Source organism: Pseudomonas sp. B28(2017), assembly GCF_002113025.1.
Taxonomy (GTDB): Bacteria; Pseudomonadota; Gammaproteobacteria; order Pseudomonadales; family Pseudomonadaceae; genus Aquipseudomonas.
In genome coordinates, this window is record NZ_NEJH01000007.1 from 113613 (window position 1) to 228955 (window position 115343).

At 57.1% G+C, this 115343-nt stretch carries 105 protein-coding genes, 4 tRNA genes and 3 pseudogenes (2 of these 112 cut by a window edge); 45 read left to right on the plus strand and 67 right to left on the minus strand.

Annotated features, from left to right (window positions below; genetic code table 11):
• The 3 genes from ahpF to CAF65_RS18595 all read right to left on the minus strand — a co-directional run.
• Positions 1–1560 carry the 5' portion of an alkyl hydroperoxide reductase subunit F gene (gene ahpF / locus CAF65_RS18585; RefSeq protein WP_085717594.1) on the minus strand. Its footprint begins 3 nt before the window's first position, so the window shows 1560 of its 1563 coding nt (coding positions 1–1560); its start codon is at positions 1558–1560; the stop codon falls past the left edge of the window.
• 139 nt (positions 1561–1699) lie between these two features.
• The gene (ahpC, locus tag CAF65_RS18590; protein ID WP_007975937.1) at positions 1700–2263 is read right to left on the minus strand and encodes an alkyl hydroperoxide reductase subunit C; all 564 of its coding nucleotides are present in this window, start codon (positions 2261–2263) and stop codon (positions 1700–1702) included.
• 137 nt (positions 2264–2400) lie between these two features.
• Positions 2401–3339 carry a site-specific integrase gene (locus CAF65_RS18595; protein WP_085717595.1) on the minus strand — a complete coding sequence of 313 codons (939 nt, stop codon included), beginning with the start codon at positions 3337–3339 and terminating at the stop codon, positions 2401–2403.
• Between the two features lie 301 nt (positions 3340–3640).
• On the opposite strand from CAF65_RS18595, the gene CAF65_RS18600 reads away from it, so the two are divergent.
• Complete coding sequence (locus tag CAF65_RS18600) at positions 3641–4651, plus strand: DNA-binding protein (RefSeq protein WP_085717596.1); 1011 nt, start codon at positions 3641–3643, stop codon at positions 4649–4651.
• On the opposite strand, the gene gorA is transcribed toward CAF65_RS18600, so the two are convergent.
• From gorA to galU, 3 genes are all read right to left on the minus strand, one after another.
• The gene (gene gorA / locus CAF65_RS18605) at positions 4648–6006 is read right to left on the minus strand and encodes a glutathione-disulfide reductase (protein WP_085717597.1); all 1359 of its coding nucleotides are present in this window, start codon (positions 6004–6006) and stop codon (positions 4648–4650) included. The genes CAF65_RS18600 and gorA overlap by 4 nt on opposite strands.
• Positions 6007–6113: 107 nt before the next feature.
• Entirely contained in the window at positions 6114–7637 is a 1524-nt protein-coding gene (locus CAF65_RS18610; protein ID WP_085717598.1) for an MFS transporter, read from the minus strand.
• A 365-nt stretch (positions 7638–8002) separates the two neighbouring features.
• Entirely contained in the window at positions 8003–8842 is an 840-nt protein-coding gene (galU, locus tag CAF65_RS18615) for a UTP--glucose-1-phosphate uridylyltransferase GalU (RefSeq protein ID WP_007975949.1), read from the minus strand.
• Between the two features lie 280 nt (positions 8843–9122).
• On the opposite strand from galU, the gene CAF65_RS18620 reads away from it, so the two are divergent.
• Together CAF65_RS18620 and CAF65_RS18625 are read left to right on the plus strand one after the other, a co-directional pair.
• Positions 9123–9311: a hypothetical protein gene (locus CAF65_RS18620; RefSeq protein WP_057400160.1), complete on the plus strand. Its 189-nt coding sequence runs from the start codon at positions 9123–9125 to the stop codon at positions 9309–9311.
• A gap of 137 nt (positions 9312–9448) precedes the next feature.
• Complete coding sequence (locus tag CAF65_RS18625) at positions 9449–9730, plus strand: hypothetical protein (RefSeq protein WP_085717599.1); 282 nt, start codon at positions 9449–9451, stop codon at positions 9728–9730.
• 11 nt (positions 9731–9741) lie between these two features.
• Here the strand turns inward: CAF65_RS18625 and CAF65_RS18630 are convergent, their stop codons facing one another.
• Entirely contained in the window at positions 9742–9972 is a 231-nt protein-coding gene (locus CAF65_RS18630; protein WP_085717600.1) for a hypothetical protein, read from the minus strand.
• Between the two features lie 72 nt (positions 9973–10044).
• A complete protein-coding gene (locus CAF65_RS18635) occupies positions 10045–10401 on the minus strand; it encodes a hypothetical protein (protein ID WP_085717601.1) in 357 nt (118 codons plus the stop codon).
• A gap of 201 nt (positions 10402–10602) precedes the next feature.
• Here CAF65_RS18635 and CAF65_RS18640 point away from each other — a divergent pair, with 201 nt between their 5' ends.
• The 5 genes from CAF65_RS18640 to ada all read left to right on the plus strand — a co-directional run bounded on the left by CAF65_RS18640 (position 10603) and on the right by ada (position 13754).
• Positions 10603–10905: a DUF1883 domain-containing protein gene (locus CAF65_RS18640; protein ID WP_085717602.1), complete on the plus strand. Its 303-nt coding sequence runs from the start codon at positions 10603–10605 to the stop codon at positions 10903–10905.
• 37 nt (positions 10906–10942) lie between these two features.
• The gene (locus CAF65_RS28490; protein ID WP_178076716.1) at positions 10943–11110 is read left to right on the plus strand and encodes a hypothetical protein; all 168 of its coding nucleotides are present in this window, start codon (positions 10943–10945) and stop codon (positions 11108–11110) included.
• A 117-nt stretch (positions 11111–11227) separates the two neighbouring features.
• Positions 11228–11932 (plus strand): 2OG-Fe(II) oxygenase, encoded by a 705-nt coding sequence (locus CAF65_RS18645; RefSeq protein WP_085717603.1) that lies wholly within the window; start codon positions 11228–11230, stop codon positions 11930–11932.
• On the plus strand, positions 11922–12602 hold the full coding sequence (alkB, locus tag CAF65_RS18650) for a DNA oxidative demethylase AlkB (protein ID WP_085717604.1): 681 nt from the start codon (positions 11922–11924) through the stop codon (positions 12600–12602). The genes CAF65_RS18645 and alkB overlap by 11 nt, the downstream gene beginning before the upstream one ends.
• Before the next feature lie 87 nt (positions 12603–12689).
• Positions 12690–13754 carry a bifunctional DNA-binding transcriptional regulator/O6-methylguanine-DNA methyltransferase Ada gene (ada, locus tag CAF65_RS18655; RefSeq protein WP_085717605.1) on the plus strand — a complete coding sequence of 355 codons (1065 nt, stop codon included), beginning with the start codon at positions 12690–12692 and terminating at the stop codon, positions 13752–13754.
• Here ada and CAF65_RS18660 read toward each other — a convergent pair whose 3' ends face one another.
• Positions 13755–14738: an MDR family oxidoreductase gene (locus CAF65_RS18660; protein ID WP_085717606.1), complete on the minus strand. Its 984-nt coding sequence runs from the start codon at positions 14736–14738 to the stop codon at positions 13755–13757.
• Between the two features lie 259 nt (positions 14739–14997).
• Here CAF65_RS18660 and CAF65_RS18665 point away from each other — a divergent pair, with 259 nt between their 5' ends.
• The 6 genes from CAF65_RS18665 (at position 14998) to CAF65_RS18690 (ending at position 19427) form a co-directional block, all read left to right on the plus strand.
• Entirely contained in the window at positions 14998–16065 is a 1068-nt protein-coding gene (locus CAF65_RS18665; RefSeq protein WP_085717607.1) for a nitronate monooxygenase family protein, read from the plus strand.
• Between the two features lie 124 nt (positions 16066–16189).
• Positions 16190–16957 (plus strand): molybdate ABC transporter substrate-binding protein, encoded by a 768-nt coding sequence (gene modA / locus CAF65_RS18670; RefSeq protein ID WP_085717608.1) that lies wholly within the window; start codon positions 16190–16192, stop codon positions 16955–16957.
• Positions 16957–17637: a molybdate ABC transporter permease subunit gene (gene modB, locus CAF65_RS18675; protein WP_085717609.1), complete on the plus strand. Its 681-nt coding sequence runs from the start codon at positions 16957–16959 to the stop codon at positions 17635–17637. The genes modA and modB overlap by 1 nt, the downstream gene beginning before the upstream one ends.
• 3 nt (positions 17638–17640) lie before the next feature.
• Positions 17641–18720, plus strand: coding sequence for a molybdenum ABC transporter ATP-binding protein (gene modC / locus CAF65_RS18680; protein WP_085717610.1), 1080 nt, complete (start codon positions 17641–17643; stop codon positions 18718–18720).
• Between the two features lie 124 nt (positions 18721–18844).
• Positions 18845–19066 (plus strand): hypothetical protein, encoded by a 222-nt coding sequence (locus CAF65_RS18685; protein WP_085717611.1) that lies wholly within the window; start codon positions 18845–18847, stop codon positions 19064–19066.
• 130 nt (positions 19067–19196) lie between these two features.
• A complete protein-coding gene (locus tag CAF65_RS18690) occupies positions 19197–19427 on the plus strand; it encodes a hypothetical protein (protein WP_085717612.1) in 231 nt (76 codons plus the stop codon).
• 211 nt (positions 19428–19638) lie between these two features.
• Here CAF65_RS18690 and CAF65_RS18695 read toward each other — a convergent pair whose 3' ends face one another.
• Positions 19639–20304 carry a TetR/AcrR family transcriptional regulator gene (locus tag CAF65_RS18695; protein WP_085717613.1) on the minus strand — a complete coding sequence of 222 codons (666 nt, stop codon included), beginning with the start codon at positions 20302–20304 and terminating at the stop codon, positions 19639–19641.
• Positions 20305–20483: 179 nt separating this feature from the next.
• Between CAF65_RS18695 and CAF65_RS18700 the strand changes: the two genes are divergently transcribed.
• The 3 genes from CAF65_RS18700 (at position 20484) to CAF65_RS18710 (ending at position 22200) form a co-directional block, all read left to right on the plus strand.
• A complete protein-coding gene (locus CAF65_RS18700) occupies positions 20484–21326 on the plus strand; it encodes an NAD(P)H-binding protein (protein ID WP_085717614.1) in 843 nt (280 codons plus the stop codon).
• 92 nt (positions 21327–21418) lie between these two features.
• Complete coding sequence (locus tag CAF65_RS18705; RefSeq protein ID WP_085717615.1) at positions 21419–21613, plus strand: hypothetical protein; 195 nt, start codon at positions 21419–21421, stop codon at positions 21611–21613.
• Positions 21614–22017: 404 nt separating this feature from the next.
• Positions 22018–22200, plus strand: coding sequence for a hypothetical protein (locus tag CAF65_RS18710; protein ID WP_085717616.1), 183 nt, complete (start codon positions 22018–22020; stop codon positions 22198–22200).
• A gap of 61 nt (positions 22201–22261) precedes the next feature.
• On the opposite strand, the gene CAF65_RS18715 is transcribed toward CAF65_RS18710, so the two are convergent.
• Together CAF65_RS18715 and CAF65_RS28370 are read right to left on the minus strand one after the other, a co-directional pair.
• A complete protein-coding gene (locus CAF65_RS18715) occupies positions 22262–22867 on the minus strand; it encodes a hypothetical protein (RefSeq protein ID WP_085717617.1) in 606 nt (201 codons plus the stop codon).
• Between the two features lie 239 nt (positions 22868–23106).
• Positions 23107–23568, minus strand: coding sequence for a hypothetical protein (locus CAF65_RS28370; protein WP_158090070.1), 462 nt, complete (start codon positions 23566–23568; stop codon positions 23107–23109).
• A 181-nt stretch (positions 23569–23749) separates the two neighbouring features.
• Here CAF65_RS28370 and CAF65_RS18725 point away from each other — a divergent pair, with 181 nt between their 5' ends.
• The gene (locus CAF65_RS18725; RefSeq protein ID WP_063343457.1) at positions 23750–24325 is read left to right on the plus strand and encodes an NAD(P)H-dependent oxidoreductase; all 576 of its coding nucleotides are present in this window, start codon (positions 23750–23752) and stop codon (positions 24323–24325) included.
• 184 nt (positions 24326–24509) lie between these two features.
• Positions 24510–24893, plus strand: coding sequence for a MerR family transcriptional regulator (locus tag CAF65_RS18730; protein ID WP_085717619.1), 384 nt, complete (start codon positions 24510–24512; stop codon positions 24891–24893).
• A gap of 129 nt (positions 24894–25022) precedes the next feature.
• Here CAF65_RS18730 and CAF65_RS18735 read toward each other — a convergent pair whose 3' ends face one another.
• The 11 genes from CAF65_RS18735 to CAF65_RS18785 form a co-directional block, all read right to left on the minus strand.
• The gene (locus CAF65_RS18735) at positions 25023–27632 is read right to left on the minus strand and encodes an RND family transporter (RefSeq protein WP_085717620.1); all 2610 of its coding nucleotides are present in this window, start codon (positions 27630–27632) and stop codon (positions 25023–25025) included.
• A 32-nt stretch (positions 27633–27664) separates the two neighbouring features.
• Positions 27665–28501: an outer membrane lipoprotein-sorting protein gene (locus tag CAF65_RS18740; RefSeq protein ID WP_085717621.1), complete on the minus strand. Its 837-nt coding sequence runs from the start codon at positions 28499–28501 to the stop codon at positions 27665–27667.
• 82 nt (positions 28502–28583) lie between these two features.
• Complete coding sequence (locus CAF65_RS18745) at positions 28584–29867, minus strand: DUF1302 family protein (protein WP_085717622.1); 1284 nt, start codon at positions 29865–29867, stop codon at positions 28584–28586.
• A 2-nt stretch (positions 29868–29869) separates the two neighbouring features.
• Complete coding sequence (locus tag CAF65_RS18750) at positions 29870–30634, minus strand: SDR family NAD(P)-dependent oxidoreductase (protein WP_085717623.1); 765 nt, start codon at positions 30632–30634, stop codon at positions 29870–29872.
• Entirely contained in the window at positions 30631–31368 is a 738-nt protein-coding gene (locus tag CAF65_RS18755) for a 3-oxoacyl-ACP reductase family protein (protein ID WP_085717624.1), read from the minus strand. Before CAF65_RS18755 ends, CAF65_RS18750 begins: the two co-directional genes overlap by 4 nt.
• A gap of 9 nt (positions 31369–31377) precedes the next feature.
• Positions 31378–34248: an aminotransferase class III-fold pyridoxal phosphate-dependent enzyme gene (locus CAF65_RS18760; RefSeq protein WP_085717625.1), complete on the minus strand. Its 2871-nt coding sequence runs from the start codon at positions 34246–34248 to the stop codon at positions 31378–31380.
• A 45-nt stretch (positions 34249–34293) separates the two neighbouring features.
• Positions 34294–35511 (minus strand): beta-ketoacyl synthase N-terminal-like domain-containing protein, encoded by a 1218-nt coding sequence (locus CAF65_RS18765; protein ID WP_085717626.1) that lies wholly within the window; start codon positions 35509–35511, stop codon positions 34294–34296.
• Positions 35511–36806: a beta-ketoacyl synthase gene (locus tag CAF65_RS18770; RefSeq protein ID WP_085717627.1), complete on the minus strand. Its 1296-nt coding sequence runs from the start codon at positions 36804–36806 to the stop codon at positions 35511–35513. Before CAF65_RS18770 ends, CAF65_RS18765 begins: the two co-directional genes overlap by 1 nt.
• Positions 36803–37885 carry a beta-ketoacyl synthase gene (locus tag CAF65_RS18775; RefSeq protein WP_256578661.1) on the minus strand — a complete coding sequence of 361 codons (1083 nt, stop codon included), beginning with the start codon at positions 37883–37885 and terminating at the stop codon, positions 36803–36805. The genes CAF65_RS18770 and CAF65_RS18775 overlap by 4 nt, the downstream gene beginning before the upstream one ends.
• A gap of 1 nt (position 37886) precedes the next feature.
• The gene (locus CAF65_RS18780) at positions 37887–39161 is read right to left on the minus strand and encodes a beta-ketoacyl-[acyl-carrier-protein] synthase family protein (RefSeq protein ID WP_085717628.1); all 1275 of its coding nucleotides are present in this window, start codon (positions 39159–39161) and stop codon (positions 37887–37889) included.
• A gap of 22 nt (positions 39162–39183) precedes the next feature.
• Positions 39184–39741 (minus strand): acyl carrier protein, encoded by a 558-nt coding sequence (locus CAF65_RS18785; protein ID WP_085717629.1) that lies wholly within the window; start codon positions 39739–39741, stop codon positions 39184–39186.
• A gap of 309 nt (positions 39742–40050) precedes the next feature.
• Between CAF65_RS18785 and CAF65_RS18790 the strand changes: the two are divergent.
• Positions 40051–40525 (plus strand): annotated as a pseudogene (locus CAF65_RS18790) (integrase); the annotation flags it as partial.
• A 431-nt stretch (positions 40526–40956) separates the two neighbouring features.
• Here the strand turns inward: CAF65_RS18790 and merR are convergent.
• Positions 40957–41355, minus strand: coding sequence for an Hg(II)-responsive transcriptional regulator (merR, locus tag CAF65_RS18795; protein WP_085717630.1), 399 nt, complete (start codon positions 41353–41355; stop codon positions 40957–40959).
• Between the two features lie 165 nt (positions 41356–41520).
• Here merR and CAF65_RS28790 point away from each other — a divergent pair, with 165 nt between their 5' ends.
• From CAF65_RS28790 to CAF65_RS18830, 6 genes are all read left to right on the plus strand, one after another.
• Positions 41521–41739 carry a GDCCVxC domain-containing (seleno)protein gene (locus CAF65_RS28790; protein WP_085717631.1) on the plus strand — a complete coding sequence of 73 codons (219 nt, stop codon included), beginning with the start codon at positions 41521–41523 and terminating at the stop codon, positions 41737–41739.
• Positions 41740–43038: 1299 nt separating this feature from the next.
• A complete protein-coding gene (locus tag CAF65_RS18810; protein ID WP_085717633.1) occupies positions 43039–43248 on the plus strand; it encodes a hypothetical protein in 210 nt (69 codons plus the stop codon).
• A 149-nt stretch (positions 43249–43397) separates the two neighbouring features.
• The gene (locus CAF65_RS18815; RefSeq protein ID WP_085717634.1) at positions 43398–44333 is read left to right on the plus strand and encodes a LysR substrate-binding domain-containing protein; all 936 of its coding nucleotides are present in this window, start codon (positions 43398–43400) and stop codon (positions 44331–44333) included.
• A 168-nt stretch (positions 44334–44501) separates the two neighbouring features.
• On the plus strand, positions 44502–45956 hold the full coding sequence (gene tcuA / locus CAF65_RS18820; RefSeq protein ID WP_085717635.1) for an FAD-dependent tricarballylate dehydrogenase TcuA: 1455 nt from the start codon (positions 44502–44504) through the stop codon (positions 45954–45956).
• Positions 45943–47100: a tricarballylate utilization 4Fe-4S protein TcuB gene (tcuB, locus tag CAF65_RS18825; protein WP_085717636.1), complete on the plus strand. Its 1158-nt coding sequence runs from the start codon at positions 45943–45945 to the stop codon at positions 47098–47100. The genes tcuA and tcuB overlap by 14 nt, the downstream gene beginning before the upstream one ends.
• Before the next feature lie 47 nt (positions 47101–47147).
• Positions 47148–48449 carry an MFS transporter gene (locus CAF65_RS18830; RefSeq protein WP_085717741.1) on the plus strand — a complete coding sequence of 434 codons (1302 nt, stop codon included), beginning with the start codon at positions 47148–47150 and terminating at the stop codon, positions 48447–48449.
• A 475-nt stretch (positions 48450–48924) separates the two neighbouring features.
• On the opposite strand, the gene CAF65_RS18835 is transcribed toward CAF65_RS18830, so the two are convergent.
• The gene (locus CAF65_RS18835; RefSeq protein WP_256578662.1) at positions 48925–49446 is read right to left on the minus strand and encodes a hypothetical protein; all 522 of its coding nucleotides are present in this window, start codon (positions 49444–49446) and stop codon (positions 48925–48927) included.
• A gap of 835 nt (positions 49447–50281) precedes the next feature.
• Positions 50282–50634, minus strand: a pseudogene (locus tag CAF65_RS18840) (DNA adenine methylase); the annotation flags it as partial.
• Between CAF65_RS18840 and CAF65_RS28795 the strand changes: the two are divergent.
• A pseudogene (locus CAF65_RS28795) lies at positions 50627–50722 on the plus strand (integrase); the annotation flags it as partial. The pseudogenes CAF65_RS18840 and CAF65_RS28795 overlap by 8 nt on opposite strands.
• A 928-nt stretch (positions 50723–51650) precedes the next feature.
• Here CAF65_RS28795 and CAF65_RS18850 read toward each other — a convergent pair.
• The 4 genes from CAF65_RS18850 to speF form a co-directional block, all read right to left on the minus strand.
• A complete protein-coding gene (locus CAF65_RS18850) occupies positions 51651–52556 on the minus strand; it encodes an amino acid ABC transporter substrate-binding protein (protein ID WP_085717639.1) in 906 nt (301 codons plus the stop codon).
• 48 nt (positions 52557–52604) lie between these two features.
• Positions 52605–53945 (minus strand): putrescine-ornithine antiporter, encoded by a 1341-nt coding sequence (potE, locus tag CAF65_RS18855; RefSeq protein ID WP_085717640.1) that lies wholly within the window; start codon positions 53943–53945, stop codon positions 52605–52607.
• A 78-nt stretch (positions 53946–54023) separates the two neighbouring features.
• Complete coding sequence (locus CAF65_RS18860) at positions 54024–56324, minus strand: Orn/Lys/Arg decarboxylase N-terminal domain-containing protein (protein WP_085717641.1); 2301 nt, start codon at positions 56322–56324, stop codon at positions 54024–54026.
• 34 nt (positions 56325–56358) lie between these two features.
• On the minus strand, positions 56359–58542 hold the full coding sequence (speF, locus tag CAF65_RS18865) for an ornithine decarboxylase SpeF (RefSeq protein ID WP_085717642.1): 2184 nt from the start codon (positions 58540–58542) through the stop codon (positions 56359–56361).
• A gap of 594 nt (positions 58543–59136) precedes the next feature.
• Here speF and tnpB point away from each other — a divergent pair.
• From tnpB to CAF65_RS18890, 4 genes are all read left to right on the plus strand, one after another.
• On the plus strand, positions 59137–59496 hold the full coding sequence (gene tnpB, locus CAF65_RS18875) for an IS66 family insertion sequence element accessory protein TnpB (protein ID WP_256578663.1): 360 nt from the start codon (positions 59137–59139) through the stop codon (positions 59494–59496).
• Between the two features lie 18 nt (positions 59497–59514).
• The gene (locus tag CAF65_RS18880; RefSeq protein WP_085717643.1) at positions 59515–61059 is read left to right on the plus strand and encodes an IS66 family transposase; all 1545 of its coding nucleotides are present in this window, start codon (positions 59515–59517) and stop codon (positions 61057–61059) included.
• Positions 61060–61643: 584 nt separating this feature from the next.
• Complete coding sequence (locus CAF65_RS18885) at positions 61644–61826, plus strand: hypothetical protein (protein WP_085717644.1); 183 nt, start codon at positions 61644–61646, stop codon at positions 61824–61826.
• Positions 61827–62114: 288 nt separating this feature from the next.
• Positions 62115–62795 (plus strand): hypothetical protein, encoded by a 681-nt coding sequence (locus CAF65_RS18890; RefSeq protein WP_085717645.1) that lies wholly within the window; start codon positions 62115–62117, stop codon positions 62793–62795.
• A 178-nt stretch (positions 62796–62973) separates the two neighbouring features.
• Here the strand turns inward: CAF65_RS18890 and CAF65_RS18895 are convergent, their stop codons facing one another.
• From CAF65_RS18895 to CAF65_RS18970, 15 genes are all read right to left on the minus strand, one after another.
• Positions 62974–63456 carry a nucleoside 2-deoxyribosyltransferase gene (locus CAF65_RS18895; RefSeq protein WP_085717646.1) on the minus strand — a complete coding sequence of 161 codons (483 nt, stop codon included), beginning with the start codon at positions 63454–63456 and terminating at the stop codon, positions 62974–62976.
• Positions 63449–65086, minus strand: coding sequence for an SIR2 family protein (locus CAF65_RS18900; protein WP_085717647.1), 1638 nt, complete (start codon positions 65084–65086; stop codon positions 63449–63451). The genes CAF65_RS18895 and CAF65_RS18900 overlap by 8 nt, the downstream gene beginning before the upstream one ends.
• Before the next feature lie 629 nt (positions 65087–65715).
• Complete coding sequence (locus tag CAF65_RS18910; protein WP_085717649.1) at positions 65716–66069, minus strand: HNH endonuclease; 354 nt, start codon at positions 66067–66069, stop codon at positions 65716–65718.
• Between the two features lie 255 nt (positions 66070–66324).
• On the minus strand, positions 66325–66615 hold the full coding sequence (locus CAF65_RS18915; protein WP_085717650.1) for a hypothetical protein: 291 nt from the start codon (positions 66613–66615) through the stop codon (positions 66325–66327).
• Positions 66615–69089 carry a toprim domain-containing protein gene (locus tag CAF65_RS18920; protein WP_256578664.1) on the minus strand — a complete coding sequence of 825 codons (2475 nt, stop codon included), beginning with the start codon at positions 69087–69089 and terminating at the stop codon, positions 66615–66617. The genes CAF65_RS18915 and CAF65_RS18920 overlap by 1 nt, the downstream gene beginning before the upstream one ends.
• Before the next feature lie 122 nt (positions 69090–69211).
• Positions 69212–69433 (minus strand): AlpA family transcriptional regulator, encoded by a 222-nt coding sequence (locus CAF65_RS28800; RefSeq protein WP_007997909.1) that lies wholly within the window; start codon positions 69431–69433, stop codon positions 69212–69214.
• Between the two features lie 73 nt (positions 69434–69506).
• Entirely contained in the window at positions 69507–70172 is a 666-nt protein-coding gene (locus tag CAF65_RS18930) for a hypothetical protein (RefSeq protein WP_085717651.1), read from the minus strand.
• On the minus strand, positions 70163–71482 hold the full coding sequence (locus tag CAF65_RS18935; protein WP_085717652.1) for an integrase arm-type DNA-binding domain-containing protein: 1320 nt from the start codon (positions 71480–71482) through the stop codon (positions 70163–70165). The genes CAF65_RS18930 and CAF65_RS18935 overlap by 10 nt, the downstream gene beginning before the upstream one ends.
• 160 nt (positions 71483–71642) lie before the next feature.
• Positions 71643–71729: transfer RNA gene (locus CAF65_RS18940), tRNA-Leu, on the minus strand.
• A 195-nt stretch (positions 71730–71924) separates the two neighbouring features.
• Positions 71925–71998: transfer RNA gene (locus CAF65_RS18945), tRNA-Cys, on the minus strand.
• A 47-nt stretch (positions 71999–72045) separates the two neighbouring features.
• Positions 72046–72121: transfer RNA gene (locus CAF65_RS18950), tRNA-Gly, on the minus strand.
• Positions 72122–72184: 63 nt separating this feature from the next.
• Positions 72185–72745, minus strand: a complete 561-nt coding sequence (gene pgsA, locus CAF65_RS18955; RefSeq protein WP_085717653.1) for a CDP-diacylglycerol--glycerol-3-phosphate 3-phosphatidyltransferase — start codon at positions 72743–72745, stop codon at positions 72185–72187.
• A 32-nt stretch (positions 72746–72777) separates the two neighbouring features.
• Complete coding sequence (gene uvrC, locus CAF65_RS18960; protein WP_085717654.1) at positions 72778–74601, minus strand: excinuclease ABC subunit UvrC; 1824 nt, start codon at positions 74599–74601, stop codon at positions 72778–72780.
• Positions 74602–74603: 2 nt separating this feature from the next.
• A complete protein-coding gene (uvrY, locus tag CAF65_RS18965; RefSeq protein WP_008015884.1) occupies positions 74604–75245 on the minus strand; it encodes a UvrY/SirA/GacA family response regulator transcription factor in 642 nt (213 codons plus the stop codon).
• 127 nt (positions 75246–75372) lie between these two features.
• Positions 75373–75816: an N-acetyltransferase gene (locus CAF65_RS18970; protein WP_085717655.1), complete on the minus strand. Its 444-nt coding sequence runs from the start codon at positions 75814–75816 to the stop codon at positions 75373–75375.
• Positions 75817–76479: 663 nt separating this feature from the next.
• Here CAF65_RS18970 and CAF65_RS18975 point away from each other — a divergent pair.
• A complete protein-coding gene (locus CAF65_RS18975) occupies positions 76480–77544 on the plus strand; it encodes a 3-deoxy-7-phosphoheptulonate synthase (RefSeq protein WP_085717656.1) in 1065 nt (354 codons plus the stop codon).
• Between the two features lie 72 nt (positions 77545–77616).
• On the opposite strand, the gene CAF65_RS18980 is transcribed toward CAF65_RS18975, so the two are convergent.
• Positions 77617–78261, minus strand: a complete 645-nt coding sequence (locus CAF65_RS18980; RefSeq protein ID WP_256578665.1) for a hypothetical protein — start codon at positions 78259–78261, stop codon at positions 77617–77619.
• 328 nt (positions 78262–78589) lie between these two features.
• Here CAF65_RS18980 and CAF65_RS18985 point away from each other — a divergent pair, with 328 nt between their 5' ends.
• From CAF65_RS18985 to CAF65_RS19010, 6 genes are all read left to right on the plus strand, one after another.
• Positions 78590–79471: a triacylglycerol lipase gene (locus CAF65_RS18985; RefSeq protein ID WP_085717744.1), complete on the plus strand. Its 882-nt coding sequence runs from the start codon at positions 78590–78592 to the stop codon at positions 79469–79471.
• 107 nt (positions 79472–79578) lie between these two features.
• Positions 79579–79860, plus strand: coding sequence for a peptidylprolyl isomerase (locus CAF65_RS18990; RefSeq protein WP_007984657.1), 282 nt, complete (start codon positions 79579–79581; stop codon positions 79858–79860).
• A 135-nt stretch (positions 79861–79995) separates the two neighbouring features.
• Positions 79996–81864 carry an extracellular solute-binding protein gene (locus CAF65_RS18995; protein ID WP_085717657.1) on the plus strand — a complete coding sequence of 623 codons (1869 nt, stop codon included), beginning with the start codon at positions 79996–79998 and terminating at the stop codon, positions 81862–81864.
• A complete protein-coding gene (locus tag CAF65_RS19000; RefSeq protein WP_085717658.1) occupies positions 81864–82925 on the plus strand; it encodes a microcin C ABC transporter permease YejB in 1062 nt (353 codons plus the stop codon). The genes CAF65_RS18995 and CAF65_RS19000 overlap by 1 nt, the downstream gene beginning before the upstream one ends.
• Positions 82925–83947 carry an ABC transporter permease gene (locus CAF65_RS19005; protein WP_085717659.1) on the plus strand — a complete coding sequence of 341 codons (1023 nt, stop codon included), beginning with the start codon at positions 82925–82927 and terminating at the stop codon, positions 83945–83947. The genes CAF65_RS19000 and CAF65_RS19005 overlap by 1 nt, the downstream gene beginning before the upstream one ends.
• A 27-nt stretch (positions 83948–83974) precedes the next feature.
• Positions 83975–85552, plus strand: coding sequence for an ABC transporter ATP-binding protein (locus tag CAF65_RS19010; protein WP_085717660.1), 1578 nt, complete (start codon positions 83975–83977; stop codon positions 85550–85552).
• A gap of 71 nt (positions 85553–85623) precedes the next feature.
• On the opposite strand, the gene CAF65_RS19015 is transcribed toward CAF65_RS19010, so the two are convergent.
• The 3 genes from CAF65_RS19015 to CAF65_RS19025 form a co-directional block, all read right to left on the minus strand.
• Positions 85624–86592, minus strand: a complete 969-nt coding sequence (locus CAF65_RS19015; protein WP_085717661.1) for a Gfo/Idh/MocA family protein — start codon at positions 86590–86592, stop codon at positions 85624–85626.
• 16 nt (positions 86593–86608) lie between these two features.
• Positions 86609–87496, minus strand: a complete 888-nt coding sequence (locus CAF65_RS19020; RefSeq protein ID WP_085717662.1) for a Dyp-type peroxidase — start codon at positions 87494–87496, stop codon at positions 86609–86611.
• A 92-nt stretch (positions 87497–87588) separates the two neighbouring features.
• Positions 87589–88629, minus strand: coding sequence for an AraC family transcriptional regulator (locus CAF65_RS19025; RefSeq protein WP_085717663.1), 1041 nt, complete (start codon positions 88627–88629; stop codon positions 87589–87591).
• A gap of 208 nt (positions 88630–88837) precedes the next feature.
• On the opposite strand from CAF65_RS19025, the gene CAF65_RS19030 reads away from it, so the two are divergent.
• Entirely contained in the window at positions 88838–89782 is a 945-nt protein-coding gene (locus CAF65_RS19030; protein ID WP_085717664.1) for a transporter, read from the plus strand.
• A gap of 101 nt (positions 89783–89883) precedes the next feature.
• Here the strand turns inward: CAF65_RS19030 and CAF65_RS19035 are convergent, their stop codons facing one another.
• The 3 genes from CAF65_RS19035 to CAF65_RS19045 form a co-directional block, all read right to left on the minus strand.
• A complete protein-coding gene (locus CAF65_RS19035) occupies positions 89884–91092 on the minus strand; it encodes a DSD1 family PLP-dependent enzyme (protein ID WP_178076721.1) in 1209 nt (402 codons plus the stop codon).
• Between the two features lie 74 nt (positions 91093–91166).
• On the minus strand, positions 91167–92561 hold the full coding sequence (locus CAF65_RS19040) for a D-arabinono-1,4-lactone oxidase (RefSeq protein ID WP_085717666.1): 1395 nt from the start codon (positions 92559–92561) through the stop codon (positions 91167–91169).
• 21 nt (positions 92562–92582) lie between these two features.
• Positions 92583–92969 carry a cytochrome c5 family protein gene (locus CAF65_RS19045; protein ID WP_085717667.1) on the minus strand — a complete coding sequence of 129 codons (387 nt, stop codon included), beginning with the start codon at positions 92967–92969 and terminating at the stop codon, positions 92583–92585.
• A gap of 265 nt (positions 92970–93234) precedes the next feature.
• Here CAF65_RS19045 and CAF65_RS19050 point away from each other — a divergent pair, with 265 nt between their 5' ends.
• Both CAF65_RS19050 and CAF65_RS19055 read left to right on the plus strand, forming a co-directional pair.
• The gene (locus CAF65_RS19050) at positions 93235–94860 is read left to right on the plus strand and encodes an NADP-dependent glyceraldehyde-3-phosphate dehydrogenase (RefSeq protein ID WP_085717668.1); all 1626 of its coding nucleotides are present in this window, start codon (positions 93235–93237) and stop codon (positions 94858–94860) included.
• A 44-nt stretch (positions 94861–94904) separates the two neighbouring features.
• Positions 94905–95945, plus strand: coding sequence for an FUSC family protein (locus CAF65_RS19055; RefSeq protein WP_085717745.1), 1041 nt, complete (start codon positions 94905–94907; stop codon positions 95943–95945).
• Between the two features lie 15 nt (positions 95946–95960).
• Here CAF65_RS19055 and CAF65_RS19060 read toward each other — a convergent pair whose 3' ends face one another.
• Positions 95961–96854 carry a DMT family transporter gene (locus CAF65_RS19060; RefSeq protein ID WP_085717669.1) on the minus strand — a complete coding sequence of 298 codons (894 nt, stop codon included), beginning with the start codon at positions 96852–96854 and terminating at the stop codon, positions 95961–95963.
• 136 nt (positions 96855–96990) lie between these two features.
• On the opposite strand from CAF65_RS19060, the gene CAF65_RS19065 reads away from it, so the two are divergent.
• Both CAF65_RS19065 and CAF65_RS19070 read left to right on the plus strand, forming a co-directional pair.
• Positions 96991–97428, plus strand: a complete 438-nt coding sequence (locus tag CAF65_RS19065; protein ID WP_057396958.1) for an Lrp/AsnC family transcriptional regulator — start codon at positions 96991–96993, stop codon at positions 97426–97428.
• 56 nt (positions 97429–97484) lie between these two features.
• Positions 97485–97814, plus strand: a complete 330-nt coding sequence (locus tag CAF65_RS19070) for a YceK/YidQ family lipoprotein (RefSeq protein ID WP_085717670.1) — start codon at positions 97485–97487, stop codon at positions 97812–97814.
• 60 nt (positions 97815–97874) lie between these two features.
• Here the strand turns inward: CAF65_RS19070 and CAF65_RS19075 are convergent, their stop codons facing one another.
• The gene (locus CAF65_RS19075; protein WP_085717671.1) at positions 97875–98546 is read right to left on the minus strand and encodes a Bax inhibitor-1/YccA family protein; all 672 of its coding nucleotides are present in this window, start codon (positions 98544–98546) and stop codon (positions 97875–97877) included.
• A gap of 123 nt (positions 98547–98669) precedes the next feature.
• On the opposite strand from CAF65_RS19075, the gene CAF65_RS19080 reads away from it, so the two are divergent.
• Positions 98670–98757: transfer RNA gene (locus CAF65_RS19080), tRNA-Ser, on the plus strand.
• A gap of 204 nt (positions 98758–98961) precedes the next feature.
• Entirely contained in the window at positions 98962–99171 is a 210-nt protein-coding gene (locus CAF65_RS19085) for a hypothetical protein (protein WP_085717672.1), read from the plus strand.
• A gap of 224 nt (positions 99172–99395) precedes the next feature.
• Here CAF65_RS19085 and CAF65_RS28105 read toward each other — a convergent pair whose 3' ends face one another.
• The 13 genes from CAF65_RS28105 to CAF65_RS19145 all read right to left on the minus strand — a co-directional run.
• Positions 99396–100379: a hypothetical protein gene (locus tag CAF65_RS28105; RefSeq protein WP_143492128.1), complete on the minus strand. Its 984-nt coding sequence runs from the start codon at positions 100377–100379 to the stop codon at positions 99396–99398.
• A 100-nt stretch (positions 100380–100479) separates the two neighbouring features.
• Positions 100480–101178: a hypothetical protein gene (locus tag CAF65_RS28110; protein ID WP_143492129.1), complete on the minus strand. Its 699-nt coding sequence runs from the start codon at positions 101176–101178 to the stop codon at positions 100480–100482.
• Between the two features lie 492 nt (positions 101179–101670).
• Positions 101671–105462: an SIR2 family protein gene (locus CAF65_RS19095; RefSeq protein ID WP_085717674.1), complete on the minus strand. Its 3792-nt coding sequence runs from the start codon at positions 105460–105462 to the stop codon at positions 101671–101673.
• A 269-nt stretch (positions 105463–105731) separates the two neighbouring features.
• Positions 105732–106526, minus strand: coding sequence for a DNA adenine methylase (locus CAF65_RS19100; protein WP_085717675.1), 795 nt, complete (start codon positions 106524–106526; stop codon positions 105732–105734).
• 200 nt (positions 106527–106726) lie between these two features.
• Positions 106727–107761 carry a phage late control D family protein gene (locus tag CAF65_RS19105; RefSeq protein WP_085717676.1) on the minus strand — a complete coding sequence of 345 codons (1035 nt, stop codon included), beginning with the start codon at positions 107759–107761 and terminating at the stop codon, positions 106727–106729.
• A gap of 52 nt (positions 107762–107813) precedes the next feature.
• On the minus strand, positions 107814–108020 hold the full coding sequence (locus tag CAF65_RS19110; RefSeq protein WP_085717677.1) for a tail protein X: 207 nt from the start codon (positions 108018–108020) through the stop codon (positions 107814–107816).
• A complete protein-coding gene (locus CAF65_RS19115; RefSeq protein ID WP_085717678.1) occupies positions 107995–108852 on the minus strand; it encodes a phage tail protein in 858 nt (285 codons plus the stop codon). Before CAF65_RS19115 ends, CAF65_RS19110 begins: the two co-directional genes overlap by 26 nt.
• A gap of 9 nt (positions 108853–108861) precedes the next feature.
• On the minus strand, positions 108862–111210 hold the full coding sequence (locus CAF65_RS19120) for a phage tail tape measure protein (RefSeq protein WP_085717679.1): 2349 nt from the start codon (positions 111208–111210) through the stop codon (positions 108862–108864).
• Between the two features lie 136 nt (positions 111211–111346).
• Positions 111347–111655, minus strand: coding sequence for a phage tail assembly protein (locus CAF65_RS19125; RefSeq protein WP_085717680.1), 309 nt, complete (start codon positions 111653–111655; stop codon positions 111347–111349).
• An 11-nt stretch (positions 111656–111666) separates the two neighbouring features.
• Complete coding sequence (locus CAF65_RS19130) at positions 111667–112170, minus strand: phage major tail tube protein (RefSeq protein ID WP_085717681.1); 504 nt, start codon at positions 112168–112170, stop codon at positions 111667–111669.
• Between the two features lie 12 nt (positions 112171–112182).
• A complete protein-coding gene (locus CAF65_RS19135) occupies positions 112183–113349 on the minus strand; it encodes a phage tail sheath family protein (RefSeq protein ID WP_143492130.1) in 1167 nt (388 codons plus the stop codon).
• A gap of 41 nt (positions 113350–113390) precedes the next feature.
• Positions 113391–113978 carry a hypothetical protein gene (locus CAF65_RS19140; RefSeq protein ID WP_085717683.1) on the minus strand — a complete coding sequence of 196 codons (588 nt, stop codon included), beginning with the start codon at positions 113976–113978 and terminating at the stop codon, positions 113391–113393.
• Positions 113978–115343: the 3' portion of a phage tail protein gene (locus CAF65_RS19145; protein ID WP_085717684.1), read on the minus strand. 944 nt of this gene lie beyond the right edge of the window; only the last 1366 of its 2310 coding nucleotides appear in the window; its start codon lies off the right edge, out of view; it ends in the stop codon at positions 113978–113980. The genes CAF65_RS19140 and CAF65_RS19145 overlap by 1 nt, the downstream gene beginning before the upstream one ends.

Here is a 115343-nt window from a genome sequence, read left to right on the forward strand (position 1 = left end):
TGCCGGGGCGCAAGTGCGGATCAAGTGATCGAAGGCACTGAGAGAAGCTTTGGCGCCCTCGCCCACCGCGATCACGATCTGCTTGTACGGCACAGTGGTCACGTCGCCGGCGGCGAAAACACCCGGCACCGAGGTTTCACCGCGAGCGTCGACGATAATCTCGCCACGCGGTGATAACTCAACGGTGCCTTTGAGCCAATCGGTGTTCGGCAGCAGGCCGATCTGCACGAAGATCCCTTCCAGTTCCACACTGCGTAATTCATCGCTCTGACGATCCTTGTAGCGCAGGCCGTTGACCTTCTGACCGTCGCCGGCGACTTCAGTGGTTTGTGCACTGGTGATCACGGTGACGTTGGGCAGGCTGTGCAACTTGCGCTGCAATACCGCATCGGCACGCAACTGCACATCGAACTCCAGCAGCGTGACATGGGACACAATACCGGCCAGGTCGATGGCCGCTTCGACGCCGGAGTTGCCGCCACCAATCACTGCCACGCGCTTGCCCTTGAACAGAGGGCCGTCGCAGTGCGGGCAGTAGGCAACACCTTTGTTGCGGTATTGCTGCTCGCCCGGGACGTTCATTTCTCGCCACCGCGCACCGGTTGCCAGTATCACGGCCCTGGCCTGCAACGATGCACCGCTGGCGAAGTGAATCCGGTGCAGCTCGCCATTCTTGCCGGGCACCAATTTGTCGGCACGTTGCAGGTTCATGATGTCGACGTCGTACTGCTTGACGTGTTCTTCCAGAGCCACGGCCAGCTTCGGACCCTCGGTTTCCTGCACCGAGATAAAGTTCTCGATGGCCATGGTGTCCAACACCTGCCCACCAAAACGCTCGGCCGCGACACCAGTGCGGATGCCTTTGCGGGCCGCGTAGATTGCCGCCGAAGCGCCGGCCGGGCCACCGCCAACCACCAGCACATCAAAGGCTTCCTTGGCGCTGATTTTCTCGGCCTGGCGTTCGATGCCGCTGGTGTCGATCCTGGCAAGGATTTCTTCCAGCCCCATACGGCCCTGGCCGAAGTTCAAGCCATTGAGGTAAATGCTTGGCACGGCCATGATCTGGCGCTCATCGACTTCGGCCTGGAACAGCGCACCGTCAATGGCGACGTGGCGGATGTTCGGGTTGAGTACCGCCATCAGGTTCAGCGCCTGGACCACGTCCGGGCAGTTCTGGCACGACAGCGAGAAGTAAGTCTCGAAGTTGAACTCACCTTTGAGCGAGCGGATCTGTTCGATCACCTCGACACTGGCTTTGGACGGGTGACCGCCGACTTGCAGCAAGGCCAGCACCAAGGACGTGAATTCATGGCCCATCGGGATGCCGGCGAAACGCAGGCTGATATCCGCTCCCGGGCGGTTGATCGAGAACGACGGCTTGCGTGCATCATCGCCGTTGTCGAGCAAAGTAATCTGGGCGCAAAGACTGGCAACGTCTTTCAGCAGTTCGAGCATTTCCTGGGATTTCGCACCGTCGTCGAGGGATGCAACGATCTCGATCGGCTGAGTGACCCGTTCCAGGTACGATTTCAACTGGGCTTTAAGATTGGCGTCCAACATACGGGCGATTTCCTTTTTGCTGATTCATTTAGAGCAGACATAAAAAAACGCCCGAGCGAATCTCGCCCGGGCGTTTTTATTGGGCGGTGCAGCTTACTGAGTAGGCGCGGAGTTCCGCCCTGATGGTGCGATCACAGACTTAGATCTTGCCGACCAGGTCCAGGGACGGAGCCAGAGTGGCCTCGCCTTCTTTCCACTTGGCAGGGCAAACCTGGCCCGGGTGAGCAGCGACGTACTGGGCAGCCTTGATTTTGCGCAGCAGCTCGGAAGCGTCACGGCCTACGCCGCCATCGTTCAGCTCAACGATCTTGATCTGGCCTTCCGGGTTGATCACGAAGGTGCCACGGTCAGCCAGACCGGCTTCTTCGATCAGCACGTCGAAGTTGCGGGAGATGGCGTGGGTCGGGTCGCCGATCATGGTGTACTGGATTTTGCCGATGGCTGGCGAAGTGTTGTGCCAGGCCGCGTGGGCAAAGTGGGTATCGGTGGAAACACTGTAGATCTCGACGCCCAGTTTCTGGAATGCGTCGTAGTTGTCAGCCAGGTCTTCCAGCTCGGTCGGGCATACGAAGGTGAAATCTGCCGGGTAGAAGAAAACCACCGACCATTTGCCTTTCAGGTCAGCGTCCGAGACTTTTACGAAGTCGCCATTTTTGAATGCGTCAGCTTTGAACGGTTTAACTTGGCTGTTGATGATAGGCATCGTTGACTCTCCGTCAGGGGGTTAAGAAGTTGATGGAGAGAACTTTACCCACTCGTCGGACAGAAGGCTCATTGGCAAACCTCATGCTGCTGATTGGCTTTCGCTATTAGCCGACTGTATTAATAGAAGAAAACCATCTAGGGCCCAACCGGCCTTTCTGTAATGCGTGCCATCCCGAGGAAAGGACTGGCCTCGATGTAACGCATGGCCGACTTCATGTCCTTCCAGCCCACGTAACTCATGAGCGACTTCAGATCCCAGCCACTTTGATGCGCCCAGGTCGCAAAGCCGCGGCGCAAAGAGTGGCTGGTGTAGAGTTCGGCCGCAATGCCGGCGCGCTCCAGCGCCTGACGCAATAACGGAATCACGCTATTGGCGTGCAATCCCTCCTCGCCCAGATTCCCCCAGCGGTCGATGCCACGGAACACCGGCCCACGCACCAGTGCTGCCTCGCTAATCCAGTCGATATAAGCCTGCACCGGACACAAGCGCTGCAAGGCCGGCGTTTGATATGTCTTGCCGAGGTTGTCGCGATCACTCTTGCTGCGCGGCAGATAGAGACTGATGCCGGAACCGGCGCTGGCCTGCACGTGTTCAACCTGAAGCCGGCACAACTCATCGCTACGAAAGCCGCGCCAGAAGCCCAGCAGGATCAACGCCATGTCGCGCCTGGCCCGCAGTAAACCCGGTCGGTCGCCTTCGGCCCTCGCGACTTGCACTTCTTGCTCCAGACAACTGACCACCTGTTCCAGATGCTGAAGCTGCAACGGCTCGGCTTGTTTTTCCTGGGCTGGGTGCAGCGCGCGGATGCCCTTGAACACCTTGCGCACCACCGGCGCCTTGGTGGGATCGGCAAAACCCTGGCTGTTGTGCCACTGCGCCAATGCCGACAAACGCAGTTTCAGCGTATTGATCGATAACACGCCGGCATGGGCCACCAGGTAGCGCGCCACGCTGTCGCCGGTTGCCGGCAGTAAACCGCCCCACGCGACTTCGAAGTGTTCGATGGCTGCCCGATAGCTGCGACGGGTGTTGTCTCGAGTCGCCGCTTGCAGATAGCGATCCAGATCGCTCATAGAAAATGAACCTGTTTTGACCGACTTGTAGGAGCTCGCTCGCGATGGTTGTCAACGATAACGCTGGCTGGCAGGTGCCCCGCAGCGTTCTCGGTTTTTTCGTCGGAGCGCCGCCCGGAGCAAGCTCGCTCCTACAGGGTTTGTGTACGGAAACAGCGCGAGGAATACCTCGAAACTGCGCTCACACGGGGTAATACCAGTATATCCCGTGTCATAAAGATTAAGCATTTAACTTTCTGATTTGAATGGTACAATGTGTATTTACGTGGTACGTACCACATTATAAAAACCGGGAGAACTCATGGCACGCGGCGGTGTAAATAAAGCGGTGGTGCAAGCCGCTCGGTTGGCGATCCTCGCCCGTGGCGAAAACCCCAGCATCGACGCTGTACGCATCGAGATGGGCAATACCGGTTCGAAAACCACGATTCATCGCTACCTCAAAGAGCTCGATGACAGGAACGAACCGGTCGAAGCACCGGCGGAACCGATTGACGACGAACTGATGGCGCTGGTGGCGCGGCTCGCACAACGCCTGAAGGAGCAAGCACAGGAGCCCATCGACCAGGCGCGCGCGCAGTACGAGGAACAACGCAAGGCGCTGGAAAACCAGCTCGGCGAAGCGCAAGAGGCCAACAGCGAACTGCACCAGCAATACGAGTTTCAGAGCCTGGCGCTGACCCAGGAATCCGAGGCCCTGCAAGAAACCCGCGCCATGCTGCAAACGGAGCAAACCCGCAACGCCGGGCTGAACCAGGCGCTGGCCGACTTCGAATTGCGCTTGAAAGACAAGGACGAGCAGATTCGCTCCCTTGAAGAAAAACACCTGCACACTCGGGACGCACTGGAGCACTACCGCAACGCGGTCAAGGAACAGCGCGAACAGGAATTGAGTCGCCATGAAAGCCAGGTGCAACAACTGCAGATGGAACTGCGCCAGGCACAACAAAGCGCGCTGGTACGCCAGGACGAAATCACCCAATTGCACCGCGACAACGAACGCTTGCTGACTGAAAACCGCGGCACGCTGCGCGAGCTGAGCCTGTTGCAAGAACAGCTCAAGCAAAGCAACACCCGTCAGGATCAGTTGCTGGAACAGGCCACCCGCGTCGACAGCGAACGCACCCTACTCCAGGAACGCCTGCGCGTTGCCCTGCTGGAAAGCCAGGCACTCAAACAGAACGTCGACGAGCAGTCGCAGCTCAACAAGTCACTGGAAATCGAGCTGAGCAAAACCCGGACGGATCTGGAAGAACGCGTGCGTCTGGCCGCAACCATTGCGGCAGCGGCAGACGCAGCGAAGGACGATTAACCGGCGACCGGCGACCGCATGGTGACGAACTCTTCGGCGGCCGTCGGGTGCACACCGATGGTTTCGTCGAAGTGGCGCTTGGTGGCGCCAGCCTTCAAGGCAATCGCCAGACCCTGGACGATTTCACCGGCATCCGGACCGACCATGTGGCAACCCAGCACTTTGTCGGTCGCGGCGTCGACCACCAGCTTCATCAGCGTGCGCTCCTGGCATTCAGTCAGGGTCAGCTTCATCGGCCGGAAGCGGCTTTCGAAGATCTGCACGTCATGACCGGCTTCGCGGGCCTCCTCCTCGGTCAACCCGACGGTGCCGATGTTTGGCAGGCTGAACACCGCCGTCGGGATCATCTTGTAATCCACCGGACGATACTGCTCTGGCTTGAACAGGCGTCGCGCAACCGCCATGCCCTCTGCCAGGGCAACCGGTGTCAGCTGAACACGGCCGATCACATCGCCCAGCGCCAGGATCGACGGCTCGGCGGTCTGATACTGCTCATCGACCTCGACAAAACCTTTCCGGTCGAGTTTGACCCCGGTGTTTTCCAGCCCGAGATTGTCCAGCATCGGACGACGGCCCGTGGCGTAGAACACGCAATCGGCTTCCAGCTGGCGACCATCCTTGAGCGTGACCTTCAGGCTACCGTCGGCCTGCTTGTCGATGCGCTCGATGTCCGCGTTGAATTGCAGGTCCATGCCGCGCTTGGTCAGCTCTTCCTGCAAGTGCTTGCGCACGGAAGTGTCGAAGCCGCGCAGGAACAGTTCACCGCGATACAACAGCGTGGTCTCGGCACCCAGGCCGTGGAAGATCCCGGCGAACTCGACCGCAATGTAGCCACCGCCCACCACCAACACGCGCTTGGGCAGCGTTTTAAGGAAGAATGCCTGGTTGGAACTGATGGCATGCTCGTGCCCCGGGATTTCCGGAATCTGCGGCCAGCCGCCGGTAGCGATCAGGATATTTTTGGCGGTAAAACGCTCGCCATTGATCTCGACCTGATGCGGATCGACGATCTTCGCGTGGCCTTCATGCAAGGTCACGCCACTGTTGACCAGCAGGTTGCGATAAATGCCATTGAGGCGGTTGATCTCGCGGTCCTTGTTGGCGATCAGCGTCGCCCAATCGAACTGCGCCTCATCCAGGCTCCAGCCAAAACCGGAAGCCTGCTCGAAGTCTTCGGCGAAATGCGCACCGTAGACCAGCAACTTTTTCGGCACGCAGCCGACGTTCACACAGGTACCGCCCAGGTAGCGGCTCTCGGCCACGGCCACTTTCGCACCGAACCCGGCGGCAAACCGCGCAGCCCGCACACCGCCAGAACCGGCACCAATCACGTAAAGGTCAAAATCGTAGGCCATTTTCAATCTCCTCGGCAGGTGACCAGCATACCTGCGGACGGCCGCCGAGCAAGCATTGTGCTGAAATGCTCGGGCCGTGCAATGCGCGGCCCAATCTTCGTTTTCGATCAATGCCCCTTTGCAGATTGCGTTTTCGGTATCCGCAGGGTGCACCAAGCAATCAAAATTACCATCAGTGCCAAGCCGAACGTCACCCACGAAACCAAACCGATTCCACCTTCGAATGCCCTTCCCGCCTGCGCCATCAACTCCCTTGCTTGATCACCCGACAAGTCTGCCGCCACATGATAGGCGCCAGACAGCGTCTCACTCGCCAGCATCAACTGCACTTCGCTGAGGAACCCCGGAAGCTGCAATGCACCGCGATAGTAGGCAGTGACTACACCGCCGAGCACTGTTGTCCCCAAAACTACGCCCACTTCATAGGCCGTTTCGCTAATGGCCGACGCCGCGCCCGCCTTTGCCGGTGGTGCGGCTGACAAAATCACATCATTGGACACAGTCGCGATCGCGCCCACGCCAATGTTCAGCAAGGCAAAAGCCACCACTAGAACGGTCAGACTACTGCCCATGCTGGCGACCAGCAAAAACGCCGCTCCAGCAAACGCGATCAGAATCGGTATCAGCACATGCACCTGTAATCGCTGTGCGACAGGCACGACCGCCATCCCCACTACAACCGCCATGACCTGACCAGGAACCAATGCGAGGCTAGCACTCAAGGGCGACATCTGAAGAACGATCTGCAGAAACTGAGTGGTAAAGAATACGAAGCCGACGAGAAACGCGAGACTCATCAAATTGATCACCACAGAGCCGCTAAAGGTGCCACTGCGGAACAGACTCAGATCCATCAGCGGCACTGGCAGACGTAACTGTCGACGCACAAACATCCAGCCCGCAACTGCACCTGATGCAAATGCTGCCAGCGCCATCCAGTCGATAGCATTACTGGCGCTGTGTTTAATGCCGTAAACAATGGCACCAAGGGCTACCATTGATTGCAGGATGCTTATCGGATCCAACGACCCTGAAGCATCTCGCTCGGATTCAGGCAACAACAGTGGCCCCAACACCAGCAGTGGCACCAGCACGGGCACCGCCAACAGGAAAATCGCCCCCCAACTGAAGAACTCCAGCAACACCCCGCCCACCAAAGGTCCGAGTGCCGAGCCGACCGTCAACGTCGTTGCCCAGATCGCGACCGCCAGCCTGCGTTCTTCTCGGTCCTCGAACAGCGAACGTATCAGCGCCAACGTTGAGGGCATCAGCATTGCACCGAAAATGCCCATACAAGCCCGCCCGGCAATCAATTGCGTAGCGGTATCCGAATACGCGGTTAGCACCGACACAATCGCAAAACCCAAAGACCCGGCCAGCAACAACTTACGATGACCAACTCGATCTCCCAGACTCCCCATCGACACCAGCAATCCCGCCAATACCAGCGAGTAAGCGTCGATGATCCACAGCTGCTGGCCAGCACTCGGACGCAGGGCCTCGGCAATCTTTGGCAACGCGAACCCAAGCACCGTGTTGTCAACTGTCACCAGCAATACTGGCAGCATCAGCACGCTTAGGCCTAACCAACGCTTTGATCTGCGTTGTGCCTCCTCCCCTGTTAACGCCATCTACGAAATTCCTTTTACTCATAAAAAAACAAGGCAGCTTCCTTGCCCCAGAGAGTCGATCTCTATGCACATTCGGGGAGAAGATTTGGCCAGTAAAGCAACGCGTCAGCTGATATTCACATTTAATACAAACGTTACTAAGAAGCCGCAAACTCATTTTCCCACTGCGGCCAGATAATCAGAATTTTCTCTCGAAAAACCTGGCGATGGATGTCAGACAATACTTACATTTCGTTGGTTTGAATGGATTCAGCCCGCACAAAAGCAAACGCCCCGAACAAGTCGGGGCGTTTGCTTTGACCCTCATCAGCGTGTTTTCACACAGTCTGCGAAGGTGGCTTTTCGATACAACAGGTCGCCGGCTATCAGTAAGCCTTGCCCGTCTTGTAGAAGTTCTCGAAGCAGAAGTTGGTCGCGTCGATGTAGCCTTCGGCGCCACCGCAGTCGAAACGCTTGCCCTTGAACTTGTAGGCGATCACGCAACCATCCTGCGCCTGTTTCATCAGAGCGTCAGTGATCTGGATCTCGCCGCCTTTGCCTGGCTCGGTTTGTTCGATCAGGCTGAAGATGTCCGGCGTCATGATGTAACGACCGATGATCGCCAGGTTCGACGGGGCATCTTCCGGTTTTGGCTTCTCGACCATGTTGCGCACGCGGTACAGGTCGTCGCCGATCAGGTCGCCTGCAATCACGCCGTACTTGCTGGTTTCCTGCGGATCTACTTCCATGATCGCGACGATGGTGCAGCGGTACTGCTTGTACAGCTTGACCATCTGCTTCAGTACGCCGTCACCTTCCAGGTTGACGCACAGGTCATCCGCCAACACCACGGCGAACGGCTCGTCGCCGATGAGCGGGCGACCGGTCAGGATCGCGTGGCCCAGACCTTTCATTTCGGTCTGACGAGTGTAGGAGAACGAACACTCATCCAACAGGCGACGGATGCCGACCAGGTATTTCTCCTTGTCGGTGCCCTTGATCTGGTTTTCCAGCTCGTAGCTGATGTCGAAGTGGTCTTCCAGGGCGCGTTTGCCGCGACCGGTGACGATGGAGATTTCGTTCAAGCCGGCATCCAGTGCTTCTTCGACGCCGTACTGGATCAGTGGCTTGTTCACCACCGGCAGCATTTCTTTGGGCATGGCTTTAGTCGCTGGCAGGAAGCGAGTACCGTAACCGGCTGCTGGGAACAAGCATTTCTTGATCATATAAGTCCTTGAAAGGGCTGTGTGTACGAGTTTCGGCGCAGTCTAATCAGGCGGCGTGCACCTTACAATGCCCCGCGCTGGCTAACCGATGCCAACATAGAGAAATATTCTTGCCGATAGTTCCCTGCGCGGGTGTGCAGGTTACCGGGCAAACTCTTATGCATAGCAGAAATTCGCGCAATTGCACGCTTTCTACCGCAACTGACATCCCCCCAACGGCACCCGCTGCGCGCGTTTGGCGGTATCATGGCGCGATTGAACCAGAGAACGAGGTTAATAAATGTCGGCAGCAAAAAGCGTCAACGGATTCCTGATCAATCAGGTGAAAGACGGTCAATGGTGGGTGGCGAGTGTCGCCGGTGAAAATATCGCCGGGCCTTTCCCTTCCGAAGCCCTGGCAATCGAAGTGGCTTCGGTACTGGAGCTTGAGCACCCGGAACCCAAGCGACGCGGCAAGGACAAGAACTGACCGACGCCTCTTTCAAATAGCCCTGTCATTGCACAGGGCTTTTTTGTGAATGCAGAAAAAGAAGTGGCCTTTCGCTATAACCTTTTCATCCCGGCACTGTCTCAGCCTTGCCCCACCACCCTGACGATGATCAATCCATGAACAAGATTTTGCCTTTGCTAACGGTATTGGCCCTGAGCGGCTGCGCAACATCGGAAGAAACCTACCTGAACAACGGAGAGCAGGGCCTGACGATCGATTGCTCGGGAGAGGCCAATTCCTGGGCCGCCTGCTACGAAAAAGCCGATGCCTCCTGTGCCGGTACCGGCTACCGGATTGTCGGCACCGATGGCACGCCATCGCTCAAGGAAAATGAAAAGACCCTCGGGGCCGATATCGGCAATTTCAAGAACCGCAACGTTGTGGTGGTCTGCAAATAACGCGCTCAACCCTACAGATGAATTTCGGCGAACTTGATCCCGAGTCCGCGCAGCGTTTCGACCAAATCGTCGAGATTACCGAAGGACTCGACTTCATCATTGTCATCCACCAGGAAATAGCTGCGTCCGGCGCTTTTCTTGAAAAACACGATCCATTCTCCTAGATCCGCCGGATTCTGAATCACATGGGTGGCAGAGATAAGCCCCTCTGCATGGCGCGCCCGGACCTGCTCTCGCTTCATGGTCGACTCCAGAAATAACGATGCCGCCAAAGCCAGGCTTTGGCGGCATCGGTGCTGTTGGTCGATAGTCTATCAGCCGGAAATGCACTCGGTGGCGGCATTCTGTACGTCCTTTGGACGTATCGGGACATTGGACATGCTCTCGTGCAGCTTGATGCTGCTGCCGCCCGAACGCTCTTCAATGTCGAATACGGCAGACGGCCCCGAGGAAAACTTGAGCGGCACGATGACACGCAATCCATCCTTGTGCGGCTCGATTTGCAAGGCGCCACGGCTGTCGGCCAGTTTTTCGCTGAGGCATTGCGCATATTCATGGGGCTTCTTGCCAGAAATCACGTTCATGGTCGGCAGCGACTCGTTGATTTCAGAGACGTTCGCACAACCACTCACCAATGCCGCCAGCGAAAGAAACCAAAAACCCCATTTCATACAAAACCTCCTATAAAGACGCTCGGACAGCGCAGATGTGTTTTTTCTCCGAGGCAACCTGCTTTATCGCTCATCAAACGTGAAATTAGCGTTTTTAATTGTCAAAGTGGCCGGATAATAAGGCGGTCGGGCTGATAAACTGCGCCATTCGCCCATGCTATCGTTTTGATTTTGTAGAAAAAGCCCTTCTGGAGGCGCCTCATGAAATTTATCCATCAGCGCGAGCACCTCAATGAAGACGACATTGTCGTCATTCAATGCTCCCAAATGTGCAACATCCGTTTGATGAACGACGCCAACTTCCGCAGCTTCAAAAATGGCGGCCGTCACACCTATCACGGCGGTGCATTCGACACGTTTCCGGCGCGCATCACCGCCCCGAGCACCGGTTTCTGGAACATCACGATCGACACCGTCAACCGTCGCCCTATCAGCGTGACCCGCAAACCCAACCTGACGCACTCGATCAAAATCATTCGCCGCTCCAGCTCGAAACTGAGCTGAACAGCGAACCCGAAACCAAAGACAGGCAGATACAACCGTGGCCCAAACGACCAAGTACGTCATCAAATACAAACTCAACGGTGAGCGCCGCTTCGAGTTTGCCCAGCTTGAACACGGCACCGCAGAAGAAGCCAAAGCGGCGCTGGATGCCATTCATGGACCGGACGACGTCATCAGCGAAATCAGCGTCAGCAAAGCGCTGTAACGCGATCCGGAGCGACAATGGACGTCGGCTCCCGCTCGCAATTCGACCGCAAGCGCCGGAGTGCCAGCCTCACCCTTGCCCTCCAGACTGGCCACCTCAACAACAAGAGGCCCGGCAATGAGCGAGCAATATCTGGACAGCCTGGACTGGCCCCGGCTGGAACAGCAACTTGATCAGGACGGTTGCGCCGTTATCCCGTCACTGTTGAGCCACAAGGCCTGTGATCAGATCAGCGCCTGGTACCCGCGTGCCGAACCCTTTCGCTCGCACGTGGTGATGGCTCGCCACGGGTTCGGCCGCGGCGAGTACAAGTATTTCAGCTATCCATTGCCGGACCTCGTGGCCCGCTTGCGCAGCGCGCTCTACCCACGGCTGGTGCCCATTGCCAATCGCTGGCATGAACAGATGGATCTACCGACCCGCTTTCCAGACTCTCATCAAGCCTTTCTCGAGCGCTGTCATGCCGCTGGTCAGAAGCGTCCGACGCCGTTGTTGCTGCAATATGGTCCACAGGACTACAACTGCCTGCATCAGGACTTGTACGGTGAGCACGTTTTCCCGCTGCAAGTGGCGATTCTGCTGTCGGCCCCGGACGAAGACTTCACCGGTGGCGAATTTGTCATGACCGAGCAGCGCCCGCGAATGCAGTCACGCCCGATGGTCATCGGTCTGAAGAAAGGTGACGGGCTGATATTTGCCGTCAACCAGCGGCCGGTCAAAGGGGTTCGCGGTTATTACCGCGTGACCCTGCGTCACGGCGTGAGTCGCCTGCACAGCGGCAAACGATATACCCTTGGAATCATCTTTCACGATGCGTTGTGACCCCATGAACCCGCTGACCCATGACCTGTTTGCCGATGTCGAGCCAGAGCAACAGCCCAGGCGTGAGCAGATCGGCGAACAGTCCTATGTGCTCAGAGGCTTCGCCCTGCCCTGGCTTGAGCGTTTGATGCCCGCCCTGGAGGCGGTGCTGGCGGCCGCGCCGTTTCGGCAGATGATCACGCCCGGCGGTTTTACCATGTCGGTCGCCCTGAGCAGTTGTGGCACATTCGGCTGGACCACTGACCGCAGCGGGTATCGGTACACCCGCCACGATCCGCAGACCGGCCAGCCCTGGCCAAAGATGCCCGAGGTGTTTCTGCAATTGGCGCAAGCGGCGGCGCAGGCAGCAGGGTTCACCGGATTTGCGCCGGACTCCTGCCTGATCAACCGTTACATCCCCGGGGCAAAAATGTCATTGCATCAGGATAAGGACGAGCATTCCTACACAGCCCCTATCGTTTCGGTATCGCTGGGCTTGCCGGCGATGTTCCTGTTCGGCGGCTTTGCACGCAGCGACAAAAACCAGCGCATCCCCCTGCTGCATGGCGACATCGTGGTCTGGGGTGGTGTGGATCGCCTGCGCTATCACGGCGTGTTGCCGATCAAGGACGGCCATCACCCGAGACTCGGCGAGCAACGCATCAACTTCACCTTCCGTACCGCCGGATAAAGACTTCGAATTTGACCGCAAGCGCCGGAGTGTGGGGGAATTGCCCCATGGTTAATGTGCAGGCAACCCCTCAAAGGATGTGACGCCATGACTAGCCAATCGAGCAAGATCAGCACCGAAAACGATCCACGCTGGGCCGCCGTGGTCGCCCGTGATCCCAAGGCTGACGGGCAGTTTGTCTATGCCGTGAAAACCACAGGCATCTACTGCAACCCCAGCAGCCTCGCGCGCCTGCCCAAACCACACAATGTCGAATTCTTCGATAGCGCCGAACAGGCACGGGCCGCGGGTTATCGTCCGAGCAAACGCGCGACCAAAGATCAGAGCGAACTCGCCGCGCAACATGCCGCCACCGTGGCCGCCGCGTGCCGTCAGATCGAAAGCGCGGAAACGCTGCCTGCCCTGGGCGAATTGGCCGAGGCTGCGGGACTGAGCAGTTTCCACTTCCATCGCGTGTTCAAATCCGTCACCGGCCTGACGCCCAAGGGCTACGCCGACGCTCATCGTTCACGCAAGGTGCGCGAGCGCCTGGCGGATGGTGGCTCGGTGACCGATGCCCTGTACGACGCCGGCTTCAACTCCAACAGTCGATTTTATGAAGCGGCAGACCACTTGCTCGGAATGAAACCCGGGGACTACCGCGCGGCCGGTCAAAACAATGACATTCGCTTTGCCGTCGGCCAGTGCTCGCTGGGGGCGATACTGGTGGCGCAGAGTGAGCGCGGGGTCTGTGCGATCCTGCTGGGCGATGATCCGCACCAACTGGTCTGTGATCTGCAAGACAAATTCCGGCGTGCCAACCTGATCGGTGCCGATCATCAATTCGAGCAATTGATTGCCAGGGTCGTTGGCTTTATCGAGGCGCCGGCCATTGGCCTTGACTTGCCTCTGGACGTGCGCGGCACGGTGTTTCAGGAGCGTGTCTGGCAAGCGCTGCGGGAAATTCCCGTTGGTAGCACGGCCAGCTACGCCGACGTCGCCCAGCGCATCGGCTCGCCAAAAGCCGTTCGCGCCGTGGCTCAAGCCTGCGGCGCGAACAACCTGGCCGTGGCGATCCCGTGCCATCGCGTGGTGCGCAGCGATGGCCACCTGTCGGGCTATCGCTGGGGTGTCGAGCGCAAACGCCAGTTGCTGGAACGCGAGTCGCAGTAATCAGCGATTCACATCCACCACCACGCGCCCGCGCAACTGCCCGGCAAGCAAGCGCGGCGCGGCTTCGATGGCTTCGCTCAGACCGATTTCGTGACTGATCAACGGCAACAGGTTGAAGTCCAGATCCTTGGCCAGTCGAGCCCAGGCCTCCACGCGCCTGGCTTTGGGCTGGGTCACGCTGTTGATACCGGCCAGGGTCACACCGCGCAAAATGAACGGTGCAACGGATGCCGGAAAGTCCATGCCCTGGGCCAAACCGCATGCCGCGACGGTGCCATTGGCCTTGGTGCTGGCGCAAGCATTGGCCAGGGTGTGGCTACCGACCGAATCGATGACCGCCGCCCAACGCTCTTTGGCCAACGGCTTGCCTGGCTCGGACAACGTGGCACGGTCGATGATCTCACCAGCGCCCAGTTGCTTCAGGTAGTCATGCTCCGACGTACGTCCTGTGGATGCGACTACCCGATAGCCGAGCCTGTTCAACAACGCGATGGCGAAACTGCCGACGCCACCGTTGGCGCCGGTCACCAGTATTTCGCCTCGCTCAGGCGTCACCCCGTTGTGCTCCAGAGCCAGGATGCACAGCATGGCCGTGTAGCCCGCCGTACCGATGGCCATCGCCTGGGCAGCGGTAAACGCTGTCGGCAGCGGTATCAGCCAGTCACCGTTCAGGCGAGCCTTCTGCGCCAATCCGCCCCAATGTCCTTCACCCACACCCCAGCCATTGAGCAGCACCTGATCACCGACTTTATAGTCCGGGTGCCCGCTGACTTCGACGACACCAGCCAGGTCGATGCCCGGCACCATCGGGAATTTGCGCACCACCGGACTGCTGCCGGTGATCGCCAGGCCGTCCTTGAAATTCAGCGTGCTATAGGCAACACGCACCGTGACATCGCCCTCGGGTAACTGATCGTCCTGGATCTCTTGCAGTGTGGCCCGGTAACCGCTGTCGTCTTTGTCGATCAAAATGCCTTTGAACATGACGGCCTCTCAATGGAATCAGTCTGGTTGTGGTGCAATTGAAATAACACATGACAACAGATTGCCGTACCCGACTTTAAGCCAACCGGGCAAACCACCCAACCCCGGTATTCATGATCACAATGGCGACGGTGGAGGTTTCCATCGACGCTGAAGAAAACCGGACCCGCCGAAATGACGACTGGCCTTGCACCGGCCGTTGCGTTACAAATCCTGTTCTACCGTCCCAGCCCTGCTTCAACGTCGGAGAACACTGCACATGAACCAATGGCCAGATACCCGCATCCTTGACCTGCTCGGGATCGAACTGCCGATCATTCAGGGGCCGATGGCCGGTGCCACGAACTCGTCCATGGTGATTGCAGCCTGCAATGCCGGCGGGTTGGGCTCGATGCCAGCAGCGATGCTCAGCACCGATCAATTGCGCGAAGAACTGAAAACGATCCGCCAACACACCCAGCGCCCGATCAACGTCAACTTCTTCTGTCATCAGCCTCCAGCCCCTGATGAACAACGCGCGCAAGAGTGGAAAAACCTGCTGCAACCCTACTACCAGGAACTCGGTGTCGATTTCGATGCGCCAACGCCCGTGTCCAACCGGGCGCCGTTCGATCACGCAGCCTGCGAAGTGGTCGAAGCGTTTCGCCCTGAAGTGGTGAGCTTCCACTTTGGCCTGCCGGAAAAATCCCTGCTCGACCGGGTCAAGGCCACGGGTGCCAAAGTGCTGTCCTCGGCCACCACCGTCGCAGAAGCGGTGTGGCTCGAGCAGCATGGCTGCGATGCAATCATTGCCATGGGCTACGAAGCCGGGGGCCATCGCGGGATGTTTCTCAGCGATGACCTGAGCAGCCAGGTGGGGACGTTCGCCCTGGTGCCACAAGTGGTCGATGCGGTGAAAGTGCCGGTGATTGCCGCTGGTGGCATCGCTGACGCACGAGGTGTCGCCGCCGCCTTCATGCTGGGCGCTTCGGCGGTACAGGTGGGTACGGCCTACCTGTTCACGCCAGAGGCCAGGGTCAGCCCGTCCCATCACAAAGCGTTGCGCACCGCCAAAGAAAGCGAGACGGCGATTACCAACTTGTTCACCGGTCGCCCGGCCCGGGGCATCCTCAATCGGGTGATGCGTGAACTGGGGCCCATGAGCGCCAAGGCACCGGCGTTCCCCCTGGCCGGTGGCGCGCTGATGCCGCTGCGGGCCAAAGGCGAGGCAGACTTCAGCAACCTCTGGGCCGGCCAGGCATTTACCCTTGGGGTCGAATTGTCCACCGCGGCACTGACTCGACAACTGGCGGAAGAAGGATTAGCGAGACTGCTACGGCGGCCCTGAGCCTCACTTGCGTTAGAACTGTATACAATTTTATGACAGCACATTCCGTTTAAAGGCAATCCGCTATATATTTCCGTACATAACGATTCACCTCTGCTGCAATTGCCTTTAACGGAGCCGTTTCATGACCATTCGTGCCTCACGTTTTGCCCCCGCCTGCCTGGCGAGCCTTGTCGCTGTATTTGCCTTCGGCTCAGCCCAGGCGGACGAAGTCCAGGTGGCTGTCGCTGCCAACTTCACCGCCCCCATCCAGGCCATCGCTGCTGATTTTGAAAAAGACACCGGGCATAAACTGGTCACCTCCTCTGGTGCTACCGGTCAGTTCTACACCCAGATCAAAAACGGCGCGCCGTTCGAAGTGTTCCTCTCGGCGGATGACAGCACCCCGCAAAAACTTGAAGCCGAAGGCGAAACCGTCAAGGGTTCGCGCTTCACCTATGCGGTCGGTACCCTGGCGCTGTGGTCGGCCAAAGAAGGCTACGTCGATGCCAAGGGCGATGTGCTGAAAAAGAACGAATACCAGCACCTGTCCATCGCCAACCCGAAGGCCGCGCCTTATGGCCTGGCGGCTACCCAGGTGCTGGCTAAAGAAGGGCTGAGCGACAAGGTCAAGGACAAGATCGTTGAAGGCCAGAACATCACCCAGGCCTACCAATTCGTCTCCACCGGCAACGCCGAGCTGGGTTTTGTCGCCCTGTCGCAGATCTACAAGGACGGCAAGATCACCAGCGGTTCGGCCTGGATCGTTCCGGCCAGCCTGCACGACCCGATCAAACAGGACGCCGTGATTCTCAACAAGGGCAAGGACAACCCGGCCGCCAAGGCATTGGTTGACTACCTCAAGGGACCGAAAGCGGCAGCTGTCATCAAATCCTATGGCTACGAAATCTGATGTCGCTATCGAGTGCCGATGTTTCCGCCATTTGGCTGACGCTGAAACTGGCGTCCCTGACGACCGTCATCCTGCTGATTGTCGGCACTCCGATTGCGTTATGGCTTGCGCGCACCCGCTCCTGGTTGCGCGGCCCGGTCGGGGCGATGGTCGCCCTGCCCCTGGTGCTGCCGCCGACGGTGATTGGCTTTTATCTGTTGCTGGCGCTCGGCCCTCACGGGTACATCGGGCAACTCACCCGATCACTCGGCCTTGGCACCCTCACTTTCAGTTTTGCAGGGCTGGTCATCGGTTCGGTGTTGTATTCGATGCCGTTCGTGGTCCAGCCGCTGCAAAACGCTTTTTCCGCAATCGGCACGCGCCCGCTCGAAGTGGCCGCGACGTTGCGGGCCAATCCCTGGGACACCTTTTTCAACGTGACACTGCCCCTGGCCCGGCCCGGTGTCATTACTGCCGCCATTCTCGGCTTCGCCCACACCGTCGGCGAGTTCGGCGTGGTGCTGATGATCGGCGGCAATATTCCCGAAAAGACCCGCGTGGTCTCGGTGCAGATCTACGATCACGTCGAAGCCATGGAATACGCCCAGGCCCATTGGTTGGCCGGGGCGATGCTGGTGTTCTCGTTTGCCGTCTTGCTGGCGCTGTACTCCAGCCGTAAAACCAAAACGGGCTGGAGCTGACCGATGATTCAAATGCGTCTGACACTACGTTACCCGGGCTTCACCCTGGACGTCGACCTGCAACTGCCGGGCCGTGGTGTCACGGCACTCTACGGTCATTCCGGTTCGGGCAAGACCACGTGCCTGCGCTGCATCGCCGGTCTGGAACGGGCCGACCACGCTTTTATCCAGGTCAACGATGACGTCTGGCAAGACAGCGAAAACAAGGTTTTCGTCGCGCCACACAAGCGCGCGCTGGGCTACGTGTTTCAGGAAGCCAGCCTGTTTCCTCATCTGTCGGTGCTGGCCAACCTGGAGTTCGGTCTCAAGCGCATCCCGAAGCCGCAGCGCCAGGTCGACATGGCTCACGCCACTGAGTTGCTGGGCATCAGCCATTTGCTGGACCGGCACCCACAACACCTTTCGGGCGGTGAACGGCAGCGCGTCGGCATCGCCCGCGCCTTGCTCACCAGCCCGAAACTGTTGTTGATGGACGAACCGCTGGCCGCGCTGGATGCCCAACGCAAAAGTGAAATCCTGCCCTACCTGCAACGCCTGCACGATGAGCTCGATATCCCGGTGCTGTACGTCAGCCACTCCCAGGATGAAGTCGCGCGGCTGGCTGACCATATCGTGTTGCTCAGCAACGGCAAGGCACTGGCCAGCGGCCCGATCGGCCAGACCCTGGCGCGCCTCGACTTGCCGCTGGCGATGGGGGATGACGCCGGCGTGGTGATCGAAGGTCGCGTCAGCGCCTATGACGCCGACTATCAATTGCTGAGCCTGCAACTGCCCGACACCACCCTCATCATTCGTGTGCCTCATACACCGCTGGATGTGGGCCAGGCACTGCGCTGCAAGGTCCAGGCGCGAGATGTGAGCCTGAGCCTGCACGGCGCCGGGCAAAGCAGCATCCTCAATCGCCTGCCGGTTACCGTGGTCAGTGAAATGAACGCCGACAACGCCGCCCATGTGCTGATTCGCCTGGACGCCGCCGGCACGCCACTGCTCGCACGCATCACACGTTATTCCCGCGATCAACTCAACGTCCACCCTGGCCAGCAACTCTGGGCGCAAATCAAAGCGGTTGCGGTGCTGGCGTAAATCCGGCGACATGCCTGCACCGGGGCCGGCAGCGCCTGAACCGACGAACTGACCTGCCTGTTTTTTGCACGATCACCAATGGCTTCTATAGTTGTTGTGAACAGGAATCCGCTGCGCAGACGCCATGGAAGACTTTTTCGTCGTGAAGCGTTGCAACAAGATCATCATCCACGGTCGCCGTGCGGGTGAAAATGACCACCCGCCACCGGATGCCGCGGCCTGGTATCGCATCGCCGATACCCGCACCCAAGGCTTCATCGGGGATGGCTACGATGTTGAAGAGGACGCTCTGCGTGTTTGCCGGCAGTTGAATGCCAAATCGCAAGTGACAGCCCGACAAGGCTGACGGCCTGTCACCACTTTTTAACGGGGCTATACTGAAATGGCTGAAGGATCAGCGACCCCATCGGCAGAAAGCTCGCTCCAGGCGGGCTTTTTGCTGCCACACCCAGGTTTCTTGAACGGAGGTGTCTCCCATGTCCGAAAAAGAGTCCATCACCACCCTGCTCACCTTGCTGGACGCCCGTCAGGTCCGCCTGGCTGCGGCTTGCAAGGAAATCGCCGACTGGGTCGACCATCAAGGCGGGCACCCAACCGCCCTCAGAATTCGTGATCGCCTGAACGACATCGAGAAGGACACGCCGCTGATCCGGAACACGCTGTCGTCTCTTAAACCTGTCGACCGGCCTCTGCCTCGGTTCAGATGACCCGTCACGGATTTGCGGTGCGAGGACAGGCCCGATTCGGGCAGCATGATTGGTGACGGTGACGTCTCCGGACCTTTGGCTGCCTGCCAGTTTTTCACCCTCTCCCACAACCCGGCCTGGCGCCGGGATTTTTTGTTGCGCAAAACCAATCGAACGTCACAGCTCGCGTGAGGGCTCAATCGGAGGGGAAATCCCTGAACAGAAGCGTCATTTATTGCCTGTCGATGTCCTTGCGCGCCGGCTCCATGATTTCGCGCAGGGACATGCGCTTGAACGCCTCGACCAGTGCTCGCCCTTCCTCCGGTGCACAAGCGACCGCCAGGCGCATGGTCGCCTCGCCCAGGTGCCAGATCAAAAACGCCGACTCCTGAACCTGTTGCTCATCGATGTCGGGATATACGCGAAGCATCGCCTGGGCCAGTAGTGCGCCAGCCACCCGGCTCTCCACCAGTTCCAGTTGCAACAAGTGCTTGTCGGCCTGCATGCCGGACCAGATGTCACGCATCACCGGTGTCGCCATCACGATCTCGTAATACAGATCGAGCAACTGCGAATAGGCGGCTTGCAAGCCTCGGGCATCCTCGACGGCCTCCATTGCCTCTGTAATGCAGCGACGACTCTCGGCGTTGTAGCGTTCGGCCAGCGTGCGGATGACGGAACTCTTGTCGGGAAAATACTGATAAAGAGAACCGATCGAGATCCCGGAACACTCGGCGATTTCACTCATCTTGAGTTGATCGCTACCCTTGTCCGCGATCAATTGAGTCGCCGTCGCCAAAATCCGCTCCTGACGTTCGCGGCTGCGCTGTTGCGTTGGATTGCGTCGAACAGCTTGTGCAGCAGGCTGTTCGAGGACTTCAGGAGTCTTTTTGCGCACGAGTGAATTTCCCGATCAATAACGTGACATGTACTCACCTTAGCATCGCCACTCCCAACGCCCAATAACGGATGCCCGCACGTCGGGGAATTCGATCTGACGGGTTGACGGACAAACATGAGGATCTATCATCTTTTAAACATGAGCATCACTCACATTAACCGATGGAGATGAACGCGATGAAAACCGATCAGCCAATCACACTGGTCCTTGGCGCCACGGGCAAAACCGGGCGGCGAATCACACAACAACTCGAAGCTGCCGGCCTGGCCGTTCGCCGAGGCTCCCGCGAGGCGAATCCTCCTTTCGACTGGGAAGATCGATCAAGCTGGGACGCGGTGATAGATGGTGTTGATGCGGTCTACATTTGCTTTCAACCTGATCTCGCCGTCCCTGGCGCCCTGGAATCCATCCAGGCGTTCACCGACCTGGCGGTCAAAAGCGGAGTCCGCAAGCTGGTCCTGTTATCCGGTCGCGGCGAAATCGAAGCGGAACAGGCCGAACATGTTGTACAGAACAGCGGGATTGACTGGACGATTCTGCGGGCCAGTTGGTTCTGCCAGAATTTCAGCGAGGCGCACTTTCTTGAACCCATCCTGCAAGGTGAACTTGCACTCCCCGTTGGCCAGGTCGCTGAACCCTTTGTTGATGTGCAAGACATCGCCGAGTGTGCCGTCGCCGCACTGACCCAACCCGGACACACAAACCAGCTCTATGAGTTGACCGGCCCTCGGGCGCTGACCTTTGCCGAAGCGGTGACCGAGATTGCCCGTTCCACCCGTCGCGACATCGAATTCGTTGCCGTACCAGCGGACGCCTATCGACAGGCAATGGAACAGCAACAACTTCCCCAAGAGTTGATCGACCTGGTGATGTATCTCTTCACGACTGTGCTCGATGGCCGCAACACGCCAATAGCCGATGGCGTACAGCGGGCACTGGGACGGCCGGCGCGCGACTTCAGCGACTACGTGCAGCGCACTGCCGCTACGGGCATCTGGGGAGAGGTACGCCCGACGTAACGCATTGGCGAGAACAAGGTTCCTCGGCTAGGGTCTCTTGCGTATCGAACTGCGGCGCCTTAATTGGCAGGAGCCTGATCAAGGAGGAACCCATGTCACTCAATCGTAGTGCCGAACAAACCTACCGCCAGTGGTCCACCCCGATCCTGCTGGAGCTCAAGGAGCGAGAGCATCAAATGAGCCCGTCAGACCGCCAGGCACTGGAAAACGTACTGCTGGAAAGAAGGCTGATCAATACCGGCAACCCAGCCGGCAGCGATCGTCGCAAGACAGACCCGGTGTCCTGAAAAGCACCAGGTAACCACGTTCAAGACAAAAGCAATGAAGCAGATACAAACAAGGGCTTGCATGGCTTTCGCTGGCAAGCCCTTGCTTCTATGGAGTGCCTGACACCGGAGCCGAACCGTCACGCCCTCAAGAGCGGAGGTCTTCGGTTCCCGATGGAAACTCAATCAGAGTGCGCTCTTTGTCCGACGCTGTTTCGGCTTTCATAAATCCATTTTTGATAATTATTGATTTCCCAACTCCCGCCCCATCGACTTTAAATGCGCCTCGAGGAGGGTCAGCCAGAGTAGAGCCTACAGGTGAAGCTTTTGACGGACGCTTGGAATGCACTCGAATCTGCATTCGGAGCGGCTGCCCCTCCTCACCCTGATTACCATGCAAAACCACCGCACGGAGGGATTCGAGGATGCTGATAAAAATCGAGAAGGCGAGCACGCCGGAAGGCTGGAATGTCTGGATGAACGCGTGGTGCGTAAAGTTTCGCAGCTATGCACAAGCCGTAGCGTTCGTGAACAGATTGGAAGACCGGATAAATGCACCACATCCCTTGCCTGTCAGCAAAGACAGCCTTGCATTGGAACTGACCTGACCTCGCGACTTCAGTACCGACAACGGCCCTCGGCCGTTTGCGCTCTGCCAGCCCTTACTCGCTAAAACCACCCACCACGATCATCTTCCAGCTCCTGGCGACACTGCTTGAGCTGGGCGTTGTAAATCTCTGACTGCTTTTGCACTTTCTGGGCAACCTTCATCAGCCAGGGTTTACTGCGATAGGAATTGCGGCTGAAGCCCCCACGCCCCTCGTGATAAGCCAGGTACTGATTGTAGGTGTCCCATTTGGAGATTCCGAGCTGACGCTGGGTGCCAGTGGTGTACCAACCGATAAACATGATCGCGTCGTCGAAGCTGTCACGCGAACCGCCGTTGGCAGTATCGTTCTTGTACTCGCCCCACACCGGGTCTTGAGCCTGCGCATAACCGTAAGCCGAACTGACTCGTCCCCAGGGGATCACCCAGAGCAGATAGTCACGAGGCGGCAATGCGTCAGCCACGAAGCTGCTTTCCTGCTTCATGATCGCCATGGCCACATGCAGAGGCGTCCCATATTCACTCTGCATCTCCAGCGAGTCCTCGTACCAGTCGGGATACTCACGGTAAATACTGCAGAGATTGCTCTGATCTTTTGGTGGTGTAGTCGTGCAACCGGTCAAAAATATAAACAACAAAGCCAACAGTAAAACTTGTCCTTGTTTCATTGATCACCCTCAAAAACAAGGGCGCAAGGTGCCCTCCGTTTACTGCAAGGAGCCTGAGTCAGGCAGATGCAGGCAAAAACCTCAGAAGACATCTTTCCTGGCCGCGTCACCCTCATTGAGGGACTGCTTTGTAAGTGCCTGTTGCAGAAATCCGGGTGCAGGACGGGATGAATTGCGGAGCAGACTTTTGATTTTGCGATGCAAGGAAATAAGGGCCGCCGGCTGGCTAGCTGTCTACTTCAGCGCCAGGCCGGGGTCCATGACGCACTATAATTTAATCCAGGGGGACCGTCGGAGGTGGCGCTATGCGTATCTTCAAACAGCTCCTGCTCTTGGTCGCGGGGCTTCTGGCAAGCAGCCTCTCTCTGGAGGCAATCAGCGGTGGCGGCCTCGGAGAAAATCCTCACCCGGCCGTTCTGGTCAGTGGGCAGCCACAGCAATGCGGGCAATTCCACCATTTTCACACGGGCCCGTTTCATATGGGAAACCGGCATTTCGTACCAATGGGAAGTCGGCATTTCGTACCAATGGGCAACCGGCATTTCGTGCCAATGAACAACCGGAATTTCGTACCAATAGGCAACCGACAATTCGTACCAATGGATAACCGGCACGTCATACTGATCCACCGAACGAACAGCTTCGAGGTGATCAGAGGGCACGGGGTCAGCAACCAGCCCTTCGATTCCAGGCAGGTTCACTTTGTGCGCCGCTTCGATCCGCAAACAGGGCTATTTTTGATTCAACCGGTAACATTCGGGAGGTAATGGACCAGCTTGGCCAGAGCCTTGCTTGAGGTGCTTTCTGTTGAATCAGCCCCCATTGACTCTCCCGTTAAGGGCAGACTCTACCCTGAAGGTTCCATTTTCAGGAGCAAGTCTGATGAGCAAACGCGTACTGGTGATTCTGGGTCACCCCTCAACCGATAGTTTCTGTGGAGCGCTGACCGATACATATGTCGAGGCTGCAAAAAGTGCCGGACACGACGTGCGCCTGCTACGACTCGATGCTCTGAGCTTCGACCCGGTGCTACACGATGGTTACAACCTGATCCAGATGCTGGAGCCCGATCTGCTCAAAGCCCAGGCCGATATCACCTGGGCTGAACATCTGACGTTTGTCTATCCGATCTGGTGGGGCGGTATTCCGGCCTTGATGAAAGGCTTTTTCGACCGGGTTTTCCTGCCCGGTTTTGCCTTCAAATACCGCAAAGGCAAAGCCTTTCCAGACAAACTCCTGAAAGGACGAACCGCTCACCTGCTGGTGACCATGGATACTCCTCCGTGGTACTACAAGTGGGTCTACCGCATGCCCGGACTGCACCAGATGCGCAAGACCACGCTGGAGTTCTGTGGCATCAAGCCATTGAAGACCCTGACGTTTGGCCCGATCCTCGGCTCGAAGCCGACACAAAGGGACGCCTGGCTCAGGCAAGCCCAGGCAATCGCCAGCAACTGAATCTCTCGCACTGTGCAGCATCGCCTTGCAGCGGGCGATGCCGGCTTCGACCCTTCCAGCACCCTACACACCCGGCCATTTTACCCGTCCGGGTTCCAGTCTCGGCATGCTTGTGTAAAGATGCCGCGCCCGCGCCAGGCGTGTGAACGCTCGGGCTCTTTCTGCACATAAAAAAGGACTTTTCATGTACATCGGCAAAGCCGCCCAGCTGTCGGGCACGACGGTCAAGTGTATCCGGCACTATGAAGAAATCGGCTTGTTACCGCCGCCACAGCGCGAAGGCAAATATCGAATCTATAGCCAGCAGAGCGTTGAGTTGCTGACGTTCATCAAGTGCGCCCAGCAACTGGGTTTCAAGCTCAAGGAAATGCAAGCGATCCTGCAGGGCCACAGGGGCCAGGAGCTGCCATGGGACCTGGCGAACAAGGCTATAGCGAACAAAAAACAGGAGTTGATGACCCAGATTGAAGCGTTGCAGCAGGTGCATGCGGGATTGGTCGAATTCGAAGCCAGCCTCAAGGACGCTCAGAATCAATGCCAGTTCGAACACATCACTAAAATCGCCTGAACGCCATCAACCCACTGCACAGAACCGAGGCGGCTATTAACCCGCTTTGCGCTGCCAGGGCACGCCGGCAATGAGTGGTTCCTGAAAACCCAATGCCGGCGTAACCCATTGCAACAGCAGCCCTTGCGCTTAACTCAAAGCGCCGTCGCGCAATGGGTACTCGCGCTCACTCTCCGGCGGCTCGGGAACGATTGCCGCAAAGAACCACGGCGATATCAATGTCACCAGCAAGATGGTCATCACCCCACTGGAGAAGAGCGCCAGCGCCACCAGCGTTCCCAGATCAATGACCGGCTTGTAGGCGGAAAACAGTAACGCGAGGAACCCCACCGAAAAAATCACCACATTGACCACGGTCGACCGCCCGACGCTGTGCATGGCCGAGAGAATCGCCTCATCGACATGCACGCCTTGCTGAACCAGCAACTTGATCCGCGACAGCAGGTGTACGGCGTAATCGACCACCCCCACCACCAGGAACGTCACCAGCGTCGTACCGATATTCAGCTCGATGTCCAGCAGATACATACAACCATAGACCGTCACCGAGGTGGTCAGCAGCGTGAGCATGCCAAGAATGCCCAGGCGTACCGACTTCAACCAGTACATCATCATCAGCGTGACCACCAACAGCGCCAGAGAGAAGCTCAGCACCTGGCCCTGGGTGATTTCCTGCAACACTCCGGTCCAGATATAGGGCGTCCCGGCATGAGTCACCTGCAGGTTGGCCGGCTTGTTCACCAGCAACCAGGCATCCAGGCGATCGAGCATGTCCTGGTAATCGCTGGCGACCGAAGAGGTCATGGTGTAAAGCGTCAGCGCCTTGGAATAGTCGGCATTGAGCACGTTCTGCAAGTCAGAGCCGCCGCCGTTCTCGAACATCATGATGTGTTGCTCGATCAGCGAGTTGCCGTCCACCTCAAACGTTTCTGTCTGCCCCTCATCGTTGACCGACTTCACATGCTCCAGCGCTTGCGGCACGCGCAGATAGTCAGGATTCATGTCATTGAGCACCAGGTTCATACGCTTGACGTAAGTCGCCACCGAATAGGTGTAACTGACGTTCGGCTGGGACTTGATGAACTGGTCGAGCCGGTCGAGGAACTGCACCACCTCGGTGGTCAGGACACCTCGCGGGGTCTTGCTGTCGAAGGCGATCCAGCCGGGAGACGTGCCGGCGACATGAGCCCGGTTGATGAACTCATCCGAGACCCGGACCGGGCTGTCCTTCTTGAAGTAGGCAATCCCTGAGTCCTCGATATTGACCAGGAAGGTGAAAACCGTCATCAGCGCCAACAACGGCAAGGTGACAATCAGGACTGGCTTGCGCCAGCGGATCAAGCGCGCACAGAACGCTACCAGGTATCGCGAAATGATCGACTCTTTGTGGACGGTTTTGCGCTGCGGCTGATCCTTGCCCCAGATGGAAATCCACGCCGGGATCAACAACAGGGAAATGATCAAGGCCGCCGTCAGCCCGATGGACATGAAGAGGCCGAAATTGCGAATGCTGACGATATTGTTGGTGGTGGAAATCATGAACGTAGCGATGGTGGTCACTGTGGTCAGCACCACCGGAGTAACCATCATCCGCATGGTCTCGCGGTTGGCCTCGCGATAAGACTTGCCGGCGTTGAGCTGCTCGTAATACTCAGCCATCACATGGATCGCATCGGCGCAGCAAATGGTGAACAAAAAGACCGGCAACACGCTGGTCAGCAGGTCCATCGGTACCCGAAACAGCGCCATCAGGCCCAAGGTCCAAATGGTGCAGAAGAGGATATTGAACAGCGGCAGGAACACACCCAAAGGCTTGCGGAAAAAGAACACCAGCAGCGAAGTCACCAGCAGGAACACGATCGGGAACAACAGCGCCAGGTCATGATCGATGATCTCCTGCTGTGCCGCGATAAAGATCGGCATCCCGGCGATGAACACCTCATCGGTGAATTGCGGATGTTTGGCCTGGTAGTCCGCGACGATCTGACGAACCTGGTGATAGGCGCGTAGTTGAGCCTGGGCGTCGTCCTGTTTGGTCCCGAGTTCGGCGACCACCATGGCGACTTTCTTGTCGGCAGAGACGACCCCACCGACCATCTGCTCGTTGCCCATGATCTGCGCTTCGACGACCTTGGGGTCCATGTCCAGGCCATGCAGGGTCTTGTGAATCCACAGTTCGCCATCGGGGCTCAGGCTGATGTTTTCCAGGTCGGCCATGGAGGCCATTTCCTTGATCGGGTTGATCCGCTCGACGAGAAAATCGAGGAACTGCTGGTCACGCGGATCCCAGCCCTGGCTGCGGGCGTGATCGCGCAAAACCTGGGCCTGGGCGTAATCGTTCTGGGAAAAACCTTCGCTGAGGATATCCGCGGCCAACAGCTGGGCGCGACTGTCCGCCCCATGCTTGCCGACAATGCGCTGCAGTTCGACTTCATCCTCAGCGTTGGCCAGCATCAGCCGTCGCAGGGCTTGCGAGAGTTCGAACTGGGCATTGAGCGAGTCGCTGTTGAAGACACTCTGCCGATTGTTCAGCGCCACCATGACCGAGTCGTAGGTACCGGTGAATTCGTGCTGAAGGTCGAGAATGGTTTTGCGCGCCGGATGGGATTCCTTGAGTAAATAAGGATTGGTGTCCGACATCAGCGAGCCGAGTGTGTAGGTGAAGTATGCGGTGATCGCCACTAGCACAAACACAATCGCCCGCGCATAGCGCTCAACGAAGTTCAGGTATCGTTCCATGATCATGCGTTCCAGAAAGGTCGGGGCAGCGCTTAGCGAGCGGACACGGCAAACTCAGGCAGGTCGCCGGGTTTCAGGCCGCGCTTGATGGCGGTCTGGGTAAACAGCCGGTCGTCCAGCTCGACGTTGTACTGCAACTGGTTGAAACGCAGCTGGGAGCGAGTGCCCGCGATGAAGTCTTCGGTTTCGCTCAGGGTGATGCTGTCGATCTGATCGACAGTCTCGACTTTCAGTGTGCGCATCTGTTTGAACATCACGCCTTTGACATCGAAGAAATCCTGACGCATGACCAGCAGATTCTTTTTGTCGATCCAGACCTTGAGCATGTTGTAGCCAGTCTTGGCCAGGACTTGCGCAGACGCAGGCGCGCGCTCGATGACATAACAGTCACGGCCGGCAATGTTCTCCTCCGCGACCAGGGTCTGGCGGTAATCGTTGGCCCGGATCTTGTCCAGGTCGGCATAGGAGTAATCACTGCCCATGAAGGCACCGCGCTTGTCGGTGGTGGAAATGCGCCGAGTCTGCCGGCTGACCGGCAAGTACATCCACTGGCTGTCTTCGCTGCTCAGTGCTTCATGGGGGTTTTCAATGTGGAAGGCGACATCGCGCACGTCGTTGGGCGCCGAGAAATACATGGTGAACTTGTCGCTGTCCGGATAATCCTTCTGCAGGTAGCTGAACTCGCGCACCCGGCTATTGCCCTGCTTGTCGAGCAGGATCAACGACACCTGCGACATGAAGCTCTTGCCGTCGTTGCGATCTCTGGCCTGGCGGATGATTTCATCAGCGCTCTGGCCCTGGGCGGCAAACACCGAAGCACTCGTCAGCATCAACACACCAGCCGTCAGGCTCTTGAATAGCGGCAACATAGAAATTTCCTTTTCATCTTGTGAGTGAGTGGCTCGCCGGCGCACTGTGCACGCAGGCGCTGTAGGTTCAGAACCTGTATGTTTAAAACAAATAACCCGCCGAGAGCCGAACCTGATCGCGCTGGTCGTATTCGCCAAAGGGTTGGTCCTCCTTGCCAAAAAACACATCCACCTCCAGCCCAAGCTTGAGCCAGTCGACCGGTTTGTAGGTGAAGATGCCCTGCAGCAACGCGTCGTCTTTGGCCGGCGGCGACATGGCCAGCACCAGCCGGCTCTTGAGCCGGTCCCGCAGATGAGTGCCTTCGGCGGACAGGGTGAAGAGATCGTCACGTTTGTCCTGCAACATCCCGACTTGCCAGTCGAGCAGTTGCTGTTCCTGCCATTGCACGGAGATCAGCCAGTTGCGCAGCAGATAGTCGACGCCAAGCAGTGACTTGATCATCGGACTCTCATCACTGCCGTACTGGCGGTTGGGGTTGGTCACTCGCCAGTCGTCGAAATAGGCCACCTCGCTACGCACGACAATACTGTACCCGGCATCGATCGCCAGGCCGGCACCGGCCATGCTGTAACGCGGGAACTGCCGTTCCAGGCGAATTCGCTGATCGTCGGCCACACCCTCGACCGCATACACCGGATCTTGCTGGCGAGCATTGAGTGCAACGAAGCTGGCGTCCACCGCGCCGATCCGGCCGTTGGCGCTCGCGCCATAGGAGAAACCATGTTGAGCGTTGTAGTCGGGCGTGGAGTCGACGATGAACGTTGCCGGGTCCGGCCGGGCGAACAGCGGAGCGTCGAACTCACTGCCTTGGGCCGGTGCCTGGTTCTTCACAAAGTCGGTAATCCACAAGGCTTCCAGCTCCCACTCGCCCACCGGCTGGGTCAGACGCACCATAGGCACCGCAATGCGGCTGTCTTCGAGCAAGGCAGTCAGGCCCTCGCGGAAGTCGAGCGGGTTGATCTGATCGAGCACTCGCAGTTCATCCGCGCGGCCCCAGACCACCTGCTGCCAACCCACTGTCAGCTCACCGTCACCGACGTATTGTCCCCAGTACAAATGCCGCCAGTCGGCGCTGAAGCGGTAGTCTTCCCGGGCTTCCTGGCTGTAGGGGTTATTGCCGTCATAGCGGGCGTCATAACGTACCCGACCCTTGGCCTTGTAATAGCCACTGTCCCAGTTGTCCTCCAGGTTGGCCTTGAAGTAGACGGCCTTCTGCGTGACCTGATTGTCACCGTGCAAGCGCAGCGCGGTGGCCACACCGACTTCAGCATCGGCATGGGCCGGCACGATGTCGGCGCAGGCCAGCTCCGTGCCGAGACAGGCCAGCACGGCAACCAGCCCTTGCCTGAATCGCTCTCTGGCCATGACTACATTCCCAACCCGACGCCGCCATCGATCATCAGGCTCTGCGCCGTGACGCCCGCAGCCTCCGGACTCGCCAGGTAACGCACCATCGCCGCCACTTCATCGCCCTGAATGAATCGCCGCAGCGGCAATTTCTTCTTCGCGTTGCGCAGGATCTGCTCCTGGCTGATCCCCGCAATACGGGCTTGTGCCGCAAGCTCGCCCTGCAACATCGGCGTATCGATCCAGGCCGGCAGGATCGCGTTGACAGTGATCTGGCGGGGCGCCAGATCCATCGCCAACGCCTTGGTCAGGCCAATGATGCCGTGCTTGGAAGCGCAGTAAGCGGTGTTACGCACCTTGCCGGCGCGCCCCAGAATCGACGACATGTTGATGATCCGCCCGCGGTCCGCCATCAGCGGCAGGCACAGCGAAGTGACGTAGAACGTGCCGTTCAGGTTTACCGAAATCACCTTGTGCCAGTTGTCCAGGTCTTCAGGCTCGTTCTCATCGCAGACACCGGCACTGTTCACCAGTACATCGACATAACCGAGACGCGTGGCCAGCGTCTTGAACAGCACTTGCAAACTGGCAAGGTCGGCAATGTCGGCCCTATAGGTTTCGATGCTCGCGGCAAACACCTGCCCCGCCACCCAGTCCTGTAACTGCGGCAGATCCAGATCGAGCAGAATCAGACGGTTTCCAGCATCGGTGGCAAAGTTTTCCGCCACCGCCCTACCGATACCTTTAGCCGCCCCCGTGATCAAAAGCGTTCGTGGCGAGCTCATGGCATTTTCAACCCGCCGTTGACGGACAACACTTCGCCCGTCAAGTAATGCCCGCGCTCGGCGATGTACAGCACCGCCTCGGCAATTTCCTGTGGCTCGGCGAGGCGTTTGATCAACAGTCGCGACTGGACTTCCTGCTCGTGAGCCCCCAGCAACGCCGCCGTCATGTCGGTATTGACGATGCCTGGGGCAACTGCGTTGACGCGGATGTTGCGCGGCGCCAGCTCAACGGCCAGGGCGCGGGTCAGCGCCTCGACCCCGCCCTTGGCGGCGGCATAGTTGCTTTGGCCCTTGCCGGGCTTTTGCGCGGCCACAGAGCTCAGGTTAATGATGCAGCCGCTACGTTGGCGCATCATGCCGGGCACGACCTGCTGACAGCAGAGCAAGGTGCCGATCAGGTTGGTCTGGATCACTTCGGCGATGTCATTGATCGACAGCGTTGCCAGCAAACCATCGCGCGTTATCCCGGCGTTATTGACCAGCAGATCAATGCGCTCGAACTGCTGTTCGACGCGCTCGAAAAAGCCCTTGATGCTGTTGCCGTCCTTGACGTCGCATTGCGACGCCAGGCACTCGCGCCCCATGGCCTCGACCTCGGCACGCAGCGCCATCGCAGCCTCTTCGTCACGCACATAACTGAAAGCAATCTGATAACCGGCGCCGGCCAGTGCCAGGACAATGGCTTTGCCGATGCCGCGACTGCCCCCGGTCACTACCGCTATTTTGTGGTTCATGGCCGTTCCTTAGAGTGAGTTGTTGGTCTTGAACTGAGCGAGGCCGAAGCCATGGATCGCCGCCAATGCGCGGATCTGCTGCACTTGCTCACGGCTGATATCGCCGTAGGAGTAATGTTGCTTCATCCCCGACAACCCCATCAGAACCGACTCGGCCATGCAGGCATACAACTGCCCCTGTTTCAGATACGCCCGGACATTCGGCGCGAGCCCATCGCCGAGCGGTGTCTGGACAATGCCGCCATGCATGTAAAGAACATCCGCACGCTGACTGCAAAGCGCCTGATCAACGTTCAACGGCACCGCGATATCGCAGATCACACTGTTCTCGGCAAAATGCCCGGCATCCAGGAACGGCTGCGCAGCGTTTGCCGCACACAGCACGATGCGGGCTCGCTTGAGTGCTTCCAGATCATTGGTGACGGTGATGAACGCATTCACTCCGACACGCTCCTGCACCAGCCGCGAGACACGTAGACCCAGGTCCGGGCTGCTGCCATGGTCCTTGAGCAATGTCTCGATGCCGTCGAGCTTGAGCAGACGCATCGCCAGTCGGTCCTGTTCGGCGTTGCCCTCGAGGATCGACCGGGCGGCGTCGGCATAGATCAACTGTGCGGTTCTCTCCAGACGACGCACCGAGCCGTCGCGACCGCTGCCGATCAGGATCAGGTGATCGACCGTGGCCGACAGCATGGACGCGTAGGTTGAAGCCACGTTGCCGGATGCTCCGACCACGGCCGCGGTTTGCTCATGCAGCTCAAGTCGTTGTTGCTTGCAGCCTTGCTCGATGGCCTCCAGCCCCATGCCGATGGTCAAGGCGTTGCCGGATGTCAGGGCCATATCCGGGATCTTCAGCGCCTGACAGTTGTTGGTCACGATGGAGGTGTACATCCCCAGTCCGGCGACGCTGTAACCATCGGCGCGCGCATCGAGAATGCGGTTGCCGACCTCTTCGCGAATGACCTCCAGATCACCGCTGACGATGTAGTCCGCCATGGCGTTGGAGTCCATGCACAATGGATACAGGGTGAACTCCACCGCAGTACCGAGCCGCGAACGAATGAGCACCGGCCCGATCGGCGCAGCCCGTCGTTCTGGTGCAGTGCGCTTCATGAAAGCGCTTTTCTGTTCGGTGCTCAGCTGTCCTAACGACGGGTCGACATCGCCGAGAATGTCGGCATCGATCAGGTGGTTGATGAAAGCGACACGAGCGACGACCCGTGAGCCTTGGTCGGCTTTGATTTCGTCGGCGCACACCTGGAAACTGTCGTCACGCACCGGCACAACCGGGATCGAATCGGCACAGATAGTCGCCGCCAGCGGGAAGGCGTCGCCCCGGCGAAGCAGGTCGCAGACTTTTTGCAGCGCGCCGATCAGCCCGTCGATTTCAGCGAAGGTGATGCAGGCCGGCGGCTCCAGGCGGATCACATTGGAGTTGCTGCCCGATGGCGCCACACGCAAGCGTTCGAACTGCAACAGGTAGCCGGCGATGAGATAACCCAGTGCATCGTTGTACTGGGCCGAGGCCTGCACCAGCGAACTGTTGCCGCTCTGGTCGTGCAGTTCGAAGCCGAGCAACAGCCCACGGCCACGGACATCGGCGATCACATCGGGATAGGCAGCCTTCAGTTCGAGCAGCGACGTCTTGAGGTAATCGCCCTTGTTGTGCACGTCCTTGAGCATGGCATTGTCGTTGGCGAACAGCCGATTCAGCGCCGACAGCGCGATATGACAAGACGCATCGTCTTCGGCGAAGGTCGAGCTGTGGATATAGCTGAAGTCGTTTTCATAGTGACTGCTGCGGATCACGGTCGCTGCAATCTTCATTAAGCCACCGCCCAGTGCCTTGGACAGGCAATAGTAATCGCCTTGCAGATTGAAATGGCTGCTGGCCAGGAAGGTGCCGGTACGTCCGAAACCCGACTGCACTTCGTCGACGATCAACGGACATTGCTGTTCGTTACACAGACGCCGCAACGCGAGGTAGAAATCCGCGGCGTACTCGATGATTCCGCCTTCCCCCTGAATAGGCTCAAGCAACACCGCGGTCATTGCACTGAACGCCTGCCGACCGACCAGTAACTGCTCACCGCTCCACTGCAGGGTCAGCCAGTGACGGGTATGGCGAGCCGGTAGTTCCTGAAGTTGATGCGGCTGTTGCGGATCGATGAACTCGACATTCAGACCGAAACGGGCGAACGGTTGGCGATATTGCTTGCCGTAAGTCAGCTGCACGGTATTGACCAGCTTGCCATGGAAGCTGCCACGCAGTGCGACGAACACAGGCTCCACATGCAGCTGCGCCAGGTTGTACTGACGCACCGCCTCGACCACCTGACGTACCGTTACGCTGGTCAGGTGAGCCGGTAGCAGGCCAGCCGGCAGGTCGAGGTCATCGACGTCCAGTTCACGATAAGCCCGGTCGCTGGCCGTCAGATTGGCCAGGGCAAAATCCAGATCGTCGAACTGCTTTTGCAGGGTTTTCTGACGACGAAACTCGGCGTGCTTGACGGCGATTTCCACCGCTTCGGCACCGCTGTTGGAGAAGGTCGAAATGTACCGTTCGGTGTTCTTCAACTCGCGATTGAAGGCTTCGCTGAGCGCACGACCCAACTCTCCCGCCGTACCGCGTATCGACATCTGCGCATTGAAAGGCACGTCGTCGCGCAGCAGGGTGCAGAGCTGGTCGACGAACTGCGGATCGTTGTGCCCGAACAAGGCTGCGCCGTAGCCACCGAGAAAGTCGGTAACGGTGACTTGTGCACCGTGGCGGTCGCGATAGAACAATTTACTGCCCAGCGCCCGCTGGAACTCGCACTCCAGGCCCAGCGCCTGCAGCAGGTCAACGAATTTGGGGCGAACGAAATTACGGTAATCCATGACAGTCATATCCTTTGAAAGAAGAAAGCGGTTCACAAAAAAGCGTCAGGCGCTGGCTGCCTGGGCGCTGTACTGGAGTTGGTAACAAGCACTGAAACCGTTGTCGTCGCGGTTGATGACCAGACAGTCGCGCAGGTTCGCCGAGCGACTGGCGCCCATCACAAAGGGCAAATGCGCAACGACTGGCTGTTGCAAGCCGAGAATCGGCGGCACGCTCTGGGCCTGCAGGGCACCTCTGGCCAGAATCAGATCGACCAGGCTGGGGGCCGCGCTGAGAATGCCAGTCACCGGCACCCCACTGGTGATATGTGCAGCGCCCGTACGGGCCAGGGTCTGGCTCAGTTGACGATCCTTCTGTGGATCGCCGCTGCCCGCGCACACCAGTAGATCGACTTGTTTGTCAGGCAGGTTCAGTGCGTCAAGATCGGCATGGGCGGTCATGCCCACCAGGCAGACCTGCGGGGCATCGCACAGGTCCTCGCGTCGGCGCAGGATCAAGGCCGCCGCGCCCTCTCCGGCAATACCGCCTGTGCCTTGCACATCGAAAGGTCGCAGCGTTTGTGAGCCGTCGGCGCTGATGATGCCCGCCTGCACCAGCGCGCACAGCGCCAGTGCGTCGAGTTCACTCCCGGAGCCGACGATGATAGCCGCGTCGATACGCCGGCTCTGCAGCGCCGCGCTGGCCTCGCGCAACGCTGCCAGATTGCCGGAGACGCCCTGCATATAGGCATTGCATTCGCACTCCAGCTTGAGGGCCAGACTGACCACACCCAGCAAGATGTTACTCAGGCCTTTGAGCACCAGAAAAGGATCCTGCACCCGCTCCTGCAAAATCCGTCGAGCCAACAGACGCATATCGGCGCCCTCGTCCCCGCGGCACTCGTGCAGCAATTGACCATAGGAGGCCAGCGATGGATGGGTGAATCCGCCCTGACAGCAGTAGAGGCCATAGCGCAAACCGTCCTGGCCCGGCGCAAGATTTGCTTCGGCCAAGGCCTGGCGTACCGCACTGACACCCCAGATCACGGCCGGCGAGCAGTAGCGCTGCAGATTCTGTGCAAGGTCCTGACGGCTGCGCTGGTGATCTTCATCCAGAATTTTTCCAAAGGCCGTCACCCGCTCGCTGTGAAACTGCCTGGAGTGCAACGGCGCAATTCCACTGCGCGACTCACAGACCGCCGACCAGAAACTCTCAACGCCCCAGCCGCTGGGCAATACGCAGCCAGCACCGGCAATCTCGACCTGGGTGTGGGCAGCCCCCATCATGCGTGCTCCCTATATTTGCCAAGCACCAGCGAGGTGTTGAGCCCACCGAAACCGAATGAGTTACTCAGCGCCACATCGACCCGGCGATTGACCGCCTGATGGGCACAGTAGTCCAGGTCGCACAGTTCATCGGCGTCGTGCAGGTTGATCGTTGGCGTAATACGGTCGTGCCGACAGGCCAGTGCCGTGACGATGAATTCCGGTGCGCCGGCGGCAGCGATCAGATGCCCGAATTGCGACTTGTTGGCGCTGATCGCCAACCGTCGATAGTGCTCGCGTTCAGCGAACACAGCCTTGATCGCCAGGGTTTCGGCAGCATCGTTGAGCGGCGTCGAAGTCCCGTGAGCGTTGATCAGATCCACCTGTTGCGGCGCGATCCCGGCGTCGTGCAACGCAGTCTGCATCGCCAGGGCCGCGCCACGTCCTTGCGGGTCGGGCGCGGTCACCTTGTAACCGTCCAGACTGCTGCCAAAACCAAGCACTTCGGCGTAGGGGATGGCACCACGCGCCAGCGCCCGTTCCAAAGTTTCGAGTACGACAAAGGCACCACCCTCGCCCGCAATCAAACCACTGCGATGGCGATCGAAAGGCCTGCAAAGCTCGGTTCCCCAGCGCTGCTCACCGCTCGCCGCGCCCAACAGATAAAGCGCGGTCATGGTGTCCAGGCTCAACACAGAGTCAGCCCCACCTGCGATCGCCACCTCGACTTCGCCACGTCGAATCATCTGAAAAGCATTTCCGATGGCCTGGGATGCGCCGGCACAGGCACTGCTGATGTTGATCACCGGGCCTTCGCAACCGACTCCGTCGGCTATGAGCCGCGCCAGTCGGTCGTTGCTCTGGCACAACGAACCGGCAGGATTGACTTGCTCAACCCGGCCCATCAAGTGGCGCCAGGCCGGGGTCTCATGAGGTTCGTCGGAGAATGTGAGCAGCATGTCCTGGAGCATGTGCGCAGGCGCGCCGGAGGCACACAAGACGGCAGCTTCACGCAGCTGAGCGAGATCCAGACCACTGTCAGTGACTGCCTGGCTGGCGGCAACCCAGCCAAACCGACTGCGTTTTTCCAGGGGCATCTGCCAGGCTGGATGGCCCTGCAAATAATCAGGCAACAGGCCTGAGTCCACTGGAGCGGCATAGTGCACCGGGAATGCTCCGTCCTTCACGCCTTCGGGCTGCCACGGGCGTATGCAGTGCTCACCGCGTAACATCTTTTTCCACATGGACTGCCATTCGAAACCGAATCCGGTCACTGCGCCCATACCGGTTATCACGATCCTTGTCGCGCTCATGCGTGCTTCTCCATGACTTCATTGGCCAGCAATAGCGCCCCCCAATGCCCTGCACGACTGTGATTGAGCAGCAGTGTGTAATGCGCTTGCGCCCCTTCACTACGATCGTCGTGAAACGTCAGGGCAACCTCCGTCAGCAAGGCACTCGCCCCCAGATCGCCCGTCATTTGACGGGAACTGTGAATAACCCGTCCTGTCTCTGCGAACAGGCTCATGAGCCGCGAATCCTGGGTATCCGCCACGATGCGTTCGACGTCGCTCAGGCAGAGTTTTTCCTGACTCAATGCCTGTTTGATGACACTGTTCGCCACCGCATTCGAGCGCTCGGGCGACGCGCTATAACCACGGCCGAACCCAGCGACACGCAACGCCATCGGGCCGGATGTCGGCGCAGAGGACGTCAACAGCACCGCGGCCGCGCCTTCCCCGTAAAGCTGCGGACCGGCGTTGACCGGGCACTCGGCATTTTCTCGCAGGTATAACGCCGGAGAGATGTTAGGACTGCTGCTGACCACAACAGCCGCTTCAGCGCGACCGTCGGCAATGTGATGAAAGGCTTCGATCAAGGCGTCGACACCGGCATTGCCCTGCGAACAGAAGCCACCCATGGGACCATTGCAGTGCAGCGCTTGCGCGACGTGAGCCATGACGCTGCTATTGAGCATCATCAATGCATGCAGGGGTGGTGTATGGGCAAAGAGCTGCGTGAGTAGTGCGTCGGGTTGCTCGCCGATGGCCTGCACCGCCTCCCAACAAGAGCTGGGGCCATCTACTTCAGGGATGGCAGCCATGAGCGCGATCCGCTGCGAAGGCAGATTCAAGGCACTCAACGCCGGGGCGATACGCCCTGCACAGTACAACAAGCGTGCGCCTTGAGGCTCGACACCGCGCTGAATCTTGCGATCGAAAACGTCGGCGGGCAATTGCGGCGTTGTCACGCGATAGGCCAATCGAGCAGGGTCGAAATCCAGGGGTTGCGCGATCGTCAGCGGGCCGTGCAAGTCGGCGCACTCGCTGCCGGCAGCGTTGAACACCGAGGCGGCCGTGAGGTAAACGGGTCTTTTATCAAGTGTATTCATCTCATGCCCTCCCCAGAATCAGTGAACTGTTGACGCCACCGAAGCCGAACGAGTTGGAAAGCACGACATTGATCGGCTGATGCAACGGCTCGCTCAGAAAGTTCAACTCGGGAAACTCAGCCTTGGCCGGGTCATAGTTGAGCGTTGGCAATAACACGCCATTGTGCAGACTGATCAGCGACAGGACCGCCTCAATGGCGCCACTGCCCGCCAGGGAATGACCAATGGCCGATTTGTTGGCGGTGAACGTCACGTTGCTCACCGCGTCGCCAAATACCTGCTTGAGTGCCAACGCTTCGCTGCGGTCGTTGGCCTGTGTCGAGGTTCCATGGGTATTGACGTGCTCGACTGCGCGGCTCGTCAGGCCGGCATTTTCAATAGCGGCTGCCATGCATTCGGCGTACTTGCTGCCATCCCGGCTGCTGGAGGTGATCTTTTGCGCCTCGCAATAATTGGCGTAACCCAAAATGCGGCCGATCGGGGTGGCCTTGCGACGCTCGGCATGCGGCCTGGATTCGAGAACGATCAGCGCCGAACCTTCGCTGAGCACAAAGCCACAACGATCCGGCATGAACGGGCGGCTCTGTTGATCCGCAGCAAAATCGGAGCGTTGGCACACGGCGCCAAGGCCGTCAAAGCTGTAGTACGACAGTTCGTGGGCCATCAACTCCACGGCGCCACAAATGGCCAGGTCGATTTCACCGCGCTCAATGGCGCGATACGCACTGCCTATCGCCATGGTCCCGGCAGCACAGGCATCGGAGTGAGTAGAAATGTGATCGCGAATGCCGAGAAATCGGGCAAGGTGCAGGGTCTGCTGGTCGACCCGACGAAAAAACGCTCCGCCCACTGGTTCGTGGTTTTGCAGATACAGATCAAGATCCACACTGCCTGCTTCGTCCATGTATCGACTGGCCTGCTGCAGATCCTGGCTCACACAGTATTTATTTGAGCCGAGAAACAACCCACTGGCCACTCGAGCAAAGGCCGAAGGGGTCAGACCTGCATGCTGCAAAGCCTGCCTTGCGACGTACTCGGCCAGCACACTCTGTCGCGGTAACGTCAATGCATCGCTCTGAACCTCAGCGGTCATTTCCTGCCACTGATGCTGATCGATATAACCGGCTGCGGTATTTGCAAATCCAAGCTCGGCAAACACCGGATGTTCACGAATACACGAACGCTTCTGGCTGATCCGCGAAAACAGCGTGGCAGCGTCCAGCGCCATGGGCGCCACCAGTCCGTATCCCGTGACATAAACTTCTCGCAGCCGCATGAAGAAACTCCTGGGCCGTTTCTTACAAGCGGGACGCGGCATATTTTTCCACCAGTTGGCGAGAGATTTCGTCCCCTTCCATCGGGACCAATCGGGCGCTGCAACCGGAACAGACCACCTGCCGACGGTCATTGAGACGTGCTTCGACGGCGCCACACTCGGGGCACGTCTGGGGCAAGTAGTTGAAGACGCTGTGGCACTGTTGCGCCCAGTTGCGCACCGTGGTGGCAGCGAACACATCCGCTGGCTGCATGCCGACCCGCAGTTGACCCGGGGCATAGGCGCTCAGGCTCTGTTCGAGAAGCACCACACCGGCTTCGGTGATACGGCCCCTGTCGACGAACAGGGTGACATCGCCAAAAACCGCTACCGCGTGATCCAGCACGCTGGTTTTCGGCAAGGTGCAGCCATAGGTGCGGCCCAACTGAAAACTCAGGTCGACGATATCCAGAGAGTCGGCGCCGAGGTCTTCCACGATACTGCTATGCTCGTCGATAGCATCGACCTCCATCACCAGCAACTGCGCAAGCATTTCGCGAGTACTGGTAATAACGCTCTCCAATTCCAATGGATTGTTCATCATCTATCTCCTTTTAAAGTGTGCGCTTGGGTATTAAGCAGTACCGCAAGAGGCTTGATTTCCTACAGCCTTCCCCTGCGGCGCGGGAGTCTAAACTCTCCCCTATAGGGGAGAGTCAACGCGCTATCACGGTTTTTTGGACGAACTTTTTTCCGCTCGGGACCGGTACTTTGAGTACCTGTTTGATGCACAGAGAAAGTTGGCGGCTGAAAGAATCTAGTTGGAACGGAAGTTCCATCTTTTCGCACTTTTTAAAGAGAGTGGGTTAACTGATGGAGGGCAGGTTATGGCCATTCGCCAATCTTCAAAGTGCTCAGCAACAATGCCGGCTCGGCAGTCCCCCGCTTGCGTGAGAGAAAGCGCGGCAAAACAACCTACTACCTGTACGACACTGGTGGAAAACCTCGCAAGGAAATCCCCTTGGGCACTGACTATGGCCTTGCCATCTTAGAGTACGCAAAACTGGAGAAAAGCCGTGTATCTCAGGCTTTAACGCAAGAAGTATTAACCTTTGCGTACGTTGCCGAGCTCTATATGAAGGAGGTAGTCCCAACCAAAGCCCATGCCACCCAAAAGGACAAGGATCGAGATTATTGGAGAGCTCAAAATCGTAATAGACCGAATCATGGCTCGAAAGGCTGGCCACAAAATCAGATCAACACACCTGGTGGTAATCGATTCTGGACAGCCAATGAAGACGAGCATGCTCAAAAAAAGGTTTGATGACGCCAGGGAGGCAGCCGGGATTCCGAAAGCAGAATTTCAGATGCGGGACTTACGAGCGGGGGATTTTAAGTTCTGAGGGAAAATCAATCAAACCGCGCCTTCTAATAGATTTCCCTGACCGCAATCATCTCCTCAACGGTGCCATGCATGCCAATGTTTTCAGACACACCTAGAAGATTGCGGCCCGGAAAAGCCACGTCCATAAAGCTTGAAAATACGCACTCTGCGCAACGTAAACCATCGACGGTATGCCGATCATGCATACTTAACCGACGCCACATTCAATGAATGTGGCAAGGCTACTAAATAGCCGTCCTATGAAAACACTGAACTACGAAACGCCCGCTGAACGATTTAGCCAATCTGTTGCATCGGCTGGTTGAATCCACAGCCAGAAGCAGTCATTCCTGACCGCTAGCAAGCAGCCTTATGTCTACACGGTACGCGGTGCTGGCTTGACGCCTGTGCAGGATGCCCTGCAACCAGGCATCACTCCTCGTTCAGCGCATCGATGATCGGGCAAGCGGCCCCACCGTCGCCTGCATCGCATTTGTGCACCAGTCCGCCCAGCACCTGCCGCATGGCGGCAAGGTCGGTCATCTTTTGCTCGATCATGGCCAGTTTGCGCATGGCCAGCGCCCGAGTCTCGCTGCAGGTGCAGGCCGCATCCAGTGTCAGCAGCATGCCCACCTCATCCAGCGTGAATCCCAGCGCCTGCGCCCTCTTGATGAAGCGCAGCCGTTTGACCTGCTCCGGTAGATAGTGCCGATAACCACTGAGCGGCTTTGGTGGTTCATCCAGCAAGCCGCGTCGCTGGTAATAACGAATGGTCTCGATGTTCACCCCGGCAGCTTCCGCCAGCTTGCCGATACTCAGCCCTGTCGCCATCACGCGCCCCTTGATTCTGTACCCGGGTACGGAGTGTAGAGTGACTCTAGGTTAGATCGATTCAATGGAGAAAACGATGGCCCAACAGATCGGCGGATCCTGAGGCGTTAACCAAGGCGACGACGAAGGCGAGTTATCCCTCCATCGTGCACAAACGAGGCAACTATGAGCACCGTCATCTTCGAATCCGTGTTGACCTGCCCACATTGCGGTTTCGCCAAGCAGGAAGCCATGCCCACGGACGCCTGCCAGTTCTTCTACGAGTGTGGCAATTGCAAAACCCTGCTACGCCCGAACCCCGGGGACTGCTGTGTGTTCTGTTCGTTTGGCACGGTGAAGTGTCCGCCGATTCAGGAGCAGCACGGATGCTGTGGTACAGGATAGATCCAGGTTTATTCGGTTTATCAGACGCCCCTGACGCGCCTCAAGCCGTGGTTATGGGAGGTCAGAATGATGTGGAATCATGCTCTGATGCTCGTGGTGGTCTACCTGATTATCACCCTCAGCATCGGCTGGTTGTATACCATTGCGCTCCTGCATTGGGTTTGATCCGATTGGAGCCGTACGGTAAGTCCGCATTTGGTACCGTTTTCGGCAGGTAGCTTTGTCCCGATCACAGTCGTTGGGGGAGTAGCTGCAATGGGTCGTTTTCTACCCTCGCAACAGACAGAAGTCGGCCAAAAAGTATCATTTAACATTGTCCGTCTGCTAAGTCGTCTCCAGTTTCCTATCTGCCTTGTTCTGCCGTGTGCCCCCCTTTGGCAAAGCGTTAGCTTAGTACTTCAATCCCGCTGGTTGGCATCCGGACGAATGTTCCCCCCCCACATGTGGGGAATCTCATCTTTTTCGGGGGTAGATTCAGGGATAGTTTCCGTCTGAAAGACTTAGCCTAGAACGCAGCGTTAAAGGCCAAAGGCGCATCCAAATGCCCTACACTCAAATGGCTTAATTATTGCCTTACAGCTCATACGAGCTCATGACTTTCGCAGCTCCCAATTTACCAAGCACCAATATAAAAACAACGGTTATGGGAGGTTAGTGTCATGTGGAATCACCCTCTAATGCTCGCGGTTATCTACCTGACTATCACCCTCAGCATCGGCTGGTTGTTTACCATTGCAATCCTGGAGTTGCTTTGATCCAATTTATACGACAAAGCCCTGATTATTCAGGGCCACGATGGTGGGCCTACTCTTTGGAATGATGGCAGTAGGCGCGGTTTTGGGCGGGGTTAAGCTAATTGCTGAGACTACGCAGAGGGTGAATGAGGTTGGCATACCGCCCTGGCCTGTTTTACTCATCTTCGCCATAGGATTGCCTTCCTGGGCAATCGTCACCGGCGGACTAGGGCTAATGAGTCATGACTTACTACAGGATAAGACTGTGTAATACGGCCCACAACGCGGACGATTACTTACCCGCCACGCTCTTCACGTTTGGCTAAGTCCCTAGTACCCCATATTGGGGACAGTAATCACCTAAGGGACTGTTTTAAAAGGAATACAAGCGCAATTTAGGGCAGCAAAGAATCCGCTTTTTTGTGGTTTCGCAAACGGTAATCCGCGGCTTCCAGCGGAGGTTTTGCGCACAACCAGCCTCTCACCATGGCAACTTTTTGCCCCTTCCCCTACCCACCCCGATCAGCACCAGCTGCTACGCTGAAATCTCCACGGAGGTTTCGTGATGCCAAACTCACATCTACTCCCTGCCCTGCTGTCCAAGCTCAACGAAAATCAACTCGCCTTGGAAGCCGCCATCATGGAGCTCACGAATTGGGTCGAGCAGCAGGGAGCCACAGTTGTCGCCGATAACCTACGCGGCGCCTTGAATACGATCGATAACAATGAAGAATTCATCAAGATGACACTCGCGGTGATGATGACGCCGGAGTGACGGCTATAGCCAACTGCTTCCAGTCCTCGACAAAGCGCACGCGCTCAACGGTCAACCCAAACCTGCGACAATGCTGCCTCTTCGGGCTTCGTAACTTGCGTGGCAAACGTTCAGGTATTTGAATAACAAATTCGCGGGGAGCAGCCACATTGGAATTGAGACAACTGCGCTATTTCGTAAAAATCATCGAGCTTGGCAGCCTGGGACGTGCGGCACTTGAACTGGACGTTGGTGTGTCAGCCCTCAGTCAGCAAATCTCCAAATTGGAAAGCGAACTGTGCACCCGCCTCCTGAATAGAACCTCCACCGGCGTGACGCCCACTAGCGCCGGATTTGCGTTTTTACACCATGCCCAATTGACGCTACGTCAGGCGGAAAACGCAATCATGGCCGCCCATCGCGGGCGAATGAGCGGTTATGTCAGCGTCGGCTTACCACCGACTACCGCGACGGTGCTCGCGTTGCCGTTGATCAACGCAATGCGTGCGCGTTATCCGGACATACAACTGCATTTGGTGGAAATGCTTTCCGGCCATTTGGCGGCGCAGCTCAACGCACGGCAAATTGACCTGGCCATCCTGTTCCAGCTCGAAGGGGGTAAACGCTGGAGCGTGACTCCGCTGCTGGATGAAAAGCTGTTTGTCATTGCCTCGCCCAGCCTGCCTCAAGCGCCTTCTGGTGACAGCGTGCAGCTAGCCGACCTCGGCGGCCTGCCGCTGGTGATGCCCAGTGCGCAACATGGACTGCGCTCGGCATTGATGAGCGCGTTCGAGCGGGTCGGGCTAACACCCAATGTCATTATGGAAGTCGACGGTCTCGCTGTTTTGATGAACGCCGTTCGGGCCGGTCATGCGGCAACGATACAACCGGGGGCGGCCGCTGCATTGAAAGACGGGTCCGGACTTTCACTGATCAGGATTGCCGATCCCCATGTGGGCCGGCGTAATCTTCTGGCGACGTTGGCTGACGACGAACTCTCTCCGGCGGCTCTGGCAACTCGGTTGGTCATCATCGATGTGGCGCGACAGTTGGTCGTCGACAAACAGTGGCCTGGAGCTACGTGGATAGAAGGGGCAGACGCGTAATTCTCTTTCAAACCCGGACACATAAGTCTGTCCTGCCGACAAAGCCTTTAGAAAAACTAAACACCCCGCGTCAAAAGCAGCCTTTCGGCCACTCCTTCCCCACCCTATCGTTCTCCCCACTCGCAAGGAGCACTTCGTTCCCGCTTCCTTGCAAATCGAGGAGCGATAATGATCGATGTCTTAATCATAGGGGGTGGCAACGCTGCCTTGTGCGCCGCTCTGATGGCGCGAGAAGCAGGCGCCAGCGTGATGCTGCTGGAAGCCTCTCCGAAAATCTGGCGCGGTGGCAACTCCCAACACACCCGTAACCTACGGTGCATGCACGACGAACCGCAGGACGTGCTGATCGATGCCTATCCGGAAGAAGAATACTGGCAAGACCTGTTGAAGGTTACCGGTGGCCTCACGGATGAAAAGCTTGCACGCATTGCAATTCGGGCATCGTCTTCTTGCCGCGATTGGATGCGTTCACACGGCGTGCACTTTCAGCCACCGCTGTCCGGCGCGCTGCACGTGGCGCGGACCAATGCATTTTTTATGGGTGGCGGCAAAGCGCTGGTCAATGCGTATTTCCGCAGTGCCGAGCGCCTGGGTGTAAAAGTTCGCTACAACGCGCAAGTGACCGACATCGAGTTGGATGAGGGGAAATTCGTCGCCGCCCATGTGGGCGAACATGAGGTCGATGGTCAGCGTTTCGCCGCAGAACGCATTGAAGCCCGGGCCTGTGTGTTGGCGGCCGGTGGTTTCGAATCCAACCGTGAATGGCTGCGCGAAGCCTGGGGTCAGAACGAACGCGGTGAATGGCCATCTGACAATTTTCTGATCCGGGGCACCCGATTCAACACCGGCATTTTGCTACGGCGCATGCTCGACCTTGGCGCAGATGTGATCGGCGATCCGACGCAAGCACACATGGTCGCGATTGATGCCCGCGCGCCACTCTACGACGGCGGCATCTGCACCCGAATCGACTGCGTGTCGCTGGGTGTCGTGGTCAATCGTGATGGCGAACGCTTCTACGACGAAGGTGAGGATTTCTGGCCAAAACGTTATGCGATCTGGGGGCGTCTGGTGGCCGGACAACCCGGTCAGCAGGCGTATTCGATCATCGATCAACAAGCCATCGGCCGCTTCATGCCACCGGTCTTTCCCGGAACCACCGCCAATACTCTGCAAGACCTTGCCCGCCAGTTGAAGCTGCCTCAAGAAAAATTCGTCAAGACTGTCGAGGACTACAACAGCGCCTGCCGCGTCGGCACGTTCGATCACACGGCGTTGGACGACTGCCACACCCAAGGACTGATGCCCGCCAAAACCCATTGGGCACGGCCATTGGTGAAACCACCTTTCTACGCCTACCCGCTTAAACCGGGAGTCACGTTCACCTACCTCGGCCTCGCCACCGACGAAACCGCTGCCGTGCATTTCAACGGCAAAGCGAGCCCCAACCTGTTCGTCGCGGGAGAAATGATGGCGGGCAATGTTCTGGGCAAGGGCTACACCGCCGGCATCGGCATGGCCATCGGTACCGCGTTTGGCCGCATCGCCGGTGTGCAGGCGGCCGCTTCGGTGGGTTTTGGCGTTTCATCTGCAAACACGGAGTCTCGACATGCAACTGTTTGACCCCCAAGCATCGGGCGGGTTAATCCCGGTGATGAATCTTGACGAAAGTGAAGTCCAGCGGCAGATGACCATCTGCAATGCCTGCCGTTATTGCGAAGGCTTTTGCGCGGTATTTCCGGCGATGACCCGGCGCTTGGAATTCACTCAGGCCGACATCCATTACCTGGCGAACTTGTGCCATAACTGCGGCGCGTGCCTGCACGCCTGTCAGTACGCCGCCCCACACGAATTCGACGTCAACATACCCAAAGCCATGGCCAAAGTGCGCCTGGATACTTACGCCGAATACGCCTGGCCGCAAGTGATGGGCAGGTTGTATCAGCGCAACGGCCTGACCCTGGCGCTGGCTTCCGGTGGGGGACTGGCTTTGTTTTTATGCCTGACCCTGATGCTCATGGGCAACCTGTTCACGTCCATTCCCGAGGGCAACTTCTACAATATTTTCCCGCATAACACCCTGGCGCTGATGTTCGGCTCAGTGTTCGGCTTTGCAGTACTTGCCCTGACCATGGGTGTACGGCGCTTCTGGCGCAACGTTTCACCGGCCGCAGCGCCACTGCCGTTGAAAACGTCCGCTGCATTGGAGGCTACGGCCAACGTCGCGCAGCTCAAATACCTGGACGGCGGCCATGGCGAAGGCTGCAACAACGCCGACGATAAATTCACCTTGTGGCGACGCCGATTCCACCACCTCACCTTCTACGGCTTCATGCTGTGCTTCGCCGCCACCGGTGTCGCCACGCTCTTTCACTATCTGCTGAAGTGGTCGGCGCCTTATCCGATGTTCAGCTTGCCGGTGATGTTAGGTATTGCCGGTGGCATTGGCCTGCTAATCGGCCCGGCGGGTCTTCTTTGGCTGAACCTGCGTCGCGACCCTGCGCACGGCGATGAGTACCAAAAACCCATGGATCGCGGTTTCATCGCGTTGCTGTTTCTGATCAGCGCAAGCGGCCTGGCGCTAGTGGCTTTCCGTGAAACCAGCGCCTTGGGCTTGATGTTGGCTATCCATCTCGGCCTGGTCATGGCGTTTTTCTTGACCATGCCCTACAGCAAATTCGCCCATGGAATATTCCGCAGCGCAGCGCTGCTCAAACACGCCATCGAGAAGCGTCAACCCAACCCGATCAACGCTGGCAGCGACTGACGGTTAAAGCACTCATTCCAAAAACAATAGTGAGCATAATGGTAGCCATGATGAAAACGACAACGGCAACAACCCGAGCCAAGGGGTCCAAATTGGACGCCATTTTGCGGGTCACCAGCGGTAACTTTCTCGAGCAGTTCGACTTCTTTCTGTTTGGGTTCTACGCGACCTACATCTCCCAAACTTTCTTTCCAGCCACCAGCGAGTTTGCCTCGCTGATGATGACCTTCGCGGTATTCGGCTCCGGATTCCTGATGCGTCCGTTAGGTGCCATTGTGCTGGGGGCGTACATCGACAAGGTGGGTCGTCGCAAGGGACTGATCGTGACACTGTCGATCATGGCCACCGGTACCGTATTGATCGCCCTGGTTCCGGGCTATGCCGCCATCGGCGTGGCGGCACCGATTCTGGTGTTGTTGGGCAGGCTGCTACAGGGCTTCTCAGCCGGCGCGGAAATGGGCGGTGTTTCCGTGTATCTGGCGGAAATTTCCACCCCCGGTCACACCGGTTTCTACACCAGTTGGCAATCCGCTAGCCAACAGGTGGCGATCGTCGTCGCGGCCGCGTTGGGCTACACGATCAATGCCTCGATGCAGGCTGCTGAAGTCGCCGATTGGGGATGGCGTATTCCGTTCTTCATTGGCTGTGTAATCATCCCGTTCATTTTCATTATTCGTCGCTCACTAGAAGAAACCGCTGCCTTCACTGCTCGCAGCCATCGTCCAACAACTCGCGAAGTTTTTCGCTCGATGCGCGACAACTGGCGCACCGTACTGGCGGGCGGCTTGCTGGCGTCCATGACCACTACCACGTTCTACCTTATTACGGTCTACACACCGACGTTTGGCAGGACAGTACTGAATCTGAGCACCACCGACAGCCTGGTGGTCACACTGCTGGTCGGCCTCAGCAACTTTATCTGGCTGCCTATTGGCGGTGCCCTCTCCGACCGCATTGGCCGTCGGCCACTTTTACTGGCGATATCGTTGCTGTGCATCTTCACTGCCTATCCCGCCATGCACTGGCTGGCAGAGGCGGCGAGTTTCGAACGACTGCTCGCTGTTCTGCTGTACTTCTCATTCTTCTTTGGCATTTACAACGGCGCCATGGTCGCGGCACTGACCGAAGTCATGCCACAGAACGTGCGGGTAGTCGGGTTTTCACTGGCCTTCAGTTTGGCCACCGCGGTGTTTGGCGGTTTTACCCCGGCAATCTCGACGCTGCTTGTTCAGGTCACGGGCGACAAGGCATCACCTGCCTACTGGCTGATGTTCGCGGCGGTGTGCGGGTTCACGGCGACGACGATTCTGTATCGTCGGCAAAAAACTTTGGCAGCCAGAACCGTTTAGTTCCTCGATCGCCGACGCTTACCACGCGTCGATCCACGGAGGGAACCGGTTTAGAGTGGCATGATGTCGATTACAGTCTTTCGTCAGGGCAGTAATCGGCCTAAAACCTCCTTCAATGGGCATAGACAGATTTTTCGAACAATTTCTCAATATGTGGCCCTTGATTCCACTCGATCAAGGGCCCGAAGCAGGGATGCGGTTTTTCCACAAGCGCAAGAGACAGTCGATTTAACATCATCGTTGTACGAGATCTAACTTGCGCTTATTCGTATGGCCCACGACCGGCTGCTGGGTCGTTTTCAGCCCGTCGTCACAGGCAGAAAACGGCCATAAGGAGTCACTCCCAAATTCATGCAAGAATCAGAAGACTTGCCGCTGCAACATTTGCCGAGGATTTACTCGAAGAAGACGCCAAAGATCTGCTGCTCCAGAGTTTGGCAGTAGCATTTTCAACAAACCTACTTTAGCGATGAGCTCAACACTGGTGGTTCGCGAAAGCCCCGAAGACTATTTGTTTAATCGCCCGATAAACTTCCAAAACTTCTTTGTTAGAAAGTACTTTCTCACCAGGATTAAAATCCACTCGCAATCCAATTTCCCCTTCATAAGTCCCATTAATAGAGCAGGTAAGCTGAAATATACAGTCATAGTAAAAATATTCATCATCACGCAAGTCTTTAAAAATCCATTCTTTCTTGCGGGCAACCTCATCAGAGCGATAGACCACGAAATCATTCGTCGCTTCTACCACCTCCAAGGTCCCATCCCAACTTTTGATGAATTCGAAAGCAGACCTACCTGGGTCATTCTTGCCAATATCATTGCGATCAACAAACACCTTAACCTTCCCAATATTACTACCAACGACATTTACACCGTTGATAAAAACCGTCTGATCCCCATCTTTAGAACTAACTCCTTTCGACATCAAATCTGAATTTAAACAATACTTCACACCGTCTACCAAAAAATAATTCACTTGCTGGCTTTCAGTCACAATCCTACCCCATACCGACAAAGTAGTTAACACTAACGCAATCAGAAAATAAAACCTCATGGCTATCGATCCCTCGCACTTCCAGAAATATGGCGACCAAGAGGAATTAGCACGCAATCAATCACCCTCCGCTATCAGATTTTACTTCAGCTGTAACTGACACCAAAAGTGACAGCTGAATATCCGACCCCATCACCCTAACTTTATTTATCAAAATCCTGATTTTATATAAAAGACCAAGCCTTTAATCTTCGATCGCATCATTGGACACGCTGACAGCGTCGGCGACTATACCTCCGTCCTTATCTACAATCGCGCCAAAATGAACACCACTCGACTCTGCCCCTGACGAAGGAACACTAATGCGAGCGTAGACTAGGCGCGTCGGGTGAATTAAAAACTCTTAGATCAAAATGCTATCACTGCATCTTTTGTTTAGAAGCCGAAGAGGACTACTCACCCGATTGCATTCCTGAGTCCTGGCGATTTAATCCTTGCTAGTCCCTGCTTGATATAGCCCGTACTTCCATCGATTGTGTGTAGCTCCAAAAACGCTGTCACAGACATCCTAAGATTCTTTCAACTGACACACATTGAACATCGCAGCCTCCGTGACTACGGCGACTAGATCGCCGCTGACGTCATACAGGCCGATCTCAAGAATCCAATCACCCCGACCTCGGGCAGGATGAGTGACTCGGTGATCACGGGGTTGGGGTTGGGGTTATGCGGCCAGGGCCGTCATCTCTTGCGTGATGCTTCCAGGTAGCGTGACGAATGAAGTCTTTCGATTGCTGCCTGTCGCCACCGGCAGCAATGGGTGAAAGCAGTCATTTCAAAACAGGCCTCCCAACGCAGCGGGCTCCCAATTCATTATCACCAATTCACCACTGACCTCGGCCTTGCCGTGCCGCTGGTTGGTCGTGGTGTAGCGGATGTCCAGCGTCTCAAAGTGAAAACCCTCGAACACCCGACGGATGTCCGGGTGGTCGTTGATGCTAACCATCACCTTGCCTTTACAGCGGCGCATAAAGTTCGCCATGCGCTCGTAGTTCTCGAACGGAAAATCCACGCCATATCCCGCGGTGGATCCATGTAGTGGAAGGTATGGGCACGGTCATAGCGTTCGGCGCAGTCAAGCCAGGGCAGATTTTCCACGTAGGTGCCTGACAGACGCTGCCTGCAGGCCAGGGATCAACTTGGGCATACGACCGTCGTAATGACTGAGCAGTACATCCGAAACCGTAAGGGGAAGAAAGTCTCACCAACCAAGTGAATTGCGGACCAATTCAATAATTGCGGACCAGAAACGAACAAGGGCTTGCCTAGCTTTCGCTCGCAAACCCTTGATTTATATGGTGCCGAAGCCGGGGTCGAACATACCACCTAAAGACCGCTAAATTACACGACTCATCCTTTATTAAGATCGCCTTGTATACCTAAACGTATACCTAAAACGGGAAGTACCTTTATCTTCTTCACCTCCAACCGGTCGCCTATCGTGCCGACGCCCTCCCCCCGTTTTGCCGTCGCCGGGTGACGCTTGTGATCATCACTACTCTCTCCGTTTAGGGATGGTGGTTAGGAATGCAAGTTATGAAGAGATGGAAAGATAGTTTGGGCGCGGGGCCGATACTGCGAACGCTAATACTTTTGATGCAGCACCTCCCAGCATTCCCCAAATTCGCCCAAGTCGGCGACTTCCTAAATAACTACGAATTAATGATTGAAGCAGGCAGGGATCGGTCCTTCGGGCGAAGACTCCAGACTTTTGACCTCCCCCTACCCAATGGCTTTATCGAGCAGCACTAACTGCCCTAGTTGCATTGCCCGATGGCGAGTTACGGATAAACAACCAATCAGGCACACCCTGCCGTATGCGACCCTGCGCCGAGTCACGAATTACCCGCAAGGGGTAGGGTCGATTACGGTCCGTGGCCGGAGTCCGCTTTGATTATTGTCCGAGAACGGCCAAAAGCAGTCACACAGAGCTTTCCACGTAAACGTGTGTGGGTAACTCATTCCTTTGCATTCAAGGCGCCCCTGCCATGAATACCGGTGCATAGATTGATGCCATTGATCGTTTCGCTGCGCATACAAAGTACTCGGCGAGTGACCGTGCCCAACCAAGGTCAGCGGTTGGAGGTTTGCTTAGCTCCATGGGAATAAGGCCACCCGCAGGCGGCCTTTGATTCACGATGGCATCAGGGCAACGCATAGACCCTGAACAGCCTCTTCACGGTCAGGTTGCTCCCGCCCAGATACTGGTCGTAGGCTTTTTCCACGAAGCCCGAGTAATAGGCTTCACTCAGGGCCGTATCGACCAGCAAGCGGAAGTCTTCGTCGTTGCGATCCACGATCATCGCCACCGGCGAATACTCGAAGATACGGTCGAGGATCATCAGGTTGCTGGCCGCGCCTTCCTTGGCGATTTCGTTGCGCAGCAGCATGCGTTCGGAGAAGAAGGCATCGGCCTTGCCCTCGGCAACCAGCTTGAAGCCCTCGTCGATGTTGGCCACGGTCACCAGCGAGGCGATCACGTTGAGCAGGCGCATCTGCTCGCGAATCCAGTCCTCGGTCACCCCACCCTCGAGCGTCGCGTAGGTATGATTGGCCAGACCATTGTTGATGCTAGCACGCCAGGTCGGGCCGGTATTGGCGACCTTGCCATTGAGCACGTTGAGCAACGGTTCGGCGGCATCGTTGCGCACCACCACCGAGAGGCCGGCGGTGTAGATCGGTATGGAGTAGCTGATCATCTTGCGCCGTTCCAGGGTGGGGGGCGTCGGCGTGCAGAGGATATCAACCTTGCCCTGGCTCACAGCACTGACCTCATCCGAAATCTTTACAGGTTGGTAGTGCACTTGCAGGTCGGGCAGGCCCAGTTCGCTCTTGAGTTTATCCGCAACTTTCAGGCACAGGTCGATGGCATAACCGCTGGCTTTGTCACCTTCCTGCTTGCTGAAGGGAGCAAGGTCAGGCAAGTAACCCAGGTTCAAAGTATGGCTGCTGCGCACGCGTTCAAGGGTGTTGGCGCCGGCCACCAATGGCAGCGTCGAGAGGGCGAAGGCCAGCAGCAGTCTGGTGGTTGTGGCAAATGGTACGTTCATGTCCGGTTTCCCCGTATGCAGATGTCTGTGCAGTCCTGATGGCCACGGCTAAGGGTTGCCGGCCCTGGCCGGATTGGCCGGTGACGCTTCGGTGAAGCGCTTGGCGAGGAATCCATAGAGCAGGTAGCCGACAGCGAGCACCAGGGTGCCGCCCATCACTGCGTCCTTGCCGCAGGCATACAGGGCGTACAAGGAGTACGTTATCGCGATGATCAGTACCACCACGTTGCGCGAGTAGATAGCTTGCGAGACCCCGGCCTTGTGCATGATCACCAGCAGGCCCGTCAGTGCAGTGATATAGGGAATCAGGTTGGTCACCGCTGCCAGGCTGACCAGCTTGCTGAACTGGGCGGCGGCGTCGGGCGAGATGGTCGACAGGGCCATGAGGGTCTGCAGCACGCCGCAGACGATCATGCCGACCACAGGCGCATTCATCGAGTTGACCTTGCTGAACAGCTTGAGGAACAGGTTCTGGTCAGCCGTCATCTTGGCCGTTTGCGCCAGGGTGAATTGCCAGCCCAGCAGCGAACCGACACAGGCCATGACCGCCAGGGCCATGACGATATTGCCCACCATCGGACTGAATATCGTGGCGTAGACCAGCGCGAAAGGCGCCGAGGACTTGGCCAGCTCGGCGTTAGGAATGATGCCCTGGATGACGGTGGTCGACAGCACATAGACCACGGCAGCCCCTAAAGTACCGAACAGGCAGGCCAGCGGTACATTGCGCTTGGGGTTTTCCACGGCATCGGTGGCCTGGGCCGCCGACTCCATACCCAGGAAAGCCCACAGGGTCAGAGGTATCGCCTTGGAGATTGCTTCGGAGATGGGCAGGCTGTTCGGGTTCCAGGCGGCGGCCAGCACATCGGGCTTGAACCAGAACCAGCCGATGATGCTCAGGCCCGCTACCGGGATGATCACGCCCCACACCGTGAACGCGCCAATTCTGCCGGTGATGCTGGGGCCGCCGAAGTTGGCGAAGGTGGTCAGCCAGATCAGTGAGATCGTGCCGACGCACAAGGGGATGGCACCACTGCTCAGCCAAGGCACGAAGGCACTCAAATAGCCCACTGCCGAAATGGCCACGGCCACGTTGGCGATGGCCAGGGACAGAAAGTACAGGTACGAGCAGAGGAAAAACCCCGACTTCGCATGGGCTTCTTCGGTGTAAGCGGACAAGCCGCCAGAACGCGAGCAGAAGACCCCGCACTGGGCAAAGCAGTAGGCGATGGCCATCGAGCCGATCGCGGTGAAAATCCACGACAACAGCGAGACGGCACCCAGCTGCGCCATATTGGTAGGCAACATGATGATGCCCGAACCCATCATGTTGACCGTGACCAGTGTCGTGAGCCCCACTAGGCCCATTTTTTTGCTTGAATCAGCCATCGCAAACTCCTTGCCTTGTTCAGAGTTTTGAACCTTGGCCTGGCGACGTGCAGCACGCAGCCGGACAGGGGCTAACGCTCACTGCTTGACTACGTAAACCTTGTAGGTCGGTTGTCCCTGACTGTCACGCTCGATCTCAACGCCATGGTTGTCATGTTCGAAACCGGGGAAGCGGCCATCGAACGCTTCCATTGCCAGCAGGTAGTCGACAATGGCTTTCTTGTCGGCGCCGGCCTTTTCGCCAGGCATCATCAGCGGAATGCCCGGTGGATAGGGGACGATCTGCACGGCAACGGTGCGACCCACCATATCGCGCACGGCGATCTGTTCGATTTCGCCTTTGACCAACTTGGCGAAGGTGTCCCGTGGCGAGCTCACCGGATCAGGCAATAGGGTGTAGGCCTCATCCATGTTGTGCAGCATTTTCGTGGCAAGCATGTCCTGGTGCATCTCTTCGGCCAGGTCCTTGAGGCCCATGCCGCTGTAGCGGTCGCCATGGCTGTCGACGAGGTCAGGCATTACCTGTTCGAGTGGCGAGTTGCCGTCGTAATGTTTCTTGAACTCCATCAGACCGGCCACTAGCGAGCCCCATTTGCCCTTGGTCACGCCCAGACTGAACAGCAGCAGGATCGAATAGGGTTCGGTCTTCTCCACCACGATGCCGCGACTGGAGAGGAAGGACGACACCAGCGGCGCCGGGACGCCGCTGTTCTCCATCTGGCCTTCGAGGGTTTGCCCCGGAGTCAGTACCGTGACCTTGATCGGGTCGAGCATGCAGTAGTCGCTGCCCAGGTCGCCGAAACCGTGCCAAGTGGCCGTGGGCTTGAGCACCCAGGCGTCGCCGTGGCGCAGCACATGCGGGGCGACGTCGGCAAAAGGCACCCCGTCAACCTGGTCCGGTTGCCACACACCGAACCACCAGTCCTTGGCGTTGCGCTGCTGTATTTCATTGTTCAGCCGCACCATGGCTTGGCGAAAGGCAATGGCTTCGCCGATGGACTCATCAGTGAGGTAGCCACCGGCATCGTTCATCATTTTTGCCGAGACATCGGTCGAAGCGATGATGCTGTATTGCGGTGAGGTCGAGGTGTGCATCATGAAGGCTTCGTTGAACAGGGCCGGTTTGACCGGCACCTTGCCCGAGCGAATATGGATCATCGAGGCCTGGGACAGCGCCGCCAACAGCTTGTGGGTGGAGTGAGTGACCGTCACTGTGGCGTCGTCGGCATGCCGCTCGCCGCGGTGCATGCCGTAGCGGCCCTCGTACAACGGGTTGAAGCGGGCATAGGCGTACCAGGCTTCGTCGTAGTGGATACGGTCGACGCTCTGGCTCAGCTCACGGGTGGTAGTCTGCACGTTGTAACACAGGCCATCGTAGGTCGAGTTGGTCAGTACCGCCAGCACCGGTTTGGCGGTCTTATTGGTCGCTAGCGGGCTCTCGGCAAGTTTCTGCGCGACGGCGCCGGGGGTCAGTTCGGTGCGTGGCACCGGGCCGATCAGGCCACGTGCGTTGCGCCTCGGACGCAGGTACAGCGGCACCGCGCCAGACATGTTCAAGGCATAGTTCAACGACTTGTGGCAGTTGCGGTCCACCAGCACGGCATCGCCATCGGTCACCGCCGAGTGCAGAACGATCTCGTTGCTCGCGGAGCTTCCGCCAACGGAAAAGAAGGTGAAGTCCGCGCCAAACACCCGCGCGGCATATTTTTCCGCTTCATCAATCGGACCGGAATGGTCGTTGAGCGAGCCCAGCTCACCAACCGAAACACTCAGGTCCGAGCGCAGCATCTGCTCGCCGTAGAAGTCGAGAAAGGCGCGCCCCACCGCAGTCTTCATGAAGGCGGTACCACCGGTATGGCCCGGGGTGTGCCAGGAGTACTCATGGGTGCCGGCGAAGTTCACCAGCGCGCCGAAAAACGGCGGCAGGATGCTGTCGAGGTAGCGGCGAGCGGCGGCTTCGATGCGCCCGGCGATGAACTCGGGGCTGTCTTCGGGCTGCCAGATAAAACCGTCAATGTTCTCCACAAACGCCAGTGGCACCCGGCTCTGATGCGCCCGGCTCATGCCAAGCATGATCGGCAATTGCGCGGTGCGCTGGCGAATCTGCTGGATCAACTGCAGCGCCTGGTCCTGTTTGTTTTCGCACAGGCCCCAGCCGATGATCGCGCAGCAGTAGGCCGAGTTTGCGCTGACGGCGATCTCGGCCTCTTCCAGCGACCCGACCAGTTCTACCTCTAGCTCATGTTCATGCAGGGCGACAGCAATCGCCTGGGCACTGCGCAGAATGATGCTGTCGTGATGTTCCTGGGTATTGGCCACGATCAGCACTGGGAAGCGCTGCGCCAAATCAACAGGCAAGCGGGTTTGCGAGTGACTCATGCGTATCTCCTTGAGCAATGATTTGGGCGCAGCATCAGGCCTTTAGCACGTAACCGTAGGCGCGGGTTCGACCACCTTCGTGTTTCAGGTAGACACCCTGAAGCTCCGGTGTGAAGCCGGGCAAGCGGTTGATGCCCTCCTCCAGTGCCAGGAAGTACTTGAGCACGGCGCCACCCCAAATTTCCCCAGGCACAACGCACAAGACGCCCGGCGGGTAAGGCAGTGCACCTTCGGCGGCAATACGCCCGTCCGCATCCGCCAACGGCACCAATTCGACGTTGCCGCGGATGTACTCGATTTGCGCTTGTTGCGGGTTCATGGCCTTTTTCGGGAAGTGTTCCTTGCGGAACATGTCCTTCTGCAACTGCTGCACATTGTGGCTGCGATACAGGTCGTGCATCTCCTGGCAGAGCCTGCGGATGGTGTAGTCGCGGTAGCGCTCCTCGTACTGGTTGTAGATAGCAGGCAGCACCCGACTCATCGGCGCGTCGTCCTGAACGAAGCGTTCGAAACGGGCGATCTGCGCCGCCAGATGGCTCATCTTTGCCCAGTCTTCGGCCGGTGTGAGCAGGAACAGGATGGAGTTGAGGTCACACTTTTCCGGGACGATGCCGTTCTGGCGCAGGAAGTTGGCGAGGATGCCGGCGTGAATACCGAAGTCGGTGTAGCTGCCGTCCACCGGATCGATGCCCGGGGTGGTGAACAGCAGTTTGCATGGATCGATGAAGTACTGCTTCTCGGCGTAACCACCAAAGGCGTGCCAGCGGTCCTTCGGATGAAATTCGAAGAAGCGGATGTCGCTGGCGATCTCGTCCGTTGGGTAGTCTTCCCACGCGCGCCCTTCGATGGTGGACGGCACGAACGGCCGGACCATGGTGCAGGCTTCGAGGATCAGCTTGCGTGCATTGATGCCGAACTTCACGCAGTCGTCCCACAGGCGCAGGCCGCTGCGGCCCGAGTGGATGCGCGCGTTAACATCCAGCGAGGCGAACAACGGGTAGTACGGGCTGGTGGACGCCTGGGCCATGAAGGCATTGTTCAGCCTTGCGTGATTGCAGTAGCGGGCCTGGCCCTTGATGTGACGGTCCTTCTTGTGGATTTGCGAGGCCTGGGAAAAACCGGCCTGTTGTTTGTGTACCGATTGCGTGACGAAGATACCGGGGTCGCTCTCGTCCAGGTCGAGCAACATGGGCGAGCAGTCCTTCATCATCGGGATGAACTGTTCGTAGCCGACCCAGGCCGAGTCGAACAGGATGTAGTCGCAGAGTTTGCCGATGCGGTCGACCACTTGCCGGGCGTTATAGACGGTGCCGTCGTAGGTGCCCAGTTGAATGATTGCCAGGCGAAACGGCCGTGACAGTTGGGCCTTGTCCGGGGCGACTTCGGCAATCAGTTCACGCAGGTAGTCTTCTTCGAAACAGTGGGCGTCGATCCCGCCGATGAAGCCATAGGGATTGCGCGCGGTTTCCAGATAAACCGGCGTGGCACCGGCCTGCAACAGCGCGCCCTGGTGGTTCGATTTGTGGTTGTTGCGGTCGAACAACACCAAGTCGCCGGGGGTCAACAGGGCGTTGGTCACCACCTTGTTCGACGCCGAGGTACCGTTGAGCACGAAATAGGTCTTGTCGGCATTGAACACCTTGGCCGCATGCTTTTGCGCATGCAGTGCCGGTCCCTCATGAATCAGCAGGTCGCCGAGTTTGACATCGGCGTTGCACATGTCGGCGCGAAACAGCGTCTCGCCGAAGAAGTCGAAAAACTGCCGGCCCGCCGGGTGCTTGCGAAAGAACTGACCACCCTGGTGACCGGGGCAGGCAAAGGTCGCGTTGGCCGCCTCGGTGTAGTGTTTGAGCGCATCGAAGAACGGTGGCAGCAGGCTTTCTTCATAGGCATTGGCCGCTGTCTCCAGTTGGTTGCCGTAGTACTCGGTATTATTGCTGGATGAGTCGAAGACACCATTGACCTGCAAAATGACATCCTGCAGTTGCTTGTAGACCTCAAGGGAGCGATTGCTGCGACCCTGAGAGGCCACCAGGAAGATCGGAATGTCGAAGCCGGTACGCTTGATGGCATCCAGCGACCCAGCTGCCAAATCCTCTACCGAAAGCACAGCGACGGCGACATCGGTAAAGTCAGTCTCGTCGAGCCGGACGATTTCACGGTTAGTACGAAAACAACTTCGAACCGCATCGCTGGCCGCGATTTTCAACATGTTCATTGACAGGGTCTCCTGATAGGTAATTTAACCAGCAGATATGAGAGGGAAAATAACTAACACTGCCCAACTCTGAACCTTGACCTAGAACTTTGCTAAATGGGTATAGACCATTAAAAAAGTGGCCGCACCGGAGTTACATATGCACTTTCGGCATAAACTATATGAAGTAAAAGCACATTAATTTTTCTTCGCCGATGCTCACGATGATGGAGCGCGCAATCTCGCACAGAACGGGGAATGGGATTTTAGCTGGCTGCCGATTGAGAGAAAGCAACGTCCTCCCCTCTCAGCTCATTACACTGACGGGCAGCAATGGGTCGATTCTGTTGAAAAAGTCGGTCTGCCCAAACTGCCTGATGATTGACTGGTTAAAACGCCATTTTTGCACGCTGCTACGTGAAACCCGAGTCCGGAAGCCTTTGCCAAAAATAAAGATTTCTATCTAGGACGCGTACTTTTCTGATGCGCAAACGATGGCCGACTTTTTCAACAGAACCGGCCAAAAGCTGTGTAAGCGCTCCATGAACCCCACATTCGAAGTGCTTAGCTAATGCCGGATGCTGTGCTCCCGATTCCCTCAGGAGCCAGCTCGCCATGATGCGACCCGACGCCAAAGTCGAAAAAGTCTATCTCTACCCCAAGCCCGTGGACTTCCGAAAGTCCATTGATGGCCTCGCTGCGCTGGTCGAGCTGGACATAAAAGTGGCGGTGTTCGATCCCGTGCTCTTCGTCTTTCTCAACAAACCTCGCAACCGCGTGAAGATTTTGTACTGGGAGCGTAACGGCTTCTGCCTTTGGCTTAAGCGCTTGGAGTCCGAGCGATTTAAAACCTCGCCTGAACTCAGCGATGAAGTGATCGTTCTGACCGTCCAGGAGCTGAACTGGCTGCTCGACGGTTTTGACCTGTGGCGCAACCGTCCTCACCAGGTTTTGACTCCACGCTACGTAGCCTGACCCGGTATAATCCGGGTCATGATTTCTCTGCCTGACGATCTTCCTGATGACCCTATTTTGCTCAAGCAGATGCTGCTTGAGGCACTCCATCGTCAGGAAGAAGTTGCCCAGGCTTATCAGGCGCACATCGTCGACCTGAAAGGACAGATCAAGCTGTTGCGCGACCGTCTGTTCGGACGTAATTCCGAACAGACGGCGGAGCCCAATATGCCGCAACTTGCCCTGTTCAATGAGCCTGAAAGCGAGCCGATGCCATTGATCGGCGACGCTGAAGAAGAAGTCGTTTCCCCGGCGCCGCGCCGAGGCAAACGTAAGGCATTGTCGGCTGAGCTACCGCGTGTCGAAGTGATCCACGAACTACCCGAGCACGAACTGGCCTGTGTCTGCGGTTGCCGCAAGCATGTGATCAGCGAAGAAATCAGCGAACAGCTGGATATTGTGCCGATGCAGATCCGTGTCATCAAACATATCCGCAAGGTTTACGGTTGCCGTGGCTGCGAAACGGCACCGGTTACCGCCGACAAACCGGCTCAACTGATCGAAAAGAGCATGGCCAGCCCAAGCGTTCTAGCCATGTTGCTGACCACCAAGTATGTCGATGGTTTGCCGCTGCATCGTTTCGAGACGGTGTTAAGTCGACACGGCATCGATATACCAAGGCAAACACTGGCGCGCTGGGTGATGCAGTGCGATGAATACTTTCAGCCATTGCTCAACCTAATGCGCGACCGATTACTGGAAAGCCCGGTGATCCACTGCGATGAAACCCGTGTTCAAGTATTGAAAGAGCCAGGTCGAGACCCGACCAACCAATCCTGGATGTGGGTACAAGCCAGCGGCCCGCCAGATCGCAAAGTCGTGTTGTTCGACTACACGTCCAGCCGTGCGCAGGAGGTCCCGTTGCGTCTGCTGGAAAGTTATCGCGGCTATGTGATGACCGATGATTACGCGGGCTATAACGCCTTGGCGTTGCAACCGGGGGTTGAACGGCTGGCCTGCATGGCTCATGCGCGCCGTAAGTTTGTCGAGGCTCAGAAAGTGCAGCCGAAGGGCAAGACGGGACGTGCGGATATCGCCCTAACAATGATCAACAAGCTGTATGGCATCGAGCGCGAGCTCAAGGACGGCGATGATGAACAGCGTTTAATCGGCCGCCAGCAAAAGAGCGTACCGATTCTGGCTCAGTTGAAAAGCTGGTTGGAGAAAACGCAGCCCCAAGTCACGCCACAAAGTGTGCTGGGTAAGGCCATTAATTATCTGGCCAGCAACTGGAGCCGGCTGGAGCGTTATGTAGAAGCCGGTTTTTTACCTATCGACAACAATGCGGCCGAAAGGGCAATAAAACCGTTCGTTATCGGTCGCAAGGCGTGGCTGTTCAGCGACACGCCCAAAGGCGCTACCGCCAGTGCTCAGATCTACAGTTTGGTGGAGACCGCCAAGGTCAACGGTCAAGAGCCTTATACGTGGCTACGCCACGTACTGGAGCAGTTACCACAGGCGCAATCGGTGGCGGACTATGAAGCGCTGCTGCCGTGGAACTGTTCGCCAGAGATACGACGTTAAGACTGAACCTATCGTGGGAGTTGGATCGCACGCTATCGAGACCTTTCGATGTCCTTTGCTGTACCGCCAAATCCACCCAACACGTAATAGACTCGGTACGTTTTTTGGGTCTCCAAGCCCTGTAAAAACGGAAAATCCTACCCTCGGTACAAAAATAGTCCTACCCCCGGTACAGGTCCAAAATGGCTCACATGAGCACAGATAGGGTGTACTTCTCCATTTTCATGGCATTTATATGGAATTTGAATGGCATTTAAATGCCACAGAAATAGGGCCCATCTTTTGTTCGACCTGAAATAACTGGCCTTGGCATTTTTGTGCCACTGAAACAACCAAACTTTGGCATTTTTGTGCCACTAAAATAGCCAAGTATTGGCATTCTTATGCCAGCAAAATGGTAGGTGAGCTATTTATGTGCCACAGGTAGAGAAATATGGGGCACCGCGTCTGGGATCAGGTGGTAACTTTGAATGTGGGGTTCATGGAGCGCTTACAAAGCTGTCGCTCGATAACTCCAATCAATCCCGAGAAGGTCAACAATCCACGGCTAGACTCCATCACCTACTAGACGCGTCGGAGGAATCATGAACTTCATTCTCTGGGTCATTCTTGGTACCAACGGCCCACAGCCTGCTCCAGCGGTCGACCATGCTGAGTACAAGAATTTGGAGGTATGTCAGCACGCAGCCGATCAGATCAAGGCATCACTCGAAGGGGTTCAGTTCCAGATTCACACCATTTGCACCCCCAAAGAAGAGACAAAATAAAGCGCGATCATCAGGTGCTCTTGTCATTTGTGCTCCATGACATGGTCATCTGTTTACAACCTTCGGTCGCGGTGCTGACTTTTGGCCGATTTCTTCCTATCGCCACCGTCAGCTTTGGGTCGGTTTCTGCCCGTCACGGTAGGCAGAAACCGGCCAGAAGCAGGCGGTGGACATGTTGGTGACAATTGGGTAGCGTCGACTGAGTGTGCTCGTTCACGAGGAGCGTTCGCTAACGCTGAATTAGCTCCTTTAGGAAAATAAACAAACGCAACATCGAATGAGAGACATATGTACAGCGAACCAAACCATCACTCGCGAAATTTGAAACTAATTTCCTTAATGTTTGTTTTGTATTGGGTGCTGGCCTTAAATCCGGCAGACGACTCAATACGACTGTCAATAATAAACTACAAAATACAAAACCCCTCAGCACTATTCTGGGTGGCTCATGCAGTTTTGATTTATTTTGCCTGGCGATTTTATTTGAGCTCAAAAAATAAAATTCGACATGGCTTTAGAAACTCAGTAGCCATAGGTCTACACTCAAACCAAGATTCTTCAATTTATAAGTCTCTGAAAAAGAAGGCCAAAGATGATTACATAGCAAAGCACATGGAGGAATTTCAAAAAGAACGTGAAAAAAACGCACTAAAATACAAAATAGAATCTTACAACAAAGAATGTCTTTCAGTTAGCCCGATCAACTTTATGTATGAGGGCGAAAAACTAACTCTCGAATATCAAGCTCAATATGAAAGAGGGTTTGGTGAAGACGTATATTTCAAGAACTACAAGGTTTCTTACGAACGGCGTCAATGGTTGTGGTTTAAACTCGTGAGATTGGTCAGGTTTATATTGGGGAAGGAGGATAGTCCTGATTATGTAATTCCTTGGGTTTTGTTCCTACTTGCAGTCACAACAAGTGTCTTTAGTTATTTTGGTGTCACGATTCTTAACATACTATCGTAGCGTTTGGTAGTCTAAGAGGGTAGGTTAATTAAATCTCTCAAAGTTTCCTAGACACAGTGACTGAGTCCTGGTGGCCGATTTCTGCCTGTCACCAAGGGCTGCAGCCGACCCATAGCTGCCAGTGGCGACAGGCATAAATCGGCCAAGAGCAGCCGGTGGCGGCAGGAAGAAGCGATCCTCAACTTCTGAATTCACTGAACCTGCGCGGCTTTTCCGGCAGGCTCACTGGAAAATTACTTTCAAGCCATTCTAGAAGTGCTCGTCTATCCCTGAATACTCTTTCGCTACTCTGACTGATCATGGGGTTAATCCCAGTTGGCAAAGCTTGCCGAACATCCTCTTGTAATGAAATACACCGTTTCCCATGGGCAAAGCAGTAACCCAATTCGAAAGCTACACCTTCGTCTATATGAGCACCATGAAGCACAGCCAAAATGATATCTGCTTCGGCCATTGCTTGTACATCCGCATCAAAAACCATTCTTGCAGCTACATCTTGAGGAATGCCACCACTTATGAGGTCTCTCATCAGCAGGCCGTCTTCCTGAGGTAAAAAAACATTAAAAATTGGCGACAAGTCATTTTTTAGTGACTCGTTGTAAGCTAGCTCCATTTTATTGAAAAGTGGAGCTGCGAGATAAAGGCTCATTTTTCTAGACATTGGCGATACTCCTCATTTCAGTATCTAGATCGGCTGGGGAATATACAGGCGAAAAAATAATCCGCGCCACATCTCGGATTACATCCACTTCCCTTCTACTGGTTGAGTGAATTATTTTTGGCATCAAGGGCTTATAGAGTTCTAAGCTCTTACTTTGGAGCTTCTCAATCTTTTCCGGAGGCCAACTAGTTTCTTTTCTCTTGGTAATCAACCTCGACCAGATTTCGACTGGCTCGCCCACCATATGAATGATTTCTCCACTTTCAATAAGTTTTGATGATTTTCCAGGTCTGATGCCCTGATTAAGCATCGAGCGAGCCCGTTCTTCTTCAGTTACGTCAACGACAAATGTGAGCGGATCTATTGGGGATCTGTCGACGAGAAAGAGGCCAATTTTTTTGTCTACCAAATAGTCGTTCTTTTTTCCAAACTGTTGGTTTGTCCAAGAGTCGATGGTCATCGTTTTGTGAGTCGATAAATCTTCAGGAGAATTCGCCATCTCGGAAGGACGCTCGTCAAACCACTCATCGAGTGTTGTCAAATTCCCAAATTGACTCAAAACAGTAGACTTTCCAATCCCTATGGAACCTACCATATAGTAACAATATTTGGTCGGAAGTCCGAGGATATCAGACTCACGTAAAAACTCATCATCGGGGATAGTTATTGCCAACAGAAACTCTCTAATGTCAGAGCTTTTAAAAAATAACGTTATCAAATTATAATTATTAAAATTGGCCTCAAAAACAGCCGCCCTTGACTGAGCGTCTAGAATTTCATCATTGCCCATGAACCTGATAAAATAATTATAATTACCAGGGCTTATATTGGCTGCTTTGCGCAGCAAATGCAATAAAGTGGAATCGGTAAGCGAGTGCCCTAGTAAAATACTGGTTTTTTTTGTTAATACATGAAGAAGTGTTGATAGTCCGCCACCTATTCCGTCCAGCAATTGATCTGCGAACGCACCATCTGAAAAAATAAGATTTTCACTTTGAAATTTTTTCTTATCAAAAGGCAAAAAACCGTTCGGATGATAAATGACACATTTATCTTTAGTAAACTGAGCATGATGAGACCACACGGTCTGATAAGGACGCTCATGCTTTGTCGGATTTAAATCAGCACGTGACAATCCGAACTCTATATAGTCATCGAAGTTGTAATTAACGGTCAGCTCTGACTGCTTGATAAAATTTATCATCTCTTCAAAATACGGATGATTATCTATCGTAGTGCGGCGGTCTTCCTCCTTCGTTTCACTATATAGAGCCTCATGAATCAACTCACGCCAATCTGATAAAATTTTTCTTTCAACAAGGTTGGCATTCGCGTACAGACCACCCTCTAATATTTCGGATTTTTTATACGAGTGAAATATTTCGAAAAGAACTAAAGCAGCTTTGCCTGGCGCACCTGAGACCAACAAAGACTCGGGCGCTTTTAACTGCATAGCTTGCTTAATTTTTTCAATTAAGCGCTCCCATAACGGGAGCTTTAGATCCCAACTTATTCCAGCACCCAATACCAGACTTGCTTTGTTTTTAAGCAGCTGCACTCGAAGTTGACAGATATACTTCCAAGCTGATATGACTTCGCCAGACTGAAATTTTGATTCCGCAGAGGCCATTGGTCTTATCCCTAGTTGGTGAATAATGCGTAACTTAATCTTAATGGTGCTGTATTTGACATAGTCAGTTCTTTACAAGTGGCCTTGCCATCCTAAATATCGATGCCGCAAGTATATTCGATACTTCAAACATTACGACAGCTCATCTGATGTTTCTCGTCCTTGCGGCCATCGCCTGCCAGAAGATGAAGCGTATCTCAAGGTTGCGGTGAGTGCGGTAGATCTACGTAGTACCGTCAAGCATTATGGTTGCTGAATCGTTTGCAGAGGCTCCGTAAGGTATGCCTCCTACCGGCATGACAAACCAACTGTGAATGAGTCGCCCCTGATTTCGTACACGCGGAATGACCGCTTTTGGCCGATTCTGTTGAAAAAGTCGGTTCTTCCAGACTGCCCGCATACTGACCGCTGAAAACGCCTTTTTTGCGCGCCGCTACGCGAAATCTGCCCCCGGAATCCTCTGCTCAAAGTAAAGATTTCAATCTCAAGCGCGTACTTTTCTGTCGTGGAAACCATGGCCGACTTTTTCAACAGAATCGGCCGATTTCTGTCTGTCACCACCATCAGCTTTGGTTCGTGTGATCGGCTCCCGATAGACGCGCTCCAGAGCGCCAAGGCCAACTTGGTGATCAGAACAAATAGGTACCTGCTGGGAGCGGGTGCCAGCCACCTTTGCTCAGCCGCTTCTCCACTAGAGCCTTGTACTCCTGCGGCTCAGGCGCGTCCTTGCGCTTATGACGGCGCTGATTGCACCGCTGGCAGGCGGCAGCAATATTGGACTGGGTATCTCTTCCGCCATCCTGCCTGGCGACTAGATGCTCGGCTGTGCACTGGAAGTGCCTAGCCTGCCGAAGGGAAAGGCCATGGCGGCGGGCGAAGGCCTCAGGAGTATCGCGCCACATCTGGAAGCCGCAGTAATAGCAGCGGCCACGTTGGCGATCGAACGCAGCGAAACGATATTTGATAACAGATTTATGGGCCATGGCGGCCTCCTGTATGAAAATGGAGGTCCGCTGCACCTAATAAGGCAAAAAACGGTACCAGTCGAGTCACTCGAACCGGCCCAACATCGCCCCTTAAGGGAACGACAAGAGCAAATCTATGCCAAAACAAAAGCAGTGATCAAGTAGTCTGGAGGCAACCTGAACTGGTCAAGCATTCCCGGACACCCATGCAGGCGAAATCATCACCAATCAACTGCGTAAAGAATAAAGCCCGGTAGTTATCCGGGCTCCGCGTTACTCGACCTTCGCGTCAGGCCATCGGCTTCGGGCTTCAACCAAAGCTTCGGTATGAGTCATCGGCTCGCCGATCATTGTGTAGGGATTGTACCCTGCCACGAACACTGCCCAGTGACTACGACGGGCCTCACCATCGTTGGCCGCAACTTCGGCCATCAGCTCCAAACGGTGCAATTTGATGTAGCGGCGCAGCTCCTGTGTCAGCCTGCTAGATGGTGAGACGCTTAAGCGGTTGCCCACCACCTTGGCACTGAACCCGCGATCAAGGAGATAGTCGATAACTTTCATCAGAAGGCCTCCGCGTCGGATTCATCGAAGGCCATGTCCGGCGAAGTACTGGTGGTGTCGGGGGATAGTTGCCGACTCGAAGTCCTGCAAGTCCCAATGTCCTGCTCGGGGTGATCGTCTGGCAGGACATCAGGACTTGCAGGACATTGTTTCGATAACTTTCTCCCGATGCCCCACTTCACCGTCCCCCCTGATTTACCCAAGGGCTTGCACTCGATGCCTATCTGCCGAAGAGCGGGAGCGGCACGTCGCAGGGCGTCCCCTAGCCCCTTCGCGGAACGCGGCCACGAATCGCAGCCGGTTGGACGGTACTGCTCCAGGATAAGCAGAATCTCTTTTACTGATGCGGTCACTCCTTGCGGACGCGCCTCGACCAGTTCCACTACGGCGGCAGCTACCGGGCTAGCGTCAATGGTGCGAGCCAGACTTTCCTGCCGACTGACGTTGAACTCGCACAGGAAATCCTCAGGCGCATGTCCTGCTGCGGCGGCGACAGCCATACCCAGGCGAGCGAATTCAACCAGTCGCGGACGCTCGTCGGCGGGGATGTGCATCTGCGGCATTAACTCCAACGCCTTGGCGAAAATATTCAGCAGCGCCCCCAGCACACACGGACGCTCGGCTTCGTACTCGCGCCAAAGGTCTGTCACTTCCAGCCGCTCGCTGATAACCGGCGTCTCGATAGTGATCGTTCTGTCCACTAGATCTTGCGCCGTGACTGCCGCAGATATGCCATTCAGCACGACGGGGCGCTTCACGCTGATAACACTTTCGTCGGCATCCGAGTACAGCTTGCGCTTGGCAAAGCCGCCTCCGGTTGCCAATACGCACATGGCATCCTGAGTTGCTGCGGGCAAGTGCGAGACGTTCTCCAGGCTCACTACCGCACACACCCCAGCAGAAACGAATAGGTCCTCCGACGACTTCGGTGCACTGCGCAATGGGCAGGAATTCGGATCAATGAGCTGGCGCAGTGCTGATTGTGTCGTGCTCTTCGCACTGCCCTGCTCGCCCAGCAGCTCCAGCACTGGATAAGGCGTATCAGGACGCAGGCATTCGATCAGCCAAGCCAGGGCCAGCAGACGAGAGCCGCGCGGGATGTTCGCCACGTGCCAAAGTTGCTCGATCGATCCACCTGGAACGGGAGCCGAAATCGGCTGCATGGATTCAGGTCGCACGAACATGGCCTCGGGTGACTCGACGATCTCCCAGTTACCCGGCCGGATGCGAACCGCTCGACTACTGCCTGGTCCAGCCAGGTCGAGAAAGTAATCACCAGCGGCACCGGCAGTGCGCAGGTGTACCTCCTGACAGTCTCCATGGAATCGGCCGAGGCCGGCCAAGGTGCCCAGCGCCTCGCGGACCGATTGATCTCGGGGTGCCTTGCCGCTGTCGGAGTAAAAGCCGGCGACCAGTGCATCTCGGAACTGGCGCGCGGCCAGATTACGCACTTCGCCCGTCGTGCGATCCCGGGCGAAGACGTCCTTGTTTTGATCGTGGAACAGCTCGAAGCGTTGCTCCACGAACTTGACCAATTGAGACGCCTGGCTCTGTTTTTCCTCAGCATCATCACCAGGCTCGAAGTGTTCCTCGACTGGCTGCTGATCGTCGCCTTCGAACTGGTGATTGTCGGGAGCGTCCACCATTTGCAAGAGTTGCTCGACCGTGCCGCCCGCGTCCAGCCAGTCGGATACGTCGCCCTTCGGCAGCAGCCCTGAAAGGCGGAGCACGCGAACTTCGGCCTCTACCTGACTCAGCGCCCGACAAACCATGTCGGCGTGCTGATGTCCCGGCTCGTCGTTGTCCGCAAGAATCACGACCCGACGGCGTGCGAAGGATTCATTGAGCGCATCAGGCCACTTGCCAGCGCCACCGGCATTGCAGGTTGCGACCAGTCCCAGCGACTCCAAGCGCAACACGTCTTTCTCGCCCTCCACGACAAACACTGGCGTATCCCAGGGTGCGTCCAGCAACTGCGGCAGACGGTACGGAACCTGACGCACGCCCTTCACCGACCACACCCAGCCGCCTTTTCCGTCCGAGCGGCGCTGGCGAAAGTCCTTTGGTTCGTAGCGGACAACTTGAAACAGAACCTTGCCGTCCTCGTCGGTGTAGTCATAACAAGCCGACATGTGACGGCCGGTCGGTAGGACATCAGGACTTTCAGGACATGGCGCCGGCTGCTTTTCTTTTAAGCCGTTCTGCTCAACCCAACCCATTTGCTCGGCCCGACTTGTGATACCGGTTTTCCAGGCAATCAAATCCAATACGCCGCCACCGCTTCCGTCTTCGTGCGAGTGCCATACCCCCTTTTCCAGATCGACGGATAAAGAGCCATGCGCTCCAAACCGAAGCTCGCTCGGCTTGCTCATTGCGGCATTTGGTTCGCCAAGAAGGTACCGGGCTACTGGCCCAATCATGGATTTCAGCCAAGCCGATCCCGCCGGCGCATGGGCGCCGTTTTGACTTTTCATGGGTTACACCCCGCGCTGCTTGGCTTTGCGCCAGGACCAATTAGAAGGAGACGGGAAGGAATCAACGTGCAGGGCGGCCATTACGCGAAGCTTCCAGGAAGCTGGAAGCGATGATGAATGGCTCATACTGCGTCTCTCGCTTCAATCTTGGTCCGTAACCAAGCCTCCACCTCAGCCAAGACGTAATACGCAGCAGCCTGGCGGGTGTCGCCGTCTTTGATCGGCTTCGGGAAGGTCGGGTCTTTCTTGCGGAGCTTGTCCAAGCCCGAGCGGGATAGGTCCAACCAGCGACACAGCGCTGGCTGGCGGATTAGAGCTTTTGCGGGAGTCGTTGCAGGGTGCATTTGAGTGCCTCCGTATCGGGTACAGAGCCATTTTTGTTGAACCCCCGATTGCTGTCGCAGTGCTCAAAAGAGATTAGTTAGAGGCTTTTTTCCCCCTGTTTTTTGCACGTCGGATCAATTTTTCATATTCGACAACGTCCTCGGGCACCTCGACTCCTGCGGCAACGAGAAGCTCTCGGGCAAGTTCTGCAGCTCTGCGTTTGGTCATCTTCGTTAAGGAAGACTGCCGTAGCTTGTCTGCGGTATCAGCCAGCAAGGCATCTCGCGGAAACTTCGGCTTCACGCCCCGAATAGTTGGTGCGGCCTCCAACTTCTGCTGGGCAATATCCAACACATCGGACACCACGGTGGCCTTCTCCTCAAGGTCAGAAAGCAAGCCACCGCTGAAAAAGCACCCATAGCTACGCCAACTGGCCTCGTTGATGAGACCCTCGACGAAAGGAGAGAAATTGCTTAGCCGCTGTTGCACTTCACGAAGAATCAGGTGCGCCTGCTGTATTTCGCGAATTTCTTCGTGGCGCGCGGGTCCTTTTTCCGTTTCGCGGGTGACCGCGCTGTAGGACCCAAACCTTTCCTTGAACCATTCCTGAAAATCGCCGTCGTGATGTTCGGCCAAGTCAGCGATAATTGCCTGCGCAGCATCAGACAGGCTTTCATCGACCAACTCACCGGTACCCCACTCGAGTTGATTGTCGAATACTGGAAGTGCCCTTGATCGCTTGCCCCTTTTTATTGCCATGCTTGTAGCCCCCTCTCCACGCTCACCACATCAGTGTTCCGGTGTGCAAAATCATAGGGCGTGATGTGCTTTTCCCGGTTGGCGTCCAGGTAGTCAGCCCACCACGTCATCATCAGCCGACGCTCTTCCAGGTGCTCAGCCTTGTGGATATAGGCCGCGCGCACGCCGTTGCGCTCTTGGTGGCTCATTTGCCGTTCAACCGCGTCACGCGACCATAGGCCGGACTCGACCAACGCGGAACAGGCCATAGTGCGGAAACCGTGCCCGCAAACCTCTATCTTGGTGTCGTACCCCATACGGCGCAGTGACTTGTTTACGGTGTTCTCCGACATTGGCCGCCAGTGGTAGTGATCGCCCGGCAACACCAGCTCAAAACGCCCGCTAAGCCGGCGTATCTGCTCTAGTACTTCAAGCGTCTGGCGTGACAACGGGACAAGGTGCGGCGTCCCCATCTTTGCGCCTCGGTGCGACCTCTTGACGCCCTCGATTGGTGCCCGTTCGCCGGGAATCGTCCACATGCTCCGGGTAAAATCGAACTCAGACCAGCGAGCAAAGCGCAGTTCACTAGAACGAATGAACACCAGTAAAGCGAGGCTTACAGCAAGACAGGTAAGCGGTCGTCCGGTGTCAGCCTCACAGCGTTGCAACAACTCCGGCAACCGCTCAAGGGGCAAAGCCGGACGGTGTTTGGTCTTGCGGGTTGCAGTCGCCCCCACCAGATCAAGCGCGGGGTTGTATTCGATCCGATTGTGCTGAACGGCGATCCGCATGATTCCAGCGATGCGCTGGCGCAGTCGCCCAACCAAATCAAGCGCGCCGCGCTTCTCTACCTCCTTCAGACAGGCCAGGAGGTCGCGGGTTTTCAGGTCGGATACGGGGCGTTTGCCCAGCATGGGGAAAAGATCGACCTCAATCTCTTTCAGCACCCTGACCGCGTGATCCTTCGACCATTTGCCGGCCATGCTGGCGTGCCATTCCCGAGCCACCGCTTCAAAGGTGTGCCCCGCCTCACTGGCCGCCTCGATCTTTGCTTGCTTAGCGCTCTCGATGGGGTCTTGGTCATGCGCCAGCAATTCGAGTGCATCGGCTCGACGTGCGCGGGCGGCTTTCAGAGTGAGAGCCGGGTAGTTGCCGAACGTAGCCAGACCAGGCTTACCGCTTGGCTTTTTATACTTGAAGCGCCAGACCTTGGTGCCGGTAGCCTTTACAAGCAAAAAAAGCCCATGCCCGTCGAACAGGGTGTAGTCCTTTGCGCGGGGTTTGGCGGCCTCGCATTTGGGGTCTGTAAGGGGGGTTACGGTGCGCGCCATAGGTATACGCCTCGATATCGAACCGATATATACCTAAACGTATACCTAAATCGTGGGGCTGTACAGGAACATACGGGGATATTCAGACACAAAAAAACCGGCTATAAGGCCGGTTTCTCTAGACTTCAGGTGTTTACAGGAACATCTGAAATCATACTATTGGTGCCCGAAGCCGGAATCGAACCGGCACGCCCTTACGAGCGGGGGATTTTAAGTCCCATGCGTCTACCAGTTTCGCCATTCGGGCGGTAGCGCGGTGAAGCGTCCAGGTTCTGCCAAATAACGATCTGGCAGTTCAGACGCCTGTGCAGCAGAGGTGGAAATATATACATCCCGCCCCGGTGAAGCAAGTTCGCAAATACCCTTTTCAAGACTAAATCTTGCAGGCTACTGCAAATAAAAAAGCTCCGTAAATCAAGGATCTACGGAGCTTGTTTATTAGTGGAGGCCGAGGTCGGAATCGAACCGGCGTAGGCGGATTTGCAATCCGCTGCATAACCATTTTGCTACTCGGCCTCAAAACATTTGGTATCTAGTAGCGCGACATCAAATGCGTACAAACTTGGAGCGGGAAACGAGACTCGAACTCGCGACCCCGACCTTGGCAAGGTCGTGCTCTACCAACTGAGCTATTCCCGCGTCTTGGTGTGGCGCATTCTATAGAATCCAGAAGCCCCGTCAACCCTTTGATTCAAAAAAGTTTTATTTCTTTTCAACGTCGGTCTTCAGATGTGGCCAGGCAGCCCGCAGGTACTGGACCATCGACCACAAAGTCAGGCCAGCCGACACCATCAACAAGGTGTAGCCCAGCAAGACCCAGAAACTGAAATCCTTGGTATTGGCCAGCAGGATCACCAGCGCCAGCATTTGCGCGGCGGTTTTCCATTTACCCAGGTTCGACACGGCAACGTGGGCACGAGCGCCCAGTTCAGCCATCCATTCGCGCAGAGCCGAGACGACAATCTCGCGACCGATGATCACCGCAGCAGGCAGTGTGAGCCACAGGTTTCCGTGTTCCTGTACCAACAGTACCAGTGCAACCGCCACCATCAGCTTGTCGGCAACCGGGTCGAGAAAAGCCCCGAACGGTGTGCTTTGTTCCAGGCGGCGGGCCAGATACCCGTCCAGCCAGTCGGTGGCGGCAGCGAATGCGAAGACCGAGGCGGATGCCAGGTAGCTCCACTGGTAAGGCAGGTAGAACAGCAAAATGAAGATCGGTATGAGCAGAACGCGTAGAACGGTAATCAGATTAGGGATATTCATCGGCACAACTGGCTACGAGGTGAGGGGGCATTCTACTCGCTGTGCAGATTTGCATAAATCAACTCTGCGAGCTTTTTACTGATCCCGGGGGCTTTGGCAATTTCTTCGATGCTTGCACGAGACAGCTCCTGCAATCCACCAAAATGTTTCAACAAATCCCGCCGACGTGTGGGTCCGACGCCGGCGACGCCTTCCAGTGTAGACGTCCGACGGGTTTTTCCACGTCGGGCGCGGTGCCCGGTAATGGCAAATCGGTGGGCTTCGTCACGAATCTGCTGGATCAGGTGCAACGCGGGAGAATCGCCGCGCAACGTGAACTCATGTGCAGCGTCGTTCAGGTACAAAGTTTCGAAACCGGCCTTGCGCGTCGCGCCTTTTGCCACGCCCAGCAGAATCAGATCAGGTACGGCCAATTCATCGAGCACGTCGCGGGCCATGGACAACTGGCCTTTACCGCCATCCACCAGCAGGATATCCGGCAACTTGCCCTCCCCGTCCTTCAGTTTGCCGAAGCGTCGGGTCAACGCCTGATGCATCGCCGCGTAATCATCGCCGGCCGTGACGCCCTCGATGTTGTACCGACGGTAATCGGCCTTGATCGGGCCTTCGGGGCCAAAGACCACGCAGGACGCCACCGTCGCTTCGCCACTGGAATGACTGATGTCGTAGCACTCAAGCCGTTGCGGCGGCTCATCAAGCTTCAGCACCTCTGCCAGTGCATCGAAGCGTGCCGTAATGTGCTGACGATTCGCCAGGCGCGCACTCAGTGCCTGCTCGGCATTGGTCACCGCCAATTGCTGCCAGCGCGCTCGCGTACCACGCACGCGATGGCTGATGGTCAGTTCACGACCGCGCAGCTCGTCGATGGCGGCGATCAGTGCTGGAAAGTCATCGTGAACCACATTGACGATCAATTCGCTCGGCAAGTCGCGCTCAGGGCTGCTGATGAAGTACTGGCCGAGAAACGCGGCCATGACTTCGGAAACGTCTTCCTCAATACCAACCTGAGGGAAGAAGTTCTTGCTTCCCAGTACCCGCCCGCCTCGCACGCTGATCAAGTGAACACAGGCACCGCCCGGGTTGACGAAGGCGGCAATCACATCGACGTCTCCGGTCCCGCCTTCCATGCTTTGTTGATCCTGGACCCGGCGCAGCAATGCAATCTGGTCCCGCAACTCGGCCGCTCGCTCGAACTCGAGATTGATCGCCGCCTCTTCCATCCCGGCGGACAACTCGTCAGTCAGGGCATTGCTGCGCCCCTCAAGAAACATCACCGAGTGGCGCACATCTTCGGCATACACTTGGGGCTCCACCAGCCCGACGCAAGGCGCCTTGCAACGCTTGATCTGGTATTGCAGGCAAGGACGGGTGCGGTTCTTGTAAAAACTGTCTTCGCATTGCCGAACGAAAAACGTCTTTTGCAGCAGGCTCAGGCTTTCGCGGATCGCACCGGCGCTCGGGTAAGGACCAAAATACTTGCCCTTGGCCTTTTTCGCACCGCGATGAATGCTCAGGCGCGGAAACTCTCCGTCGGAGAGATAGACGTAGGGGTAGGATTTATCGTCGCGCAGCAGGATGTTGTAGGGTGGGCGCCATTCCTTGATCAGCGTCTGCTCGAGCAGCAAGGCTTCGGTTTCGTTGGCCGTGATCGTGGTTTCGACCTGGGCGATTCGCGCTACCAGTGCGGCGGTCTTGGGGGCAAGCCCGGTCTTGCGAAAGTAACTCGACAGGCGATTCTTGAGGTTTTTCGCCTTGCCGACGTAGAGCAACCGCGCTTCGCTGTCGAACATGCGGTACACGCCGGGGCGGCCGCTAACGGTCGACAGAAAGGCGCTCGGATCAAAGGTTTCGGTCATTTTCAGAGGCTGGCGTCGACCATGCCATGTCGAACCGCCAACAGCGTCAACTCGACATCACTGCTGATCGAAAGCTTTTCGAAGATGCGGTAACGGTAGGTGTTCACGGTTTTCGGGGACAGGCACAATTTGTCGGAAATGATCTGTACTTTCTGGCAACCGACGATCATCAGCGCGATCTGGATTTCCCGCTCCGACAATGCATCGAAGGGCGAATCGTTGGTTGGCTGGAAGGATTTGATCGCCAGCTGCTGGGCAATCTGCGGGCTGATATAGCGTTGCCCGGCGAACACCAGGCGGATGGCCTGGACCATTTCCGGCAAGCCTGCCCCTTTGGTCAGGTACCCTGCCGCACCGGCTTGCAACAGCCGCGTAGGAAACGGGTCCTCTTCACACACGGTCACCGCGACGACCTTGATATCCGGATGGCTGCGCAGCAATTTGCGAGTGGCTTCAAGCCCACCGATACCCGGCATCTTGACGTCCATCAACACCACATCGGGTTTCAGCTCACGCGCCTTGAGCAGGGACTCCTCACCCGACTCGGCCTGGCCGACTACCTGCAGGCCATCGATGTCAGCCAGCATTCGTGTAATGCCTGTACGAACGAGATCATGGTCATCGACCACTAGCACCCTAATCAAGCAGACACCTCGCGATATGGTCTTATTGGGTTGCCAGACACCTTAGCAAAAAGCATCTGGCAGACCTAGCGGAAAGCGTCAGATTAAAAGTTTCAATTCATCTTGAAAGGCTTGTTGCAAGCGTGCTTCAGCAATGCGGCCTCGGGATCTCCAGCTGCATCCTCAGGAAACATTCGTCCTTGCCTACCACCCTCAATCCCTTGCGCTCGTACAGCCCTTGCGCCGGGTTGTTTTCGAAAACCGTCAGGCGCAACGCCGGGCGCTGCTCCTTGCGCGCGAGAGCCAGTACCTGATCGATCGCCCAGGACCCTGTGCCCTGCCCACGAAACGCTTCGACGATATGCAATTCGCGGATATACAAGGCTCTGGCATCACGACTCAGGCTGACATAACCCAGGACATTGTCGCCTCTTGCAATCAATCGGTTGTCTCGTCCTGCCCAGGCCACGTCGAATGCTTCGTCCTGCCACAAGAGGTCATGCTCGATGTAGTAACGCAGCATGCCGCTACAGGTCAGTTCGCGGGCGAATTCCAGGTCATCGGGCGTTGCCGGACGCCATTGACGTTCCATCATTTCAGCTCCACGGCGAGGGTCAGTGGCGTCATGGTGCATCCTTGTGACGGTATGTTTGTTGTTGAGGTGCAGAGTGTGTCACAACCTTCGGGGCACTCAAGCGATAGAAAGCGTCGTCGTTGGCCGATAGCATTTTCTGATTGAATCTGCGTACCGGCCTCTAGTAAGCTCGGTCCATCCATCGGAGACAGACCATGTTCAACACCCTTTCACAGCCTCGTACCGCCAGCGCCCTGCGCTCGGTTGCGGCTGCCCGGGTGAACGACGGTTGTGCTCCGGTCAGCTTTTATTTTGGGTATTGGTTTAGCCACTGGCGCGCCTGATACCCACAAGGCGCCCACTTTAAACGGGTCGCCACCAGAGAATTCTCAACCCCCGGTCGGCCTCCCGACCGGGGGTTTTGTTTTTTCAGCCCCAAGACTTTTTGCGACACATCAGACATTCAGAGGATTCAGAACATGAACTACGCCACTTATTACCGTTACGACAGTTTTACCGCCTGGCGATTTACCACCCTCCGCTCGGGACAGCCTGCCGCCTCCGATCGGTCACCCACAGGTGGCAAGCACACACACGTAGCCAATTTGGCCAATTGTCGAACACCCCAGTAGGGCCGAGTGCGCGGGCATGAACCCGCCACCAGCCCAGGAAGATTTGAATATGAACTCGTCCGTCTCTGCACTGCCGCTGTCCACCTTGAGCCCTGCCAATGAAGCGCTGACCCTGCGCCTGCCCAGTTCATTGCAACTCAAACAGCAATTGCCCCTCAGCAACGCCCTGACCCGGCAAGTCGCCGCCCACCGCCAGGCGGTTCGCGCGATCCTCAACGGTGAAGATTCCCGCTTGCTGGTCATCGTCGGCCCCTGCTCGATACACGATCCGAAATCAGCCCTCGAATACGCTGAGAACCTTGCTCGCCTCGCCACCGAAGTCAGCGACGAAATGCTGTTGGTGATGCGCGCTTACGTCGAAAAACCCCGGACCACGGTTGGCTGGAAAGGCCTGGCCTACGACCCGCACCTCGATGGCAGCGATGACATGGCCGCCGGCCTGACGCTGTCCCGCGAGCTGATGCGTGAAATGCTCAGCCTGGGCCTGCCCGTTGCCACTGAACTGCTGCAACCGATGGCCGCCGGCTACTTCGACGATCTGTTGAGCTGGGTGGCGATTGGCGCCCGGACCACGGAGTCGCAGATACACCGGGAAATGGCCAGCGGCCTTGGCATGCCTGTAGGGTTCAAGAACGGGACTGACGGAGGTGTCACTGTCGCCAGTGACGCCATGCGCTCCGCGGCCCATCCCCATCGTCATTTCGGAATCGATAGCCAGGGACATCCAGCGATCATTCAAACCGCGGGCAATGCGGACACGCACCTGGTATTGCGCGGCGGCCATCACGGGCCGAACTATGATCGCAACAGCGTCGCCCAGGTGAAGAGCGACCTGACCAGGCTCAGGATTCCAGCTCGAATCATGGTCGATTGCAGTCATGCCAACAGCGGAAAAGACCCGTTGCGCCAGCCAGCCGTGTTCAAGGATGTACTTGAACAACGCCTGCAAGGTGATCGTTCGCTGATCGGCATGATGATCGAGAGTCATTTGTTCGAAGGCTGCCAGCCGTTGAGTTCGTCATTGCAATACGGTGTCTCAGTGACCGATGGCTGCCTCGGTTGGGCCGCGACAGAACAACTGCTGCTTGAAGCGGCAGATCGGCTGCGAGCATAAAATAACGCCCAATAATCAGCATCATCCATCCACCCTCCGGCCTTCATGCGAAGACTGGAGGGCAAATGGCAATCAATGCCCCATCAGGGACTGCACCTTCACCAGTGTCACCCCGGATTGCCGGCAAGTGTCATCACGGCGCTCGACGGAATAGGAAACACGGATCACAGAATCTCGATGCTCGCTCCAGAAGCGGTAGGGAACTATGAACACCAACGGTTTGCCGACGGCGTCTCTGGTTATTTCGCGGTCGTTACAGTGATTGAGTTTCTCCCCCTCGCATTTCAGGTAAACCAGCTCCCCTTTTTCAGCCTTGGTGTTTTCGATGACGATGGTCACGCCATCCTGCGCATCAAGCAGATCCACCCAACCTTCGCCTGCTTCCAGCACAGTGGGTGCTGGCAGTGCCCCCCGCTCCAGATTGCCAATCATCAATGTCGTTACTTCAGAGTAACGGGGACCATGCCCTGCTTGTTTGACGCAATTCAGTTGCAAACGATGGGAATTCACAGGCCCGGCAAAACAGGTGCTCATGAGTGAGCAACCGATTCCGAGTGAGCCACCGTCAAGCGCCGCGATATGTGCGCTGCTCACGGTGAAGATGACGTCCTCGCCGACCCGGTCCTCACTGACAAAGTGCGCCACCTGATGATTGCAGGCGAGGCCATCGACATCCAGCCCCGCCCAACTCAATAGCAATTTGTCGCCGCAGGTCATGCCTGGGCAAGGCAAGACCCTGAAGACGGCTTTTCCGTCAGCGGCGACTATTTAATCTCACGGCCAACAGCCGTGATGTCAGCCTCCCTCTCCGGCTCGCTCGGAAAATCGATGTATACGAAGTAGGTCTTTGATCAGTAGCAACCTGATTGTCGTGAAAATTCGTAAAACTATTCCGACTAAAGCCTCAGCCACTCTTGAATACTCGTACTTGTTCTATTCCGCTTTCCGCAAGCTTCGGCGGACTTTTCATACATCGCGCCAACCTCGAGTGCTTTAGAGTGAAGCGCCATGCAGTCCCAATGAACTTCTGCGTAAAGGTATGAACATGCAAAGGAATGCAAACACCTGTTATCCAATACTGCTGGTCCACGGCCTTTTCGGTTTCGAAAGAATTGGCAAGTTCGAGCTTTTTCACGACATCAGGCAGGCGCTGAGGAACGCCGGAGCAAGGGTGTTCGTTCCCCACTTGTCGGCCGCCCATGACAACGAGGTACGCGGTGGCCAATTGCTCACGCAGATCGAGCGGGTACTGGAAGGTACCGGTGCACGCAAAGTCAACCTCATAGGCCATAGCCAAGGCGCACTGACCGCACGTTATGCCGCAGCGATTGCGCCACACAGTGTGGCGTCGGTGACGTCCGTCAGCGGGCCGAACCATGGCTCGGAACTGGCCGATTTCCTGCGCAAGGCATTGACACCGGGCTGCCTGCCGGAACATGTGGCCGAGACGGTCGTGACCCTCTTCGCCGACTTCCTCGCGACATTAAGCGACAATCAGTACCAACCACAGAGCGCCATTGCGGCCCTCAATGCGCTGACCACCGAAGGCGTAGGCGCATTCAACGACAAATACCCGCAAGGACTGCCCACCACCTGGGGTGGCGAGGGGCGCGAACGGGTCAACGGTGTTCGTTACTACTCGTGGAGCGGCGTGCTGCAGTCGAATGTTTTCGAAGAAGGGCTCAATGCGCTTGATCCGCTCCATGCCTTCTGCCGAGCCCTTTCCGGTTTTTTCGTCACGGAAAGCGAGCAGAACGACGGTTTGGTCGGAAGCTTCAGTTCCCATCTGGGTACGGTTATCCGGTCCGACTATGCGCTGGATCATCTGGACACCATTGGCCAGCCGACCGGACAGTTGCGCACAGGTGTCGACCCGATTGAACTGTATGTCCAGCATGCCGAGCGTTTGAAAGACGCGGGTCTTTGAGGTGTCACCCGCCGTGGATCCCGCGTGGAACGGAACTTTGAGGAGAAATAGCTCACTGAATCCGGTAGGCTCAGCACTTTATCGAGTATTGAAAGGAGTATTTTCTCATGGCTAAAGCCACTGCCCGTCACATCCTTGTTGCCTCGGAAGCCAAGTGCAACGAACTCAAGGCTCAAATCGAGGCCGGCGCCGACTTCGCCGAGGTTGCCAAGGCAAATTCCACCTGCCCTTCCAGCCGCCAGGGCGGTGACCTGGGTTCGTTCGGTCCGGGCCAGATGGTCAAGGAATTCGACACCGTGGTCTTCAGCGCGCCGATCAACGTGGTCCAAGGCCCGGTCAAGACCCAATTCGGCTACCACCTGCTGGAAGTGACCAGCCGTCAGGACTGATCGACGCTTGAGCTCTTCACACAGCGGCCTGCCTTTTGGTGGGCCGTTGTGTTTCCGACACGTAATTCGGCTGGCGAGGGACGCGCCGCTAGCGTACAAATTGTGGTTAACGACCACCCGGCTCTAAGGCTGACAATGCGACTGGCTTTCCCTATCTTGTTGTTCACGACCGTGGCCCTGCTGTCGGGTGCCGCGGGTGTGAATGCGGCACCGCAACCGGCGATGACCGTGTACGGCGAACCGGCAAAATACCCCGCCGGCTTCAGTCATTTCGCCTACACCAACCCGCAGGCCCCCAAGGGCGGCACGATGCGGCGCTCGGCGATCGAAATCGGTCAGTTCGACCATGTCTTGCCTTACATCGACAAAGGCATCGGCGTCACACAGATCGACGGCTTGCTCTATTCGCCGCTGGCCCAACGCTCGCTGGACGAGCCGTACACCGTGTATGGCCTGGTGGCAGAGAAGATGGAGCGTTCCGAGGACGGCCTGTCGCTGCGCTTTTACCTCAACCCCAAGGCGCGCTTTGCCGATGGCAAACCGATTACCGCCGAAGACGTGCGCTACACCTTCGACCTGCTGATGACCCAGGGCAGCCTGCGTTACCGCACTCAGTTCGCCGACGTCAAAGGCGTCGAAGTGGAATCGCCACTGAGCATCCGCTTTGATTTCAGGAACAACGAAAATCGCACCCTGCCGCTGGATATCGCGACCCTGCCGGTGTTTCCCGAACACTGGTGGAAAACCCGCGATTTCGCCGGTGGCGGCGGCTATGAAGCACCGCTGGGCAGCGGCCCCTATAAAGTCGGCAAGATCGATTCCGGGCGCAGCATCACGTTCGAGCGCAATCCCGACTGGTGGGGCAAGGACCTGCCGGTCAGCCGTGGCCTGTACAACTTCGATCACTTCAGCATCGAGTACTTCGGCGATACCGACGTGGCGCGTCAGGTCCTGCGCGGCGGCGCCTTTGACTACAATCGCGAGTTTTCCGCCACCGGCTATTCCATCGGCTACGACAGCCCGGCCCTGAGCGACGGTCGCCTGCAAAAGGCCCACCTTGCCACCGAAGCGCCGCAGCCAGCCCAGGGTTTTGTGTTCAATCTGCAAAAGCCCATGTTCCAGGACCGTCGCGTGCGCCAGGCGTTGGCGATGCTGTGGGACTTCGAGTGGAGCAACCGGCAGATGATGCGCGACATGTACATCCGCCAGCAGAGCTTTTTCTCCAATACCGATCTCGCGGCCCGGCAACTGCCGGATGCGGGTGAGCTGGCGATTCTCGAACCGTTGCGCGGGCAGATCCCCGACGAAGTCTTCACTAAAGTGTTCGAGGCGCCGAAGACCGATGGCAGCGGCGTGATTCGCGACAAGCAGTTGCAGGCCCTGGACTTGCTCGAACAGGCCGGCTGGAAACCCGATGGCGACCAACTGGTCAATGCCGACGGCGAGCCGTTGAGCTTTACGTTCCTGGTCAGTCAGAACGGCATGGACCGCCTGCTGTTGCCCTATAAACGCACGTTGAAACAGATCGGCATCGACCTGAACATCCGCCGCATCGACTCGTCCCAGTACGTCAATCGCCTGATGAGCCGCGACTACGACATGATCGTCACCGGCTACCCGGTCACCACTTCTCCGGGAAACGAACTGCTCAATTATTTCGGTTCGGCGGCGGCCACCGACCCGGGATCAAACAATTACATGGTGTTGAAGAACCCGGCGGTGGACACCCTGATCACCGGGCTGATCCGCGCCAACACCCAGGCCGACATGCTGCACTACGCCCATGCCCTGGACCGCGTGCTGCAATGGAACTACTACTGGATTCCCAACTATTACCCGCCGGGAACCTCTACAGTGTGGTGGAACCGCTTCGGCATCCCGAACGTGCAAGCGAGCAATGACGAAGCCATCGAAAGCTGGTGGGAAATGAGCACCACGCCATTGACCAACCAACAGATGACTGCCGAACGAATCAGCCGTGGCAAACCCGGAGGGCCGCACTGATGTGGGCTTACATATTGCGGCGTCTGCTGCTGATCATTCCGACGCTGGTGATCATTCTTCTGGTCAACTTCGTCATCGTCCAAGCCGCGCCGGGCGGCCCGGTCGAACAGGCCATCGCGCACCTGCAAGGCATTGGCGGCGCCACGGTCGGCGGCGGTTCCGGCGAATCCATGAGCGGCAAGTCCCGCGCCAGTCGCGGTCTCGATCCGCAGCTGATCAAGGACATTGAAAAACAGTACGGCTTCGATAAACCGGCACACGAACGCCTCTGGCTGATGCTTACCAGCTACGCGCGCCTGGACTTCGGCAAGAGTTTCTTCCGTGGCGCCACCGTCACCGACCTGATCCTCGAAAAAATGCCCGTGACCATTTCCCTCGGGCTCTGGGCGACGCTGATCACCTACCTTGTGTCGATTCCACTGGGCATCCGCAAGGCCGTGCACCATGGCAGTCATTTCGACATCTGGAGCAGTACCGCGATCATCATCGGCTATGCCATGCCGGCGTTCCTGTTTGCGATGTTCCTGATCGTGGTCTTTGCCGGTGGCACTTCGCTGAACTGGTTTCCGGTCCGCGGATTGGTCTCGGACAACTTCGAATCGCTGTCGACCGTTGGCAAAGTCGCCGACTACTTCTGGCATCTGGTGTTGCCGGTCACCGCGCTGGTGATCGGCGGTTTCGCCACACTGACCATCCTGACCAAGAACTCGTTCCTCAATGAAATCACCCGCCAATACGTGGTCACCGCCCGGGCCAAGGGTTTGAGTGAACGACGGGTGCTCTATGGACACGTGTTCCGCAACGCCATGCTGTTGGTGGTGTCGGGCATTCCCCAGGCGTTCATCAGTGTATTTTTTGCCGGCTCCCTGCTGATCGAAGTGATCTTCTCCCTCGACGGCCTGGGCCGCATGAGCTACGAAGCAGCGGTATCACGGGACTATCCGGTGGTGTTCGGCTCGCTGTTCATCTTCACCCTGTTCGGCCTTCTGATAAAACTGGTCGGCGACCTCTGCTACACCCTGGTCGACCCGCGTATCGACTTCGCCGCGAGGAACGCCTGATGCTCAAGCTTTCACCGCTGGCGCGTCGCCGCTTCGAGCGATTCAAGAAAAACCGTCGGGGCTGGTGGTCGCTCTGGCTGTTTGTCGGCCTGTTCCTGATGACCCTGGGCGGCGAACTGATCGCCAACGACAAACCGTTGGTGGTCAGCTATCAAGGCCAGTGGTACTTCCCGGTCTTCAAGCGCCACACCGAACAGGAGTTCGGCGGACAACTGCCATTCCAGGCCGACTACCGCAGTGACTATGTCCAGAAGCTGATCAAGCAGGACGGTGGCTGGTTGCTGTTTCCGCCGATTCCGTTCAGTGATGACACCCCCAACTATGACCTGAACAAACCCGCCCCCAGTCCGCCCTCCAGCGTCAATTGGCTCGGCACCGACGACCAGGCGCGGGACGTTCTGGCCCGGGTGATCTTCGGTGCCCGGGTGTCGATCCTCTTTGCCTTGATGCTGACGTTTGTCAGTGCCCTGATCGGCATTGCGGCCGGGGCACTGCAAGGCTATTACGGCGGCTGGGTGGATTTGCTCGGCCAGCGTCTGCTGGAGGTGTGGTCCGGATTGCCGGTGCTGTACCTGCTGATCATTCTGTCGGGCTTCGTCGAGCCGAATTTCTGGTGGTTGCTGGGAATCATGGCGCTGTTTTCATGGCTGGCCCTGGTGGACGTGGTGCGCGCCGAGTTCCTGCGCGGGCGCAACCTGGAATACGTCAAGGCCGCACGCGCGCTGGGCCTGACCGACCGCAAAGTCATCGTGCGGCACATTCTGCCCAATGCCATGAACGCGACCTTGAGCTACTTGCCGTTCATTCTCACCGGGGCGATCTCCACCCTGACGGCGCTGGACTTCCTCGGCTTCGGCATGCCGGCCGGCAGCGCGTCCCTGGGTGAACTGATCGGCCAGGGCAAGCAAAACCTGCAAGCGCCGTGGCTGGGCCTGACAGCATTTTTTACCCTGGCGCTGATTCTTTCTTTACTGGTATTTATCGGCGAAGCGCTGCGCGACGCCTTTGATCCGCGGTCTTGACCCGCGCTCTTGATTCGGAATGTAGAGATGACCAACCTGATCGAAATCCGTGACCTCAGCGTGGCCTTCAGCGGCCAGACCGTGGTGCGCAATCTGTGCCTGGACATCCGCCCCGGCGAATGCCTGGCGCTGGTGGGCGAGTCGGGTTCGGGCAAGTCGGTGACGGCCCACTCGATCCTCCAGTTGCTGCCGCAGACCGATACCGAGACAACCGGCAGCATTCGCTATCGCGGCCAGGAACTGGTGGGCGCCGATACCGGCAAGTTGCGACAACTGCGCGGCAATCGCATCGCGATGATCTTCCAGGAACCGATGACCTCCCTCAATCCGCTGCACAGCATCGAAAAACAGATCGGTGAAACCTTGCTGGTGCACAAAGGCCTGGCAGGCAAAGCGGCGCAAGCGCGGATCCTTGAACTGCTGCACCTGGTGGGCATCCAGAAACCCGAGGAACGTCTCAAGGCCTATCCCCATCAATTGTCCGGTGGCCAGCGCCAACGGGTGATGATCGCCATGGCCCTGGCGTGCGAACCGGAACTGCTGATTGCCGACGAACCGACCACCGCGCTGGATGTGACGGTGCAGCGCAAGATCCTGCTGCTGCTCAAGTCCCTGCAACAGCGGCTGGGCATGTCGCTGCTGCTGATCAGCCATGACCTCAATCTGGTGCGCAGCATCGCCCAGCGCGTGTGCGTGATGAAAGCCGGGGAAGTCGTCGAGCAGGCACCTTGTGAAATCCTTTTCACCGAACCGAAGCACCCTTACAGCTGCGTATTGCTGCACGCCGAACCCGAGGGCGAAGCCTTGCCCCGGGACGCGCGCGAAAACGTGCTGGAGGTGGACAACCTGCAGGTGCGGTTTCCCGTCGGTGGTGGCCTGTTTCAGCGCAAGACCTGGCTGCGGGCCGTCGATGGCATCAGCCTGAACATTCAACGCGGCAAGACCCTGGGCATTGTTGGCGAGTCCGGTTCCGGCAAGTCCACCCTAGGCCAGGCGATCCTGCGTTTACTCGACTCCGAAGGCAGCATCCGCTTTCAAGGCCAGGCGCTGGACGGCCTGACGCAAAAACAGCTACGTCCGTGGCGCAAGACGATGCAGGTGGTGTTCCAGGACCCCTTCGGCAGCCTCAGTCCGCGCATGTCGGTAGCGCAGATCATCAGCGAAGGTCTGGAAGTGCACAGCCAGTTGAGCGCTGAAGAGTGCAATGCCGAAGTGATCCGGGCGCTGAGCGAAGTCGGCTTGGACCCGCAGAGTCGCCATCGCTATCCCCACGAGTTCTCCGGTGGACAGCGCCAGCGCATCGCCATCGCCCGTGCGCTGGTGCTGAAGCCGGCACTGATCCTGCTCGACGAACCGACCTCGGCGCTGGATCGCACGGTGCAGAAACAGGTGGTCGCCCTGCTCCGCCAGCTTCAGGAAAAACACGGCTTGACCTATCTGTTCATCAGCCATGACCTGGCGGTGGTGCGCGCCCTGGCCCACGACATGATCGTGATCAAGGACGGCAAAGTGGTGGAACGCGGCGCCAGCCATGAGGTGTTTGACTCACCGCAGCATCCGTACACCAAGGAGCTGTTGGCGGCGGCGATGCTGGGACAGGCATAATTTTGCCGTTAACTGGTGTTGCGGCCTTCATCGGAACGCCGCCCGGAGCAAGTCCTCTCCCACAGAGTACATCAGTGGCGCTTGAGGATCTGGTCCATGACCCAATCAGTCTTCAGCGCCTGCCCGGCCACGGCCGGATGCTGCGCGTCGCCACGAATATGCGCATTCATGCCCAATACGTGGTGCCACTGGATGTGTGCGTGATGCTCGATGCTCAGGCTGAGGTGCTCGCCGGCGTGCAGCTCGACCGGGTGTTCATCGAACACTGAAAAAGTGATCCGGCCTTTACTGCCAATCACTTCGACCCGGTCTTCACGGCGATCGGCGACAAAGTTCCAGCACCCCATCCCCAGCGCCCCGCTGGCAAACCGCCAGGTGGCACTGACGGCATCTTCGGCCGCGTACAAACCGGCCTGCCGTGCGGTGAACCCGGCGACTTCGACAATATCGCCGAGCAGGTACTGAAACAGGTCCAGGCCATGGCTGGCCAGGTCAGCGAAGTAGCCGCCACCAGCAATCGCCGGGTCAGTGCGCCAGTTATCGGTGCCATCACGATCCGCTGTCGACGGGGCTTTGGTGAGTGTCCAGCTCAAGTGCCGGACCTCGCCGATCCGCCCCTCCTCCAGCCATTGCCGCACTTGCCGGAAGCGTGGCAGCGAACGGCGGTAATAGGACACGAACAGATGCAGCCCCGCATCGGCAAACACCTGCTGCATCTCGCGGCTTTGCCCGGCGTTCAGTGCCATCGGTTTTTCGACGCAACAATGCTTGCCGGCGGCAGCCACCTGCAAGGCATAAGCGTGATGGCTGTCGGGTGGCGTGGCGATGTACACCGCGTCGACCTCGGGATCGTCGATCAGCGCTTGCGCATCGGTGTAAACCCGAGCGATGCCGTGGCGCGCGGCGTAGTCGGTGACGGCTTCCAGGCGCCGGCCCATCACCGCCACCAACGCCGATCCGGGTGCCTTGTATAAGGCCGGCGCGCTTTTGCGTTCAGCGACACTGCCACAACCGATCATGCCCCAGCGCACCACGTTCATAGGTTCTCCCTGCTTCTTAGCCGATGCGCAATGCTCGCAGGTCCAGTCGACCGTCCTTGAGTGGCGGGCACCAGTAGTAGCCACCGGTGACCGGCCGGCTGATGCGGTACAGACCATCGGTGATGCCGTCTTCCAGGCCACTCATGCGGCGCAGTTGGGCTTCGAAGGCATCGAGGGAAAAACCGAAGGCCAGGAACATCAGGCCGGCACGGTCACCTTCGATCCACGGCATCGAGCGGCGCACCACGAAGGCTTCAGGCGCAAAGCTTTCCTGGGCGGTGCGCTTGACGTGGGCGGAAACCGGCGCGTCGTCGATCTCTTCGTTATCGCTCAAGCGGCGACCCATGATGTTGTCTTTTTCATCCGCCGACAGCGCATGGAAACCTTTCAAGTCATGCTGCCACTGCTGGATCGCGGCAAAGCTGCCACCCACCGTACCGTCCGCGCCTTCATCCACCACGGCGGCGCTCACGGCGGCTTCGTCGTGTGGATTCTCGGTACCATCCTCGTAGCCGGTCAGGTCATGGCCGGTCATGTGGCGGAAGGTTTCGTTCATCTGCACCAGGCGCAACGCCGGGGCCAATGCTGCAGCGATGGCGTTGCTGCGGTTGAGCAACTCACCACGGTCTTCACCGTGCAGCCAGCACCAGAGCGCCTGTTGGGTCGACGGATTATCGACGCCGACACCGGTCAGTGCCGGGAAAGTGCGCAGGCCTTCGATCTGCCCATCCAGCGCCTTGACCAGGGATTCACCGAAGCCGACCACCACCGATTTGCCGTCCACCAGGCCTTGCAGGTTATCGAGCGCGGTCGGTAGAGCAGCAACGGATTCGAGAGCGAAGAACATATGGCGGGCTTGAGGCGGAACGGGGGTGGCGAGAATGCCCGGCTGGTAATGACTCATATGAACTCCTCGAAAAAGAGTTCGGAGTTTAACCGGAGTACGAGGGTTTGTGTGCTGTCAGAGGCTGCAGAAGCCCTCTCATCACATGGCGATCAAACCGCGCTGGAGCTTTCGTTGCGGAACGCACTCGGGCTCATACCGGTCCAGCGCCTGAAAGCCCGGCGAAAACTGCGCACGTCGCTGTAGCCGACTTCCTCGGTGATGCGTTCGATGGACATGTCCGGATTGGCCAGCAGGCTCATGGTGCGGGCCTGGCGCACTTGTTCCAGCAATGTCTCGAACGTCTGGGCATGTTCGGTGAGACGGCGGCGCAAGGTGCGGCTACTCATGTTCAGGTCGCCGGCGATTTTCTCGATGTGGCTGCCCTCGGTCAGGTCCCGGGCAATCGCCCGTTCCACCGCCTGGATCAAATCCATTTTCCGGTGCACCTGCGCAGCTTCCAGTTCGAGCAATTTCACTGCCTGACGCAGGGCCAGGGAATGGTGATTGGGCAAATGAACGTCCAGCCAATACGCATCGATCACCATGCGGTTCTGCAGGCAACCGAAACGCACGTCAGGCCCCAGCAGGCGCACATACTCGCCGAGATAGTCCGGCGCGGCATGCATGAACTCCACGGCCATCGGTTTGAAATCCGTCCCGACCAGCGCCCGGCCGTACACCAGCAGGCTGGCGAAAAATTCCTCGACCGCGAACAGCTGAACGTCGGCAAACGGCAAGCGGCATTCAACGTCGACAAACACCCGCTCCCCAGCCTCCTCCACACTCGACACGACAATGCCGCCGGAGGTGTGTTGATGGCGGATGCCGAGTTCAAAGGCATCGCGCAAGGTCTTGCACAGCGACAATACATGCCCCAACAACCCCAGCGTTCCGAGCACATTCTGCGCGCCGACCCACAAGCCCAGCCCCTGATTGGGCAGGACTTTGAGCGCGCGCTGAATCATGGCCACGGCCTGGCGATAGGAAATGCGCTGCGCCGGGTCCTGAAGGTCTTCAAAGTCAAAACCCAACCCTCGGCACAGGCTCTCGGGGTCGATGCCTTTTTGCTCGGCGACTTCGGCCAGGGTTTGCAGGAGAAACGGCGACACCAGCGCCAGTTCAAAGGTGGGGTCAGTCACTTTCATTTGCATGAGGGCATACATTCCGGGTCGAGCTGCATTCTTATTTTTGTAACCGGTTATGTCGAAGGAAGTTAGCACAGGGCTCAAAGGCTGTCCGCAGATGCCCCCCTAAATGGCCGCCAATACCCTGCCTTGCAGGGCGCAGACAGCTTATTTCTATGTTGTGGCCCTCGTATGGACGCCAGAAAGCCCGCTAACAATAATAATGAGAACACCCATGATCCCGACCCGCACGACTCTTCCCCTAGTGGTCATTGGCCTGGCCGGCGTCTGTGCTCTGCAACCGGCACTGGCCACCGAGGCTGGCGTGGACAACATCGGCCCCGGCACCGACGGCTTTTTCATGTTGCCGCTTTCGCCCGACAGCCTTCCGGACAACATGGTTGCGTTCAACCTCTACTACAACCACTACAAAGCCACGAAGCTGAACATCAGCTCGCTCGGCGGCAAGGTGCCAAACGTCGAGATCGAATCCACGGCGGTCATTCCGCGCCTGGATTACCTCAGCCCGGTACGCGTGTTTGGCGGCCGGCTGGCCGGCTACATCGCGCAACCGTGGCTCAAGCAGGAAGTCGCGGTGTTCGGCTTGCAGGACACCCGCGAAGGCATGGGCGATACCACGATCGCGCCGATCATTCTCTGGGACATGGGCAAGAACCTGACCCTCGGTGCCGCCATTGAAGTCACCGTGCCGACCGGCGAATACAGCGTTGATCGCCTGGCCAATACCAGCAACAACTTCTACACCTACAAACCGTTGTTCTCCTTCACCTGGCTGCCGACGGACAGAACCGAGGTGTCGATGAAGACCACGTACAGTTTCAACGAGAAAAACAAGGACACCGATTACAAGTCGGGGCAGATTTTCCACTTCGACTACTCAGCCAGTTTCAAAATCACCGACGACCTGATGCTCGGGCTGAACGGCTACTACCTGAAGCAAACCACCGATGACAAACAGTTTGGCCACACCGTGCAGTTCAATGGCCAGGACGTGAACGACGGGGTGCGCGGCCAGGTATTTGCGATTGGTCCGGCGCTGCACTGGACCTTTCTCAAATACGCCAGCGCAGAGATTCGCTGGGCCAAGGAGTTTGACGTGGAAAACCGACCTGAAGGGGAAATGCTTTGGGCCAAGGTCAGTATTCCGTATGCGTTTTGATTGACCCCCTTCGCGAGCAGGCTCGCTCCCACAGGTAGAAATGCGTTCCTTGCAGGAGCGGGCCTGCTCGCGAAGGCTGCGGCACATACACTGAAAACCCTTCAGGAATACACCGGCCAGCTATCAACAATCTTCCCACCCCGAACCGCCAGCAAATCCCCGAACTGCAGCAACACCGACTCCGTCTGGACAGGCCGCAAAAACACCTGATCCTCAACCGCCAGCCCCACCTCCGCCGAACCATTGACCATTTCCTGGTTCGAGCTGCGGCCATACACAGCATTGCTCTGCAACCCCGGCGGCGATTCGAACTCCGCCATCCAGTTACCGCCATAGATAAAAAACGTCTCGCGCAGATTGGGGTCCCACCAGGAAAACAATCCGGACTTGTCATCCAGCGCCGGAATACTCACCGCCCCGGTGCTTTTCAACACCGGCGTGGCGATGTACGCGGCTGGCACATGTTCCACCAGTGACGGCAAGTCATAGTGAGTGGGCTTGAGCATCGCCGTCCCTACCGACACTTCGCTGCTCAGTTGCTCGCGCTCATGCATGCGATAGCTCGGGCTGCCGGCCGTATTGAGGGTCAACCCTTCACGCCACAAACCGGGGTATTGCTGACGCGTGAAGTCGACGCAGCGGTTGTAAATCACCATCACCCTGGCGAACAGTTCTTCGGGCGAGCCCAGAATCCCCGGCACCCCCATGCCCACGAACGGGTCGTAGCCCATGAACCCGGCGAACTCCAGGTGCTGTGGGTGCTGGCTGATCAGCGTCAGCATCTGCCCGAGTACGCCAAGGTCGCTGACGCCACCGCGATGCAGTCCGACATCCAGTTCGATGTTCACCCGCAATCGCGTGCCCAGCCCCTTAGCCAGAGCGAGGTATTGCTGCAAGCGTTGCGGCGTGTCGAGCAGCCATTGCAATTGCTTAGAAGGGTCGAAAGCCCCCTTGTGCGACTGATAAAACAACTCGACCGAACGCACCGGCAGCGGCTTGCCCAGCAGAATGTCGGCCTCGGGAAACTGCACCGCGTCATGATTGAGAAACGGTTGGTGAAAGGACATCAGGCGTTGCGTGCCGGCGCGCTGGGCGATGTAGGCCAATAGCCCCGGCGCCGGCAGCGACTTTTCCACCAGCCGCAGGTGTTTGCCGCCGCGTTCGACCGACTGCATCACTGCATCGATGTTGTGATCCAGCCGGTCAAGGTCGATCAGCATCACCGGGCGCATCGGACCATGGTCCTTGAGTTCGAGGTTCAACGTACGGAAGTAATCGCTGTACGGCGCACCCCGGTCACCCGGTCGCAACCACGCCCCGAGCCCTACCAACAAGGCACCGACACCCGCGGTGCCGAGCAGAAAATTACGGCGATTGACGGCCATCAGCTCACCCCCAGAATGGACGACAAATGCGCATTGAGGAATTTGCCGCTGGGGTCGAGTTCCTGCCGCACCTGGATGAATTCCTGCCAGCGCGGGTACAGCGGCTGCAGGTTTTTCGCGTTCAGGGTGTGCAACTTGCCCCAGTGCGGTCGGCCGTTGTACTTCCAGAAAATCGGCTCGATGGCGGCGAAGAAGTTGTGGTGGTCCATCTGGTAATGCTGGTGCACCGAGATCGAACAGCTGTCGCGGCCTTCGAACATGCTCAGGGGAATGTCGTCGGCCTTGACGTAGCGGTATTCAATCGGAAACCAGGTGCGCAGGTCTTTGTCCTGGATCAGCTTGAGGATCTCGCGCAAACACGCCGGGCCGTATTCAGCCGGTACGGAATATTCCATTTCGTTGAAACGCACCGTGCGCACGTTGGCGTAGATATCGAACGAGTCGCCCACCCGATCATCGAAACTGGCCAGGTGGCGCAGGCTGTTGAGCATTGTGCGACGCAGATCCGGGAAGTCGCTGGCGTACTTGTCGATTTTCTCGATCAGCGTGACAAACTCGTTGCCGCCCTCCTCATCCGCCGGGACCGGCGGTGTGGCCAGGTCGCTGGTTTCGTTCAGAGCGATCGACAAGGCGTAGTCGGAATGGGTCACCACGAGCATTTCCCAGTGCTGGTTTTCCCGGGTGTTGTTGTCCAGGTCTTCCAGCAGTTCTTCAGTCCTGGCAATCCACTGCCGCTCCCTCAAGCGGTACGACGGTCGGTTTTGCAGGCGCACTCTGGTTGCCACGCCCAACGCTCCCAGCGACACCCGGGCTGCGCTGAACACTTCAGGATAACGATTGGCGTCGCACTCCAGCACGTCGCCGTTGGCGGCTACCAATTGCAAGCCACAGACATGCGCCGAATACGATTGAAAGTTCTTGCCGGTACCGTGGGTCGAGGTCGAGATCGCGCCGGCCAGTGTCTGGTAATCGATGTCGGCCATGTTTTGCAGGGCCTGGCCAATGTCTTTGAGCGGTGTGCCCATACGTGACATTGGCGTGCCGGCGGCGAATTCGGCTTGCAGTGTTTTCGCATCGTGATCAAGCAAACCCGAGAAATAGCTCAGTGAGAGCAAGGTCCCGTCAGTGGGCACCAATGCACTGAAGGAGTGTGCCGAACCCACCGGACGAATCTTGCCCGCGGCCTGGCGCACCACTTGCGTCAACTCATCCAGGTTCTTTGGCGCCAGCCGCGCCGCCGGCAGGCAACTCTGGCTGCCCGACCAGTTGCGCCAGGGAATCAACCGTGGCGCGCGCAGCAGTTCGGCCAATGCCGGTGTCGAGCCGAGCGCGGTAAAAGCGCCAATGACGCTCGCCCGTTGCAGCAACTGACGCCGTGTCATGTCCATCGTCATGAATCGCACCCTGCTTTGTTGTTATTGGATTGGCTGGCCGGACATAAAGGCAATCAGCGCCAGGAACTGCTCTTGGGAACACTGCATGCACATGCCCATCGGCGGCATGCCGTTGTAACCGTTGATCGCATGATCGAGCAGCGTGTCGGCGCCCTGCAGCACCCGTGGCTCCCAAGCCTTCCTGTCGCCGGTCAGCGGCGCCCCGGCCGCCGGGTTGGCATGGCAAAGCTTGCAGCTGTTGTCGTAAACCTGCGCCAGCTCGGCGTCGGCGGGCCTCGCGGCGCCCGCTTCGCTGCGGCTCGGCGGGTTTTTCGGCTCTTCGCCGCACCCCGCAAGCAACGCCGCAAAGACGCACCCCACCAAGGCCAAACAAAGGCTAGGCTTTTCAGTTAACCGGCGTGCCCGCATGGCTGTCCTCTCATCCGGTGCCCGGTCAGCCGGGTGCACCTTTTTGTTGTGATCAAGCAGAGGTCAACACTAAGGCACCCCGCGTGGGCGGGTTGAGGGCATTGGGGGCCAACAAGGGGAGCTTCTGAGGCCATGACTGAAGGCGTCGATGAGTCCGCGGTCCATCACGCTGTGCGAAAAAACGCTGAGATGAGTCATGACAAGCGTTGCTGAGGTCTGCTAAAACGATTCATCAACGCATCAGCCATTCCAGAGGGGTAGCGACATGACCACAGCCAAGATTCTCGAGAACCTGTTCCCAAGCCCCGCCGACATCCCGGAAAAGTACCACCTTGATGGCCAGACCGAGCAGCGTGAGTACCTGGTCGACGGCATGCTGAAAACCTGGAACGGGCCACTGGCCCAGGTCCGCAGCCCGGTTTACCTGACCGGCGCTGATGGCGACGAGCAAGTGATCCTCGGCAGCACGCCGTTGCTCGATGCCGAGACCGCATTGACCGCCCTCGACGCTGCCGTGCGCGCCTACGACCGTGGTCAGGGACTGTGGCCGACCATGCGCGTAGCCGAGCGCATCCAGCACGTCGAAACCTTCCTGGGGCGCATGCGCGAGCAGCGCGACGCTGTGGTCAAGTTGCTGATGTGGGAAATCGGCAAGAACCTCAAGGATTCGGAAAAGGAATTCGACCGCACCTGCGACTACATCGTCGACACCATCAACGCACTGAAAGAGCTCGACCGCCGCTCCAGCCGTTTCGAGCTGGAACAGGACACCCTCGGCCAGATCCGTCGTGTGCCACTGGGCGTTGCCCTGTGCATGGGGCCTTACAACTATCCGTTGAACGAAACCTTCACCACGCTGATCCCGGCGCTGATCATGGGCAATACGGTGGTGTTCAAACCGGCCAAACTGGGCGTGCTGCTGATTCGCCCGCTGCTGGAGGCCTTCCGCGACAGCTTCCCGGCCGGGGTGATCAACGTCATCTATGGCAGCGGCCGCGAGACGGTCAGCGCGCTGATGGCCAGCGGCAAGATCGACATCTTTGCCTTCATTGGCACCAACAAGGCCGCCAGCGACCTGAAAAAGCTCCATCCGAAACCACACCGCTTGCGCGCAGCGCTGGGCCTGGATGCGAAAAACCCGGGCATCGTCCTGCCGGAAGTGGATCTGGACAATGCGGTCAGTGAGGCGGTGACGGGCTCACTGTCATTCAATGGCCAGCGCTGCACAGCGCTGAAAATCCTTTTTGTCCACGAAGACGTGGTCGAGTCCTTCATCGACAAGTTCAATGCCAGACTTGCCAACCTCAAACCCGGCATGCCCTGGGAAAGCGGCGTAGCCCTGACGCCATTGCCGGAATCAGGCAAGGTCGACTATTTGCATGCACTGGTGGCGGATGCCGAAAGCAAAGGCGCCAAAGTGGTCAACTCCAACGGCGGTGAGGCGCGAGCATCATTCTTCTACCCGGCGGTGCTATACCCGGTCACGCCGCAGATGCGCGTTTATCAGGAAGAACAGTTCGGCCCGGTCATCCCCATCGTGCCATACCGTCATCTGGATACCGTGATCGATTACGTGCTGGAGTCGGACTTCGGCCAGCAATTGAGCATCTTCGGCACCAACCCGGTGGCGGTCGGCCGGCTGGTGGACACCTTTGCCAATCAGGTCGGGCGCATCAACCTCAATGCCCAATGCCAGCGCGGCCCGGACACCTATCCCTTCAATGGTCGCAAGAACTCGGCCGAAGGCACCTTGTCGGTACATGACGCACTGCGGGTGTTTTCGATCCGCACCCTGGTGGCCACCAAGTTCCAGGAAACCAACAAGGACCTGATCAGCGAGATCATCAGCGGCCGCAGTTCGAGCTTCCTGACCACCGACTACATCTTCTGAGGAGAGCCAGCCTGAGCACATCCAGAGCCCAACGATTGCCACCGCTGCTGCGCCGATTGCTGCGGCCGTTGCTGGACCCGTATCGGCGCTACCGCCATGCCCGAGTGATCCATGCGGTGCGGGTGTCGCTCGGGCTATTGGCGACGATCCTGCTGACCACCGGCATCCATCTGCCCCACGGTGAGTGGGCGTCGGTGACGATGCTGGTGGTGATCGGCGGCTTGCAGCACCACGGCAACATCGGCAAGAAAGCCGCCGAGCGTGCCATCGGTACCTTGATCGGCGCCGGCGTCGGCCTGGCGTTGGTGGCACAACAGGCCTGGCTCGGGATGCCCTGGCTGACCTATTTCGCGATGTCGGTGGTGTGCGGTTTTTTCTCGTATCACGCCATCGGCAAGGGCGGGTACACCGCGCTGCTGTCGGCAATTACCGTGTTTATCGTCGCGGGTCACGGCGACAACCCGGTCACCGATGGCTTGTGGCGCGGGGTGGATATCCTGATCGGCATTGCCCTGGCCCTGGCGTTTTCCTTTGCCCTGCCGCTGTACGCGGTTTATTCCTGGCGCTACAACCTGGCCGATGCGCTGCGTGATTGCGCGAAAATCTACGGGCGCATCATTGACGGCCAGGCCATCACCGCCGATGAACATCTCAAACTCATGACTCGCCTGAATGCGGTGATGGTGCAACTTCGCTCACTGATGCCGTCGGTGTCCAAGGAAGTGAAGATTTCCATGACCGAACTGGATGCCATTCAGCGCAATCTGCGCATGTGCGTCAGCACCCTGGAAATCCTCGGCAACACCCGACCAGATGCCAATGACCCCGAGGCGATGACGCTCCTGCAAACGGCATTGAAAGCTGAGCATCGACAGATTCGCGTGCAATTGATCGGCATGGCCCGGGCCTTGAAATCAGGCGCCGCCCAGCGGCTCAATCGTCCCATGGACTTGCCGCTGGTCAGCCTTGATGCACCTGTCTACAACACGCTGGACGGGTATCGCTTGCTGACTCAGCAGCTGGCCGCCAACGTCGGCGAGATGCGCCAGCGACTGGCCGGGAACGCGCCACGCTGGAACATCTGACGCCTGTGTCGCAGATTACGGCGTTACTGTGCGCCGAAACTTCAGCGACCAGCCTTGTTGCATGCCGGCAGCGGCCAGCAGGATCGCCGCGACACCAATCCACTGCAGCGGCTCCAGGCGATGACCGAAGGCAAACCAGTCGACGAAAATCGCCGCGATCGGGTAGATGAAGGACAGCGCCCCCGTCAACGCCGTCGGCAGCTTTTGAATGGCGCCGTACAGCAACACGTACATGACACCGGTATGCACCATGCCCAGCGTCACCAGGCTGGCCCACGCGCCCGACGCCTGCGGCAATGCCGAAAAATGCGCGAATGGCGCGAGCAACAACACGCCGGTGGCGACCTGGATCAGCGCAATCAAATGCGGTGGAGTGCCGGTCAGACGCTTGATGATCAACGCGGCAATCGCGTAGAGAAACGCCGCGCCCAACGCCAGGGCAATGCCCGTCAGGTAATCGCTGCCGCTCTCGCTCTGGCTGCCATGGGCGCTGACGATTGCCAGCATCCCGAGAAACGACACACCCAGCCAGCCCAGTTTTTGCGCGGTGATCTTTTCATTGAGAAACAGCGCTGCCAGCCCTACCAGCATGAACGGTTGGACGTTATAGACAGCGGTACCAATGGCAATCGACGCCCGGGAATAGGACGCGAACAACAGCACCCAGTTGCCGACAATCGCCACACCGCTGAGTACCGCCAGCAATAAGGTGGTGCGGGTCAAAATGCCGGGGCGCAAAAAACCAAAGGCAGCACAAATCAGCAGCAAGGTGCCGGCACCGAACAGGCAGCGCCAGAACACTACATCCAGCACCGGTTGCCCGGACACCAGCACGAACCAACCGATGGTGCCGGAGATCAGCATGGCGGCCGTCATTTCGAACGAACCGCGGCGTAGGGTTTTGTCCATCATCAGACTCCTGTGTTTGTGACCAAAGTATGCCAATGCACTCAGGCGCTACTCCATAGCAAAAAGCAGGCTAAACTCGATATCAGCCTTTTTTATCAAGGCCGTTTTGAAAAAATGCCTAACAGAGGGTTTCGCCATGACCGATGACATCGACCAGGTGCTGATCACCGCCCTGATGGAAGACTCGCGACGTTCGCTCAAGGCCCTGGCACAAATCAGTGGCCTGTCCTCCCCCAGCGTCGCCGAACGTCTGCGCCGCCTGGAAGAGCGTGGCGTACTCAAGGGCTACACCGTTGAAATCGACCCGAAATGCTTTGGCTATCAACTCCAGGCCATCGTGCGCATTCGCCCGTTGCCGGGCCAACTGCAGGAAGTGGAACGGCAAATCATGGCCATTCCCGAATTCACCGAGTGCGACAAGGTCACCGGCGACGACTGTTTCATTGCGCGCCTGCACGTGCGCTCGATGGAGCAGTTGGACACCTTGCTCGACCGCCTCAACACCCTTGCTGAAACCAATACGGCAATCGTCAAGAAAACCCCGGTCAAGCGCCGGTTGCCACCCATGGCGTGAGTGATATTCGTTTCAAACTGAATCAGATTGACGGTTTCCGGCGAAGGATTGACGGCATGAAAACTCAGGCAATGCTACTCGTGGCGATGCTGCTTGCAGGGTGCGGCACGATTCAGACGGTTGTACGCAATGATGAAGTGGCCTCGAAAAGCCTCAAGGAGCATAAGAGTTATTGCGGCGCGGTACCGCGCATCTACAGTGGCGTGACCTACGATTTTTGCTACCTGAATGCCCCCCTCGAAGAGGGTCGGGATGCGCAGGTACATGGCCCTGCCCCCGCAATTGTGCTGCTGGACGTGGTCATCTCCGGCGCACTCGACACCTTGTTGCTGCCCTACACCATCTACCGCCAGCAAGCCGACGGCAGCATCGTCATTGTCGAATAGTCCTGAATTCCAGAAAATAAAAAACCCGCCTGAGCGGGTTTTTTACTTCAAGGCCGACGATCAATCATCGCGCCCCATGATGCCGAACAGCTGCAACAGGCTGATGAACAGGTTGTAGATCGATACATACAGGCTGATGGTGGCCATGATGTAGTTACGCTCGCCGCCATGAATGATGGCGCTGGTCTGGAACAGGATGCAGACCGAGGAGAACAGCACGAAACCTGCGCTGATCGCCAGTTGCAGACCGCTGATCTGGAAGAACATGCCCGCCAGCGTTGCACCCAGCAGCACGAAGAAGCCTGCCGTGATGAAACCGCCGAGGAAGCTCATGTCCTTGCGGGTAATCAGCACATACGCCGACAGACCGCCGAACACCAGCGCTGTCATCGCGAACGCCGAGCTGACCACTTCAGCACCGCCCTGCATACCCAGGTAACGGTTGAGGATCGGGCCAAGCAGGAAACCCATGAAACCGGTCAGGGCAAATGCCGACACCAGGCCCCACGCCGAATCACGGAGTTTGTTGGTTAGGAAGAAAAGACCGTAGAAGCCGATCAGCACCACGAAAATGTTCGGGTAGCCAACACGCATCTGCTGGGCAACGTAGGCCGTCACACCGCTGAATGCGAGGGTCAGGGCGAGCAAGCCGTATGTGTTGCGCAGGACGCGGCTAACCTCTAGCTGCTCAGCCTGCACGCTGTTATTAACTGCGTAATCCTGTTCGCGCATGGCGACACTCCTGTTGGTTTGAAACGTTCAGTCGCAAAGATCATAACAGACGCTCTGTAACAAGCCATGCAGAGAGTTTGACAGTGTGTTTCATTCAGGTATTATGGCGCCCGCAACGCAAACGGAGGTGTGGCCGAGTGGTTTAAGGCAACGGTCTTGAAAACCGTCGACTGTAACAGGTCCATGAGTTCGAATCCCATCGCCTCCGCCATCTTTATACGACAAAGCCCTGATTTTTCAGGGCTTTGTCGTTTCTGGCGTTTGGGAATCAGCACTGCTCGTTGAGGGCGTTACAAAACTATTTGGTAACCGTTACAAAACTTTCCAGCTTTCCCCCTACTCCAGCGTCCTGTCGATCGTTAAATATCCTTCATGTAACAGGCTGCTACGCTGACCTCATAGCTGAGGATTCGCGATGCCAAATTCAGACCTGCTCCCTTCCCTACTCTTCAAGATCAACGAAAACCAGCTCGCTCTCGAAGCCGCCATCCTGGAGCTTTCGAATTGGGTCGAGCAGCGCGGCTCAGCCGAGGTTGCCGACAACGTGCGCTGCGCTCTTGAAGCCATCGACAAGAATGAAAAATTCATCAAGATGACGCTCGCGGTGATGATGACGCCAGAGTGACAGGACGAGAGAGCCGCACTCGCCCTAACAATGAATCGCCCCGGGCTTTCTAGATACATCCGACTGACTGCTTTGGGCCGTTTTTTGCCTGTGCTGACAGGCAGCTATGACTCCGCTGCTGCCGATCAAAAAGGACCTTCACCCAAAGCGGACACTAACGTCCACTCAAGCCGAAAATTGGAACACAGCGTAAATTTATCCGCTGCACTTGATTATTAAGTCAACTATATAGCTAGAGTCAGTTTAGAACGCCACATATATTCATCTAATGTGCCTTGGGTATCGAATATTTTGGCATACTTGTAGTCTAATGGAAGAACCTCTGTGATACTCCCAGAAACGCCTTTTTGTCTTGGGATTGGCAACGATGCCCTGGCACCATCAACATTCACAATAATACTTCTCAACGAAATGATGTGGCTTACCCCATAAAATATATCGACCCAATGACCAGAAGCTTTGCGATCTGGATGGCAGTTTGCCCATGGCTCTTTGAAGTCTTCGCATTGCACCCCATCTTCTGACCAATCTATCTCAATCCTCAAATTGACGTCATTTCGATAGACTGCCACGGTTTTAAAATGCACTGACCTTACATCCCAATCCTGAGCTGAATCAGAGTTGATAATACTTTTCTCGATATATGCTAGCGAAGGAGTGTCGCCAATCCTAGGGAGCTCGCCATCTACTTCACTTGCATCAATTATTATTTTTACAAAATTGTATAGCTCATTAGTTAGTTTATCTTTTACGTCTTTTCTTTTGGCCGAATCAGAGTATATCTCTTCAGTTAATTCATACTGGATTGGCCATCTTTTATGTTTCAAATCAAATGGCAGATCATCTGGCTTCCCATATGCAGTATTCATGATGTTTAGAACGCCGGCATCGCTATTTCTTGCAAGCGCGTAACCTAGCTCAATCATTACATTTGAATTTGGGAATTTTTTTTGGCCATCTGCTGATGTCGCACAAAAACTGATATCAGCTATAAATACCTGGCTGCTATCGATTTTTTTAAATATAGTAAAAGCAATATCTGGCGTTCCTGGCACACCAGCTGTATCGCTATCAATCCTTACAGACTCTCCGTATTCTGGCTCTGCGCTTAATTTTCTAAGTGCGTCTTTCAAGCAATCCCGAATGAAGTATCGATTAAGCTTTCCATCCAGATCACTTTGCCAAGAATAAAATACTGTAGCTTCCATGACTTCTCCTAATTTAACGTTTAACCTGCGAGGCAGACCAAAGCAAAGTCTTTGTCTGTCCGGCGAACGAATCGAGCGATAATTGAGCGCATTGCTAGCTCTATGCTCCGGGTTTATTTATATTGTGTATTAAATGTTTCGGAGAGAATTCATGAAGATACTCATGACTGATGATAAAAATACTGTCGAAAGTTTCAAAGGCCTTGCTGCGACGCAGCAAATCTTCTAAAAAATTTGCTGCGACGTGCGGCTTGACCGTAGGAAGTTGCCAATTATCATAAATGAGAAGCCAGTTTGCTTCATATCTTTTAAATTCTGTTGCTGTGACTATAGGTACTTTCTTGTTGACGAAGTAGAGCATGGCTTCGGCCCACTCGCGCTCCGGTGCGTCACCTACCCAACCGCTCCCACACTCATCGGCCTCAATTTCTTGGCGGAGCTTCTTGCCCTTTTTTACGCGCTCTCCAGGGGCGGCGTGTGGAATAAAATAGATGCCTTTGCCTACTCCTGATTCTCTGATGAAACTCGACATCGCAGCATTTTGCGAGACAGCTTCAATGTGCTCAATGCCTATAGAAAAAGACGAACAGTCAATTACGAAATCAGGCTTGTCATTGTGTGTGACAGATAGCGGAAAGAGCAATTTTTCATGAGGAATGGATGATAAAAAGTATGCCAAGCCATAACGCTCAACGTGCTCTGTTGTTCGGCCTTCCGAGCGCAAGGGAACATCTATGTCTAGCATCGATAGCTTGGCTATAAGCTCTTCTGGACTTGCCGCACGGATAGGTATTTTCATTTATAGTTAACTATAAGTAAGTGATACATATAGGGTAATGTTTTTTTCGCCACCTGTGTCGTGTGACGTTCCTTGTCCATGTCTACCCCCCTTGAACTAATTGAGTCCAGCGCTAGAAGCGCGACATGGGCAAAGGAAAGAAAACGATAAAACCCGCTCGGAGGTTACGACGTCATTGGCAGTATGTCTATGGCCGGCTTTGGGTTGATCGCCCCGTCCGTAAACGTTCGCTTCTCACCGTTTTTGGCCCCTCCCCCGGCGCCCTGCCGACTATACCCTTCATCCCTCCCCTCACGATTGACGATTGCTACGCTGACCTCATAGCCGAGGATTCGCGATGCCAAACTCTGATCTGCTCCCTTCCCTGCTCTTCAAGCGCAACGAAAACCAACTCGCTCTCGAAGTCGCCATCCTGGAGCTTTCGGACTGGGTCGAGCAGCGAAGATCGGTAGATGTTGCTACTAAACCAAGTCCGTGGACCTATACCAACTTCTAAATATTATCCATCGCAATTTTTCTTAGCCGCAGCAATCGCCTATCCTTTGCTAAAGATGGTTTAGACTCAACAATTTGATCAAGAATATTGGCAAGCTGATAAGGAGGTATAGTATGTTCCGAAAGTATTTTATCTAACAACATGAGCATCGCTTCGGGATGCTGAGTTGCCGAGGAGACTTCTGGCTCCTTTGATGAACTATAAAAAAGCGTATCGCAACGTTTTACCGTGGTCAAAAACTGAAATACCAGTTTAACTACATCTGGAAAACTATGCGGAGCTTTTTCAGTCAAGTGCAGAAAACCATTTGTCGTTGCATGACTCAGATAACGCAATTCACGAGGCCAGGCTTTAGTTAGAAAGCCCTTTCCAAATGTTTTCCAAGCACTCTTTGACGTCATCAGCAATGCTAAGTATCTTAAAGCCTCGGCCCTACCTGCATCGTCAGTAATCTGTAAAACCCCTCTGACCTCATCAAACTTTAGAAATCGGTCATCTTTAAGTCCATACCGACAAGCTAAAACGAGATGCTGGTGCAAAATTCGGGAGATCCCTCGATCCCACTGCCATCTCTGGATATTGTCAAATAGACTTATGAAGCTTCTTTTTATTTCTGCGAATAGTTCCGGTCGAAAATGTCGAGAATCAAAAAGCCTTCCGCTCCATGCCGCCTCAGCGAAATCATTTCCGCTTTGAAATAGAGGTAAAATATTTCTTTTTACCCACTCAGGCTCAATCCAAAACAACCAGTCCAACCTTACTGCAATCTGATGTACAGCATGACTTAAATATTGAGACTTAGTGGAGAGTAATAGTTCAAGCCTCACCTTCAACTCAGGGGGGACACCTTCGCCAGATTTTAATTTGTGGCGACTATATACTGAAAATAGTGCCTCCGTCATTCTGCCTAAAGGAGAGTTTTGAGCACTTTCGCGTATTGGAACTGAATAGGGTAACTCTACACCGGCTCGACGAATAGACACAATAGAGCTTTTTAAAGTTTCATCCCCAGCCACATTGAATAGCTCAATTGTCTTATCCCATACAAGCAACGCAAATTCAGGAAGTGCGTCATACATAATCAGAAAATGATTTAGAACCCACTCCGAATAAGCTTGTGACAGCTGAGCAATACTATCCATGGGAAGCAGGATTAATCGCCTTGCAGCCTGCATCGTCAACTTAGCCGGTGACTTGGGCCAACCAGTTAATAGTTGCTGCCAAAGAGCTATTGGGTAAACCCCTCTCTTGGCGTCAAGCACCAAGCTTTTTAACGCTCTCAAGGGGGCAATTTCAACAAGACCTGCAAAAGGCCGCTGCTCAACAAGACTAAAAAAATCACGCTCTACTTCTGCTTGCGCGATAGTAGTGATTTGATCAATTGGGCACGCCATAAGGATACTGGCATTTTTGTCTGTGGTTACCCATCCAGATTTGCCAATTTTTTTCCTGAACTCACCACTCTCAATCCTTGCGCTCCCCTCATAGCTTTGTCGAAAAACCTCAAGTTGCTGCTGAGATTTTTTTGATAGTTTGCACCCTTGCGCCTCAAGCCCCCCGAGTAACTCCCCAACGGAATACAGATGGTAGCGCTCACTTTGTTCTGACGTGTATTCGGACTTGACTGGCGGCCCGTCAATTATTCGCCGCTCTATTTGACATTTTTGCTGTTTTGAAAAGCCGCCCCAATTGCTGACTAGCAACTCAAGCACCTTATGTCTATAACTGAACCCCCAAAACTCTTCACTCGTCGATTTTAGAAGATCAATAAAAATTTCGTTAGAATTAAAGAGACCGGGGCACAACATCGCAAACAACTTTAATGAAGAAAAAAATAAAGCCTCATTTTCAGGCCAGCTATCGTATTCCCTCCTTGCTTTTTCCGGACATACCAATACCAGCTTAGCAAACAGCCTTGAATAAATTTCTAAAAACTTGTCAGCACCTTCTTTTAAATCATCACCGTCATCGCGAAACAAATCAACCGGAGGAAAATAATTTAGCTCCGGGGCAAGCTGAACCATTCTGAGCAAAGCATTTCGCCAAACAATTAAAACCTCAGGCAAAAAATCTGCCGACACCTCAATTTCTTCACTATGAAAAGAAATCAACACCAAGCTAACATCAGTTGTGACTAGTTCCCCGAGCACAATCGGCTGGGTGTGACGAAAACGCCGATTAACCGTTAAGCTCGGCCGTATGGCCTGTTCCAAATACCGCAGAGTTAAAGAGTTCCATCCTAGCTTATCTAGCTTATCTTTTAGATAATACCACTCAATGTCTTTATCTAAACGCAACTTATGATTATTTTCATCAAACAAAATACTCCAATGGCGAACTACCTGATCAGATAACTTATCAGCAACCTCCCACAACTTATTTTCAAGCATTCTGAGAAGATGGGCATTTAATCCTGTTTTTCCTGCTGCCCACCAAATTGCCCACGGCTCATTTAAGTTTTTCACTAGCCAGGCGGCAAGGTACCTCATTCGCGTAGAAATTAGCTCTGTTGTATTACCAACTAGCCCCTGCCCCTGCCCCCGCTTAGTCTGAGTAGCACCTTCACCCGGTAAAAACGAAAGGAAATCCGCCCCCCAATATTGTGGCTCACGGCTGTCATAATTTATCAATGGATCATTTTCTAAGCCGTAGTAGTCTTGAGGACTATAATCATACTTAGACGACTCCACATAAGCTCTGACAACCTCTGGCTTTGCGTTTCTTACATACGGATCAAAAACACAAAGCCATTCTGCGCTTGGTGTGGGCTCAGCTTTATAGAACAGCTCCGCCCCAGAAGCAGAACTAATTAAATGGGTTACTTGCCCCCGCTGAAAGGCTGATAAATCACGCGGACTTTTACCAGCCAGCTTTAGTACACTTGCCCTCCAGCTGGAGGAATCCTCGGAGTAGTCAGCCCAAGCACCTATAGAACTCCAAAGATCATCGAAATCATTAAAAGCTATTCCGTTTACGCCTTTATGGCGCCAGTTCTGATCTACACGCTCTTGAGTGCCACGATCAAACGCGTAGATGGAGCCGCCAACACCTGCACTTTTTGAGTGCATCCCTTCAAGTAAGTACCTCACTGGCGGATCCTCTGCGCTATACCCCAGAAGGACTATCACATATTGTTGAGCAAGATGCTTTATAAAACGATTCGCCCAACCGTCCGCAAGGTATGCTCGACCAAAATCAGCACTACTAATAATTAACCTAGACTTATGATCACTAATACTTTTCCCAGCAAGTCGACCATGAAGATATATAACGCCTTCAGGAAGCACGCCAGACGTAAGGTCTGGTAAAGCCGGTTGAACATGGGTCAGCACACCTCGCTGCGCCTGTTCAAATAACAAATCAAAGTTTGTTGTCACCACTTGTGGGTTCTGATTTGAATTTTTAGACAATCGTAAAATTGCTTTATGGTTATCTATGAATGTACTTTTTTTTAATCTTAGTGCGGAGCTTACTTCCTGCTCAACAGCAAGCAGACCATATTCTTGTTGAAGCAAATAAAATACCTGATCGAAAGAGAATGGCAGCGTGTAGTCTGGCGGGCATTCTTTACTACAGGCAATTTCGATCATTTTCTTATAAGCGGATATAGGATTCTCGGATTGATTGGAGACACCGAGACCTTTCATAACTTCTAGCGTCAATTTCAAGAAACTAGGGAATCCAGCAGGTATGGATACCCCAGCTCCACAGAAAAAGACCACGCGCCCCTCTTCGCGAGCTGAAATCAACGAGTCTGGAATATCTGGGCCGTTCTCAAAAAAACGCATGCTCGCCAAATCCTTTGAAGAGTGGAATTCAGTGAAGATTATCCTCTGTAAACGGTTAAGTCAGCCCTATGCAAAATAAAAGCACCTCGTCTGCCCTCTGACCTGTACTCATGACTGAGAGAATCTGCAAGTGACATTTCAGAAAAACCGTGAGTCGCAGTCAAACTTAGAAGTACAGACGATCTTCAACTCGAAGGACAGATCTTGCAGCATATAGGTGCGGCCTGGTGACAGCAGACGTCTGGAGCTTTGGATTAATAGCAGTCATTTCAAAACAGGCCTCCAAATGCTAAAGGTTCCCAGTTCATGATCACCAATTCACCGCTGATCTCGGCCTTGCCCTGGCGTTGGTTGGTCGTGGTGTAGCGAATATCCAACGTCTCGAAATGAAAGCCCTCGAATACCCGCCGGATGTCCGGGTGGTCGTTGATGCTGACCATCACCCTGCCCTTGCAGCGGCGCATGAAATCCGCCATGCGTTCGTAGTTCTCGAAAGGAAAATCCACCCCATAACCGGCGGTCTGCCAGTACGGCGGGTCCATATAGTGGAAGGTATGGGCGCGATCGTAGCGTTCAGCGCATTCCAGCCAGGGCAGGTTTTCCACGTAGGTACCAGACAGACGCTGCCACGCGGCCGAGAGATTTTCCTCGATGCGCAGCAGGTTGATTGATGGAGTGGTGGTGGCGGTGCCAAACGTCTGCCCGGACACCTTGCCGGCGAAGGCATGGTGCTGCAGGTAGAAAAAGCGCGCGGCGCGCTGGATGTCAGTGAGGGTTTCCGGGCGGGTCATCTTCTGCCACTCGAATACCTGGCGCGAGCTGAGTGCCCACTTGAACTGACGCACAAACTCTTCGAGGTGGTTTTGCACCACGCGGTACAGGGTCACCAAATCGCCGTTGATGTCGTTGAGGACTTCCACGGGCGCCGCCTGAGGGCGCATGAAATACAACGCGGCGCCGCCGGCAAAGACTTCGACGTAGCATTCGTGAGGGGGGAACAGCGGGATAAGACGATCGGCCAGGCGGCGTTTGCCGCCCATCCAAGGAATGATAGGTGAAGACATAGAGAGCAAGACCTTTACTGTATAAATAAACAGGTGCTAGGCTCGCTCTGCTTTGTGCACAGAGCAGGAGCCTTGGCGGGACTTGCAGGGACAATCTGCGGGGACGGTGGCCAAACTGGATGTTGACGCATCCAGCCTGGCCGCTCCTTTTACTTTGATTTTTGAAACTCTGACTCGGGACGACTCACGCGCCCGAGCAATCAGTCCGGCACTTCAAGCACAACTTTCTGCGGCTTGCCGGAGGCCTTGGCCTTGCCCTCCTTGCCGCCATTGCACTCCACCGACACCGTCCACCCCGACGGGGTAAAAGTGTGATCCACCGACTCCACCAGGTACTCGCCATCGAGCCCGCGCTTGAAGCCCTGCGCCGCGATCATGATTTCGGCAAACAAGTCAGTGCGCCCGGGCAGGTCGAGGCGTACCGAGGCGGTCGAGCGATTGAACGCGGCCAGGCGTGCCTTCGCCGCTTCGTCGGCCGCCGACTTGTCCGGGTAGAGATGACGGTCGGTGTGCACCGGTGGCAGCCCTTCCGGCACATTCGGATTGTCCAGGTGCGAAATCAGCAGCTCGCCACTGGCCGGGTCCTGATACTGGGTGCTGACGCCCTGGTGCGTGCTACGGTCGCTCAAACGGAACTGCCAGCGGGTCACGTCGCTGCGCTGCAGGGTGATGACCGCCAAGGACTTGCCACTGGCGCTCTGCCCGCCTTGTCGCGGCAAGACCAGCAGCTTGCCGTCGGCCACCTTGGCGGTGCAGTCGTGTTTCTTGGCCAGACGGGTGATGAAGTTGAAGTCCGATTCATTCATCTGGTCCACGCGCGGCACCCGGGTGTCGACTGGGCATGACGGCTGCCAGCCATTGCGCGCGGCCACGTCACCGACGATCTGCGCCAGGCTGACATACTCCCAACTGCCGCTGCGCGTGGTTTTGCCGCTGCCGCGCATATCGCTGGCCTTGCCGCTGATCACCAGCGTGTCCGGCGGGCCAGAAACCGCCACCTCATCCACGGTGTAGCGGCCCAGGCGCGTCAGGTCGGCGCCGGCATACCCCAGGTAGACTTCGATGTTTGCGCCACGCACGGGCAGCGCCACCGCGCCGTCACGGTCGTCGATGCGCAACTCGAACGAATCCGACGCCATGCCGGGACGGTCGGACAGCTGCAACGAAACCAGCCGATCATTGATCAGCGCGGTAATGTCGGCGCCGTCGGCGACGATACGAAACAGCGGTTGCATAGCCATACTCCAGACAAGAAAAAGCCCGCACGGAGCGGGCTGGGTGATGGGATCAATCCCACAGTGAAATCACGCTGTCGGGCTCGATCACCAGGTCCGGCAGCGTGATCAGCAACCCGGCGCGGAACGGTTGCGGCTCATCGGCCAAGCCTTGGTTGGCCGCCAGCACCGCCTCGACGCTGCGGTTCAGATGGCCGTAATAGTGGTGGCACAGGGTGTCGAGCAGATCCCCGTCAGCCGTTCTGCAGGTCATCGCCATAACGGACGAACTCCAATGAAAAGCTTTGCTTGCGCGGGATAGCCCCAGGCAGCAAGGCGCTTTGTTCCTCGTCGATCTGGGTCAAACACCAGTTGCCCAGCACCTCGCCGTACCCGGTGGTCAGGTTCAGCGGCAGCAGCTTGGCGCCAATGCTGCGCAGCGTATCCAGCTGCTTCAGTCCACCTTTGTGGCCCGGGTAAATCGCGCCCTTGAGGGTGATTTTCTCCTCGCCCAGCCCCACGGCCTGTTGCGCCGGGCGCCGGGTCAGGCGCTCCTGCGCGGCCCAGCGAAACGAGGTTTGCCGCCGCAGTTCATCGAAGGCGGCGGTGTCCAGGTTGAAGTAATACGGCCGCTCATTGGCTTTCAGCGGGTAGAGAATCAGCAGGTGCGGAAACGGTTTCACCGCCTCCGGCATCGGCGTCATGTCGCCGGCAAACCATTCCGTCGGGAAAATATTACCCAGCGCGGCATTGGCCTTGCCGGCCACCTTGTTGAACGCCGCGCCAAAGCGGCCAATCTGTTCAGTCAGCGCGGAGAAGTGCTCATCGAACTGCGCCAGCGCGCGCTGGGTCTGGTTGTAGTAGCTGGCGACCTTGCCGATCTTGGCCTGCGCCGAGTTGATCACATCCTGCAGACGCCGGGTCTTGTCGCTCAGGTCGTCACTGATAAAGGGCAGATTTTCCAGCGCGTCGGCCGCTCCGCTGATTTCATTGAGCGCGCCATTCATGGGTCCGGTCATGGACTCCAGGTCAGTGCGCCCGGCCTCCCCCGCGTCGACCATGTACTTCAGCCCGCCCTGCAGGTGCTGCAGGTAGGTCTTTTCATCCGCCATTTCACTTCCTTAGCCCACGTGGGGGGCATCAAACAACTGCCGGGTGCGCGCCTCCCGGGCGAAGTCTTCAAACTGACGGCGCAGGTGCGGCATCAGCTCCTGAGCCAGCTGCGCCGGGTCTTTCACATCGCCTTGCACGGTAATGACCGGCGCCGGGGCGAAGGTAAATTGCTGATCGACCTTCGGCCATTCGGGTGTCTTAGTCGCGGTGCTCGACATTAATGCCGCCGCCGTGACCGGCGCGGCGGAGGCGTTTTCCATTGAACGCACGACCGCGCCAACGCCTTGGCCGGCGGCCATGGGAAAGATGCCGAGCGGTGCTTTGGCCGGCGTGTCCGGCCCGCCAAACAAGGACTTGCCCATGCTCGCGCCCACGTCACCGCCGCCCATAGACCCGAGCCAGGCACCGATCATCCCGCCCACTGCGGTACCGAGCAGCGGAATGAAGGACCCGATGGCGGCACCGGCCGCTGCACCCGCCAAGCTACCGGCCAGGCTACCTGCCGCCTCGCCGTAACCTTCGGCCTTTTCATCACGGGTGGTCGCGTTCTGGTAAGTGTCCAACACCTGAACACCGGCACCGACTGCCGCCAGCGCGCCGCCCACTTTCATCAAGCGCGCGCCCTTGCCCCCCCGACGTCTCGCGCCTTTACCCTTCCCGTCTTTGCCGTGATCCAGCCCGTCGTCATCGCCGTCATCCGCGTTGGTCACGAACACCCGCTGCACGATGTTGGACCGGTCACCGGCCGAACCACGGACGATGTTCACCAGCCCCCGGCCGATCTTCAGCGCGGCCCAGGCCTTGCCCAGCACCAAGGCTCCGGCTGTGAGTGCCGCCAAGCCCAGCACTGCCTTCGGCGTTTCCTCGGACAAGGCGGTTAAGCCGCGCGCCGCGCCGCCGATCCCGCTGGCCAGCGCATCCGTCGCCGGACGCAGGGCATCCCCAATGGCACGTAGCGAATCGTTGAATGCTTGACCGGTTTCGGCCCAGCGTTGTGACGAGGCTTCGCGCCGCTCGCTCAGGTTTTTGTCGAGAATGTCCTTGCGCGGGCCGTCGGGGTCCGAGGCGCCCTTTTTCAGCTCGGCGTAGAATTTCTTGTTCTGGGTGTACGCCATTAGCGCCGTCTTGACCTGCATGTCGGCAAACAGATCGCCGGTACGCAGGGTGGCCGCCAGTGCATCGGCCATCGCTTGCGCCTTGGCCGGGTTGGTCTCCTGGTTGATCCGGGTCAACCCTTGCGCCAACTGGTTGGCCTTTTTCGGATCGGTCTTTTCCACATACCGGCGCGCCAGTTCAAAACTGGCCTCGAAGGTCGACATTCCCTTGGCAATGGCAGCGTTCATCGAGCCCTGATAGTCAATCCCGGCATCGGCATAGCCTTTGACGGTTTCCCCCGAGCCGATTTTCGCGACCCAGTTTTTCAGGTTGTTCGCCGCCTCATCGGCGCTGCCGGCGCTCTTGATCTGCACCTGCAGCATGGCGCCCAATTGGGTCACCGCATCCTGGCCGGTGATGCCGCTGCTGGCCATCTGCGCCAACAGTTCCGGAAACCACTTGGCCATGTCAGCCGCCTCGAAGCTGCCTTGCTGGCCCAGCAGCGCGACCGACGCTAGGGCCTGTTCCATTTTCTGCGGGTCGGTGATCCTGGCGTTGTTCTGCATCGCCAGAATCATCTTCGCCGTGTCGGTACCCGATGCGCCCTGCCCGACCGCAAACTTGGCCGCCACCGGGGCGTACTTCAACGCCTCGGCCAGCTCCATGCCGCCGCCCACCAGCTGGTTCACCAGGTCGGCGACTTGGGTGTTGGCCATGCCGGTGTCTTTTGAGGTCTGCACAATGTCGCGGGCGGTGTTCACTTCCTGCGGGGTGTTGGCGGTACCGGACTTGATGGCGATGTCACGAATGATCGCCTGAAAATCCGCACTGACCTTGGTCGGCACGGCGGCCAGGGTGGTACCGGCCACCGCCGTGCCGAACCCACTGCGCAGACTTTCGCGGCCCTCCTCGACCTGCCCCAGGCCTTTGGCCTTGAACTCGGCATTGCGTACCACCTTGCCCAGCGCCAGGTACTCCTGACGCAGGCGGCCGACTTCGACACCCTGCTTGCGCAGGCTGTTGGTGTTGGTTTCCAGTTTGCGCAGCAAGGCATCGGCATTGGCCGCCCCACTGTCGTGGGCTTTTTTCCATTCATCGCGCAGACGCATGGTCTCGCCGATGACTTTCTGTAGGCCCTTGGCGCGGGTGGTTTGCGCCTCAAGCTTTTTCATTTCGCCGCTGACGTTCTTGAAGGCGGCGCCGAGCGAAGAATCGACGGCGCCGCCAATCACCAGCCCGAGCGAGAGTTTATTGGCTGCCATGGGGTACCTGTGTGCGAAGGGGGCTCAATCCGTGAGCCACCAGACCATCTCGGAAAACGACAGCCCCTGAATCTCGGCCGCCGAAAAGTTCAGCTCGACGGCCAAGCGTTTGGCCAGGGTCTTTTGCAGCCTGGGGTTAAACCCCGTCATCTGCTCCCAGACGAAAATAGGCGGTCTGCAAACGACGGTAATCGCGCATCAGCAGCCCCTCCAGATCTGCACGGCCAATGCTGGCCAGGCTGCAGAACAAGACCATCTCCTGCTCTTCTTCGTTGCTACCGCCCTGCAAGGTGGCGGCGCGCATCTCGCGCACCGTCGGCTCACGCAAGGTCAACTTGTCGACCTGAATGCCATTGGCCTCGCTCGGCCGGGACAGGCTGACGGTGGCGATGCCAGCGCCCAGTTGCAGCCACTTGGGCAGGATGTTGTCTTTCGCGTTGCTCATGGTGTTGCTCCTTACATGCCCAGGGCAGTCCGCACGGCGGCCAGTTGATCGGTACCATCGATGACGCGGATCGAGTTGAGGGGATCGATTTCAAACATCACGCTGCCGTCGATCTCCAGCTTGTAATAGGTCACCGCGACGGCGTACTTGAACTCGCCTTTTTCGCCCGGTTTCCAGTCCCCCGGGTCGACTTCCTTGAGGCTGCCCCGCAGAGTGGCAATCACCGCCTTGACCGCCCCTTTCTGGCCCTTGAAGGCGCCGCGGAACGAGGCGTTGAACCCGGTCAGGTCGGCCTGGCCAAAAAACTTCAGCACCTCGCGGCGCACGCCGTTGGTGATGAAGCTGGCCTCGAGTTTTTCGGTGCCCAGGTCGATCTCGACCGCCGCGTCCATGCCGCCGGCGCGGTACTCATCGGTCTTGAGCGTCAGTTTGGGCAGGGTCAGACTCGGCACATCGCCTTGCAGGCTGATACCGTCGACAAACAGATTGGTGTTGTAGAGCACTTCCGGAATCATTGGTCAGCCTCCTCAGGCAGCGGTGTCCAGCACTTCAGTGATCCACTGATCGGTCACCTCCACGCGGAAGTTCGGGTTTTCGGCCGGCGGCACGTCGGTGAACCGAATGTTCCAGTACACCTTGCCCTGACTGAGCTCGCTGGAAGTGTTCAGCTCTTCGTCGGCATAGACTTCGAAGTTGATGATCGCGCCCTGATTCTTCAGGTCGCGCATGAACGCCTGCAGGCCTTCGGTCACGTCCTTGACGTAGGTCGCGGTGATCGAACGGTCCACTGCCCACTTGTGCGCGTAGAGGATCGCGTCCATGACGATGTCCAGCGTGCGTACGCGGGTGACGAACGCCCACTTCGGGTCACTGGACAGCGTGCGGTTGCCCCACAGGCGATAACCGTCATCACGAATGATCGTGGTGATGTTGGCGTTGTTCAGTACGTTGGCCCGGCAGGAAGGATCGCCGTCGAGAAACTCGATCGGCCGTGTAGTGCCGGTGATGCCGACAAACTCCTTGTTCGACGGTGAAGCCCAGAAACCGTAGGTGGCATCGGTCCAGGCAAACAGGCCGGCGGTCCAGGCCGACGCTGGGGCATTGACCGTGGCACTGGTGCCGGTGTCCCAGAACTGCACCCCCGGGTCGACCAGGTAGGCGTGCTTGCTGCCAAAGTTGGCGGCATACGCCATCGCCGCTTCGTCGGTGGTGTTCGGCCCGTCAATGATGGCCATGGCCCGCAATTTGTCGGCCAGCGCCACCAGCTCGGTGGCCACAGCCAACGTCGATGAGTAGCCCGGGGTGATCAGCAGCCGCGGCTGGGCGTTGAACTTGCTTTTGCCGTCGAGCAACGCCTGCATGCCGGTACGGCTGCCGTCGGCCCACACCCCGCCAATGATCGCTGAGAGTTGTTCATCCGGGTCTTCAAGCAGCGGCGCGCCGACGGCGACAATCACCGCCTTGGCCCGTTTGAAAATCGCCTTGCAGTCCTGGGTGATCGCCGCATCGGCGCCCCACGCCGCCACCGCTTCACTTTCGCGGGTGATCAGCAGTAACTGGTTGTTTTTGGCGGAGGCGCCCGGGCCTTCGGTGAAGGTGTTGCACAAGCCGATGATCGAGGCAGAGGGAGTGGCGATATGCCGGGCGCCGGTGTCCACCAGGGTCACAGTGACGCCGTGAAAGAAACTCATAATGTGATGCTCCAGAAAAGAAAAAGCCCCGTCAGTGCGGGGCGTCAGGACGCGGTATTGGTCAATCCGTCCGGCTTCAGCGGTCGTTTATCGCTGGCAGGAAAGTCTGCCGAGGTGGGCCAGGCCCGCAGTTCATTGCGGTAGGTACGCCAGGCCAGTTCCGTGCTGAGCGCGGCCGGGTCGGCATCCAGATGCTTGTCGATCTCCCGACCCGCCCAATGCAGTTCATTTTCGATCCATGACTGTTCTCGACGGCTCTGCATCGCCAGATCGCGTGCAGCATCCAGCACCCAAACCAGACCGTCCCAGACATAGGCCGCACTCGGTCGCGGCAGATCAGTCAGCTCGGCCGGCAACTCGCCCGGCATCGAATGCGTCACTTCGACACCGTCGCTGGTGCGGAAAACCACGCCACGATGGTCAGGCACCACCAACCACGCCCCGTCCCTCCAGACGACCACCTGATCATCACCGGCTTGGGGTGGTTCCTCCAGCGTGGCGCCCGCCGGTAGACCGCAGCCGCGACTTACATAGATGTCGTGCTGTCCGAGGTATTCACCGGTGGTTTCACTGAAGGTGTAAACATCGATCCAGCCACTTTCATCAAAAAAGCCATTCACTAAAGTCGTCATCAATACATCCTGCAGATGTAGTTGTAAGCCACGTTGCGCATCCGCGTTTCCGTGCTCACACGGGCGACGGCGGATGGGTTGAAAGTTACAGAGAGATTGCTTGTCGCACTGACTCGTGGTGCAGCGGGGATATCACTCGTCATGTAACCACCCGCCGTAAATACGCCGGTCGCCGTATTCACAATCAACATCGAATCGTCATCTTGCAGCCTGAGTTCACCCGTCATGTTTTGTAGCGCGTCGAGCTGCAGACTCAACACCGGGCGCCCAAAGTCGGGATCGATGCCGCGCCCGCCATCCAGACCACGAATCGACTCGGCGCGCATGTCGGGCAGGAAGCCGCTGGGATACACGGCGGCCAATGCTGGGTACCACTCGACATTGAACGGCTGCCCCCCCATCAAAACGCATTTGTCGGGTGGCGTAGCGGTTGGCCATGGAAACGGCACACCGACGGGAAGCGAAAATATGGAAGCAGGATCAAAATTGCTTTCGGTCCAGATCCCCCCGAAATTCTGCGCATCAACCTGTATGTTTATTTTGCCCGAGGCGTTTTCATAGCCAATGTAGATTTTGTTGGCGTCCTGACCCGCCACCCCGCCTTGCTGCACGGGAGTGAAACCCAAAGCAGGTTGGTACGCAGCAGGGTCAAAGTTACTGGTGTCCCAACCCGTTACCCATTCACTGAATACGTATCCCTCTGGGGTCTGAACACCGCCACGGGTGTAAGTTGTACCGGTGTTATAGCCGATGATTTGTTGCCAGAGGGTGTCTTGGCTGACCGCAACCAGCAGGGGGGAGAATTGACACCCCTCTGGAACGTTCGGCCCGGGGTTCACCCGGTAAATGCCCACGGTGGTGATTGTGTTTATATCGGTGCCATCGGGAAGGACAATCCCCCCCTGCCCCCAGCCATATGCCCCCGCGAGCAATACACGGCCTGGCGTGTCATCTTGGGGAGAGGTTTGTTTAACCAGATCGGTTGAGTCCCAGGTGCTTTCCCATTCGCCCCAAACACCGGCCGTCAAGGCCCGGCGGTGTAGGGTGTGGTCAGCATTCCCATAAATCTCCTGGAAGGCGTATTGACCGGGTGTAATCGCCGAGACGCGAACCCAACCCTCATAGATTCCGCCTCCTGGCCCACCTGTGCCATTGCTGATGAAATAGAGAGCCGTCTCCGCGTTCAAGCCACCGATGTCAACATCACTGACTGCATAGGCGGGCCCGCCCCAGCCGAACGCTCCGACCTTCATCAGTGCATCAGGCGTTGCATCGTGCAGATCGAGTTGCACAGCAGCGGTCGCGGCGGTGCCCAGCCCGAGGTTATTCCGAGCCTCAACCACATCCGCAACATCACCCAGGTTT

Bases quoted from the DNA above. Each gene is read 5' to 3' on its own strand.
- ahpC (WP_007975937.1), bottom strand. From the start codon at position 2,263: ATGCCTATCATCAACAGCCAAGTTAAACCGTTCAAAGCTGACGCATTC.
- CAF65_RS18595 (WP_085717595.1), bottom strand. From the start codon at position 3,339: ATGAGCGATCTGGATCGCTATCTGCAAGCGGCGACTCGAGACAACACC.
- CAF65_RS18600 (WP_085717596.1), top strand. From the start codon at position 3,641: ATGGCACGCGGCGGTGTAAATAAAGCGGTGGTGCAAGCCGCTCGGTTG.
- gorA (WP_085717597.1), bottom strand. From the start codon at position 6,006: ATGGCCTACGATTTTGACCTTTACGTGATTGGTGCCGGTTCTGGCGGT.
- CAF65_RS18610 (WP_085717598.1), bottom strand. From the start codon at position 7,637: ATGGCGTTAACAGGGGAGGAGGCACAACGCAGATCAAAGCGTTGGTTA.
- galU (WP_007975949.1), bottom strand. From the start codon at position 8,842: ATGATCAAGAAATGCTTGTTCCCAGCAGCCGGTTACGGTACTCGCTTC.
- CAF65_RS18620 (WP_057400160.1), top strand. From the start codon at position 9,123: ATGTCGGCAGCAAAAAGCGTCAACGGATTCCTGATCAATCAGGTGAAA.
- CAF65_RS18625 (WP_085717599.1), top strand. From the start codon at position 9,449: ATGAACAAGATTTTGCCTTTGCTAACGGTATTGGCCCTGAGCGGCTGC.
- CAF65_RS18630 (WP_085717600.1), bottom strand. From the start codon at position 9,972: ATGAAGCGAGAGCAGGTCCGGGCGCGCCATGCAGAGGGGCTTATCTCT.
- CAF65_RS18635 (WP_085717601.1), bottom strand. From the start codon at position 10,401: ATGAAATGGGGTTTTTGGTTTCTTTCGCTGGCGGCATTGGTGAGTGGT.
- CAF65_RS18640 (WP_085717602.1), top strand. From the start codon at position 10,603: ATGAAATTTATCCATCAGCGCGAGCACCTCAATGAAGACGACATTGTC.
- CAF65_RS18645 (WP_085717603.1), top strand. From the start codon at position 11,228: ATGAGCGAGCAATATCTGGACAGCCTGGACTGGCCCCGGCTGGAACAG.
- alkB (WP_085717604.1), top strand. From the start codon at position 11,922: ATGCGTTGTGACCCCATGAACCCGCTGACCCATGACCTGTTTGCCGAT.
- ada (WP_085717605.1), top strand. From the start codon at position 12,690: ATGACTAGCCAATCGAGCAAGATCAGCACCGAAAACGATCCACGCTGG.
- CAF65_RS18660 (WP_085717606.1), bottom strand. From the start codon at position 14,738: ATGTTCAAAGGCATTTTGATCGACAAAGACGACAGCGGTTACCGGGCC.
- CAF65_RS18665 (WP_085717607.1), top strand. From the start codon at position 14,998: ATGAACCAATGGCCAGATACCCGCATCCTTGACCTGCTCGGGATCGAA.
- modA (WP_085717608.1), top strand. From the start codon at position 16,190: ATGACCATTCGTGCCTCACGTTTTGCCCCCGCCTGCCTGGCGAGCCTT.
- modB (WP_085717609.1), top strand. From the start codon at position 16,957: ATGTCGCTATCGAGTGCCGATGTTTCCGCCATTTGGCTGACGCTGAAA.
- modC (WP_085717610.1), top strand. From the start codon at position 17,641: ATGATTCAAATGCGTCTGACACTACGTTACCCGGGCTTCACCCTGGAC.
- CAF65_RS18685 (WP_085717611.1), top strand. From the start codon at position 18,845: ATGGAAGACTTTTTCGTCGTGAAGCGTTGCAACAAGATCATCATCCAC.
- CAF65_RS18690 (WP_085717612.1), top strand. From the start codon at position 19,197: ATGTCCGAAAAAGAGTCCATCACCACCCTGCTCACCTTGCTGGACGCC.
- CAF65_RS18700 (WP_085717614.1), top strand. From the start codon at position 20,484: ATGAAAACCGATCAGCCAATCACACTGGTCCTTGGCGCCACGGGCAAA.
- CAF65_RS18705 (WP_085717615.1), top strand. From the start codon at position 21,419: ATGTCACTCAATCGTAGTGCCGAACAAACCTACCGCCAGTGGTCCACC.
- CAF65_RS18710 (WP_085717616.1), top strand. From the start codon at position 22,018: ATGCTGATAAAAATCGAGAAGGCGAGCACGCCGGAAGGCTGGAATGTC.
- CAF65_RS18715 (WP_085717617.1), bottom strand. From the start codon at position 22,867: ATGAAACAAGGACAAGTTTTACTGTTGGCTTTGTTGTTTATATTTTTG.
- CAF65_RS18725 (WP_063343457.1), top strand. From the start codon at position 23,750: ATGAGCAAACGCGTACTGGTGATTCTGGGTCACCCCTCAACCGATAGT.
- CAF65_RS18730 (WP_085717619.1), top strand. From the start codon at position 24,510: ATGTACATCGGCAAAGCCGCCCAGCTGTCGGGCACGACGGTCAAGTGT.
- CAF65_RS18735 (WP_085717620.1), bottom strand. From the start codon at position 27,632: ATGGAACGATACCTGAACTTCGTTGAGCGCTATGCGCGGGCGATTGTG.
- CAF65_RS18740 (WP_085717621.1), bottom strand. From the start codon at position 28,501: ATGTTGCCGCTATTCAAGAGCCTGACGGCTGGTGTGTTGATGCTGACG.
- CAF65_RS18745 (WP_085717622.1), bottom strand. From the start codon at position 29,867: ATGGCCAGAGAGCGATTCAGGCAAGGGCTGGTTGCCGTGCTGGCCTGT.
- CAF65_RS18750 (WP_085717623.1), bottom strand. From the start codon at position 30,634: ATGAGCTCGCCACGAACGCTTTTGATCACGGGGGCGGCTAAAGGTATC.
- CAF65_RS18755 (WP_085717624.1), bottom strand. From the start codon at position 31,368: ATGAACCACAAAATAGCGGTAGTGACCGGGGGCAGTCGCGGCATCGGC.
- CAF65_RS18760 (WP_085717625.1), bottom strand. From the start codon at position 34,248: ATGGATTACCGTAATTTCGTTCGCCCCAAATTCGTTGACCTGCTGCAG.
- CAF65_RS18765 (WP_085717626.1), bottom strand. From the start codon at position 35,511: ATGGGGGCTGCCCACACCCAGGTCGAGATTGCCGGTGCTGGCTGCGTA.
- CAF65_RS18770 (WP_085717627.1), bottom strand. From the start codon at position 36,806: ATGAGCGCGACAAGGATCGTGATAACCGGTATGGGCGCAGTGACCGGA.
- CAF65_RS18775 (WP_256578661.1), bottom strand. From the start codon at position 37,885: ATGAATACACTTGATAAAAGACCCGTTTACCTCACGGCCGCCTCGGTG.
- CAF65_RS18780 (WP_085717628.1), bottom strand. From the start codon at position 39,161: ATGCGGCTGCGAGAAGTTTATGTCACGGGATACGGACTGGTGGCGCCC.
- CAF65_RS18785 (WP_085717629.1), bottom strand. From the start codon at position 39,741: ATGAACAATCCATTGGAATTGGAGAGCGTTATTACCAGTACTCGCGAA.
- merR (WP_085717630.1), bottom strand. From the start codon at position 41,355: ATGGCGACAGGGCTGAGTATCGGCAAGCTGGCGGAAGCTGCCGGGGTG.
- CAF65_RS28790 (WP_085717631.1), top strand. From the start codon at position 41,521: ATGAGCACCGTCATCTTCGAATCCGTGTTGACCTGCCCACATTGCGGT.
- CAF65_RS18810 (WP_085717633.1), top strand. From the start codon at position 43,039: ATGCCAAACTCACATCTACTCCCTGCCCTGCTGTCCAAGCTCAACGAA.
- tcuA (WP_085717635.1), top strand. From the start codon at position 44,502: ATGATCGATGTCTTAATCATAGGGGGTGGCAACGCTGCCTTGTGCGCC.
- tcuB (WP_085717636.1), top strand. From the start codon at position 45,943: ATGCAACTGTTTGACCCCCAAGCATCGGGCGGGTTAATCCCGGTGATG.
- CAF65_RS18830 (WP_085717741.1), top strand. From the start codon at position 47,148: ATGATGAAAACGACAACGGCAACAACCCGAGCCAAGGGGTCCAAATTG.
- CAF65_RS18850 (WP_085717639.1), bottom strand. From the start codon at position 52,556: ATGAACGTACCATTTGCCACAACCACCAGACTGCTGCTGGCCTTCGCC.
- potE (WP_085717640.1), bottom strand. From the start codon at position 53,945: ATGGCTGATTCAAGCAAAAAAATGGGCCTAGTGGGGCTCACGACACTG.
- CAF65_RS18860 (WP_085717641.1), bottom strand. From the start codon at position 56,324: ATGAGTCACTCGCAAACCCGCTTGCCTGTTGATTTGGCGCAGCGCTTC.
- speF (WP_085717642.1), bottom strand. From the start codon at position 58,542: ATGAACATGTTGAAAATCGCGGCCAGCGATGCGGTTCGAAGTTGTTTT.
- tnpB (WP_256578663.1), top strand. From the start codon at position 59,137: ATGATGCGACCCGACGCCAAAGTCGAAAAAGTCTATCTCTACCCCAAG.
- CAF65_RS18880 (WP_085717643.1), top strand. From the start codon at position 59,515: ATGATTTCTCTGCCTGACGATCTTCCTGATGACCCTATTTTGCTCAAG.
- CAF65_RS18885 (WP_085717644.1), top strand. From the start codon at position 61,644: ATGAACTTCATTCTCTGGGTCATTCTTGGTACCAACGGCCCACAGCCT.
- CAF65_RS18890 (WP_085717645.1), top strand. From the start codon at position 62,115: ATGTACAGCGAACCAAACCATCACTCGCGAAATTTGAAACTAATTTCC.
- CAF65_RS18895 (WP_085717646.1), bottom strand. From the start codon at position 63,456: ATGTCTAGAAAAATGAGCCTTTATCTCGCAGCTCCACTTTTCAATAAA.
- CAF65_RS18900 (WP_085717647.1), bottom strand. From the start codon at position 65,086: ATGGCCTCTGCGGAATCAAAATTTCAGTCTGGCGAAGTCATATCAGCT.
- CAF65_RS18910 (WP_085717649.1), bottom strand. From the start codon at position 66,069: ATGGCCCATAAATCTGTTATCAAATATCGTTTCGCTGCGTTCGATCGC.
- CAF65_RS18915 (WP_085717650.1), bottom strand. From the start codon at position 66,615: ATGAAAGTTATCGACTATCTCCTTGATCGCGGGTTCAGTGCCAAGGTG.
- CAF65_RS18920 (WP_256578664.1), bottom strand. From the start codon at position 69,089: ATGAAAAGTCAAAACGGCGCCCATGCGCCGGCGGGATCGGCTTGGCTG.
- CAF65_RS28800 (WP_007997909.1), bottom strand. From the start codon at position 69,433: ATGCACCCTGCAACGACTCCCGCAAAAGCTCTAATCCGCCAGCCAGCG.
- CAF65_RS18930 (WP_085717651.1), bottom strand. From the start codon at position 70,172: ATGGCAATAAAAAGGGGCAAGCGATCAAGGGCACTTCCAGTATTCGAC.
- CAF65_RS18935 (WP_085717652.1), bottom strand. From the start codon at position 71,482: ATGGCGCGCACCGTAACCCCCCTTACAGACCCCAAATGCGAGGCCGCC.
- pgsA (WP_085717653.1), bottom strand. From the start codon at position 72,745: ATGAATATCCCTAATCTGATTACCGTTCTACGCGTTCTGCTCATACCG.
- uvrC (WP_085717654.1), bottom strand. From the start codon at position 74,601: ATGACCGAAACCTTTGATCCGAGCGCCTTTCTGTCGACCGTTAGCGGC.
- CAF65_RS18970 (WP_085717655.1), bottom strand. From the start codon at position 75,816: ATGGAACGTCAATGGCGTCCGGCAACGCCCGATGACCTGGAATTCGCC.
- CAF65_RS18975 (WP_085717656.1), top strand. From the start codon at position 76,480: ATGAACTCGTCCGTCTCTGCACTGCCGCTGTCCACCTTGAGCCCTGCC.
- CAF65_RS18980 (WP_256578665.1), bottom strand. From the start codon at position 78,261: ATGACCTGCGGCGACAAATTGCTATTGAGTTGGGCGGGGCTGGATGTC.
- CAF65_RS18985 (WP_085717744.1), top strand. From the start codon at position 78,590: ATGCAAAGGAATGCAAACACCTGTTATCCAATACTGCTGGTCCACGGC.
- CAF65_RS18990 (WP_007984657.1), top strand. From the start codon at position 79,579: ATGGCTAAAGCCACTGCCCGTCACATCCTTGTTGCCTCGGAAGCCAAG.
- CAF65_RS18995 (WP_085717657.1), top strand. From the start codon at position 79,996: ATGCGACTGGCTTTCCCTATCTTGTTGTTCACGACCGTGGCCCTGCTG.
- CAF65_RS19000 (WP_085717658.1), top strand. From the start codon at position 81,864: ATGTGGGCTTACATATTGCGGCGTCTGCTGCTGATCATTCCGACGCTG.
- CAF65_RS19005 (WP_085717659.1), top strand. From the start codon at position 82,925: ATGCTCAAGCTTTCACCGCTGGCGCGTCGCCGCTTCGAGCGATTCAAG.
- CAF65_RS19010 (WP_085717660.1), top strand. From the start codon at position 83,975: ATGACCAACCTGATCGAAATCCGTGACCTCAGCGTGGCCTTCAGCGGC.
- CAF65_RS19015 (WP_085717661.1), bottom strand. From the start codon at position 86,592: ATGAACGTGGTGCGCTGGGGCATGATCGGTTGTGGCAGTGTCGCTGAA.
- CAF65_RS19020 (WP_085717662.1), bottom strand. From the start codon at position 87,496: ATGAGTCATTACCAGCCGGGCATTCTCGCCACCCCCGTTCCGCCTCAA.
- CAF65_RS19025 (WP_085717663.1), bottom strand. From the start codon at position 88,629: ATGCAAATGAAAGTGACTGACCCCACCTTTGAACTGGCGCTGGTGTCG.
- CAF65_RS19030 (WP_085717664.1), top strand. From the start codon at position 88,838: ATGATCCCGACCCGCACGACTCTTCCCCTAGTGGTCATTGGCCTGGCC.
- CAF65_RS19040 (WP_085717666.1), bottom strand. From the start codon at position 92,561: ATGACGATGGACATGACACGGCGTCAGTTGCTGCAACGGGCGAGCGTC.
- CAF65_RS19045 (WP_085717667.1), bottom strand. From the start codon at position 92,969: ATGCGGGCACGCCGGTTAACTGAAAAGCCTAGCCTTTGTTTGGCCTTG.
- CAF65_RS19050 (WP_085717668.1), top strand. From the start codon at position 93,235: ATGACCACAGCCAAGATTCTCGAGAACCTGTTCCCAAGCCCCGCCGAC.
- CAF65_RS19060 (WP_085717669.1), bottom strand. From the start codon at position 96,854: ATGGACAAAACCCTACGCCGCGGTTCGTTCGAAATGACGGCCGCCATG.
- CAF65_RS19065 (WP_057396958.1), top strand. From the start codon at position 96,991: ATGACCGATGACATCGACCAGGTGCTGATCACCGCCCTGATGGAAGAC.
- CAF65_RS19070 (WP_085717670.1), top strand. From the start codon at position 97,485: ATGAAAACTCAGGCAATGCTACTCGTGGCGATGCTGCTTGCAGGGTGC.
- CAF65_RS19075 (WP_085717671.1), bottom strand. From the start codon at position 98,546: ATGCGCGAACAGGATTACGCAGTTAATAACAGCGTGCAGGCTGAGCAG.
- CAF65_RS19085 (WP_085717672.1), top strand. From the start codon at position 98,962: ATGCCAAATTCAGACCTGCTCCCTTCCCTACTCTTCAAGATCAACGAA.
- CAF65_RS28105 (WP_143492128.1), bottom strand. From the start codon at position 100,379: ATGGAAGCTACAGTATTTTATTCTTGGCAAAGTGATCTGGATGGAAAG.
- CAF65_RS28110 (WP_143492129.1), bottom strand. From the start codon at position 101,178: ATGAAAATACCTATCCGTGCGGCAAGTCCAGAAGAGCTTATAGCCAAG.
- CAF65_RS19095 (WP_085717674.1), bottom strand. From the start codon at position 105,462: ATGCGTTTTTTTGAGAACGGCCCAGATATTCCAGACTCGTTGATTTCA.
- CAF65_RS19100 (WP_085717675.1), bottom strand. From the start codon at position 106,526: ATGTCTTCACCTATCATTCCTTGGATGGGCGGCAAACGCCGCCTGGCC.
- CAF65_RS19105 (WP_085717676.1), bottom strand. From the start codon at position 107,761: ATGCAACCGCTGTTTCGTATCGTCGCCGACGGCGCCGACATTACCGCG.
- CAF65_RS19110 (WP_085717677.1), bottom strand. From the start codon at position 108,020: ATGGCGATGACCTGCAGAACGGCTGACGGGGATCTGCTCGACACCCTG.
- CAF65_RS19115 (WP_085717678.1), bottom strand. From the start codon at position 108,852: ATGGCGGATGAAAAGACCTACCTGCAGCACCTGCAGGGCGGGCTGAAG.
- CAF65_RS19120 (WP_085717679.1), bottom strand. From the start codon at position 111,210: ATGGCAGCCAATAAACTCTCGCTCGGGCTGGTGATTGGCGGCGCCGTC.
- CAF65_RS19125 (WP_085717680.1), bottom strand. From the start codon at position 111,655: ATGAGCAACGCGAAAGACAACATCCTGCCCAAGTGGCTGCAACTGGGC.
- CAF65_RS19130 (WP_085717681.1), bottom strand. From the start codon at position 112,170: ATGATTCCGGAAGTGCTCTACAACACCAATCTGTTTGTCGACGGTATC.
- CAF65_RS19140 (WP_085717683.1), bottom strand. From the start codon at position 113,978: ATGACGACTTTAGTGAATGGCTTTTTTGATGAAAGTGGCTGGATCGAT.